This window comes from Actinoallomurus vinaceus, assembly GCF_039542055.1.
Lineage (GTDB): Bacteria > Actinomycetota > Actinomycetes > Streptosporangiales > Streptosporangiaceae > Actinoallomurus > Actinoallomurus vinaceus.
This window is the reverse complement of sequence record NZ_BAABHK010000004.1, coordinates 171483-284846: the sequence shown is the minus strand read 5'-3', so window position 1 is coordinate 284846 and position 113364 is coordinate 171483. Positions and strand designations below refer to the sequence as shown.

108 protein-coding genes (2 of these 108 running past the window's edge) are annotated in these 113364 nt (G+C 70.7%); 64 read left to right on the top strand and 44 right to left on the bottom strand.

Annotated features, from left to right (window positions below):
- Positions 1 to 472 carry the 3' portion of a tRNA pseudouridine(55) synthase TruB gene (gene truB / locus ABEA24_RS16495; RefSeq protein ID WP_345431714.1) on the top strand. The gene continues 395 nt to the left of window position 1, outside the view, so only the last 472 of its 867 coding nucleotides appear in the window; its start codon lies off the left edge, out of view; the stop codon is at positions 470 to 472.
- Between the two features lie 207 nt (positions 473 to 679).
- Here the strand turns inward: truB and ABEA24_RS16490 are convergent, their stop codons facing one another.
- Positions 680 to 1219 carry a CGNR zinc finger domain-containing protein gene (locus ABEA24_RS16490; RefSeq protein WP_345431713.1) on the bottom strand — a complete coding sequence of 180 codons (540 nt, stop codon included), beginning with the start codon at positions 1217 to 1219 and terminating at the stop codon, positions 680 to 682.
- An 87-nt stretch (positions 1220 to 1306) separates the two neighbouring features.
- Here ABEA24_RS16490 and ABEA24_RS16485 point away from each other — a divergent pair, with 87 nt between their 5' ends.
- The gene (locus ABEA24_RS16485) at positions 1307 to 1462 is read left to right on the top strand and encodes a hypothetical protein (protein WP_345431712.1); all 156 of its coding nucleotides are present in this window, start codon (positions 1307 to 1309) and stop codon (positions 1460 to 1462) included.
- Here the strand turns inward: ABEA24_RS16485 and ABEA24_RS16480 are convergent.
- Entirely contained in the window at positions 1459 to 2856 is a 1398-nt protein-coding gene (locus ABEA24_RS16480) for an ArnT family glycosyltransferase (RefSeq protein WP_345431711.1), read from the bottom strand. The two genes, ABEA24_RS16485 and ABEA24_RS16480, sit on opposite strands and share 4 nt — an antisense overlap.
- A gap of 77 nt (positions 2857 to 2933) precedes the next feature.
- Between ABEA24_RS16480 and ABEA24_RS16475 the strand changes: the two genes are divergently transcribed.
- From ABEA24_RS16475 to ABEA24_RS16415, 13 genes are all read left to right on the top strand, one after another.
- The gene (locus ABEA24_RS16475) at positions 2934 to 3902 is read left to right on the top strand and encodes a bifunctional riboflavin kinase/FAD synthetase (protein ID WP_345431710.1); all 969 of its coding nucleotides are present in this window, start codon (positions 2934 to 2936) and stop codon (positions 3900 to 3902) included.
- A 233-nt stretch (positions 3903 to 4135) separates the two neighbouring features.
- Positions 4136 to 4405 (top strand): 30S ribosomal protein S15, encoded by a 270-nt coding sequence (rpsO, locus tag ABEA24_RS16470; protein ID WP_345431709.1) that lies wholly within the window; start codon positions 4136 to 4138, stop codon positions 4403 to 4405.
- Between the two features lie 216 nt (positions 4406 to 4621).
- Positions 4622 to 6982, top strand: coding sequence for a polyribonucleotide nucleotidyltransferase (locus tag ABEA24_RS16465; RefSeq protein ID WP_345431708.1), 2361 nt, complete (start codon positions 4622 to 4624; stop codon positions 6980 to 6982).
- Complete coding sequence (locus ABEA24_RS16460; protein WP_345431707.1) at positions 6979 to 8304, top strand: M16 family metallopeptidase; 1326 nt, start codon at positions 6979 to 6981, stop codon at positions 8302 to 8304. The genes ABEA24_RS16465 and ABEA24_RS16460 overlap by 4 nt, the downstream gene beginning before the upstream one ends.
- Before the next feature lie 205 nt (positions 8305 to 8509).
- A complete protein-coding gene (locus ABEA24_RS16455; protein ID WP_345431706.1) occupies positions 8510 to 9076 on the top strand; it encodes a Uma2 family endonuclease in 567 nt (188 codons plus the stop codon).
- Positions 9077 to 9223: 147 nt separating this feature from the next.
- Complete coding sequence (locus ABEA24_RS16450) at positions 9224 to 9433, top strand: hypothetical protein (RefSeq protein WP_345431705.1); 210 nt, start codon at positions 9224 to 9226, stop codon at positions 9431 to 9433.
- A 113-nt stretch (positions 9434 to 9546) separates the two neighbouring features.
- Entirely contained in the window at positions 9547 to 10404 is an 858-nt protein-coding gene (locus ABEA24_RS16445) for a DUF5753 domain-containing protein (RefSeq protein WP_345431704.1), read from the top strand.
- 3 nt (positions 10405 to 10407) lie between these two features.
- Positions 10408 to 10614: a DUF397 domain-containing protein gene (locus ABEA24_RS16440; RefSeq protein WP_345431703.1), complete on the top strand. Its 207-nt coding sequence runs from the start codon at positions 10408 to 10410 to the stop codon at positions 10612 to 10614.
- A 441-nt stretch (positions 10615 to 11055) separates the two neighbouring features.
- Entirely contained in the window at positions 11056 to 11823 is a 768-nt protein-coding gene (locus tag ABEA24_RS16435; protein ID WP_345431702.1) for a hypothetical protein, read from the top strand.
- Positions 11824 to 11979: 156 nt separating this feature from the next.
- Positions 11980 to 12438 (top strand): hypothetical protein, encoded by a 459-nt coding sequence (locus ABEA24_RS16430; protein WP_345431701.1) that lies wholly within the window; start codon positions 11980 to 11982, stop codon positions 12436 to 12438.
- Between the two features lie 215 nt (positions 12439 to 12653).
- Positions 12654 to 13364, top strand: coding sequence for a polymorphic toxin-type HINT domain-containing protein (locus ABEA24_RS16425; RefSeq protein WP_345431700.1), 711 nt, complete (start codon positions 12654 to 12656; stop codon positions 13362 to 13364).
- A gap of 8 nt (positions 13365 to 13372) precedes the next feature.
- Positions 13373 to 13768 carry a hypothetical protein gene (locus tag ABEA24_RS16420; protein ID WP_345431699.1) on the top strand — a complete coding sequence of 132 codons (396 nt, stop codon included), beginning with the start codon at positions 13373 to 13375 and terminating at the stop codon, positions 13766 to 13768.
- A 52-nt stretch (positions 13769 to 13820) separates the two neighbouring features.
- On the top strand, positions 13821 to 14126 hold the full coding sequence (locus ABEA24_RS16415; protein ID WP_345431698.1) for a hypothetical protein: 306 nt from the start codon (positions 13821 to 13823) through the stop codon (positions 14124 to 14126).
- A 166-nt stretch (positions 14127 to 14292) separates the two neighbouring features.
- Here ABEA24_RS16415 and ABEA24_RS16410 read toward each other — a convergent pair whose 3' ends face one another.
- The 3 genes from ABEA24_RS16410 to ABEA24_RS16405 all read right to left on the bottom strand — a co-directional run bounded on the left by ABEA24_RS16410 (position 14293) and on the right by ABEA24_RS16405 (position 15339).
- On the bottom strand, positions 14293 to 14733 hold the full coding sequence (locus ABEA24_RS16410; protein WP_345432181.1) for an MFS transporter: 441 nt from the start codon (positions 14731 to 14733) through the stop codon (positions 14293 to 14295).
- 172 nt (positions 14734 to 14905) lie between these two features.
- Complete coding sequence (locus ABEA24_RS53545) at positions 14906 to 15193, bottom strand: hypothetical protein (RefSeq protein ID WP_425551195.1); 288 nt, start codon at positions 15191 to 15193, stop codon at positions 14906 to 14908.
- Positions 15184 to 15339 (bottom strand): hypothetical protein, encoded by a 156-nt coding sequence (locus ABEA24_RS16405; protein WP_345431697.1) that lies wholly within the window; start codon positions 15337 to 15339, stop codon positions 15184 to 15186. Before ABEA24_RS16405 ends, ABEA24_RS53545 begins: the two co-directional genes overlap by 10 nt.
- A 223-nt stretch (positions 15340 to 15562) precedes the next feature.
- On the opposite strand from ABEA24_RS16405, the gene dapB reads away from it, so the two are divergent.
- A complete protein-coding gene (dapB, locus tag ABEA24_RS16400) occupies positions 15563 to 16300 on the top strand; it encodes a 4-hydroxy-tetrahydrodipicolinate reductase (protein ID WP_345431696.1) in 738 nt (245 codons plus the stop codon).
- A gap of 67 nt (positions 16301 to 16367) precedes the next feature.
- Positions 16368 to 17585, top strand: a complete 1218-nt coding sequence (locus tag ABEA24_RS16395; RefSeq protein WP_345431695.1) for a WD40 repeat domain-containing protein — start codon at positions 16368 to 16370, stop codon at positions 17583 to 17585.
- A 131-nt stretch (positions 17586 to 17716) separates the two neighbouring features.
- On the opposite strand, the gene ABEA24_RS16390 is transcribed toward ABEA24_RS16395, so the two are convergent.
- Positions 17717 to 18451 (bottom strand): hypothetical protein, encoded by a 735-nt coding sequence (locus tag ABEA24_RS16390; protein ID WP_345431694.1) that lies wholly within the window; start codon positions 18449 to 18451, stop codon positions 17717 to 17719.
- A 380-nt stretch (positions 18452 to 18831) separates the two neighbouring features.
- Between ABEA24_RS16390 and ABEA24_RS16385 the strand changes: the two genes are divergently transcribed.
- The gene (locus ABEA24_RS16385; protein ID WP_345431693.1) at positions 18832 to 20052 is read left to right on the top strand and encodes a PP2C family protein-serine/threonine phosphatase; all 1221 of its coding nucleotides are present in this window, start codon (positions 18832 to 18834) and stop codon (positions 20050 to 20052) included.
- A gap of 30 nt (positions 20053 to 20082) precedes the next feature.
- On the opposite strand, the gene ftsH is transcribed toward ABEA24_RS16385, so the two are convergent.
- The 6 genes from ftsH to ABEA24_RS16355 all read right to left on the bottom strand — a co-directional run bounded on the left by ftsH (position 20083) and on the right by ABEA24_RS16355 (position 25906).
- Complete coding sequence (gene ftsH, locus ABEA24_RS16380; protein WP_345431692.1) at positions 20083 to 22056, bottom strand: ATP-dependent zinc metalloprotease FtsH; 1974 nt, start codon at positions 22054 to 22056, stop codon at positions 20083 to 20085.
- A gap of 60 nt (positions 22057 to 22116) precedes the next feature.
- The gene (modA, locus tag ABEA24_RS16375) at positions 22117 to 22863 is read right to left on the bottom strand and encodes a molybdate ABC transporter substrate-binding protein (RefSeq protein WP_345431691.1); all 747 of its coding nucleotides are present in this window, start codon (positions 22861 to 22863) and stop codon (positions 22117 to 22119) included.
- Between the two features lie 76 nt (positions 22864 to 22939).
- Entirely contained in the window at positions 22940 to 23980 is a 1041-nt protein-coding gene (locus tag ABEA24_RS16370; protein WP_345431690.1) for an ABC transporter ATP-binding protein, read from the bottom strand.
- Complete coding sequence (locus tag ABEA24_RS16365; RefSeq protein WP_345431689.1) at positions 23968 to 24744, bottom strand: ABC transporter permease; 777 nt, start codon at positions 24742 to 24744, stop codon at positions 23968 to 23970. Before ABEA24_RS16365 ends, ABEA24_RS16370 begins: the two co-directional genes overlap by 13 nt.
- Positions 24741 to 25520 carry a molybdate ABC transporter substrate-binding protein gene (modA, locus tag ABEA24_RS16360; RefSeq protein WP_425551204.1) on the bottom strand — a complete coding sequence of 260 codons (780 nt, stop codon included), beginning with the start codon at positions 25518 to 25520 and terminating at the stop codon, positions 24741 to 24743. Before modA (ABEA24_RS16360) ends, ABEA24_RS16365 begins: the two co-directional genes overlap by 4 nt.
- A complete protein-coding gene (locus tag ABEA24_RS16355; protein WP_345431687.1) occupies positions 25520 to 25906 on the bottom strand; it encodes a TOBE domain-containing protein in 387 nt (128 codons plus the stop codon). The genes modA (ABEA24_RS16360) and ABEA24_RS16355 overlap by 1 nt, the downstream gene beginning before the upstream one ends.
- A 238-nt stretch (positions 25907 to 26144) precedes the next feature.
- Between ABEA24_RS16355 and ABEA24_RS16350 the strand changes: the two genes are divergently transcribed.
- The gene (locus ABEA24_RS16350; protein WP_345431686.1) at positions 26145 to 27242 is read left to right on the top strand and encodes a sugar ABC transporter substrate-binding protein; all 1098 of its coding nucleotides are present in this window, start codon (positions 26145 to 26147) and stop codon (positions 27240 to 27242) included.
- A gap of 56 nt (positions 27243 to 27298) precedes the next feature.
- Here the strand turns inward: ABEA24_RS16350 and ABEA24_RS16345 are convergent, their stop codons facing one another.
- The 3 genes from ABEA24_RS16345 to ABEA24_RS16335 form a co-directional block, all read right to left on the bottom strand.
- Positions 27299 to 27898 (bottom strand): malonic semialdehyde reductase, encoded by a 600-nt coding sequence (locus ABEA24_RS16345; protein ID WP_345431685.1) that lies wholly within the window; start codon positions 27896 to 27898, stop codon positions 27299 to 27301.
- 194 nt (positions 27899 to 28092) lie between these two features.
- The gene (locus ABEA24_RS16340) at positions 28093 to 28959 is read right to left on the bottom strand and encodes a 1,4-dihydroxy-2-naphthoate polyprenyltransferase (protein WP_345431684.1); all 867 of its coding nucleotides are present in this window, start codon (positions 28957 to 28959) and stop codon (positions 28093 to 28095) included.
- A 25-nt stretch (positions 28960 to 28984) separates the two neighbouring features.
- Positions 28985 to 30616: an MFS transporter gene (locus ABEA24_RS16335; protein ID WP_345431683.1), complete on the bottom strand. Its 1632-nt coding sequence runs from the start codon at positions 30614 to 30616 to the stop codon at positions 28985 to 28987.
- 376 nt (positions 30617 to 30992) lie between these two features.
- Here ABEA24_RS16335 and ABEA24_RS16330 point away from each other — a divergent pair, with 376 nt between their 5' ends.
- The 3 genes from ABEA24_RS16330 (at position 30993) to ABEA24_RS16320 (ending at position 33127) form a co-directional block, all read left to right on the top strand.
- Positions 30993 to 31481, top strand: a complete 489-nt coding sequence (locus ABEA24_RS16330; RefSeq protein ID WP_345431682.1) for a MarR family winged helix-turn-helix transcriptional regulator — start codon at positions 30993 to 30995, stop codon at positions 31479 to 31481.
- A gap of 66 nt (positions 31482 to 31547) precedes the next feature.
- Positions 31548 to 32237, top strand: a complete 690-nt coding sequence (gene ung / locus ABEA24_RS16325) for a uracil-DNA glycosylase (RefSeq protein WP_345431681.1) — start codon at positions 31548 to 31550, stop codon at positions 32235 to 32237.
- Positions 32238 to 32410: 173 nt separating this feature from the next.
- On the top strand, positions 32411 to 33127 hold the full coding sequence (locus ABEA24_RS16320) for a hypothetical protein (protein WP_345431680.1): 717 nt from the start codon (positions 32411 to 32413) through the stop codon (positions 33125 to 33127).
- 41 nt (positions 33128 to 33168) lie between these two features.
- On the opposite strand, the gene ABEA24_RS16315 is transcribed toward ABEA24_RS16320, so the two are convergent.
- The 3 genes from ABEA24_RS16315 to ABEA24_RS16305 all read right to left on the bottom strand — a co-directional run bounded on the left by ABEA24_RS16315 (position 33169) and on the right by ABEA24_RS16305 (position 35899).
- The gene (locus ABEA24_RS16315) at positions 33169 to 33762 is read right to left on the bottom strand and encodes a GNAT family N-acetyltransferase (RefSeq protein WP_345431679.1); all 594 of its coding nucleotides are present in this window, start codon (positions 33760 to 33762) and stop codon (positions 33169 to 33171) included.
- Between the two features lie 29 nt (positions 33763 to 33791).
- Positions 33792 to 34331, bottom strand: coding sequence for a CGNR zinc finger domain-containing protein (locus ABEA24_RS16310; RefSeq protein WP_345431678.1), 540 nt, complete (start codon positions 34329 to 34331; stop codon positions 33792 to 33794).
- Between the two features lie 170 nt (positions 34332 to 34501).
- The gene (locus tag ABEA24_RS16305) at positions 34502 to 35899 is read right to left on the bottom strand and encodes an aminotransferase-like domain-containing protein (RefSeq protein ID WP_345431677.1); all 1398 of its coding nucleotides are present in this window, start codon (positions 35897 to 35899) and stop codon (positions 34502 to 34504) included.
- Here ABEA24_RS16305 and ABEA24_RS16300 point away from each other — a divergent pair.
- The 15 genes from ABEA24_RS16300 (at position 35898) to ABEA24_RS16230 (ending at position 52504) form a co-directional block, all read left to right on the top strand.
- On the top strand, positions 35898 to 36872 hold the full coding sequence (locus ABEA24_RS16300; RefSeq protein ID WP_345431676.1) for a DMT family transporter: 975 nt from the start codon (positions 35898 to 35900) through the stop codon (positions 36870 to 36872). The two genes, ABEA24_RS16305 and ABEA24_RS16300, sit on opposite strands and share 2 nt — an antisense overlap.
- 415 nt (positions 36873 to 37287) lie before the next feature.
- Positions 37288 to 37749 carry a MarR family transcriptional regulator gene (locus ABEA24_RS16295; protein ID WP_345431675.1) on the top strand — a complete coding sequence of 154 codons (462 nt, stop codon included), beginning with the start codon at positions 37288 to 37290 and terminating at the stop codon, positions 37747 to 37749.
- A gap of 61 nt (positions 37750 to 37810) precedes the next feature.
- A complete protein-coding gene (locus tag ABEA24_RS16290) occupies positions 37811 to 38782 on the top strand; it encodes a zinc-binding dehydrogenase (RefSeq protein WP_345431674.1) in 972 nt (323 codons plus the stop codon).
- Positions 38783 to 38987: 205 nt separating this feature from the next.
- Entirely contained in the window at positions 38988 to 39494 is a 507-nt protein-coding gene (locus tag ABEA24_RS16285) for a hypothetical protein (protein ID WP_345431673.1), read from the top strand.
- Between the two features lie 185 nt (positions 39495 to 39679).
- Positions 39680 to 40099 (top strand): tRNA (N6-threonylcarbamoyladenosine(37)-N6)-methyltransferase TrmO, encoded by a 420-nt coding sequence (tsaA, locus tag ABEA24_RS16280; RefSeq protein ID WP_345431672.1) that lies wholly within the window; start codon positions 39680 to 39682, stop codon positions 40097 to 40099.
- 63 nt (positions 40100 to 40162) lie between these two features.
- Positions 40163 to 41170 (top strand): glycoside hydrolase family 18 protein, encoded by a 1008-nt coding sequence (locus ABEA24_RS16275; protein WP_345431671.1) that lies wholly within the window; start codon positions 40163 to 40165, stop codon positions 41168 to 41170.
- Positions 41171 to 41542: 372 nt separating this feature from the next.
- On the top strand, positions 41543 to 41734 hold the full coding sequence (locus tag ABEA24_RS16270) for a hypothetical protein (protein ID WP_345431670.1): 192 nt from the start codon (positions 41543 to 41545) through the stop codon (positions 41732 to 41734).
- Between the two features lie 414 nt (positions 41735 to 42148).
- The gene (gene dapA, locus ABEA24_RS16265) at positions 42149 to 43087 is read left to right on the top strand and encodes a 4-hydroxy-tetrahydrodipicolinate synthase (protein WP_345431669.1); all 939 of its coding nucleotides are present in this window, start codon (positions 42149 to 42151) and stop codon (positions 43085 to 43087) included.
- Between the two features lie 117 nt (positions 43088 to 43204).
- The gene (locus tag ABEA24_RS16260; RefSeq protein WP_345431668.1) at positions 43205 to 44884 is read left to right on the top strand and encodes a ribonuclease J; all 1680 of its coding nucleotides are present in this window, start codon (positions 43205 to 43207) and stop codon (positions 44882 to 44884) included.
- A 119-nt stretch (positions 44885 to 45003) separates the two neighbouring features.
- On the top strand, positions 45004 to 47568 hold the full coding sequence (locus ABEA24_RS16255) for a DNA translocase FtsK (RefSeq protein ID WP_345431667.1): 2565 nt from the start codon (positions 45004 to 45006) through the stop codon (positions 47566 to 47568).
- Positions 47569 to 47777: 209 nt separating this feature from the next.
- Positions 47778 to 48515 carry a helix-turn-helix domain-containing protein gene (locus ABEA24_RS16250; protein ID WP_345431666.1) on the top strand — a complete coding sequence of 246 codons (738 nt, stop codon included), beginning with the start codon at positions 47778 to 47780 and terminating at the stop codon, positions 48513 to 48515.
- Between the two features lie 179 nt (positions 48516 to 48694).
- Entirely contained in the window at positions 48695 to 50170 is a 1476-nt protein-coding gene (gene rimO / locus ABEA24_RS16245; RefSeq protein WP_345431665.1) for a 30S ribosomal protein S12 methylthiotransferase RimO, read from the top strand.
- Positions 50167 to 50775: a CDP-diacylglycerol--glycerol-3-phosphate 3-phosphatidyltransferase gene (pgsA, locus tag ABEA24_RS16240; protein ID WP_345431664.1), complete on the top strand. Its 609-nt coding sequence runs from the start codon at positions 50167 to 50169 to the stop codon at positions 50773 to 50775. The genes rimO and pgsA overlap by 4 nt, the downstream gene beginning before the upstream one ends.
- Positions 50747 to 52021, top strand: coding sequence for a CinA family nicotinamide mononucleotide deamidase-related protein (locus ABEA24_RS16235; RefSeq protein WP_345431663.1), 1275 nt, complete (start codon positions 50747 to 50749; stop codon positions 52019 to 52021). The genes pgsA and ABEA24_RS16235 overlap by 29 nt, the downstream gene beginning before the upstream one ends.
- A 111-nt stretch (positions 52022 to 52132) precedes the next feature.
- A complete protein-coding gene (locus tag ABEA24_RS16230) occupies positions 52133 to 52504 on the top strand; it encodes a helix-turn-helix domain-containing protein (protein ID WP_345431662.1) in 372 nt (123 codons plus the stop codon).
- A 162-nt stretch (positions 52505 to 52666) separates the two neighbouring features.
- Here ABEA24_RS16230 and ABEA24_RS16225 read toward each other — a convergent pair whose 3' ends face one another.
- Positions 52667 to 53251, bottom strand: a complete 585-nt coding sequence (locus tag ABEA24_RS16225; RefSeq protein WP_345431661.1) for a dihydrofolate reductase family protein — start codon at positions 53249 to 53251, stop codon at positions 52667 to 52669.
- Positions 53252 to 53467: 216 nt separating this feature from the next.
- Between ABEA24_RS16225 and ABEA24_RS16220 the strand changes: the two genes are divergently transcribed.
- Positions 53468 to 53938, top strand: coding sequence for a Dps family protein (locus ABEA24_RS16220; RefSeq protein WP_345431660.1), 471 nt, complete (start codon positions 53468 to 53470; stop codon positions 53936 to 53938).
- A gap of 61 nt (positions 53939 to 53999) precedes the next feature.
- On the opposite strand, the gene ABEA24_RS16215 is transcribed toward ABEA24_RS16220, so the two are convergent.
- The 6 genes from ABEA24_RS16215 to ABEA24_RS16190 all read right to left on the bottom strand — a co-directional run bounded on the left by ABEA24_RS16215 (position 54000) and on the right by ABEA24_RS16190 (position 60033).
- Positions 54000 to 54794, bottom strand: a complete 795-nt coding sequence (locus ABEA24_RS16215) for a DNA-formamidopyrimidine glycosylase family protein (RefSeq protein WP_345431659.1) — start codon at positions 54792 to 54794, stop codon at positions 54000 to 54002.
- Between the two features lie 77 nt (positions 54795 to 54871).
- Positions 54872 to 55339: an RrF2 family transcriptional regulator gene (locus tag ABEA24_RS16210; protein WP_345431658.1), complete on the bottom strand. Its 468-nt coding sequence runs from the start codon at positions 55337 to 55339 to the stop codon at positions 54872 to 54874.
- A 128-nt stretch (positions 55340 to 55467) separates the two neighbouring features.
- Positions 55468 to 56928, bottom strand: a complete 1461-nt coding sequence (locus tag ABEA24_RS16205) for a glycoside hydrolase family 3 protein (RefSeq protein WP_345431657.1) — start codon at positions 56926 to 56928, stop codon at positions 55468 to 55470.
- Positions 56925 to 57767, bottom strand: coding sequence for a carbohydrate ABC transporter permease (locus tag ABEA24_RS16200; protein ID WP_345431656.1), 843 nt, complete (start codon positions 57765 to 57767; stop codon positions 56925 to 56927). The genes ABEA24_RS16205 and ABEA24_RS16200 overlap by 4 nt, the downstream gene beginning before the upstream one ends.
- Entirely contained in the window at positions 57764 to 58735 is a 972-nt protein-coding gene (locus ABEA24_RS16195; protein WP_345431655.1) for a carbohydrate ABC transporter permease, read from the bottom strand. Before ABEA24_RS16195 ends, ABEA24_RS16200 begins: the two co-directional genes overlap by 4 nt.
- A gap of 11 nt (positions 58736 to 58746) precedes the next feature.
- Complete coding sequence (locus tag ABEA24_RS16190; protein ID WP_345431654.1) at positions 58747 to 60033, bottom strand: extracellular solute-binding protein; 1287 nt, start codon at positions 60031 to 60033, stop codon at positions 58747 to 58749.
- A gap of 214 nt (positions 60034 to 60247) precedes the next feature.
- Here ABEA24_RS16190 and ABEA24_RS16185 point away from each other — a divergent pair, with 214 nt between their 5' ends.
- A complete protein-coding gene (locus ABEA24_RS16185) occupies positions 60248 to 61438 on the top strand; it encodes an ROK family transcriptional regulator (protein WP_345431653.1) in 1191 nt (396 codons plus the stop codon).
- A gap of 106 nt (positions 61439 to 61544) precedes the next feature.
- Positions 61545 to 63392, top strand: a complete 1848-nt coding sequence (locus ABEA24_RS16180; RefSeq protein WP_345431652.1) for a serine/threonine protein kinase — start codon at positions 61545 to 61547, stop codon at positions 63390 to 63392.
- Positions 63393 to 63701: 309 nt separating this feature from the next.
- On the opposite strand, the gene ABEA24_RS16175 is transcribed toward ABEA24_RS16180, so the two are convergent.
- Positions 63702 to 63923 (bottom strand): hypothetical protein, encoded by a 222-nt coding sequence (locus tag ABEA24_RS16175; protein WP_345431651.1) that lies wholly within the window; start codon positions 63921 to 63923, stop codon positions 63702 to 63704.
- A 373-nt stretch (positions 63924 to 64296) separates the two neighbouring features.
- Positions 64297 to 68784 (bottom strand): ATP-dependent helicase, encoded by a 4488-nt coding sequence (locus ABEA24_RS16170; RefSeq protein WP_345431650.1) that lies wholly within the window; start codon positions 68782 to 68784, stop codon positions 64297 to 64299.
- A gap of 68 nt (positions 68785 to 68852) precedes the next feature.
- Between ABEA24_RS16170 and ABEA24_RS16165 the strand changes: the two genes are divergently transcribed.
- Positions 68853 to 69047 (top strand): DUF3046 domain-containing protein, encoded by a 195-nt coding sequence (locus ABEA24_RS16165; RefSeq protein ID WP_345431649.1) that lies wholly within the window; start codon positions 68853 to 68855, stop codon positions 69045 to 69047.
- Positions 69048 to 69153: 106 nt separating this feature from the next.
- Here ABEA24_RS16165 and ABEA24_RS16160 read toward each other — a convergent pair whose 3' ends face one another.
- Together ABEA24_RS16160 and ABEA24_RS16155 are read right to left on the bottom strand one after the other, a co-directional pair.
- Positions 69154 to 69573: a hypothetical protein gene (locus ABEA24_RS16160; protein ID WP_345431648.1), complete on the bottom strand. Its 420-nt coding sequence runs from the start codon at positions 69571 to 69573 to the stop codon at positions 69154 to 69156.
- A 67-nt stretch (positions 69574 to 69640) separates the two neighbouring features.
- Positions 69641 to 70501: an ATP-grasp domain-containing protein gene (locus tag ABEA24_RS16155; protein WP_345431647.1), complete on the bottom strand. Its 861-nt coding sequence runs from the start codon at positions 70499 to 70501 to the stop codon at positions 69641 to 69643.
- Positions 70502 to 70706: 205 nt separating this feature from the next.
- Between ABEA24_RS16155 and recA the strand changes: the two genes are divergently transcribed.
- The 4 genes from recA to ABEA24_RS16135 all read left to right on the top strand — a co-directional run bounded on the left by recA (position 70707) and on the right by ABEA24_RS16135 (position 76259).
- Complete coding sequence (recA, locus tag ABEA24_RS16150; RefSeq protein WP_345431646.1) at positions 70707 to 71825, top strand: recombinase RecA; 1119 nt, start codon at positions 70707 to 70709, stop codon at positions 71823 to 71825.
- A gap of 296 nt (positions 71826 to 72121) precedes the next feature.
- On the top strand, positions 72122 to 72910 hold the full coding sequence (recX, locus tag ABEA24_RS16145) for a recombination regulator RecX (protein WP_345431645.1): 789 nt from the start codon (positions 72122 to 72124) through the stop codon (positions 72908 to 72910).
- 513 nt (positions 72911 to 73423) lie between these two features.
- Positions 73424 to 75007 (top strand): ribonuclease Y, encoded by a 1584-nt coding sequence (gene rny, locus ABEA24_RS16140; RefSeq protein ID WP_345431644.1) that lies wholly within the window; start codon positions 73424 to 73426, stop codon positions 75005 to 75007.
- Between the two features lie 214 nt (positions 75008 to 75221).
- Complete coding sequence (locus ABEA24_RS16135; RefSeq protein ID WP_345431643.1) at positions 75222 to 76259, top strand: trypsin-like peptidase domain-containing protein; 1038 nt, start codon at positions 75222 to 75224, stop codon at positions 76257 to 76259.
- A 266-nt stretch (positions 76260 to 76525) separates the two neighbouring features.
- On the opposite strand, the gene ABEA24_RS16130 is transcribed toward ABEA24_RS16135, so the two are convergent.
- On the bottom strand, positions 76526 to 80530 hold the full coding sequence (locus ABEA24_RS16130; RefSeq protein WP_345431642.1) for a S8 family serine peptidase: 4005 nt from the start codon (positions 80528 to 80530) through the stop codon (positions 76526 to 76528).
- 141 nt (positions 80531 to 80671) lie between these two features.
- Between ABEA24_RS16130 and ABEA24_RS16125 the strand changes: the two genes are divergently transcribed.
- Positions 80672 to 81733, top strand: coding sequence for a LuxR C-terminal-related transcriptional regulator (locus ABEA24_RS16125; RefSeq protein ID WP_345431641.1), 1062 nt, complete (start codon positions 80672 to 80674; stop codon positions 81731 to 81733).
- A 113-nt stretch (positions 81734 to 81846) separates the two neighbouring features.
- On the opposite strand, the gene ABEA24_RS16120 is transcribed toward ABEA24_RS16125, so the two are convergent.
- From ABEA24_RS16120 to ABEA24_RS16100, 5 genes are all read right to left on the bottom strand, one after another.
- On the bottom strand, positions 81847 to 83733 hold the full coding sequence (locus ABEA24_RS16120; RefSeq protein ID WP_345431640.1) for a S9 family peptidase: 1887 nt from the start codon (positions 83731 to 83733) through the stop codon (positions 81847 to 81849).
- Between the two features lie 233 nt (positions 83734 to 83966).
- Complete coding sequence (locus ABEA24_RS16115; protein WP_345431639.1) at positions 83967 to 84896, bottom strand: amino acid ABC transporter permease; 930 nt, start codon at positions 84894 to 84896, stop codon at positions 83967 to 83969.
- Positions 84893 to 85582, bottom strand: a complete 690-nt coding sequence (locus ABEA24_RS16110; RefSeq protein WP_345431638.1) for an amino acid ABC transporter permease — start codon at positions 85580 to 85582, stop codon at positions 84893 to 84895. Before ABEA24_RS16110 ends, ABEA24_RS16115 begins: the two co-directional genes overlap by 4 nt.
- 73 nt (positions 85583 to 85655) lie before the next feature.
- On the bottom strand, positions 85656 to 86510 hold the full coding sequence (locus ABEA24_RS16105) for a glutamate ABC transporter substrate-binding protein (protein ID WP_345431637.1): 855 nt from the start codon (positions 86508 to 86510) through the stop codon (positions 85656 to 85658).
- 77 nt (positions 86511 to 86587) lie between these two features.
- Positions 86588 to 87370, bottom strand: coding sequence for an amino acid ABC transporter ATP-binding protein (locus tag ABEA24_RS16100; RefSeq protein ID WP_345431636.1), 783 nt, complete (start codon positions 87368 to 87370; stop codon positions 86588 to 86590).
- Positions 87371 to 87563: 193 nt separating this feature from the next.
- Here ABEA24_RS16100 and miaB point away from each other — a divergent pair, with 193 nt between their 5' ends.
- Positions 87564 to 89054: a tRNA (N6-isopentenyl adenosine(37)-C2)-methylthiotransferase MiaB gene (gene miaB, locus ABEA24_RS16095; protein ID WP_345431635.1), complete on the top strand. Its 1491-nt coding sequence runs from the start codon at positions 87564 to 87566 to the stop codon at positions 89052 to 89054.
- A gap of 78 nt (positions 89055 to 89132) precedes the next feature.
- The gene (locus ABEA24_RS16090; protein WP_345431634.1) at positions 89133 to 89840 is read left to right on the top strand and encodes a class III extradiol dioxygenase subunit B-like domain-containing protein; all 708 of its coding nucleotides are present in this window, start codon (positions 89133 to 89135) and stop codon (positions 89838 to 89840) included.
- A 365-nt stretch (positions 89841 to 90205) separates the two neighbouring features.
- Here ABEA24_RS16090 and ABEA24_RS16085 read toward each other — a convergent pair whose 3' ends face one another.
- Complete coding sequence (locus ABEA24_RS16085) at positions 90206 to 90442, bottom strand: antitoxin (RefSeq protein WP_345431633.1); 237 nt, start codon at positions 90440 to 90442, stop codon at positions 90206 to 90208.
- Positions 90443 to 90665: 223 nt separating this feature from the next.
- A complete protein-coding gene (locus ABEA24_RS16080) occupies positions 90666 to 91340 on the bottom strand; it encodes a carbohydrate-binding protein (protein ID WP_345431632.1) in 675 nt (224 codons plus the stop codon).
- A gap of 412 nt (positions 91341 to 91752) precedes the next feature.
- On the opposite strand from ABEA24_RS16080, the gene miaA reads away from it, so the two are divergent.
- Together miaA and dapF are read left to right on the top strand one after the other, a co-directional pair.
- Positions 91753 to 92649: a tRNA (adenosine(37)-N6)-dimethylallyltransferase MiaA gene (gene miaA / locus ABEA24_RS16075; protein ID WP_345431631.1), complete on the top strand. Its 897-nt coding sequence runs from the start codon at positions 91753 to 91755 to the stop codon at positions 92647 to 92649.
- Positions 92649 to 93464 (top strand): diaminopimelate epimerase, encoded by an 816-nt coding sequence (gene dapF / locus ABEA24_RS16070; protein WP_345431630.1) that lies wholly within the window; start codon positions 92649 to 92651, stop codon positions 93462 to 93464. The genes miaA and dapF overlap by 1 nt, the downstream gene beginning before the upstream one ends.
- Positions 93465 to 93489: 25 nt before the next feature.
- Here dapF and ABEA24_RS16065 read toward each other — a convergent pair whose 3' ends face one another.
- Positions 93490 to 94029, bottom strand: a complete 540-nt coding sequence (locus tag ABEA24_RS16065) for a GNAT family N-acetyltransferase (protein ID WP_345431629.1) — start codon at positions 94027 to 94029, stop codon at positions 93490 to 93492.
- A gap of 327 nt (positions 94030 to 94356) precedes the next feature.
- Between ABEA24_RS16065 and ABEA24_RS16060 the strand changes: the two genes are divergently transcribed.
- The 4 genes from ABEA24_RS16060 (at position 94357) to ABEA24_RS16045 (ending at position 96626) form a co-directional block, all read left to right on the top strand.
- Positions 94357 to 94761, top strand: a complete 405-nt coding sequence (locus ABEA24_RS16060; protein WP_345431628.1) for a hypothetical protein — start codon at positions 94357 to 94359, stop codon at positions 94759 to 94761.
- Positions 94762 to 94849: 88 nt separating this feature from the next.
- Positions 94850 to 95704, top strand: a complete 855-nt coding sequence (locus ABEA24_RS16055; RefSeq protein ID WP_345431627.1) for a helix-turn-helix domain-containing protein — start codon at positions 94850 to 94852, stop codon at positions 95702 to 95704.
- On the top strand, positions 95701 to 95871 hold the full coding sequence (locus ABEA24_RS16050; RefSeq protein ID WP_345431626.1) for a DUF397 domain-containing protein: 171 nt from the start codon (positions 95701 to 95703) through the stop codon (positions 95869 to 95871). The genes ABEA24_RS16055 and ABEA24_RS16050 overlap by 4 nt, the downstream gene beginning before the upstream one ends.
- A gap of 296 nt (positions 95872 to 96167) precedes the next feature.
- Positions 96168 to 96626, top strand: a complete 459-nt coding sequence (locus ABEA24_RS16045) for a hypothetical protein (RefSeq protein ID WP_345431625.1) — start codon at positions 96168 to 96170, stop codon at positions 96624 to 96626.
- Positions 96627 to 96678: 52 nt separating this feature from the next.
- Here ABEA24_RS16045 and ABEA24_RS16040 read toward each other — a convergent pair whose 3' ends face one another.
- Positions 96679 to 97269, bottom strand: coding sequence for a TetR/AcrR family transcriptional regulator (locus ABEA24_RS16040; RefSeq protein WP_345431624.1), 591 nt, complete (start codon positions 97267 to 97269; stop codon positions 96679 to 96681).
- 99 nt (positions 97270 to 97368) lie between these two features.
- On the opposite strand from ABEA24_RS16040, the gene ABEA24_RS16035 reads away from it, so the two are divergent.
- The 4 genes from ABEA24_RS16035 to ABEA24_RS16020 all read left to right on the top strand — a co-directional run bounded on the left by ABEA24_RS16035 (position 97369) and on the right by ABEA24_RS16020 (position 101377).
- Positions 97369 to 98361 carry an ABC transporter permease gene (locus tag ABEA24_RS16035; RefSeq protein WP_345431623.1) on the top strand — a complete coding sequence of 331 codons (993 nt, stop codon included), beginning with the start codon at positions 97369 to 97371 and terminating at the stop codon, positions 98359 to 98361.
- A 207-nt stretch (positions 98362 to 98568) separates the two neighbouring features.
- Positions 98569 to 99162 carry a TetR/AcrR family transcriptional regulator gene (locus ABEA24_RS16030; protein WP_345431622.1) on the top strand — a complete coding sequence of 198 codons (594 nt, stop codon included), beginning with the start codon at positions 98569 to 98571 and terminating at the stop codon, positions 99160 to 99162.
- Between the two features lie 8 nt (positions 99163 to 99170).
- The gene (locus ABEA24_RS16025) at positions 99171 to 100340 is read left to right on the top strand and encodes an acyl-CoA dehydrogenase family protein (protein WP_345431621.1); all 1170 of its coding nucleotides are present in this window, start codon (positions 99171 to 99173) and stop codon (positions 100338 to 100340) included.
- Between the two features lie 2 nt (positions 100341 to 100342).
- Entirely contained in the window at positions 100343 to 101377 is a 1035-nt protein-coding gene (locus ABEA24_RS16020; RefSeq protein ID WP_345431620.1) for an acyl-CoA dehydrogenase family protein, read from the top strand.
- Between the two features lie 249 nt (positions 101378 to 101626).
- On the opposite strand, the gene ABEA24_RS16015 is transcribed toward ABEA24_RS16020, so the two are convergent.
- Positions 101627 to 102031 carry an ATP-binding protein gene (locus tag ABEA24_RS16015; protein ID WP_345431619.1) on the bottom strand — a complete coding sequence of 135 codons (405 nt, stop codon included), beginning with the start codon at positions 102029 to 102031 and terminating at the stop codon, positions 101627 to 101629.
- Positions 102032 to 102185: 154 nt separating this feature from the next.
- Between ABEA24_RS16015 and ABEA24_RS16010 the strand changes: the two genes are divergently transcribed.
- The 5 genes from ABEA24_RS16010 to ABEA24_RS15990 all read left to right on the top strand — a co-directional run bounded on the left by ABEA24_RS16010 (position 102186) and on the right by ABEA24_RS15990 (position 106707).
- Positions 102186 to 102998, top strand: a complete 813-nt coding sequence (locus tag ABEA24_RS16010; RefSeq protein ID WP_345431618.1) for a helix-turn-helix domain-containing protein — start codon at positions 102186 to 102188, stop codon at positions 102996 to 102998.
- The gene (locus ABEA24_RS16005) at positions 102989 to 103150 is read left to right on the top strand and encodes a DUF397 domain-containing protein (RefSeq protein WP_345431617.1); all 162 of its coding nucleotides are present in this window, start codon (positions 102989 to 102991) and stop codon (positions 103148 to 103150) included. Before ABEA24_RS16010 ends, ABEA24_RS16005 begins: the two co-directional genes overlap by 10 nt.
- A 130-nt stretch (positions 103151 to 103280) precedes the next feature.
- On the top strand, positions 103281 to 104255 hold the full coding sequence (locus tag ABEA24_RS16000) for an ABC transporter permease (RefSeq protein WP_345431616.1): 975 nt from the start codon (positions 103281 to 103283) through the stop codon (positions 104253 to 104255).
- On the top strand, positions 104252 to 105061 hold the full coding sequence (locus ABEA24_RS15995) for an ABC transporter permease (protein WP_345431615.1): 810 nt from the start codon (positions 104252 to 104254) through the stop codon (positions 105059 to 105061). The genes ABEA24_RS16000 and ABEA24_RS15995 overlap by 4 nt, the downstream gene beginning before the upstream one ends.
- The gene (locus ABEA24_RS15990) at positions 105058 to 106707 is read left to right on the top strand and encodes an ABC transporter family substrate-binding protein (RefSeq protein ID WP_345431614.1); all 1650 of its coding nucleotides are present in this window, start codon (positions 105058 to 105060) and stop codon (positions 106705 to 106707) included. Before ABEA24_RS15995 ends, ABEA24_RS15990 begins: the two co-directional genes overlap by 4 nt.
- Before the next feature lie 728 nt (positions 106708 to 107435).
- On the opposite strand, the gene ABEA24_RS15985 is transcribed toward ABEA24_RS15990, so the two are convergent.
- Entirely contained in the window at positions 107436 to 108380 is a 945-nt protein-coding gene (locus ABEA24_RS15985) for an FAD-dependent oxidoreductase (protein WP_345431613.1), read from the bottom strand.
- A gap of 14 nt (positions 108381 to 108394) precedes the next feature.
- Positions 108395 to 109801, bottom strand: coding sequence for an NsdA family TPR-like regulatory protein (locus ABEA24_RS15980; protein WP_345431612.1), 1407 nt, complete (start codon positions 109799 to 109801; stop codon positions 108395 to 108397).
- Positions 109802 to 110226: 425 nt separating this feature from the next.
- On the opposite strand from ABEA24_RS15980, the gene ABEA24_RS15975 reads away from it, so the two are divergent.
- Positions 110227 to 110484 (top strand): hypothetical protein, encoded by a 258-nt coding sequence (locus tag ABEA24_RS15975; protein ID WP_345431611.1) that lies wholly within the window; start codon positions 110227 to 110229, stop codon positions 110482 to 110484.
- Positions 110485 to 110757: 273 nt separating this feature from the next.
- On the opposite strand, the gene ABEA24_RS15970 is transcribed toward ABEA24_RS15975, so the two are convergent.
- Complete coding sequence (locus ABEA24_RS15970; protein ID WP_345431610.1) at positions 110758 to 112935, bottom strand: glycosyltransferase family 39 protein; 2178 nt, start codon at positions 112933 to 112935, stop codon at positions 110758 to 110760.
- On the bottom strand, positions 112932 to 113364 hold the final stretch of the coding sequence (locus ABEA24_RS15965; protein ID WP_345431609.1) for a bifunctional glycosyltransferase family 2/GtrA family protein. Its footprint extends 881 nt past the window's final position; only the last 433 of its 1314 coding nucleotides appear in the window; the start codon falls outside the window, past its right edge; it ends in the stop codon at positions 112932 to 112934. Before ABEA24_RS15965 ends, ABEA24_RS15970 begins: the two co-directional genes overlap by 4 nt.

Here is a 113364-nt window from a genome sequence, read left to right as displayed (position 1 = left end):
GGCCGGCGAGGAGGTCGAGCTGAAGCCGCGCACCGTCACCGTGTACGAGTTCGGGCTCGGCGACTTCCGCCGCGAGGGCGACCTGCTCGACGTGACGGCGACGATCACCTGCTCCAGCGGCACCTACATCCGGGCGCTCGCCCGCGACCTGGGGGCGGCCCTGGGCGTCGGCGGGCACCTGACCGCCCTCCGCCGCACCCGCGTCGGCCCGTACGACCTGTCCATGGCGCACACGATCGACCGGCTCAGCGAGGAGCTCATCGTGCTGCCGATGGAGGAGGCCGTCGCCGCCGCGTTCCCGCGGCTCGACGTCTCCGAGGACGACGCACGGAAGATCGCGCACGGCGGCCGGCTGGCCGCGACGGGGCTCGGCCAGGGCCCGATCGGGGTGTTCGGCCCCGACGGCACCCTGCTGGCCCTGGTCGAGGAGCACGGCCCCGTCGCCAAGCCCCTCGCCGTCTTCGTGCCCTGACCACGTCGCCAGGCCGGTCGAGGCCTTCGTCCCCTGGTCGGCCGGTCAGGCCGACCGAGGTCTTCGTGCCCTGACCTCGCCGCCAGGCCGGTCGAGGTCTTCGTCCCCTGATCGGCCGGCGAGGCCGGTCGCCGTCCTCGTTCGCTGAGCGGGCCGCGTCGGGGATCCCCGGGCCGCTGACACCGACGATCCTCGGCGATCAGCGGTTCACGTGGGCTGGCGGCGGCGGGCGCGGTAGGCGGCGACGTTCGTACGGTTGGCGCAGGCATCCGAGCAGAACCGGCGGCGCCCGCCTCGGGAGTCGTCGGCGTAGACCCGGTCGCAGTCGGCCGCGGCGCACACGCCGATCCGGTCGATGCCGTGGTCGCACAGCAGTTCGGCGAGGTTCATCAGCGTCGTCGCGCGGACCCGGTGCGCGAGGTCCACCTCGGGCGGCGCGTAGTGGACGTGCAGCCCCAGCTCGTCGTGATCGGCCACGTGCGGATGCATCGGCACGTCGGCCAGCAGGCCGTTCAGCAGCGCCACGGCCGCGTCGAGGCTCTCGGCCTCGAAGAAGGAGCGGAGCGTCCGGGCCCAGGGCCGTAGCTCGGCGGCGGTCGCCGGGGTGAAGCGCTGCACGAAGAACCCGTGCTCGCCCAGGACCGCACGCAGCGCCTCGTCACCGTCGTCGCCGTCGCGGCTCGTGACCGCGTTGACGAGGGCGGCGGCGGCCCCCACACCATGGCTCTTGTAGCCCGTAATCCGCATTGCCCCATTTTCCCGGATGTGTTTGGATGTAAGTGTCATCTCAAGCTAATCCATTACACCCGATGCGACGCATAGGCGGAAACCCCGGTGAGCGACTGCCCGACCTGCGGCTGGCCCGAGTCCGACGTCTACGAGGTCCTCTCGAGGCACTTCACCTCCGAGGGGGTCGTCACCTACAGCCGCTGTGTCTGCGGCGAGATTCAGGTCCGCCTGCGCCCGTACGCCTCCGACCGGGCCTTTTAGGCGAGCCGCTTGAGCTGCGGCCACAGCCGGTCCCAGGGCACCCGCTGACCACGGCAGATCCAGATCGGCTGACCCTGCTCCTCGTTGTCGATCCGTACGCCGTTGTCGACCCGGCCGGCGATCTGGACGTCGGACCAGTACCGCGTGAGGAGCTCCCGCTGTGCAGGCAGGACGAGCACGGGGGCGCCGTCGTCCTTCGGCCGTCCGATGTACCACAGGCCGTTGTGGCCGCTGTAGGCCTTCGGCAGGCCGTACCTCGCGCCGTACCGGTCGATCGCTCCCGCGACGCCGTAGTCGCCGGCCAGGATGACGTAGCCGGGGCGATACGCCTTCGCCACCGCCGCCGTCAGCTCCGGCCAGCCCACCGTCTCGCGGGCGTCGTAGCTGATCGCCGCCTCCGGCGTCGCGTGCAGGATCCGCAGCGGATAGACCGGGAGCAGCAGTCCGACGGTCGTGAGCGCCACGACGCCGAACATCACCGACCGCAGCCGCCAGCGCTCGACGACCTGGGCTCCGGCGGCCCACAGCGCCGGGTACGCGCCCATCATGTAGTAGTGCTTGCCGCCGGTGACCAGGAAGACGAGCAGCAGGAACGCGTAGGCCCAGACGAACAGCCGCCACGGCCCCCGCCACAGCCGCACCAGCCCCGCGATCCAGATCGGCGCGGTGAAGACACCGGTGTCGATCACCTGCCAGGGCAGGAAGCCCAGCCGGCCGCCGTCGGTCCCCTTGGCCGCGATGACTCGGCCCATCTCCAGCTGCGGCCAGCCGTGCCGGGCCTGCCACCACAGGCCCGGCAGCCAGGCGAGGACGGCCACCGCAGCACCGGCGTACAGCAGCGGACGGCGGAACACCTCGCGAGGCCCGGCGAGCAGCACGCCCACAACCAGCGCGGCGAGGAAGAACACGATCATGAATTTGATCTGCAGCGCCACCGCGGTGACCAGGCCGACGCCGAGCAGGAGACGGTCGTCGCGGACCCGTACCCAGCGGGTGACCAGGAAGGTCACCGCGGTCCAGGCGACGACGTCGAAGATCGTCGGTTGCATGAGGTGCCCGCCGACCGCGAGCGCCGGCGTGACCGCCCACGACAGCGCCGCGACCGTCTGGGCACGCGGGCCGCCGCCCATCTCTCTGGCGGTCAGGGCGGTCAGCACCACGCCCGCCATGAACGCCAGTGTCGCGGGCAGGCGCAGCAGCATCAGCGAGCCTCCGGCGGCGGCCGCGTACAGCGGGACGAGCGGAGGCTGGTCGGGGTACCCCCATGCCGGATGCGCGCCGACGACACGGAAGTAGAGTTCGTCCCTGTGGTAGCCGTACCGGGCGCTCAGCGCGGTCAGTACGACGCCGGCCGCGATACTGACGGCCAGCACGGGTCTCCAGGCGAGGGGCATGGCCTGATCATGAGCCGAAACCGACCCGCTGTCATCGGTGTGGCAGGCTTTAGACCGACCGCGAAAGGGGTGGACAGGTGCGACGTTGGCATGGCCTCGACGAGGTGCCCGCCGACTGGGGCAGGTCCGTCGTCACCATCGGGGTGTTCGACGGGGTGCACCTGGGGCACCAGCGCATCGTCGCCCGGGCGTCGGAGTTCGCACGCGAGCTCGGACTGCCGGCGGTGGTGATCACGTTCGATCCGCATCCGGACGAGGTCGTGCGGCCCGGCACGCACCCGCCGCTGCTGTGCACGCCGAAGCGGCGCGCCGAGCTGCTGGCGGGCCTGGGCGCCGACGCGGTCATGATCCTGCCGTTCACGCTGGAGCTGTCCCGGATGGGGCCCGACGAATTCGTCCAGTCGGTGCTCGTCGACCGGCTGCACGCGGCGCGCGTGGTCGTGGGAGAGGACTTCCGCTTCGGCCACAAGGCGCGCGGAGACGTCGCGCTGCTGCGGGAGCTGGGGGACAAGTACGACTTCGAGGCGGAGGGCGTCCCGCTCGTCGCCAACGGCGAGCCGATCTCCTCGACGCGGATCCGCGAGCGGCTCGCCGCCGGGGACATCGAGGGCGCGGCGGTTCTGCTGGGCCGTCCGCACCGGGTCGAGGGCGTCGTCGTCCGCGGCGCGCGGCGCGGCCGTGAGCTCGGCTTCCCGACCGCCAACCTGGAGACCCTGCCGTACACCGCGATCCCGAGCGACGGGGTCTACGCCGGTTACCTGAACTGCGCCGAGTACGGGCGGCTGCGGGGCGACGAATCGGCGGGCTTCCCCGACGCGTGCTGGCCGGCGGCGATCTCCATCGGCACCAACCCGACGTTCGAGGGGCAGGACCGCACGGTCGAGGCGTACGCCCTGGACCGTGACGACCTCGACCTGTACGGCGAGCACGTGAGCGTCGACTTCACCGCCCGGCTGCGTGACACGCTGAAGTTCGAATCGATCGAGTCGCTGATCGAGCAGATGCACGACGACGTCGCGCGCGCCCGGGAGATCACCGGCTCCTGACCGGACCGAGGGAACATCCCGGTACACCGAGGCGTTGAGCTTGATAATGGGCTGCTCGACATGACGTGGTACCGTGATTTGCCGCTGGGGAAGTGACCGGCAGTAGCCGGCTGCCCCGCGCAGGGCGAGGTGACTCACCGAGTCGCGGCCCCTCCACCCAGGAGACTGTGGGTACGCATGGTTTCCGGGTGCATTCGAACTCCATACCGCGTACCCGATAGAGAAGGAGAGCCGTGTCGCTGGACACCGCCACCAAGAAGCAGATCATGGCCGAGTACGCCACCGTCGACGGTGACACCGGGTCGCCCGAGGTCCAGGTCGCGCTGCTCACCAAGCGGATCAACGAGCTCACCGAGCACCTCAAGACCCACAAGCACGACCACCACAGCCGTCGTGGCCTGCTTCTGATGGTCGGCCGCCGCCGTCGCCTCCTGCAGTACCTGCAGAAGAAGGACATCAACCGATACCGGCAGCTGATCGAGCGTCTCGGCCTCCGCCGATAACGTCCGGGAGGGAGCGGCGCATGCCGCTCCCTCTCTTCGTATAACTCCACAACAGCCCGCGGCCGCCCGTACGGTGTGTCGGGGGCCGGTCCTCGGTAGTGGCCCTCGGATCGCAGACGATCCGACGGCTTCGATCGAAGACCGGCACCTCTTACCAGAGCGCTGCACCTCCGGGTACGGATGCGGGGTCCACCTGACCCAAGGAGGTTTCACATCGTGGATGGTGTGAAGATCGCCGAAGCCGTCATCGACAACGGCTCATTCGGCCAACGCAAGATCCGTTTTGAGACGGGCCGGCTGGCCCGCCAGGCGGCCGGTTCCGCCGTCGTCTACCTGGATGACGAGACGATGGTGCTGTCCGCGACCACCGCGTCGAAGAAGCCGAAGGAGAACCTCGACTTCTTCCCGCTCACGGTCGACGTCGAGGAGCGGATGTACGCCGCCGGGCGCATCCCCGGCTCCTTCTTCCGCCGCGAGGGCCGGCCGAGTGAGGACGCGATCCTCACCTGCCGGCTGATCGACCGGCCGCTGCGCCCCTCGTTCAAGAAGGGCCTGCGCAACGAGATCCAGGTCGTCGAGACGATCCTGGCGCTGCACCCGGAGCACCTGTACGACGTCGTGGCGATCAACGCCGCGTCGATGTCCACCCAGCTCGCGGGCCTGCCGTTCTCCGGCCCGATCGGCGGCGTGCGCGTCGCGCTGATCGAGGGCCAGTGGGTCGCGTTCCCGACCCACCCGGAGCTGGAGAAGGCGACCTTCGACATGGTCGTCGCCGGCCGGGTGCTCGAGGACGGCGACGTCGCGATCATGATGGTCGAGGCCGAGTCGACGACCGGCACGCTGAAGCTCGTCGCCGAAGGCGCCGTCGCGCCGACCGAGGAGACGGTCGCGGAGGGCCTGGAGGCCGCCAAGCCGTTCATCAAGGTGCTCTGCCAGGCGCAGAGCAGCCTCGCCGAGCAGGCGGCCAAGGAGACGGCCGAGTACCCGATCTTCCTGGACTACCAGGACGACGTGTACGCCGCCGTCGACGGCGCCGTCCGCACCGAGCTGGCCCAGGCGCTCACCATCGCGGGCAAGCAGGAGCGCGAGACCGAGCTGGACCGCGTCAAGGCCCTGGCCGCCGAGAAGGTCGGCCCCGACTTCGCCGAGCGCGAGAAGGAGATCGGCGCCGCGTTCCGCGCGCTGACCAAGAAGCTCGTCCGCGAGCGGGTCATCGCGGAGAAGGTCCGCATCGACGGCCGTGGCGTGAAGGACATCCGCCAGCTGACCGCCGAGGTCGGCGTCGTGCCTCGCGTGCACGGCTCGGCGCTGTTCGAGCGCGGCGAGACCCAGATCATGGGCGTGACGACGCTGAACATGCTCCGCATGGAGCAGATGATCGACACGCTCAACCCCGAGCGCACCAAGCGCTACATGCACAACTACAACTTCCCGCCGTACTCCACCGGGGAGACCGGCCGCGTCGGCTCGCCGAAGCGGCGTGAGATCGGGCACGGCGCGCTCGCCGAGCGTGCGCTGCTCCCGGTGTTGCCGACCCGCGAGGAGTTCCCGTACGCCATCCGGCAGGTGTCGGAGGCGCTCGGCTCGAACGGCTCCACCTCGATGGGCTCCGTCTGCGCCAGTACCATGTCGCTGCTGTCGGCCGGCGTGCCGCTCAAGCAGATGGTGGCCGGCATCGCGATGGGCCTGATCAACGAGGGCGACGAGTACGTCACGCTGACCGACATCCTCGGCGCCGAGGACGCCTTCGGCGACATGGACTTCAAGGTCGCCGGCACCCGTGACGTGATCACGGCCCTGCAGCTCGACACGAAGCTGGACGGCATCCCGGCCTCGGTCCTGGCCGCCGCGCTCAAGCAGGCCAAGGGCGCCCGCCTGGCGATCCTCGACGTCATGCAGGAGGCCATCGAGGCCCCCGGCGAGATGAGCCCGAACGCTCCGCGGATCATCACGATCAAGGTCCCGGTCGACAAGATCGGCGAGGTCATCGGCCCCAAGGGCAAGATGATCAACTCGATCCAGGACGACACCGGCGCCGAGATCACGATCGAGGACGACGGCACCATCTACGTCGGCGCCACCGACGGCCCGTCCGCCGAGGCCGCGCGGCAGGCGATCAACTCGATCGCCAACCCGCACATGCCCGAGGTCGGCGAGCGCTACCTCGGCACCGTGGTGAAGACCACCACCTTCGGCGCCTTCGTGTCGCTGCTGCCCGGCAAGGACGGCCTGCTGCACATCTCCCAGATCCGCAAGCTGCACGGCGGCGCGCGGATCGAGAACATCGACGACGTCATCAAGGTCGGCGAGAAGATCCAGGTCGAGGTCACCGAGATCGACAACCGCGGCAAGCTGTCGCTGGTGCCGGTCGAGGTCGTCGAGCGGGAGGCCGCGGCCGCCGAGGCCGCTCCCGCCTCAGCCTCCGACTCCGACTCCGGCGAGGCGCCGGCTCCCGCCGAGGACGGCGAGCGGGCCGAGCGCCGGGAGAGCCGCGACGGGGGCGAGCGCCCACGCCGGCGACGCACCCGAAGCAGCGGCGGCAGCGGCCGCGGCGGCGACAGCGACCGCAACTCATGACGGTGCTCGCCAGGGAACAGGAGCCCGGTTCCACCTACGTCGTTCACCCCGGCGCCGACGGCGCCGGGGTGGTCCGGCGGACGGTCCTGCCAGGAGGGCTGCGCGTCGTCACCGAGACCGTGCCCACCGTCCGGTCGGTGGCCTTCGGCATCTGGGCCGGGGTCGGCTCGCGCGACGAGTCGATCGAGGACGCGGGCGCGAGCCACTACCTCGAGCACCTGCTGTTCAAGGGCACGAGCAAGCGCACCGCGCTGGAGATCTCCTCGCTGATGGACGCGGCGGGCGGCGAGATGAACGCCTTCACCGCCAAGGAGTACACCTGCTACTACGCGCGGGTGCTCGACTCCGACATGCCACTGGCCATCGACGTCGTCTCCGACATGGTGACCGCCTCGCTCATCGAGCCGCAGGACGTCGACGCCGAGCGCGGCGTGATCCTCGAAGAGATCGCCATGCACGACGACGACCCCACCGACGCGGTGCATGACGAGTTCTCCGCGGCGCTGTTCGGCGACACCCCGCTGGGCCGGCCGATCCTCGGCACCGTCGAGTCGATCAGCGGAATCGGCCGGGACCGCATCGCGCGGTACTACCGGGACCGCTACGTCCCGCAGAACCTCGTCGTCTCGGCCGCCGGCAACATCGACCACGACGAGGTCGTACGGCAGGTGCAGGCGGCGTTCGCGGGCGTTCTCGGCGACGGGCAGCTGCCCAGCGCGCCGCGGATCGGTGGCCCCGGCGCGGCGCCGACCGCCGGCGTACGGTCGATCGACCGGCCGACCGAACAGGCCAACCTGATCCTCGGCACGGTCGGGATCACCCGCACCGACGAGCGCCGGTTCGCCCTGGGCGTCCTGAACGCCGCGCTCGGCGGCGGGATGTCGTCCCGGCTGTTCCAGGAGATCCGCGAGAAGCGCGGCCTGGCCTACTCGGTGTACAGCTACAACACCCAGTACGCCGACACCGGCATCTTCGGGGTGTACGCCGGATGCCTGCCCGCCAAGGTCGACGAGGTCCTCGAGATCTGCCGCGAGGAGGTCGCCAAGGTGGCCGAGCACGGCATCACCGAGGAGGAGCTCGAGCGCGGCAAGGGCCAGCTGCGGGGATCGTTCGTGCTGGGCCTGGAGGACACCGGGTCCCGGATGAGCCGCATCGGCAAGAGCGAGCTGGTCTACGACAGCCTGCTCTCGGTCGACGACATCCTGGGCCGCATCGAGGCCGTCACACTGGACGACGTCCGCACGGTCGGCCGCGACATCCTGGGCCGCCCGATGACCCTGACCGTCATCGGCCCGTTCGAGGGGCGCGACTTCACGCTCTGACCTGCTGAGCGCCGAGGCCCTGGGAAGCCATGACGACGGCCAAACCGACGGCTGAGGAGCTCAGCGAGTCGCTGGGCGTCCACCAGGACAATTTGTCCTGGTGGACGTCCGGCGACGGTGAGCTGGCGGGGGATCCGGAGTCGGGCGGGAGACAGTACCCTGTTGTTCAGGGCCGGGTCCGCTGAGCAGGCTCAGGAGGTACGACATGACTGCCGAGATGGTCGCTCCTGCCTGGATGCATGAGCAGATCACGGCGGAGCAGTACGACTCCTGGCCCGAGGAACAGTGCGCGGGCATCGAAGTCGTAGACGGGATGGTCGTCGTGAGTCCCAGCGCGTCCAAGCGCCACAACCGCCTGGCTCGGATCCTGGCGAACGCCTTGGACGACGCGGGGTGCACGGAGTGGAACGCCGACACGGACTTCGACGTCCGGCTGCAGGACGTGCCGCTCACCAATCGCCGTCCGGATGTCGTCGTGTACCGCGCGGACACGATCGATGTCACGCCGACGCGTCCCGAGCATGTGCTGCTGGTGGTCGAAGTGGTGTCACCGGGCTCGGAAACCACCGACCGGGTCGTGAAGGTGAACCAGTACGCCAAGGCCGGTATCGCCTTCTACTGGAGAGTCGAGCAGGCCCCTACCGGTGTCGCGCTGCTGTACACCTATGTTCTGGACCCGGCGACCAGGGTGTACCGGGACGGAGAGGTATTCACCGGCGTGGTCAAGGTTTCGGTTCCCTTCCCGGTGACGATCGACCTCGGCTCCGCCTGAGTGACGTTGGTCGGGGCGCTCGGATGAATCGCACGCCGGCTCACATCAACGGCCTGGGAGCGACGGCTACTCCAGAACAACTGACCCCTGAGCGCCGAGGCCCTGGAAGCCATGACGACGGCCAAACCGACCGCTGAGGAGATCAGCGTGCAACTGGACGTCCGCCTGGATGATCTACCCTGGCGGACGTCCGGCCTCGGCGAGGGCATGTTCCAGGTCGCCATCATCCGGGCGGATGAGGCGACCTGGATACTCGTTCGCATTCTTGGTAAGCCCGACGTCCAGGTCTACAGCGAGCACGAATGGACGTGCTTCCTGGACGGCGTACGTCGAGGCGAGTTCGACGATCTGGTGTGATCGTCCTGGCAGCGCGCACCTGACCGCTGTCTTAACGGCTCGCGCATTAATGCGTGAATCACAAGTTTTTCTGCGCGATATGCTGGGTAGCCCGCCACGCCAAGGGAGGATCGGTGGAGGGTGACGCCTACGGGGCGACGATCGCCAAGCGCCGGCTCTCACGCATCCTGACCGACCTGCGCTTGCAGACCGGGCATCCCGCCAACCACATCTGTGACACGTTGACGTGGGGACGTGGCAAGGTCGGCCGCTTCGAGGCGAACGCGTGGAAGCGGCCGGAGATGAGTGACATCCGGGATCTCCTCCGCGTCTATGAGGCAGACGAGGCGACCCGGCGCGAGGTGGAAGACCTCGCGATTCGCGCTAAGCCCCGTGCGTGGTGGCGCGATTCCTATTACCAGGACGTCTTCGAGGACGGCGAGTTCCCCGGCTTCGAGGCTGACGCCTCCGAGATCCGCACCTGCATGCCACTGATCCTTCCCGGATTGCTGCAGACTGAGGCGTACATCCGAGCGCAGATGGAAGTCGGAACTCGGAACGCCGAATGGTGTGAGCGTGCGCTGCGTGGACGGCTGCGCCGTCAGGCGATTCTCGATCGCGACGAGAACGCACCCAGGTTGATCGCGCTCATCACCGAGGCGTCTCTGCGCTACCGGTGGGGCAGCGCCGAGGAACGCCGTGATCAAATACAGCACCTGATCAAGGCCGGCCAGCGTACCAACGTCGAGATCCGAATCCTGAGATTCCAGGATGGCTTCCATCCGGGGATGAACAGCCTGATCAACGCCTTCACCTTCCCCTATCCCGACGAGCCGCCCATGGTCTATCTGGAGACCGATACGTCGGCGAAGGAAGTCGACGTGAATGAGGCGAGGTCCTATTTGGACCTCTTTGAGCGCATCCGTTCCGCGGCCGTCTCGGAGGCGGAGGGTAGCGCGTTTCTGAGTTCTCTCGTGGAGACCATGGAGTAGAAAGTGATCGACCTGTCTCAGGCCATCTGGCGTAAGGCCAGCGCCAGCACCGGCAGTAACGGAGCGTGTGTGGAGGTGGCGACCAACCTGCCTCCAGGAAGCGCCGCCATGCGGGACAGCACCCGGCCCAGCGGTGCCACTCATATGGCGACCAGCGCGGCTTTGCGCGTCCTACTGGACGACGTCCGTGCCGGCGCCTACGACGTCTAGCTGGCTACGCAACGTATTAGAGAGATCCTCCGGGCCACCCGCCCGGGGGATTTTTGTTTGTCCACGTCTTAGGGTCCTTGCGTTGCTCAAATACGGATCTACCGGGGCAGCCCCGACGCTTCGTCTAGACAATCCGACTTCTTCATTGATAGCGCTTGGCAACCGCTGTTGTGCTTCCTAATCTGTGATTCACAGATTCCGTGCTCGATGAGAGTGAATCTGAAATGCGCAGGGACACCTTCACCCCGATCCTGCGCATGCGGTGCCATGACCACGACCCTGGCAGGGAAGCCGATGACGAACGCCTCCGCATCGATCATCACGGGCGGCTGCCCCGTATGGCCGCTTCCCCATACGCGCGCATGCGCTGAGGTCGCGCGTGCGATCGTCCGTACGACGCTGGCCGATCTGGTGCCTGACCAGCTTGACGACTGTCTCCTAATGGCGAGCGAGCTCGCCACCAACGCCTGGCTCCATGGCCTGCGGGGCGTCGAGCTCGACGACCGGAACGCACCGGCCGCTGGACGATCTGAACTCGCGATCTATCGGCGCGGACCAGAGACGGCAGGCGAACTGGTCGTCACGGTCTTCGACCCTCGCACCGACCTCGATGCCGTGGTCGCAGCCATCCCGGCGAACCCGCTGGCCGGGTTGCCAGACAAACCGCTGCAGGAATCGCTGCCGCCCGCAGCTATCGACCAACTGCTCCGCGACCTGCCGGACAACTCGCTGCCAGGGTCACCCGCCGCCGTCATCGACGGCCTTCCGCCGCAGTGGTGGTCTGGCCGACGAGGCCTCGACACCGTCAGGGCGCTGTCGGACGGCCGGCACGGCTTCTATCGGACGCGCTCCCGGCTGGGGGCGCATCCCGTATCCGGGAAGGCCGCATGGTTCGCGATCCCCATCCCGGGCGCCTCGCTCGCCGCCAAGCCCCCCACCATCCATCTCAGTCCATTCGACGCCGTACGTGCCCTCCGTGACCAGTTGACGGCCCGCGGCGTGGACGGGATCTACCACAACGACCTGCACAGCGAGTCCGTGCTGTCCCTACGGCACATGACCGTCTGGTGCCGTGACGGAAGTTTCACCTGGGCGGATGGATCCTCCGGGGCGGTACGGGTCGCGTACTCCGACCTCACCGACGTCGTCGAGAAAATCCTCCGTATCAACGAAGATCGCGAGTACGCCAGGCTCCAACCCCGCCCATGACCAGCGAGATCGCCGGCCCGATGCCGATAGCCGACCCGACCGCGACATCGGGTATGTCCAGCCTAAAGGTAGCAAGGAGTGGATCCCGACGACTCGTGGAAAGATTTGGATGAACAATGGCCAGCTCGGGACCATTCATCCCACTCTGGAGATTCCATGAGCATCATCATCGACTTCGTCCGTAGGCGGCCAGGAAACGTGCTGCCAAACGGTGATGCTGTCGACTTGTCGACTGCATCATCCGTTCGGCTCCTGTATTCACTATTCATGGGGGATATTGTGGTTAGATCGGCCGCCGTCGATTTTACGACGAAGTTCGGATCTGTCTCCATGCTTAGTGTGCTTACCGGCCTCCCTGAAGCTATTTCTGATGCCCTTATTTCGGGCAAGGGGAAATTTCAGTTCTTTGAGCAGGATGAGCATCTGGTAATGCGCCGTCGAGGTGATTGTGTCGAAATAAGATGCAGTTATGCTGAGGGGGTAATGAGGGTGGCGAATGAGGAGCTTGTCATTGCCATCCTCCAATTCTCGAAGCAGTCTGTTGTGGACACTGTTGAGCAGTACCCGGAGATCCTCGATAACCCCAACTTTCTAAAGTTGACATTTCTTCGCTGAGTATCTGCGAACTCCGGGGCTGCCACCGCTCGAAAGACTGCCGGCGACGCAAGGAATCGATGCTGGTTTCATTCTCGCATAAACCAATCCGCCTCCATAATGAATGTGGGGTCGCACACGGAACTCGGTGATGACGGTTTCCCCGAGCAGTGGTCGGAAGATGACGTTCCCGATGCCGTCGCAGATGTAGTTACTGGGCCCGACGGCGTGCATGTGTGGAAAGCTGGATCCGAAAGCTTCGTACCAGGGGCATTGGTCCGGCTGGCAAACGTGATGCGCTACCCGGCGCTGATCCCGGTACCCACGATCAAACCCATATGGTCGCCGCCATACATGTCACACAAACCGACCGCGATTACACCGACGTCCCGGTAAGTACCCCCACCGGCCCGTACACCATCACCGGCACCAGCCACCACCTGTACTGGGACGCAACCACCCGAGCCTGGACCCGAGCTGACCACCTCCACGCCGGCGACCGTATCCAGACCACACAAGGCCACACCGCAGCCATCGTCGCCCTACACCGCCACACCGCCACGATGGTCACCTACAACCTCACCATCGACGGCCTCCACACCTACTATGTAGAAGCAGGCGCCACGCCAGTCCTCGTCCACAACTGTGGTGATCTTGGTCCAAAGTGGAAGCCGCGCCCTGCATCTGAGATCTGTCGATCTACTGGATGTGAAGATGTTGCACGCCAGATCCAACAGCAGATCGGCGGGGAGGTTCGCCGGATTGAATCGCCAGTTCCAGGCGGCAATCTGGGTAGATATCGAGGCCAGTGGACCGAATGGCGTCACCACGAGGTCGTTGTTCGCGATGGCAGGGTCTATGATGGCTTCACGGGTAGAACCGGCCTGCCGATCGACGAGTACAAATCTCTGTGGACTGATCTGTATCCGAATGAGTTCCCATTCTGAGAGGCGCTGTGAACTATCGAGAGCTGTTCCAGTCCGTTCGGCGTAGGCCGATACTTCACGGCCTCGACGCCACCTATAAGGCTGGTGTTGCCTTCATTCTCGGCTGCGATGCAGGTACTTCGGGGATCTTGCTGTCTGGATTCAGAGAGTGGCTCATCGTTCGACTCAATGATGGAAATAATTTGTCCTGGCCAGGCTTGGTTCTGCAGATAATTAGTGTCGAGTTTGTTGGGCAAAACGAAGAGCAATCCGATGTCGAAGCCCAGAGGTTCGATCGACTCTTTCGGCTGCTCGATGAATTTTTGGAGCAGAGGGATGAGCGAGATGGCATGGCCCGTATCTATAGCCATTATATCGAATGGCTGAATGACCAATCATGGTTCTGTCCAGAAATGCTAAAATAGTTACCGCAACTGAGGTTTTCTCGCTGACTTTCAGCTTATCCTGCGGTGATTGATGTCTGATGCAGCATTCAAGGTGGCCGACGACCCTGCGAGCATCTTTGTGAAGGACACGCATCTGGCTTCATTCGATGGGAACTACGCCAAGTTTGCAACTGCAGACAAACGGCGAGCCCAGTCGTGGATTGCGGAGGGGCTCAGGTCTGGCCGCGCAGTGTTCAAGCTAAATGGGGCCTATGATACCTTCAAGGTTGAGGTCGATATGCAGAGGGTAATTGGAGCGAAGGGGCGGACGGGCATAAGGATTATTGCGGCCAATGATCGCAGAGTTGTCAATGCATTCTCCTTCAAAGTGGGGTAATCCCATGAGGATGCATTATTGCGACATCAATTCGCGGGACGTGCAAGGGGTAACACTCGCGGATCTGCTGGTAAATATTGAGGCCGATTTCGAGATGATCGATGGCCATAAGGTGATCCACCGAGCGGCGTTTCAGGATGTGGACCGGGACGAGAGGGTCCTTCGCTCACCGGGCCTGCTGGACGGCGAACAGGGTGATCAGCACCGCCGCGGCCGCGACCGAGCCGAGTGTTGAGGCTCCGGTCCAGCCGTGGTCGTTCGTGCTCACCATGCCGTAGACCAGTGCGGCGAGACCTGGAGTGATCAGCGTGCCGTCCAGCAGATTCGAGCGCTGCGCGGTCACCGCTCCGCGCGGAGCGGGGATCGCATCCCGGCCGATCAACAGTCCGGCGACGCCTATGGGGACGAGCATGAAGAAGATCCATCGCCAGTCCGCCGCGTCGGTGACGACTCCGCCGATGGCCGAGCCAGCGGGCGCTCCGACGGATCCGACGCCGCTCCAGATGGCTAACGCACGCGCCCGCCGGGCACCTTCGGGGCCGACATGATCAGTGTCAGCATCGCTGGCATGAGCACCGCCGCGCCCAGGCCTTGCACGGCGCGACAGGCGAGCAGCGTCGCCGGGTCCTGGGCGAAGCCAGCGGCCAACCGGGACGCGGTAAGACGGCCAGTCCGGTTATCAGGGTCCAGCGGAGCCCGAAGGCGTCGGCGGCACGTCCCTCGGTCAGCGGGAATCCGGCGAACGTGAGCGTGTAGGCGTTGATCGCCTACGGCGGGGATTAACTCCCTGAACGGCACCTGTTAGCAGGTGAAGGTCTCCGCCGAACGTTGCCGCGTCGACCGAGTCGTTGGGTCAGCGCCGCTCGCGGGCCACCCGAGAGTCCTAAGTCAGCCCTTCGGTCGGTTAGACGGCGTGGGTGTCGGTGCCGCACAGGATGTATAGGTCGTCGCCGAAAACGGCGGAAATCTGGATTTGGCCGCCAAGTGCCTGGACGGCGCGCGATGGTCTCGACTGTGGAGACCTCGCCGCGTTCGATCTGGGAGACCCGGCTTTTGGTCACGCCCATCTTCTCGGCAACGTCGGTCTGCGAGAGGCCGAGTGGCCGTCAATGTAGGCCTGGTTGCGCTTGCGGGCTTCGGCGATGCCCCGCTCGCCGCCGGCTCCGGCGACGACGTCGGCGCGTACGTCGCTCCACCTGGGGAAGTTCGTCATCGTTGTTCCTCCTCGATCCGGCGTTCCTTCAGGTACTCGTCGTAGAGGTCTTCGGCGCGAGGGACGGCCCGTTTATACCAGCCAGACCAGTTCCCCGCCTTGTCCATGCTTTACCTGCTCGGCCTCCGATCCGCTGCCGAAGCTTTGCGCGGGGCGAGCTGCGAAGCGCGGACGTCCGGGGCTCGGCGATAGGCTCGGCTGGTCAAGCGGACGGGAGGACGTTGTGGTCAAAGTTGGGGTGCTGGGCGCGCGTGGGCGTGTCGGAGCCGAGCTGTGCCGTGCGGTCGAGGCGGCGGATGACCTGGAGCTCGTCGCGGCGGTGGACGCCGGTGACTCCCGGGAGCCCATCGAGGCCGCCGAGGTCGCGATCGACTTCACCCACCCTGACGCGGTCATGGACAACCTGCGCTGGTGCGTCGAGCACGGCGTGCACGCGGTCGTGGGCACGACCGGGTTCGACGAGGAGCGGCTCGCGACCGTACGCGGGTGGCTGGGGGAGCGGCCGGGGACGAACATCCTGATCGCCCCCAACTTCGCCGTGGGCGCGGTGCTCATGATGCACTTCGCCCAGAAGGCCGCCCCGTTCTTCGAGTCGGTCGAGATCGTCGAGCTGCACCACCCGAACAAGGCGGACGCCCCCAGCGGGACGTCTCGGCGCACCGCCGAGCTGGTCACGGCCGCGCGGGAGAAGGCCGGTGTCGGCCTGTCCCCGGACGCGACCACGACCGGCCTGGAGGGCGCGCGGGGCGCGGACGTCGACGGCGTCCGCGTGCACGCCGTCCGCCTGGCCGGGCTGATCGCGCATCAGGAGGTGCTGCTGGGCGGGCACGGCGAGACGCTGACGATCCGGCACGACTCGCTGAGCCGCGAGTCGTTCAGTCCGGGCGTGCTGCTCGCCGTCCGCCGCGTCGGCGAACTCTCCGGTCTCACCATCGGCATCGAGTCGCTGCTCGGCCTCTGACCGCCGTACGACCGGCCCGCCTGTCCAGCGGCCCGGACAGGTCCGCGCAAACGAGGGAGCTCGCCCGGTGATCGAACAGTGGCAGGCCATGGCCGGCGAGGGTCGCGAGTTCGAGGCGTGGGACGAGATCACCCGCTACGCCGAAGACCTGCCGGAGGACGAAGTCGGGGCGCTGATCGAGGACCTGGCCGGCTGGCCGGGTCGGCGCCCGATGCCGTACCGCTGGTGGGAGCGGCGTTCCCGGGGTGAGTGGGCGCCGTGCTTCCTCCTGGCCGACCACCGCGTCCTGTTCGGCGACTTCGAGATGCACGACATGGAGGACCCCGACGCGTACGAGGAGTTCTACGGAACCTCGGCCATGGGCGACGAAGGTTTCTTCAGCGGCTTCAACGCGATCGGGACCAGCCCGGACCTGCGTTGGACGGCGCTCGTTTCCGAAGCCGAGGGCAACAGCTCCAGTGGCGGGCTGGAGGTGTTCGACGCCGAGACCGGAACGTGGGAGGCCGACGGCGTCCAAGAGGACGATCGCTACATCGGCTGGGGCGAGGACGTGGCCGTCAGCCCGGACGGCTCGCTCGTCGCGGCCGCGGGCAGGTTCGACCGGCAGGTGATCGTCTGGCGCGTCCCGGGGCCGGAGCGCCTGTGGGCCGCGGGCTCGTGGGGGACGGGGAAGGAGGCCGGGTACTCCCACATCGGCTTCAGCGGAGACGGGAGGCTGACCGTGGCCGTGAGTTCCGCCTCTCCATGGGACGAAGCCGTCGAACGGAATGTCGTGGTGGCCGACGCCGAGACCGGCGACGTCATGTTCACGACGGCGACGGTCGTCGCGGGAGGTGCCGTGCTGGATCACTCCGGTGCCCGGCTTGCCCTCATCGGACCCGCCGGTGACCTGCTGATCTACCGGTTGCCCGACGGGGAGGTGGTGGCCCGGCACCGTACGGCCCTGCCCGGCGCCGGCGTGCTCGCGCTTTCACCAAAGGGTGACACGGTCGCCGTCGGCGGCGACGGCGGCATGGAACTCGTTGGACGGTCGACCGGGCGCGTGCCGGCCGAGGGAACGTGCCGGGCCATCACCTGGTCGCTGGACGGGCCACGCGCCCTGTTCACCTCGGAAGAGGCCGCCACGGTGATCGACGGCCAGAGGCGCGCGCTGTGGACACGCCCTATGGAGGATCCGAGCCTCCTCGTGGCCGCCTTCACGCCCGGCGGGCACACACTGGTCACGATCGAGACGTACCCCGCCGAGATCACCGCCTGGTTCCTGGACCACGACCTGCGGGGGTGAACTCACCGGGGACCCACGCGCCACAGAACGCATGACGACTGGCCTTGTGTACCGGCGTGCACGGTGAAGGGCCGGTTCGCGCTTGGCGGACCTTTGGAAGAGCTGCCAGGGGTGGGCTTCACCGGGCGCGGTCAGGCGTTGAGGCGGGTGAGCAGCGTTTCGACCAGCGCGTGCAGGGACTCGCGGGAGCCGTGTCGGAGGTAGGCGCGGACGCGTCCGAGTACGTCGACGCGGGTGCCGTGGCCGAGGCCGGCTCGCAGGTGCAGTGGTCCCGAGCGTCCGGGCGGTCCGAACCACCAGGCGGCCTCTCGAGTATGCCGCCGCAGTACCTCGCCCGCGTACGCGCCGGCGAGCACGGTCAGGTCCCCGTCGGTGAACTTCTCGTCCTCGTCGTCGGCGCGCAGGCCGTGGAGGCGCCGTCGCTCCTCGAGCGCGTCGTCGAGGAGCGTCAGCGACTCGACGGAGCCGTCGAGCCCATGCTGGGCGGCGAAGCGGTCGGCGTTCGCGCCCTGCAGCGCGTCGAGGTCCGGGGAGCCGTCGAGCAGGTTGGGAATGCGGGCCGGCCGCCCGGTGGCCGGGCGTGGGCGCAGGGCGCTGCCGATCGTCGCCGCGATGTCCCGGTCCCACAGGAACTGCAGCACGCTCCCGGGCGGTTCGCCGGTGCTGTGCACGAGAACGGTCGAGCGGCGTCCCTCTCCGCCGAGCCGCTCGGCGTGCGCGAGCGCGCCGGCCACCTTGATCATGAGCAGGACGTAGTCGAGGGCCTCGCGCTCCGGCGCCCAGTCGTCCGCCACGAGCCAGAAAGCCTGGTCGCCACCGGGGGGACCCGTGACGAGATCGACGCTGTCGAGGTCGGCGAGGCCCACTGGATGAACTCCGTACGGGGGAAGTGTTCGCTGCGGCGTACATTGTCGCGCCGTTGGGCATCCGTGTGCACTTCGACCCGCCGCGTGCCAGGCGAGTCACCGGCACCGTCGGTGCCGGACCGTACCGGTTTATCGCAAATGCCGTCCGGGTAGGCGTTGGTCACGGCCGCTGCCGGCGGCCGAGGTGTGGTCATCACGCGGCCGAGTACGCCCGGTTCATCCCGGCACGTGCCCAAGGCATTCCCGTCATGACCTGCGCACCGTCTCGTCAGCGCGCGCGCCCGGCGTCGTCGCCTCGACGCGCCCGGCGGCGGGCACCGGAATCGAACGGGAGGCCGGCCGCGATGACGTCGATCGCCCGGGATCCTCGGAGCGGCGAGATGGACGGACCGGTGGGGAAGGCCGTCGCGGAGCTCCTGAGCCGGTCGCACCTGCTCCGGCCGGGCAGCGTCGCCGAAGCCTTGGCCGAGTCCGCGGAGCCCCTCGGCGTCCGCGGGGTCACGGTCTACCTCGCCGACCTCGGGCAGCAGTACCTGGTGGCCATGCCCCGGGCGGACGGCCGGGCCATGCCCGTGCTCGCGATCGACTCGACCCTCGCCGGGCGGGCCTTCCGGACCATTGAGGTCCAGCTCGCCACGGACCCGGACGGGCGGCACCACGTGTGGCTGCCGCTCATGGACGGCACCGAACGGCTGGGCGTCCTGGAGATCCTCGTCGACGACGTGAGCGAGGCGATGCTCGGGCGCTGCCGTACGCTCGCCTCACTCGCCGGGCTCTTCGTCGTGAGCAAGAGCGCCTACAGCGACACCCACGCCCAGGTGCGGCGGACGCAGCAGATGGCTCTGCAGGCCGAGATGGTCTGGGCGTTCATGGCACCGCCGACGTTCGCCACGGACGACGTCATCGTCGCCGCCGCGATCGAACCCGTGTACGGGGTGGGCGGCGACGCGTACGACTACTCGTTGCTCGGTGACCGCCTGCACGTCGCGGTGTTCGATGCCGTCGGGCACGATCTGCCGGCCGGCCTGATCGCCAGCGTGGCCATGGCCAGCTGCCGGAACACCCGGCGTGCCGGCGGCGACCTCACCGACCTCGTGGCCCGCGCCGACCACGCGATCGCGGGCCAGTTCGGCGGCTCGCGGTTCGCGACCGCCCTGCTGTGCGACCTCGACGTCACCGGCGGCCGGTTCCGCTGGATCGCCTGCGGGCACCCGCCTCCGCTGCTGATCCGCGGCAACAAGGTGATCAAGGAGCTGTTCCGCCGGCCGCGGCTGCCGCTCGGCCTGCCCGAGGACCGGCACGACCTGGATCTGGCGGCGCCCCCGCCCGTCCACACCGAGCAGTTGCAGCCCGGCGACCGCCTCCTCCTCTACACCGACGGTGTCATCGAGGGGCGGGCCGCCGACGGCACGCAGTTCGGCGTGCGGCGTCTCGGCGACTTCGTCATCCGGCACAGCGCGGCCGGCATGCCCGCCTCCGAGACGCTGCGTCGCCTGGGCCGCGCCATCCTCGACTTCCAGCACGGCCGGCTGGCCGACGACGCCACGACCGTCATCGTGGAGTGGCGACCGGACGACCCGCAGCGGCAGTACGGGTTCTGAGCCGGTCAGGCCCCCATCTCGGGACGCCGGTCAGGCTCCCACCTCGCTGGGCTCCGGGCGGCGGTCGACCCCGGCCGCGGCGTACGCCTCGATCTCGTCGAGGGTCTCCTTCTCCAGCAGGGCCTCGGTCAGCGCGTCCAGCTTGTCGCGGTTGTCGCGGAGCGTCTGGACGGCCTCGGCGTAGCACTCGTCCACGATCCGGCGGGTCTCCTCGTCGACCGCGTTCAGCGTCTCCGGGGCGAGGTACTGCCCCCCGGCAGGGTCCCCGCCGTCCGACGGCAGCACCGACAGGCGCCCGACCTTCTCCGACATGCCCCACCGGCCGACCATCGAGCGGGCGATCCGTGTGACCTGCTCCAGGTCGCTCTCCGCACCGGTCGTGACCACGCCGAAGACGACGTCCTCGGCGGCCATCCCACCGAGCGCGCCGATGATCCGCCCGCGCAGGTAGTCGCGGTCGTAGGCGTAGCGGTCGCCATCCGGGGTCGACACCGTCACGCCCATCGCCCGCCCGTGCGGCACGATCGTGATCTTGCGGACCGGGTCCGCGCCGGGGAACAGCATGCCCAGCACCGCGTGCCCGGACTCGTGGTACGCCGTGCGGCGCCGCTCCTCCTCGGGGATCACGATGCCGCGCGCCGTGCCGAGCTGCACCTTGTCCAGCGCGGAGGTGAACTCCGCCCGGCCGATCGTGTCACGCTCGCGCTTGACCGCCAGCAGCGCCGCCTCGTTCACCAGGTTGGCCAGGTCGGCGCCGGTCATGCCCGGCGTCATCTTGCCGATCGCGGTCAGGTCGGCGTCCGGGGCGAGCGGCAGGCCCTTGGTGTGCACCTTCAGGATCTGCACCCGGCCGTCCAGGTCGGGCGGGGAGACGGCGATCTGGCGGTCGAAGCGCCCCGGGCGCAGCAGGGCGGCGTCCAGGACGTCCGGGCGGTTCGTCGCGGCGATGACGACGACGCCCTCCGACCCGCTGAATCCGTCCATCTCCGTCAGGATCTGGTTGAGCGTCTGCTCGCGCTCGTCGTTCCCGCCGAAGCTGCCGGCGCCGCGCGCCCGGCCGATCGTGTCGATCTCGTCGATGAAGATGATCGACGGGGCCGTCTTGCGCGCCTCCTCGAACAGCTCGCGTACGCGGGCCGCGCCCACGCCGACGACCATCTCGACGAACTCCGACGCGGCGGCGGAGTAGAAGGGGACGTCCGCCTCACCGGCCACGGCGCGTGCGAGCAGCGTCTTGCCGGTGCCGGGCGGGCCGGTCAGCAGCACCCCGCGCGGGATCTTCGCGCCGAGCCGCCGGTACTTGTCCGGGTGCTTGAGGAAGTCGACGACCTCGGTCAGTTCGTTCTCGACCTCGTCGATGCCGGCGACGTCCTCGAAGGTCGCCCGCTTGGCATCGGCGCCGACCGGCTTCGGCGTCCGTTTCAGACTGCCCAGGACGCCGCCGCCACCGGCCCGCCGGGAGATCCACACCATCGCGGCCACCCACAGGCCGACGAACAGCAGGGTGGGCAGCAGGGACATCACGAGGCTGGAGAGGAACCCGCGCGGCTCGTTGATCGGCTTGGCCTGGATGACCACGCCCTTGGCCACCATGTCGGCGTAGACCTGGTCCTGGGCGAAGGAGGGCCGCTCGGTCCGGAAGTCGCGGTACTTCTTGCCCTTCTCGTCGGGCTGCGGCTGCGAGCTCTTCAGCTCTCCCTGGATGGAGAAGCCCTTGGTGTAGATGTCCTTGACGTTCCCGGCCTGCACCTGCTTGGTGAACTCGGTGTACGGGACCGTGATCTCGGCCTTCTGCCCGGACATGAACGCCGACAGGTAGCTCGACCCGAAGATCAGCGCGAGCAGCAGCCAGAAGATCCACAGGCGGTTCGGCGGCCGCAGCCGTCCCTGACCGGGCGGCTGCGGGCCCTGCCGGTCGGGGACGCCCTCGGAGCGCCAGGGCGTCTTCGGGTCCTTCCGTGGCGGGGCGGGTGACTCGCGCCGCCGCGTTGACTCTCCGGCCACTTCACGCTCCTTAACATGCCTATGTCCGGACAAGGCTATCCGGGCGGTTTTACGCTCGGGTCACGGAGTGGGGAAGCCGTATTTACGCAGGATCGTCTTGGCGGTGGGGGAGCCGAGCCAGGCGACGAACGCCTTCGCGGCCGCACCGTGGGCGCTGCCGCGTACGGCGGCGGCGAAGTAGGTGGCGGTGACGTTCTGCTGCGCCGGGATCGGGACGCTGCTCGCCGAGATCCCGGCCGACCGCATGTCGGTCACGTAGACGATCCCCGCGTCGGCCGCGCCCGTACGGACCCGGGTGAGCACGGTGCGCGCGTCGGCCTCCTCCGACCTCGGCCGTACGGTGACGCCCGCCTTGGCCAGGACCTGCGCGGCGTACCGGCCCACCGGGACGATCGGCCCGCCCAGGACCACGCGCAGCCGGCGGTCGGCGAGCGAGGCGAGCCCCTGGACGCGTTTCGGGTTGCCGGGGGCGACGGCGATGGTCATGGAGTTGTACGCGAAGAGGCGGCGGCCGGAGACCTTCGTCGCCACCGGGTCCATCGACGCCCCGTCGGCGGTCGCCAGCACGTCGGCCGGCTCGTGGTCCTCGATGTCCATCGCGAGATCCTGCGAGCCGGCGAACTCGAACTGCACGGTCACACGCCGGTCGGCCGCGTTGTACGCCGTCCCGAGCTCCTCGAACGCCTCGGTCAGCGAGGACGCGGCGAGCACCTTCAGCGTGAAGCGCTCGTCGCCGGAGGCGACGCCGCATCCGGCCAGCGCCAGGGCGACCGCGGCGAGAACGGCGACACGCGGCTTGGGGGGCATGCGGGCCACTTTAGGACGGCCCATCGCCTATTACCGGGCACAACGCGCCGTCGGGGCAGATATGCGCGTGTCGCCGTCAGGCCGGATATGCATGTGTCTCGGCGGCCTTGACCGCCGCCCACACCGGGTCTCCCTCGGCGAGGCGGAGCTCGGCCAGCGCGGCGGGCGTCACGTCGGCGGCCGCCCGCACCGGGCCCTCCAGGTAGATCCGTATCTGGTCGGCGTGGGGCTCGATGCCGCCGACGGTCGCCTGCCACAGGTTGCGCGGGCTGCCGTCGGGGCGCGTACGGAACAGCGCGACGGCCGACGGAGGGAACGCCAGGAAGACCTCGCCGTCCAGGGCCTCGGCCGCGTCGAATCCCACGCCCTCGCCCAGGGAGACGGTGTGGCCGTGGGCCGTTCCCCGGTAGAGGTTGAGGCCGACCAGGCGGGCCACGTAGTCGGTCCGCGGGTGGCGGGCGACGTGCGCGGGGGCTCCCTCCTGCACGACGCTCCCGTTCTCGATCACCACGAGCCGGTCGGCGAGGGCCATCGCGTCGAGCGGGTCGTGCGTGACCAGGACGGCGGTCCCCTCGAAGTCGGCGAGATGGCGGCGCAGCCGGGCGCGGACGCCGAGCCGGGTGTGCGCGTCCAGGGCGGACAGCGGCTCGTCGAGCAGCAGGAGCCGAGGCCGTACGGCCAGGGCACGGGCCAGCGCGACCCGCTGCGCCTGCCCGCCCGACAGGGTGCGCGGCTTGCGGGCGGCCTGGTCGGCGAGGCCGACCCGGTCCAGCCATTCCGCGGCCAGCCGCCGCGCCTCGCGCCGGCGCATGCCCTGGCAGCGCGGTCCGAACGCGACGTTCTCCAGCGCGGACAGGTGCGGGAAGAGCAGGTAGTCCTGGAACACGACGCCGACCGGGCGGCGCTCGGCGGGCCGGTCGTGCCACGGCTCCCCGTCGACGTCGATGTGCCCCTCCGACAGGGGCGTCAGGCCGGCGAGCGCGCGCAGCGCCGTGGTCTTGCCCGCGCCGTTCGGGCCAAGCAGCGCGACGACCTCACCCGGCGCGGCGGTCAGCGCCAGGTCGAGGGTGAAGGCCCCCTGCCGTACGACGAGACGGGCGTCGATCACGAGACCCATCGTCCCCGGAGCCCGGCCAGCACGATCACCGAGACGGCCAGCAGCACGAGACTGAGCACGATCGCGGCCTGCGGGTCGTTCTCCAGCGCCAGGTAGACCGCGAGCGGCATCGTCTGCGTACGGCCGGGGAAGTTCCCGGCGAAGGTGATCGTGGCGCCGAACTCCCCGAGCGCCCGCGCCCAGCACAGCACGGCCCCCGCGCCCACCCCCGGCGCGATCAGGGGCAGGGTGACGCGGCGGAACGTCGTCCACCGGGTCGCGCCGAGCGTCGCCGCGGCGTCCTCGTAGCGCAGGTCGGCGGCGCGGACCGCGCCCTCCACGCTGATCACCAGGAACGGCAGGGCCACGAACGCCTCGGCCACCACCACGCCCGCGGTCGTGAAGGGCAGCGTCACGCCGAACCAGCGGTCCAGCCAGCGCCCCGCCAGACCGTTGCGCCCCAGGGCGAGCAGCAGGGCGACGCCGCCGACCACCGGTGGGAGCACCAGCGGGACGGTGACGAGCGCGCGCACCAGCCGCCGGCCGGGGAAGTCCACCCGGGCCAGCACCCAGGCCAGCGGCACCCCGACGAGCAGGCAGAACAGGGTCGCGAGCGTCGCGCTGACCAGTGACAGCCGGAGGGCTTCGAGGATCTCGGGCCGGGCCAGGCGGGTGCCGAGCGTCGACCACGGGGCGCGCAGGAGCAGACCGGCGAGGGGGAGGACCAGGAAGGCGAGGCCGAGGAGCGCCGGCAGCACCAGCACCCACGGCGCTCGTCGGTTCACGGCTTTTCGAACCCCGCCTGGAGCAGGGTGGTCTGCCCCTGCTGTGAGAGCACCGATTGGACGAACTCCCCGGCCAGTCCGGGCTGCGGCGCCTTACTGATCGCCGCGATCGGGTAGTCGTTGATCGCCTTGGCGGCCTCGGGGAAGTCGATGCCCTTGACCTGCCCGGCCGCCGCCTTGACGTCGGTGCGGTAGACGAGGGCGGCGTCGGCCTCGTTCAGCCGGACCTTGGTGAGGGCGGCCTTGACGTCCTGTTCCTGGGAGACCGGCTTGACGGTGAGGCCGGCGGCCTTCAGCGCCTTGAGGGCCGCCGCGCCGCAGGGCACCTGCGGGGCGCACAGCACGACCTTGACCTTGGAGCTCGCCAGGTCCTTCAGGGCCGCCACCTTGGCCGGATTCGCGGGGGGTACGGCGATCTCGAGGCGGTTGCGCGCGAAGACGCGCGGTCCCGACGCCCGACCGGCGTCGGTGACCTGCTTCATCGTGGCGGGGCTCGCCGCGGCGAACACGTCGGCCGGCGCGCCCTGGTCGATCTGCTGGGCCAGCGCCGAACTGCCGCCGAAGTTGAACTTCACCTTTACGCCGGGATGGCTCGCCTCGAAGGTCTTGCCCAGCGCGGTGAACGTCTCGGTGAGGGAGGCCGCGGCGAAGACGACGACCGTCCGCGTCTTGCCGGACGTGCCCTTGCCGTCCTTGCCGGTGCTGCCGCAGCCGGCCGCGAGGACGCCCGCGAGCGCGACGATCGACGCGGTCCGGAACGTGGTGCGATGACTGATCACTGGGGCAGCTCCACGACGACGTTGGTTGACTTGACGACCCCCACGGCGACCACGCCGGGTTCCAGGCCGAGCTCGTCGGCCGCCTCCCGGCTCATCAGGGAGACGACGCGGAACGGTCCGGCCTGGATCTCGACCTGTGCCATCACCCCGTCGCGTACGACCTCGGTGACGATGCCGCGCAGCCGGTTGCGGGCCGAGGACGGCGGCGCGCCGCCCCGGTCGGCGGGAGAGCGGACGAAGGCCGCCAGATCGGCGCCCGAAACGATCCGGTGGCCCTGCTCGTCGCGCCGTGCCGGCAGTCTTCCGGAGTCGATCCACCGGCGTACCGTGTCGGCGCTGACGCCGAGCAGGGACGCGACCTCACTGATCCGGAACGCCGTCACGTAGATCAGTGTAGTCGCCGCAGAAGCGGCAAATCACCCACTATGTAGCTCGCAAATACGGTATGTCCGTGCTCGGGATCCTCGCAGAAGCCAGGCCCCGGGGCGGGCAGTGGGGAGACGCCGTGGTGACCGGTTGCAACGCCGCGGTGCGTACGCTTGTGACCTGGGGAGATGTCTTTCGGGTCGGGGCGCGTCGCGGGCCGCGATGGACCGGGCGGCGCCGGTATTCGGGGGCGTGATGAGAGCACGACTCGTTCGCGGCGCCGTCGGCGGCGTCACACTCGGCGCGCTGTACGGGATGGCCGGCTGCGGAAGCGTCGAACAGGACCGGGATCTCGGCGTCGTCGCCTCCGCCGAGCGCGGCTTCGGGGTCGGCCTGCTGCTGCCCGGAGGGAGCGGGCGCACCGACCGTGACCGCCACTACATCCGGGACGAGCTCGCCGCGCAGTGCCCGAAGTGCCGGCTCTTCTTCGCTGACGCGAACGGTGAGGCGGACCTGCAACTCCAGCAGGTCGACCTGATGATCGTCAACGGTGTGAAGGTCATCATCCTCGACCCCGTCGACGACAAGGCGATCGCGTCGGCGGTGACCAGGGCGCACCGGAAGGGAGTCAAGATCGTTGCGTACGACCGTCTTCCCGCCGGGCCGGTGGACGCCTACACCTCATTCGACAACGTGCAGGTCGGCCGGGAACAGGGCTTGGCGCTGCTCGCCGCCATCAAGAAGGGCGGCGACCCGAGACGCGGCGACATGGTGATGATCAACGGTTCGCCGACCGACCCGAACACCGCCGAGTTCAAGAAGGGGGCACTGTCCGTGCTCCAGGGCAGGGTCAGGATCGCCAGGTCGTACGACGCTCCGAATTGGCGGCCCGATCTCGCGGCGGCCGCGGCGGCCGCCGCGTTCATCGCGCTCGGTCCACGCCGCATCGTGGGCGTGTACTGCGCCAACGACACCATGGCCGGTGGCGTCAGCGTGGCGATGCGCAAGACCGGGGTCCGGCCGGGCACTCCGCTCACCGGCCAGGACGCCGCGCTCGACGCCGTCCAGCGGATCCTCCTCGGCACGCAGACGATGACGGTGTACAAGCCGATCCGGCAGGAGGCGAAGAACGCCGTCCGGTCGGCCGTGGCCCTCGTCTCAGGGAGGAGACCGCCGTCCAACCGCACCGTTTCCAACGCGACCGGCCATTCCGTACCCGCTTCGATCATCAATCCGGTCGCCGTCGACCGGTCCAACGTCAAGGAGACGGTGGTGAAGGACGGCTTCTGGACCGTGCGCGCCATCTGCACCCGGGAGGTCGCGGCGGCCTGCCAGGCGGCAGGCCTCACCTGAGAGGCCGGCGGCCGCGGGCCGCGCCGGCCCGTCGAGCGGGCCGGCGGTCCCGGCGGTCAGACGGTGGTGACCACCTGGTCGTACTCCAGGCGCGGGTTACGTGGGAACCAGGCGTTCGGGCCGGGCTTGCCGATGTTCACGACGGCCAGCACCTGGTGGCCGCCGCCCGGGAAGAACTCCTTGGCGACCGCCTCGGCGTCGAAGCCGGCCATCGGCCCGGCCGCCAGCCCGGCGGCGCGCACACCGACGATGAAGTAGCCGACCTGGATCGCGCCGTTGAACGCGGCCATCCTGGAACGGACCTCCGGCACGCCGTGCAGGCCGTCCCTGGCGTCCGGCTTGTGGGGGAACACCGTCGGCAGGTGCTCGTGGAAGTCGCTGTCGGCGGCGAGGATCGCCACCAGCGGCGCCGCCGCGGTCTTGGCCTTGTTGCCCTCGGCCATGTGCGTGACGAGGCGCTCGCGGGCCTCGGGGGTGCGTACCAGCACGACGCGCAGGGGCTGGGTGTTCATCGCGGTGGGCGCCCACTTGACGAGGTCGTAGATGGCGCGCACCTGCTCCTCGGACACGGGCTCGTCGGTGAAGGCGTTCGCCGTACGGGCCTCGCGGAACAACAGGTCCTGGGCGGTGGGGTCGATGCTCAGCAGCTCGCTCACGGTCACTCCTCCTTCGATGTCCGGTGGGTCGTTCCACCGATGGCAGGAGCAACACTAATTGAAGATTCAACTATTCCCGCCGTGACGTGCCTCACGGCCGCGGACCTCACGGGCGCGGACCGCACGGGTGGACCTCACAGGAGGACCGCCCGTACGGACCGCACGGGCGCGGGCCGTACGGACGCGAAGTCCCTTTAGAGGGCCAATCCGAGAGTGAAGAGCGCGCCGAAGATGATCTGCAGCCGGCCGGTCTCCCCGAGCACGGCGATCAGCTCGCGACCCTTCGCACCCCGCAGCACCCGCGCGTTGGGCGCGATCGCCAACAGCGCCGACGCCAGCGCCAGGATCGCCCACGGCCGGGAGAACGCGACGATGACGACGGACAGGAACGCCGCGACGTCGCACCCGGTGTACAGCAGGCGCGTACGCCCGTCGCCGAGCAGCACCGCGAGGGTGCGCTTGCCGGAAGCGGTGTCGGTGGGGATGTCGCGCAGGTTGTTCACGACGAGCATCGAGCACGAGAGCAGCCCGACGGGCACCGCGGCCACCCAGGCCGCCCACGGCAGGCTCTCCAGCTGCACGTACGCCGTGCCGACCACGGAGACCAGGCCGAAGAACACGAAGACCGACAGCTCACCCAGCGCACGGTAGCCGTACGGGCGCGAGCCCCCGGTGTAGAACCACGCCGCCGCGATCGCCACCGCGCCGATCAGGATGAGCCACCAGGACGTGACGATGGCGAGGACGAGCCCGGCCACCGCGGCCAGCGCGAAGCAACCGAACGCCGCGGCGAGCACCTGCTTCGGCGGCGCGACCTTCGAGCCGACCAGCCGCATCGGCCCGACCCGGACCTCGTCGGTGCCACGGATGCCGTCGCTGTAATCGTTGGCGTAGTTCACCCCGATCTGCAGCAGGAGGGAGACGAAGAGCGCCAGCAGCGCCCGCCACCACACGAAGTGGTCGTAACCGATCGCCACGCCGGTGCCGACGGCGACGGGAACGATGGAGTTGGGGAGGGTTCGGGGTCGCGACCCGGCGACCCACTGGGAGAGGGTCGCCACTATCGCCCTTTCGCGGAGCCGATGATCATGCGGGTGATTCTTCCGGATCCGGATCGGTGTCGCGACGTAGCCTCAAAGTCAGCAGCAGACCGACGGCCAGCAGAGCCGCCGTGGCGAGGGCCGCGCGGTCGGTCGCCACGGCCAGGCTCTCGTCGGCGGCCCGGGACAGCCGGGGATCCTCCTGCCGCAGGTCACGGGCGAAGGTGCCCGCGCTGTCGCGCAACCGCTCCGCGTACGCCGCGCCCCGCCCGGCCGGCAGCCCCGCGTCGCGCACCCGCGCCGTCATCGCGTGGCTCAGCCCGACCGCGAACACCGCGCCGATCAGCGCGATCCCCAGCGCCGAGCCGACCTGGCGCGCCGTCGACTGGGTCCCGGAGGCGAGGCCCGCACTGGCGGGCGGGACGTCGCGCAGCACGATCCGGGTGAGCTGCCCGGTCGTCAGGCCCAGGCCGATGCCGTACACCAGCATCCACGGCGCCAGCTGGAACCCCGTGGTGTCCGCGCGCGTGGTCAGGCCGATCAGCGCCGCGGCGACGACCTCCAGGGCCATGCCGGCCTGCAGCATCCGGGCCGCGCCGAGGCGGCGCGACAGCCGCGCCGACAGCCCGCCGGCGATGAACGTGCCGATGGCGAGCGGCAGGATCGCCACGCTCACCTGCAGCGGGGAGTTCCCGTGTACGTCCTGGAGGAACAGCGGCAGCACGAACATCAGCCCCAGCTCGCCGACGCTGATCAGCGAGGCCGCCGCGTTGCCGCGCCGGAAGTCGGGGATGCGGAACAGAGAGAGGTCCAGGACCACCGGCCGCCCCGCCGCCGCCCGCGCCCGCTCGACGGCGACCAGCGCGACCAGCGCGAGGACCCCGGCCGCCAGGGCCACCGGGACCGGCGAGATCCCGGCGCCGGGCCAGTGGACCGGACCGGCGGAGAACGGGCGGGTGGCCGACCACCAGCCGTACCGCTGCCCCTCGATCAGGGCGAAGACGACACCCGCGAGGCCGGCCGTGCTCAGCACCGTGCCCTGCCAGTCGCCGACGCGGCGGACCGCCGGATCGCGGGTCTCGGGCACGAGCAGCAGCGTCCCGGCGACGATCGCCGCGCCGAGCGGCACGTTCACGCCGAACGCCCACCGCCAGCCGTACGACGTCGCGAGCCAGCCGCCGAGCAGCGGGCCCAGCGCGGCCATGCCCCCGATGAGCGACCCCCAGATCCCGAACGCGACCGCCCGGTCCCGACCCGTGAAGACGGCCGTCACCGTGGAGAGCGCCGCCGGCAGGATCATCGACGCGCCGACCCCCTGCAGGAGCCGGGACGCGACCAGCTCGGCGCCGCTGCCGGAGCGGGCGGCGAGGAGGCTCGACGCGACGAACACCACGGTGCCGAGGACGAGCATCCTGCGCCGGCCGTACGCGTCGCCCGCCCTCCCGAACGGGATCAGCAGCGCCGCGAACACGAGGGAGTAGATCGAGGTGATCCACTCAGCGCCCGTCGTGGTCAGCCGCAGATCGCCGACGACCCTGGGGAGCATGACGTTGACGATCGTCGCGTCGACGATGATCAGCGAGACCCCGAGGCTGATGACCACCATGCCGAGCCACCGGCGACGCCCGGGCGAGGCGGTCGCGGATGCGGGCAGAAGGGGAGCCGAGCGCAAGGTCATCGAAGGGTTCCAGAGCGGTTCGTTCGATCCTGAATCGTTCGGCGTCAAACCTACCTCCGCTCTTCCCGGCCCCTGCCGGGCCCCCTCCTCAGGCCCCCACGGCCCCCGATCCCGCTGGTCCGGCGACTCACGATCCCGCCGACCCTGCGGCCCCGGATCCGGTCGCCGTCCGGCTCCGGACCCGCTTGCCCTGCGGCCCCGGATCCCGTCGCGCCGCCGCTCCGGATCCCGCGGTCCGCGCCACCGGATCCTGCGGCTCGCAGCCCCGATCCTGCGGTCCGCGGCCCCGATCCTGCGGTCCGCGGTGCCGGATCCTGCGGTCCGCAGCGCCGGATCCCGCTGGCCCTCGGCGCCCCGAGCACGGAGAATGTCTGCCGTGCGCACCTCTGAGGCCGATCTCGAACGCATGTCGCTGTCCCGCCTGCTGGCCGTCGCCGGCCACGTCGTCGCCATGCGCTGGCAACGCCTCATGGGAAGCTACGGCCTCACCCCCCACGGCCTGGCCGTGCTCGCCTCCCTTGAACGCGGATCGGCGCTCACCCAGCGGGAGCTCGCCAAACGCTGTGGAATCGCCCCCTCGACACTCAACCACACGGTCGACCACCTCGAGCGCTCGGGCTGGATCGAACGGCGCCGCGACGCCTCCGACCGCCGCCTCGTCCGCCTCGCGCTGACCGAGACGGGCCGCCGGCAGCTCAAGCAGGCCGAGGACGCGGCGGGCAGCCAGATGGAGCCGATGCTCGACCACCTGCGACCGGCCGACGAGCGGATCGTACGCGGCTTCCTCCTCGCCACCGTCCTGCGCTTCCAGACGATGGACGACGAGGACGCGTCGGGCGATCCGGCGCGGGCCGACCGCTTCTGACCGATCGAACGGCGTCACCCGGGAGATCGCCGGAATCCGTCCCTGGGTGGTGTTAGGTTGCGGCGCATGTCCTTCGACCTGCTGGAGCTGCTGCCCGATGCCTGGCGCGAGCGCGTGGAGCCGCTGCTCGACCCCGACGCGACTCGCCGTCTCGGCGACTTCGTGGCCGCCGAGTACGACGCGGGCACCGTCTACCCGCCGCTCCCCGACCTGTTCAGCGCCTTCCGCCTGTGCGGGCCCGACGACGCCCGGGTGCTCATCCTCGGCCAGGACCCCTACCACGGGCCCGGCCAGGCGCACGGACTGAGCTTCAGCGTGCGGCCGGGCGTGCGGATCCCGCCGTCGCTGCGCAACGTCTTCAAGGAGCTCCATGAGGACCTCGGTGTCCCGGTCCCGTCCACCGGAGACCTGACGCCGTGGGCCGAGCGGGGAGTGCTGCTGCTCAACGCGGTGCTGACCGTCCGCGCCGGCAAGGCGGGCTCCCACGCGGGGAAGGGCTGGGAGGAGTTCACCGACGCCGTGATCCGGGCGCTGGACGCCAAGAGCGAGCGCGTGGTGTTCGTGCTGTGGGGCGCCTACGCCCGCAAGAAGCGCGACCTCGTCACCGGCGCGCAGCACGCCGTGTTCGAGGCCGGGCACCCCAGCCCGATGAACCCCAGGGGCTTCCTCGGCAGCCGTCCCTTCAGCGCGGTCAACAAGGCCCTCGCCGACGCCGGCCTCCCCGAGATCGACTGGACGCTCGAAACGCCGGCGTAGCAGCGGACCGGCCGCACCTCCGGGACCCGCCGGTGCGGCCGACCGCCGGGCGATCCGGCCGACGGACCGGGTGTGCGCATACGGCGGGTCAGACACGCCCCAGGGCCGGACAACCCCACCGGACGTCGGCGCGTCCTCTCAGAGGACGCGCTCAGCGGGCGAGGGGGCGAGTGATGAGGACGAGGGCCGCGGCCACCGCCATCATCGCCGCGACGGCGGTGGTGGCGCAGGCCGGTTGCGATGGCGGCGGGCACGACGACGCGCCGAAGGCCGGGTCGTCCCCGGCCCGATCGTCTGCCTCCGCCTCCCCCTCACCGAGCGTGCGCTACACGGCCGAGCAGCTCAAACGTGCCTTGGTCGAGCCGCCCGCGCGCGCCACGAACGTCAAGAGCGAAAGCGGCACCGCCGACACGGTGCTTTCCCGGCTTGGGGAACCAGGCCCCTCGGCCACGGTCACCACCGCGCCGGGTTGCCCGGCGTACGGCCCGGCAGGCCGCGGGGCCGTCGGGCGGACACCGGTCGCGTTCCTGTCATTCAGCCGGGATGAGATGTTCTTCACTGTTCTGCTCTCCGCGTCCTCCGACGCGCGGACGAGCCGGTTCGTCACCCAGGCACTCCCGAAGGCCTGCCGGTCGTTCAAGACGAATGCCGGCGGGACCGCGACCACCGCGACGATCGTCGCAGACGATCCGTACGCCATCGGGGAGGGCGGACGGGTCCGCGAGACGGACGAGACCTCCAGCGGCGTGCGGCTGCGCGTATGGGAGGTCGCGTTCGTCGGTGCCGGATACTTCGCGTCCTGCCAGGTGGGCGGCCTGAACGCCACCCGCGCGGAGGCCGAGCGGCTGGCGCGGCAGACGTACCGCAAGGCGGGCGCGACGCTCCACTAGGGGTGTCTGCCGGTCCGTCACCGGATCGCGCCCAGGACGTGTCAGGCGAGGGCGGTGTGGAGGCGCACCATCGCGACCGGCTGGCCCATGTCGACCTTGCTGTGGGCGCCGTCGGGCGCCCAGCCTGCCGACGTCAGGAAGCCCCGCAGTGTGTCGTCCGCGGCGAAGACCCAGGTGACGGCGGTGGCGCAGCCGTCCTCGCGCAGATGGTCCACCGTCGCGGCGAGCAGGCGGCTGCCGTGCCCGGACCGCCCGTGGGCGGGGTCGACGAGCAGGGTCAGCAGTTCGCCGGTCGTCTGCGGATCCTGGTCGGCATCGTCCGCCGGGGCGTGCGCGGCGAACCCGGTGATGACGCCCTCGTCCACGGCGACCAGCAGCCGGTGCCGGGGACTCGGCGGCGCGGCGATCGCCTCCGCCCAGCGCTCACGCCACAGGGCGGCCGCCTCCGGGCCCGTCATCTCGGCCAGCGCGGCATCGGGGATCACGCCGCGATACCCCTCGCGCCAGGCCCGCACCTGGATCTCCGCGACGGCGGCCACGTCTCCCGGATACGCCGCCCGTACGCCCACCACGCCCACCGGTGTCTCGCCCCCCGCTCCTGTCACATCCCGTACGCCGACGACCGTACCGCGCACCCGCCGGACACGGCCGGGTCCGGGTGCCGTCAGGCGTCGGAGGCGGTGGCGCGGCGGCGGGCGCGGTAGGCGCGGGTCTTCGTCCGGTTGCCGCACATCCGCATCGAACACCAGCTGCGCGAGCGGTTCTTCGACGTGTCGAGGAACGCCCACCGGCACGTCGCCTCCCGGCACACCTTGAGCCGGGGCCAGTCGCCCTCGGCGGCGCTGCGCATGACCGCCGCTGCGACGGCCGCGAGCCCGCCGCGGACACCGTCGCGGAGCGGGATCAGCGCGGGGCCGTCGAGCGACACGCGCAGGGGCAGGGCGGCCAGGAGCCGGTCGAGGTCGGCCGGCGGAGCCATGGCGGCCGGGTCGTGGTGGCCGAGCATGGCGGTCCGGAGGCCTTCGCGAAGGGCGATCGCCATCGCCAGGTCGGAGTCGTCCGCGCGCGTGCCGGGCGGCGTCAGCCCGCGCTCGATCAGCCAGCCACCGAGGTCGCACGGCGCGCCGAAGTCGTCGATGTCGCAGTCGACGTCGTACGTGTTGACGAAGTCCCGCAGCAGCAGCGCACTGTCCGAGCCGCTCATCCAGCCTCCATCTCGACACCAGCGTACTGTGATGACCGGTTTCCGTGTCGCTTGGGCGCGTCCGGTAGATCTTGTTCGTAGCGGCCGGACAGAGATCCACCGGACACCCCCGAGGATGCGTCCGGTGGATCTTGTTCGTAGCGGCCGGGCAGAGATCCACCGGACGCGCCCTAGGAGACCTCGGCGAGCGCCTGGGCGAAGCGGGCCGCGCCCTCGGTGAGCTCCGTCTCCCCGGCCGCCGTCCCGTAGCTGAGCCGCATGCGCGGTTTCGGAGGCTCGGCGGGGAAGTAGCGTCGCCCCGGGCTGACCAGGACGCCCGCGCGGAGCGCCGCCTCGGCGAGGGCCACGTCGTCGACGCCCCCGGGAAGGCCGACCCACAGGTGCAGGCCGCCGCGCGGCCGTACGGCGGGGGGCAGGCCGGCCGCGGCGAGCGCGGAGATGAGGGCGTCACGCCGCCGCAGCAGCGCCTCGCCCATGGTACGCAGGTGGCGCGGCCAAGAGGGGGAGGTGACCAGTTCCAGGGCGGTCTCCTGGAGCGGGCGGGCGACGAAGAACGACTCGACGATTTGCGCGGACCGGATGCGTTCGGCGACCGGCCCCCGGGCGATCACGGCGGCGACCCGCAGGCTCGGCGCGGTGGCCTTGGTGAGGGACGCGATGTGCACGACCCGGCCGTCCCGGTCGGCGGCGACGAGCGGCGAGGGAGGCGGGTCGATCGCCAGGTGGCGGCTGTAGTCGTCCTCGACCACGAACGCTCCCGCCGCACGGGCGACGTCGAGCACCTGCGCGCGGCGCGGGGGAGACAGCACCGTGCCGGTCGGGTTGTGGAAGGTCGGCTGGCACAGCAGCGCGCGGGCCCCGGTGGCGGCGAACGCGTCGGCCAGCAGGTCGGTCCGCAGGCCCTCCTCGTCGACGGGCACGGGGACGGGGCGCAGCCCGGCGGCACGGGCGGAGGCCAGGGCGCCGAGGTAGGTGGGCGACTCGACGAGGAGCGGTGCCCCGGGCGGCAGCAGCGCGCGCAGGATCAGGCTGATCGCGGCCTGGCCCCCGCTGGTGATCGTGACGTCGGCGGCGGTGACGTCGCCGCCCGCCGTCCGCGCGAACCACTCCCGCAGCTCGCGCACGCCCGACAGCGGCGGCCGCTCCCACGCGTCAGGGCGGCGGCCCGCCCGCGCGGCGGCGGTGGCCAGCGCGCGTACCGGTTGCAGCCCCGGCGCGAGGTAGCCGCCGCTCAGCGAGACCACGCCCTCGGGCGCCTGGGAGAGCAGGCCCACCACACCGTCGGCGTCGACCGTGCGGTCGCCGAGCGCCACGGCCTGCCAGTCGAGGTCCGCCGGCTCGGCCGGGGCGGGGCGAGTCCGCTCGGCGACGTACGTGCCGCTGCCGGGCCGGGCGACCACGAGGCCTTCCGCGGTGAGCGTGCGGATCGCGCGGGCGACGGTGACGGGGCTGACCTGGTAGCGGGTCATCAGCGAGCGGCTCGACGGCAGCCGGTCGCCGGGGTGCAGCCTCGCCACCTCGGCCCGCAGCTCGGCGGCCAAAGTGGCGATACTGCTATCGTTGTTCATGAGGAATAAGGATAACGCTACTCCCCGCAACCCGGTAGCGCTGCCGGCGGGCTTCGGCGCCGCCGCGCTCGGCGTCCTCGCCTTCTCCTTCACGTTCCCGGCGACCTCCTTCGCGCTGCGCGGGTTCGACCCGTACCTGATCGGTGTCGGCCGGGCGGCGATCGCGGCGGTCCTCGCCGTCGTCGCGCTGCGGCTGATGCGCGCGCAGCGTCCGCGCGGGCGCCAGTGGGCCTCGCTCGGCGTGGTCGCCGGCGGGATCGTCTTCGGCTTCCCGGTCCTGTCCACGCTCGCCCTCGACCACGGTTCGTCGTCCTCGCACGCGGCCGTGGTGGTCGGCCTGCTCCCGGTCGTGACGGCGGTGTTCGCCGTCGTGCGGGCCGGCGAACGCCCCTCGCCGCTGTTCTGGGCGGCGAGCGTGGCGGGTGCGGCGTTCATCGTGGCGTTCACCTTGCGGAACGGGGTGGGGCACTTCTCCCTCGCCGACGCCCTGTTGTTCGGCGCGTTGCTGACGTGCGGCCTCGGCTATGCCGAAGGCGGCCGGCTGGCCCGCGAGATGCCCGGCCCGCAGGTCGTGTCGTGGGCCCTCGTCCTCGCCACGCCGATCACGGTTCCGGTCACGCTGGTCCTCCTGGCCGCCACGCCCATCCATTGGAGCGGCGCGGCCGTGGCCGGCCTGGCGTACGTGTCGGTCGTGTCGATGTTCCTCGGGTTCTTCGCCTGGTACGCCGGGCTCGCGAAGGCGGGGGTCGCGCGAGCGAGCCAGGTGCAGCTCGCCCAGCCGCTGCTCACACTGACCTGGGCCTGGCTGCTGCTCGGTGAGCACGCGGGCGTGAGCACCGTCGTCGCGGCGGCCGGCGTGCTCGTCTGCGTCCTCGCCGCCCAGCGGGCCCGGATCGCGAGCAGCGCCCGCCCGGCGGGCGCCGCCCAGGTCGTCCCGGGCGCCACGCCCACGCGTGAGGCGGCGAACGGCTGACCCCTCGAACGCCGCCCTGGCGTTGTGTCCACGACCCGTCACCCTCGGCCGGTGAGGACCTCGTGCAGGTGGGCGGCGAAGGGTGGCCAGGCTGTGGCCGCCGGGGAACTCGACGACGTCCGTGCCGAAGAGGGCGGCCATCTCCTGGGCGCACCGGTAGTTCGCGATGCTCCGTGAGGCGCGGCCGGCGGCCGGGACGACCCGGACAGGGGTCTCCTTGAGCGCGGTGACGTCGGCGGCGTCGAACGGCGCCTCGATCATCGCCGGGAGATCGTGGGAGAAGAAGAACTCCAGGTTGGCGATGTGTCGGGCGTCGTCGGCGTGCGTCTCCACCGTCACCGGCGGGTAAAGCATCGAAATGGATGGATCAAGATCGATGCATCTAAAGTGATGCATCTGGTTGTAGGGTGCCGCCATGAACGGAGTGGAGCTGTTCCTGCTGGGCCGGATCCTCATGAAGATCGGCGAGGAGGCCATGCCGACGGAGGGGCTGCCGAAGTACACGACCAGCGTCCGGACGGTCCTGATCGTGGCGAGCGACATCGCGGCGCACCCGGACAGCGCCATCGGCGAGATCGCCGCCCGTACGAGCCTGCCACAGAGCCAGGTGTCGGGCGCCGTCGCCCGGCTGCGCGAGGCGGGTTCCATCGTCACGGCGCCCGATCCGCGGGACCGGCGGCGGATGCTCGTGCGGCAGGCGTCCGAGGTCTCCGAGCGGGTCGCGGTCGTCCGTTCGACGCCCATCGACGGCGCGCTCGCCGCCGCGCTCGGCACGGACGACGCGGGGGAGGTGGCCGAAGTCACCGCCCTGCTCGAGACGCTGGCCCGGCGGCTCACGCCGGAGACGCTCGCGCGATTGCGGGCCGAGCCCACTTGACTTGAACCAAGGTTTAGGTTCCAGGCTCTTCGACGACGGCAGTCGTACGGAGGGAGTGACCATGCAGGCGATCGAGGTACGGCGGTTCGGCGGTCCCGAGGAACTGGTCCCGGTGGACCGCCCGGATCCGGAGCCCGGACCCGGGCAGGTCGTCGTGGCGGTGTCCGCGGCGGACACGCTGTTCGTCGAGACGCAGATCCGGTCCGGGTGGGGCGGTGAGTTCTTCGACGTGCGGCCGCCGTACGTGCCCGGTGACGGCGCCGCCGGCGAGGTGACAGCGGTCGGTGAGGGTGTGGACGGCGCGTGGCTCGGGCGGCGCGTCGTCACCCGGACGCCCGGCGGAGGCTACGCGTCCCGCGTCGTGGTGCCGGCCGACGGGCTGCTGCCCGTGCCGGACGATCTGGACCTGACCGCGGCGGCGGCGCTCCTGCACGACGGGGTGACCGGGATGGGCGTCTTCGAGGCGGCCCGGGTACGGCAGGGGGAGTGGGTGCTCGTCGTCGCGGCGGCCGGCGGTATGGGCTCGCTGCTCGTGCAGCTCTCCACGGCGGCCGGCGCGCACGTCATCGCCGCCGCCCGGGGCAAGCGCAAGCTCGACCTGGCCCGCGAGCTGGGCGCCGACGTCGTGACCGACTACAGCGAGCCGGGCTGGACGGACCGCGTGCGCGAGGCCACCGGGGGCGCGGGCCCCGCGGTCGTGTTCGACGGCGCGGGCGGCGAGATCGGCCGGGCGGCGATCGCGGTCGCGGCGGACGGGGCCCGGATCTCCGCGCACGGCGCGCCCAGCGGCGGGTTCGCCCCGATCGACCCGGAGGAGGCGGCCCGGCGGGGACTCACCGTGCGGGGGATCCAGGACGTGCAGTTCGGGCCCGAGGAGTTCCACCGGCTCGCCGAGCGGGCCCTGGACGAGGCGGCGGCGGGCCGGATCAGGCCGGTCATCGGGCGGACCTTCCCGCTCGCCCGCGCCGCCGACGCGCATCGCGCCATCGAGGCGCGCGAGATCCTCGGGAAGGCCCTCCTGCTTCCTTCCTGATCAACCCGCGCGCGATGACTCTCGGTAGGTCTTCCGTACCAATCCGGATTGGTGCTGCGGACTCTGGCGGGCCCGTTCAGTGATCGCGATAGTTCATCGGGTCACTGTTCGCGGCCCCGTCATCGGCCGATCGCCGGCGGGGCGTATCGAGGGCGGTCCCTCACCTTCGACGGGCGGGCGGCCCTCTGTCGGAAGGAAATTCTCGATGCGAATCTCCCGTGGGCTTGCCGTCTCGGCGCTCACCCTTGCGGCCGGCGCGACCGTGCTCGCCGCCGCCCCGGCCGGCGCGGCCACGACGAGCGGAACGGGCGCGATCAAGCCGCCGGCGAAGCTCAAGACGTGCTCCGGAACCTGGGCGAAGAAGGGCGGCGTGGCGAAGGTCGTCTTCCACAAGCGCGCCGGCAAGGGACAGAAGCTGACCTGGGATCTCTACATCACCAAGGCCGGCAAGGACTGGTTCGGCCCGGGCGTCATCACGTCGATCGAGAAGGCGTCCGTGAACGGCAAAGCGATCAAGTCGCCGTACAAGACGACCAAGGCGCCGACCAGGAACACGAACTTCAAGGGCAGCCTGCTCAACTACACGCTGGTCAAGACCGGGAAGACCGGCACCATCAAGAAGGGTGACCGCCTGGTCCTGCCGTGGCACTTCCTCGGCTCACGGATGGGTCACATGACCAGCTACACGGTCACCTGCAAGGTGCCCGCGTAACACGTCAGGCCCGATCCCGGAGGTCCCGGCCTCGCCGGTCCTCCGGGATCATCTCGTCGTGAACCGGCGTCGCGGTCGCCGCGGAAGTCGGCCGCGTCGCCGTGCGGTCGTTTCGTCGTCGAAAGCGAAGACCACGGCCTGATCGACCGTCATGATGACGTCGGCACGCGACGATGAGGAGAGTTGTGACCGAGAGCTCGTACGAGGTGCGCCCCATCGGCCGGGTCGAGTCGCCGTTGACCGATCGCGCGTCGGCTCCCCGGCAGGGCGACGAGGGAGCGCCGGACGCGTGGCTGGTCTTCCGCGAAGACGTGCATGAGGGACTGCGCGACCTTCGGGTGGGGGACGAGGTCATCCTGCTGACGTGGTTCGACCGGGCGGCCCGTGACGTGCTGGTCGTGCACCCGCGCGGCGACCTGGCCCGGCAGCGTCAGGGCGTCTTCAGCACGCGTTCGCCCGACCGGCCCAACCCGATCGGCCTGCACCGGGTGACGATCCTCGCGATCGAGGGATCGCGCATCCTGGTCAAGGACCTCGAGGCCCTGAACGGCACGCCCGTCGTCGACGTCAAGCCCGTCCTCGCCCAGGACACCGCCGAACGCTGATCGCGGAGCCCCGCGAACCGCCGGGCCGTCCGTCGCGTCCGAACTTCTGATCAAGGGAGGGGCATGACGCGGCGACTCGTCCGTACGGCGGCCTGGGCCTGCGCGGTCCTGCTCGGCACGTCAGCGATCTTCTTCGCGCACACGTGGTTCGCCTGGCAGCGCGAACCGCCGGTGTACGGCGGCACCGTCAACGCGCTGTGGGCCCGGCACCAGTGGGTGGGGGAGACGCACACCGAGGCCGAGTACCGCGGGCTGGCGGACACGCTGACCCGGAACCGGATCACCGACGTGTTCTTCCACGTCGGGCCGCTCGCCGGCGACGGGGAGATCCCGCCGTCCCGGTACGCCCACGCGCGTGAACTGCTCGCCGCGCTGCGCCGGCTGGCGCCCGGCGTGCGCGCCCAGGCGTACGTCGGGCAGGTGGAGCGTTCCGGCGGCGGCCCGCTGGACCTGCGCGCGGCGGCGACCCGGGCCCGGATCCTGGAGGCCGACCGCGCCCTTCTGGACCTGGGGTTCGCCGGAATCCACTACGACATCGAGCCGATCTTTCCCGACGACCGGAACTTCCTCGACCTCCTGACGCGCACGCGCGAGCTCACCCGGGCCCGGGGCCGGCTGCTGTCGGCCGCACTCGAACAGCCGACCCTCGCCGACTGGGCGCAGCCGCTGTTCCGGCTGATGCTGCCGCGAGGGAAGGACCACTACCCGCCGCGGCCGACGACCGCGTATCTGCGGGCCGTCGCGGACCGCGTCGACCAGGTGGCGATCATGACGTACGACTCCGAGGCGCCGACCCGGGCGCTCGCCGGATGGCACTTCGCCCACCACACCGAGCGGGTGCTGTCGCTCATCGGCGACCGCGTCACCGTCTTCATGGGGGTGCCGACCTACCGGTCGCCGACCCCGTGGGCCGAGGACCTGCCGACCGCGCTGCGGGGCGTACGGCAGGGCGTCGCCGGGCTGCGCCGCCCGCCACGGCGGCCGTACGGGGTCGCGGTGTACGCCGACTGGACGACCGACCCCCGGGAGTGGGCCGCGTATCGCGCAGGCTGGCTCGGCGAGCCGCGCTGAGGCGGGTCGCACGGGGCCCGGCCGCGTATCGCGCAGGCCGGCTCGGCGAGCCGCGCCGAGCGGCCGCGGGAGGGGCCGGGCGACGACCGCGCAGGGTGGTCGGGGAGTCGCGTTGAGGCGGTCGCGGGAGGGGTTCGGCCACCTGCCCCGCGTCCCGTCCGCCACTCGCGCGGACAACTAAATCTGACGATTGCGTTACATGCCCCGATAGGTGATTAAATGGCTCGTCTCCGCAGGTCAAAGCACTTCCCCGTGGTTCCCCTGACCGCTCTCGGCCATGTGATCGAACCGTCGTCGCACGGGGAAGGATTTTCGTCGACCGTGGCGCGGATCGCCTCGGCTGGCGGTGTGGGAGGTTCGGGAGAGATGCACATGGAGGACACTGTCCAGGGAGCGGCCGGTCAGCTCCAGCAACTCACGGCCGATTATTCGGGCTGGAGGTTCGGGCTGGGGGGCTCCGGGCACTGGTGGGCGGTACGGCGCAATGAGTGCCTCCGCGCCCGGAGCAAGGAAGAACTCGAAGTAAAGCTCCGACAGCGCCTCGAAGCCCGGCCGGACGCCTAGCGGGCTGACGGGCTGACGCGTGGATGCGCGCGCCTCGGTGGCCGGTGCGCCGGTCGGGTGGGTGACCGGCGCGGAGAGCCCCAGACCCCTGCCACCGAGGCGCGCATCCTCCGCCGGGAGAGGCTCCGCCAGCCCCGCCAGACCCCGGCGGAACCCCATCCCACTCACTCCAACGTACGAGAGGCGCTCAAGGTTCTCCGGTAACGCCGGTTTTCTGAAATCCGATGCTGAAGTGCGCCGTCGGAACGCGTACCCCCGAGCGCGTTCCGGCGGCGCCTCTCGTTTCACGGCCGTTCGCGCAGGCGGCGGGCTCCGGATCACGGCCGGTTCCGCACGACGGGACGACCCACGGCGCGGGCGACACGGGGGTCCCCGCGGCTCCCGGCCACTGCCGATGCCCGGTAAGTTCGGAACATGGCACCCAGCACGAACGCCCTGCCGCAGGGACGTGACGAGTCCGCGCCCTTCGGCCGGATGCTGACCGCGATGGTCACCCCCATGGCCTCCGACGGCACCGTCGACTACGACGGGGCGGCACGGCTGGCCGCGTACCTCGTCGACGAGCAGCGCAACGATGGCCTCGTCGTCAGCGGGACGACGGGAGAGTCGCCGACGACGAGCGACGAGGAGGACGAGCGCCTGCTGCGCACCGTCCTGGATGCGGTCGGCGACCGCGCGACGGTCGTCGCCGGAGTCGGCACGAACAACACCGTGCACACCCTCAAGCTCGCGCGCCAGGCCGAGCGGGCCGGCGCGCACGGGCTCCTGGTCGTCACCCCGTACTACAACAAGCCGCCGCAGGACGGCCTCGCGCGCCACTTCACCACGGTGGCCGACGCGACCGGCCTGCCGGTGATGCTCTATGACATCCCGGGCCGTACCGGCACGCCGATCGCGGCCGAGACGTTGCTCCGGCTGGCCGACCACCCGCGGATCATCGCGGTGAAGGAGGCCAAGGGCGACCTGTTCGGGGCCTCGAAGGTGATGGCCGAGACCGATCTGGTCTTCTACTCCGGCGACGACGCGCTGAACCTCCCGTGGCTGTCGGTCGGCGCCGCGGGCTTCGTCAGCGTGGTCGGCCACGTCGTAGGCGCCGACCTGCACGAGATGATCGACGCGTTCCTCGGCGGGGACACGCGGCGGGCCACCGAGATCCACCGCAGGCTCCTGCCCGTGATCACCGCCATCATGACCCGCACGCAGGGCGTCATCGCCACCAAGGCGGCGCTGTCCCTGCTCGGGCTTCCCGGTGGATCGGTCCGCCCGCCCCTGGTGGACGCGACGCCGGAGTTCACCGCCGCGCTCCGAGAGGACCTCGTGGCCGGCGGCGTCAAGATCGTGGAGGGTCCGTGAGCGGACCACTGGTTTCCAAGGCATCGCCGGAAAGGCGAGCCGCTGATAGGTAGGAGGGCGCGTGACCAACGCGCATGACCTTGCCCCCGCACGGTCCGGCGAGAGGGAGCGGAGCCGATGAGTCATCCGCACCCCGGCCTGAGTGCACCGCGACCGCTCGTCCGAGGGGGCCTGCGCATCGTGCCGCTCGGCGGCCTCGGCGAGATCGGCCGCAACATGACGGTCTTCGAGTACGACGGCCGGCTGCTCATCGTCGACTGCGGTGTGCTGTTCCCGGAGACGGAACAGCCCGGGGTCGACCTGATCCTGCCGGACTTCGACTACATCCGTGACCGCCTCGACGACATCGAGGGGATCGTCCTCACGCACGGGCACGAGGACCACATCGGCGCCGTGCCGTACCTCCTCCGGGAGCGCGCGGACATCCCCGTCATCGGCTCGCGGCTGACCCTCGCCCTGCTCGAGGCCAAGCTCGCCGAGCACCGCATCAACCCGGTGGCGCTCCGGGTCGCGGAGGGCGACACGCAGTCCCTTGGACCGTTCGATTGCGAGTTCCTCGCGGTCAACCACTCCATCCCGGACGCCCTGGCGGTCGCCGTCCGCACCCCGGCCGGTCTCGTGCTGGTCACCGGGGATTTCAAGATGGACCAGCTGCCGCTCGACGGCCGGCTCACCGACCTGGGCGGGTTCGCCCGGCTCGGCGAGGAGGGCATCGACCTGCTCCTGTCGGACTCCACCAACGCCGAGGTCCCCGGTTTCGTCACCAGCGAGCGCGAGATCGGCGTCGTGCTGGGCGACGTGCTCCGCGTCGCGGAGAAGCGCGTCATCGTGGCGTGCTTCGCCTCGCACGTCCACCGCGTCCAGCAGGTCCTGGACGCGGCGCACGCGAGCGGCCGCAAGGTCTGCCTCGTCGGCCGGTCGATGGTGCGCAACATGGGCGTCGCCCGCGACCTGGGCTACCTCCAGGTGCCCGCCGGGATCATGGTGGACCAGAAGGAGATCGACGATCTCCCTGCCGAGAAGGTGGTGCTGGTCTGCACCGGCTCGCAGGGCGAGCCGATGTCGGCGCTGTCGCGGATGGCCAACCGGGACCACCAGATCCGGATCGAGGAGGGCGACACGGTGATCCTCGCGTCGTCCCTCATCCCCGGCAACGAGAACGCCGTCAACCGCGTCATCAACGGCCTCACCCGCTGGGGCGCGAAGGTCGTGCACAAGGGCAACGCGCTCGTGCACGTCTCCGGGCACGCTCCGGCCGGCGAGCTGCTGTACGTGCTGAACATGACCCGGCCGAGCAACTTCATGCCGGTCCACGGCGAGTGGCGTCACCTGCGCGCCCACGCCCGGCTGGCCGAGCTCACCGGCGTCCCCGCCGACAGCGTCATCATCGCCGAGGACGGCGTGGTGGTGGACCTCGTCGACGGCAAGGCGGCGGTGGCCGGGGCGGTCCGCGCCGGGTACGTCTACGTCGACGGCCTTTCCGTCGGCGAGATCACCGAGACGTCGCTCAAGGACCGCCGCATCCTCGGCGACGAGGGGTTCGTCTCCATCGTCGTGGTCGTCGACTCCGAGAGCGGCAAGCCCCTGGGCGGACCGGAGATCCACGCGCGCGGGGCCGGGATCGACAGCTTCGACGCGGTGCTCCCGCGCATCGAGGACGCGCTCGACGACGCTGCCGCCGACGGGATCAACGACGCGCACCAGCTCCGGCAGGTCGTACGCCGCACCGTGGGCCGCTGGGTCAACGAGACGTACGGCCGCCGCCCGATGATCATCCCGGTGATCGTCGAGGTGTGAGCCTCCGACCGGTCCGGCCCATCGCGGGCCGGACCGGTCCGGCCCGATCAGGGCCTGTTCGGCGACACGCCGTCCCGAATTCACAGGTCGGCGGGCGGGTCGCCGCTACTCTCGCCATCATGGCCACACGTACGCCCGGGGGTGCTAAGGGCTCCTCCTCTGGTACGCGTGGCGGCACGGCGCGAAGGCCCGCCGCCCGTAAACCGGCGGCCGGCAAGACACCGGCCGCGAAGACGACGGCACGCGGCTCGACGGCGCGCAAGCGCCAGTCGGGCGCGTCGAAGCCGGCGGCACGCCCCCGCGGGCCGCAGCGGCCCGATCCCATCACCGCACTGTTCCTCGGCTTCTGGCAGTTCGTCGCCCAGGTGTGGCTGCTGCTGGCCCGTGCGGTCGGCGGGGTGGCGCGCATGTTCGGGCGCGGCGCCCGCGAGCTCGACGAGGAGCACCGCCGCGACGGGCAGGGGCTCGCCTTCCTCGGCCTGGCCATCGTCCTGGCCGCGGCCACCTGGTTCGACCCGGACACCTGGGCGCTCAAGTACCTCGGGCGGCTCATCAGGGACTGCCTCGGAACGCTGGCCATGGTGCTGCCGCTGATCTGCCTGCTGCCGGCCTGGCGGCTGCTGCGCCACCCGGAGCGCAACGGCGACGTCGGCCGCATCCTCATCGGTTGCGCGGCGCTGGTCGGGGGCATCGTCGGCATCGTCCACATCGCGCACGGCACGCCGTACCCCAGTAAGGGCGAGCACGCGCTGCAGGACAGCGGCGGCCTGTTCGGCTGGCTGCTGTCGGCGCCGCTGACGAGCACGGTCACCGCCTTCGTCGCCGTCCCGCTGCAGTTGCTGCTGGTCGGCTTCGGCCTCCTGGTGATCACCGCCACGCCCGTGCACCGGGTGCCGGACCGGCTCGCCGAGCTGCGCGACCGGATGATGCTCCGCGAGCCGGAGGACCGCCCCGAGGCGGCGGAGCCCGCGGCAAAGAACAAGAAACGGTCTCGCAAGACCGACGTCGAGCTCGGCGAGCACCACAAGCCGTACGACACGCCGGTCGTCTCGGACCGCACCACGCGCGCCGACGAGATCTTCGAGGAGGACGAGGGCCCGAGCCTCGCCGACGAGCTGCTGTCGCCCCCGGAGCCGCCGGCCCTCCCCCCGCCGCCCGACCCGACGCCCGCGCCGCGGATCACCGAGCAGCTCACGCTGTCGACCACCGCTGCGGGCGACGGGTCGTACACGCTGCCGAAGCCCGGCATCCTGAAGCCCGGCTCGACCGTCAAGCCGCGCACCAAGGCCAACGACGTCGTCGTGAACGCGCTGTCGGAGGTGCTCGACCAGTTCGGCATCGACGCGCAGGTCACCGGCTTCACCCGGGGGCCGACGATCACCCGGTACGAGATCGAGCTCGGCCCCGCCGTCAAGGTCGAGCGGATCACCGCGCTGGCCAAGAACATCGCGCTCGCCGTCAAGAGCGCCGATGTGCGGATCATCTCCCCGATCCCCGGCAAGTCCGCGATCGGCGTCGAGATCCCCAACACCGACAAGGACATCGTCAGCCTCGGCGACACCCTGCGCTCCTCGGTCGCCACGAGCGACCACCACCCGATGGTGGTCGGCCTGGGCAAGGACGTCGAGGGCCGTACGGTCATCGCCAACCTGGCCAAGATGCCGCACATGCTGATCGCGGGCGCCACCGGCGCCGGTAAGTCGACGTGCATCAACGGCCTGATCACCTCGATCCTCATGCGGTCGACGCCCGACGAGGTGCGCATGGTGCTCGTCGATCCGAAACGGGTCGAGCTCACCGCGTACGCCGGGATCCCGCACCTCATCACGCCGATCATCACCAACCCCAAGAAGGCGGCCGAGGCGCTGCAGTGGGTGGTGGGCGAGATGGACCGCCGGTACGACGACCTGGCCGCCTCCGGCTACCGCCACATCGACGACTTCAACAAGGCCGTCGTCGCCGGGAAGCTCACCGCGCCGCCGGGCAGCGAGCGGGTCTACACGCCGTACCCCTACCTCCTCGTGATCGTCGACGAGCTGGCCGACCTGATGATGGTCGCGCCCCGCGACGTGGAGGACTCGGTCGTCCGCATCACCCAGCTCGCCCGCGCCGCCGGAATCCACCTCGTGCTCGCCACCCAGCGGCCGAGCGTCGACGTCGTCACCGGCTTGATCAAGGCGAACGTCCCGTCCCGGCTGGCGTTCGCGACGTCCAGCCTCGCCGACAGCCGCGTCATCCTGGACCAGCCCGGCGCGGAGAAGCTGGTCGGCCAGGGTGACGCCCTGTTCCTGCCGATGGGCGCGAGCAAGCCCATGCGGCTGCAGAACGCCTACGTCTCCGAGAAGGAGATCCACGACGTCGTCGAGCACTGCAAGAAGCAGGCCGAGCCCGACTACCGCGAGGACGTCTCCGCGGCGGAGACGCGCAAGAAGGAGATCGACGAGGACATCGGTGACGACCTCGAGCTGCTCATCCAGGCGGCCGAGCTGATCGTCTCCACGCAGTTCGGCTCGACCTCGATGCTGCAGCGGAAGCTGCGCGTCGGGTTCGCCAAGGCGGGCCGGCTGATGGACCTGCTGGAAAGCCGCAACATAGTGGGGCCCAGCGAGGGGTCGAAGGCACGTGACGTGCTGGTCAAACCTGATGACCTGCCCGGTGTGCTGGCGACGCTTCGCGGTGAGTAGCGATCGAGATCTTGGGGTAGCTGACTTATACCGCGTTGCACGTCGCGTCTCAGGTCCGGCCTTCATAGACTGATCGCGGAGCGGGAGGCGACCCGGCGGCGCGGCAGCTGAACACCGCCACGAGGTTCCCAGGAGGCGCCGTGACCGAGCGAAGCGAGGGAGCCATTCAGGACAGCACCATTGGTCACGGTGCCGACGAAGGAGGCGCCGTGACCATCGGTGGCACTCTCGCGAAGGCCCGCGAGGAGGCAGGTCTCACCGTCCCGCAGGTCGCCGGCCGTACCTGCATCCGCGAGACGGTCATCAACGCCATCGAACGCGACGACTTCAGCATGTGCGGCGGCAACTTCTACTCCCGCGGGCACATCCGCAGCATCGCCCGTGCCGTCGGGATCGATCCCGAGCCGCTGGTCCAGGACTACGACGACGCGCACGGCGGGTCGCCGCAGGCGGTCTCGGCCCGGGAGGTGTTCGAGGCCAAGACCCCGGTCAAGATCCTCGAGCGGCGCTCGCCGAACTGGACCGCCGCCATGGCGGCCGCCATGGCCATCGTGGTGATCTACGGGATCTTCCGGGTCGCCACCGGCGAGGAGCGGCACAAGTCCGCCGAGCGGGCCGCCGCGCCGGCCGCCCCGACCCAGGCCGCGATCCGGCCGTCGCGCAGCGCGGCCGTGGCCCAGGCGCCGCGCAAGGAGGTCACCGTCAGCCTCAAGGCCAAGCGGGCGAGCTGGCTCAGCGTCCAGGACGCCAAGGGCAAGCAGCTGTTCAGCGGCGTCATCCGCCCCGGCCAGTCCGAGGAGTGGACGGCCAAGAAGCGCATCCTTCTCGTCATCGGCAACGGCGGTGGCGTGCACCTGACCGTCAACGGCAAGAATGTCGGCTCGCCCGGCCAGGACGGCCAGGTCGTACGGCTCAGCTTCGGCCCGGGAGATCCACAGAAAGGCTGACCTGCCTGATCATGGCGATCGGCTCATTTCCCTGAGCGACATCGGGGATCACTGAGCTGATCAGAGACACTGAGGGCCGTCCCCTCTCTGAGGGCCAGTACCGTATGGAGAATGTCCAGCCCGCGTACTGAGCCCGGGGCGGTGCCTGGCGCGCCCCCCGCGAGAGGGGAGCGCCGCGCGTGAGCACCGCCGACCATTCCACCCATTCGGCGGATCGCCGCACCGTCTCCCTCGTCACCCTCGGCTGCGCACGCAACGAGGTCGACTCCGAGGAGCTCGCGGCCCGTCTGGAGAGTGCGGGCTGGTCGCTCGACGACTCCGGCGACGCCTCGGTGGTCCTCGTCAACACCTGCGGCTTCATCGACGCCGCGAAGAAGGACTCGATCGACACCCTGCTCGCGGCGTCCGACTCGGGGGCGAAGGTCGTGGCGGCCGGGTGCCTCGCCGAGCGCTACGGCGCGGAGCTCGCCGAGTCGCTACCCGAGGCCGACGCGGTCCTGAGCTTCGACGACTACGCCTCGATCGGGGAGCGCCTCGACGACGTCATGGCCGGGCGCGAGCACCGGCCCCACACGCCGCAGGACCGTCGCAGGCTGCTGCCGCTGAGCCCGGTGGAGCGGTCCGGAGCCGACGTCCAGGTGCCGGGTCACGGCACAGTCCGGGACTCCGGCACCGGGACCGCCCGCCCCGCACCGCCGGAGGACTCCGGCCCGGACCTGCCCGAGGGCGTCGCACCCGCGAGCGGTCCGCGCGTCATGCGCCGCCGGCTGGGCAGCGGCCCCGCCGCGCCCCTGAAGCTCGCGTCCGGCTGCGACCGGCGATGTTCGTTCTGCGCCATCCCGGCCTTCCGCGGAGCGTACGTCTCGCGCCGTCCCACCGAGATCCTCGACGAGGCGCACTGGCTGGCCGCCCAGGGCGTCCGCGAGGTCGTCCTCGTCAGCGAGAACTCCACCTCGTACGGCAAGGACCTCGGCGACCTCCGACTGCTCGAGACACTGCTGCCGGAGCTCGCCGCCGTCCCCGGGATCGAGCGCGTCCGGGTGAGCTACCTTCAGCCCGCCGAGCTGCGCCCCGGGCTGATCGAGGCCATCGCCACGACACCCGGCGTCGCGCCGTACTTCGACCTGTCCTTCCAGCACGCCAGCGGCCCGCTGCTGCGCCGCATGCGCCGCTTCGGGGACCGCGAGCGGTTCCTCGGCCTGCTCGAGCAGATCCGCGCCCTCGCCCCGGAGGCCGGCGTGCGGTCCAACTTCATCGTCGGCTTCCCCGGCGAGACCGAGCAGGACGTCGACGAGCTGGCGCAGTTCCTGAGCGCCGCCCGCCTGGACGCGATCGGCGTGTTCGGCTATTCGGACGAGGAGGGGACCGAGGCGGTCGGCTTCGACGGCAAGCTCGACGCCGCCGAGATCGACTCCCGGGTCGCCGACCTGTCCTCGCTCGCCGAGGAGCTCACGGCCCAGCGCGCCGAAGAGCGCATCGGCTCGGCCGTGGACGTGCTGGTCGAGGAGCCCGGCGAGGGCCGGGCCGCCCACCAGGCCCCCGAGATCGACGGCGGCGTGACCCTCAAGGGCGACGCACCGGTCGGGCGGATCGTCCGGGCCCGCGTCGTCGAGGCGATGGGCGTCGACCTTCTCGCCGTCGTGGACGGGCCATGACGACCTCCGCCGGCGACGACCCGATCACCCCGCCGGCGGCCCCGCAGGCGGGCGTGCTCAACATCGCGAACGTCCTGACCGTCGTGCGCCTGTTGCTCGTCCCGTTCTTCGTCTGGCTGATGTTCCTCGAGGGCACCTGGTGGCGGGTCGCCGCGCTCGCGCTGTTCGCCGTCGCGTCGCTCACCGACCGGTTCGACGGGGAGCTCGCCCGCCGGCGCAACCTCATCACCGACTTCGGCAAGATCGCCGACCCGATCGCCGACAAGGCGCTCACCGGATCGGCGCTGATCTGCCTCTCGCTGCTCGGCCGGCTCTGGTGGTGGGTGACCATCGTGATCCTGGTCCGCGAGGTGGGGATCACGCTGCTGCGGTTCGTCGTCATCCGGTACGGCGTCATGGCCGCCAGCCGCGGCGGCAAGCTCAAGACCATGCTCCAGGTGATCGCGATCGGGCTGTACATCATGCCGGGCCCGATCGACCCGCTGCGCTGGATCGTCATGGGGGCCGCCACGGTGGTCACCGTCGTCACCGGCCTCGACTACCTCGTCAAGGCCTGGAAACTCTGGAAGGACGGGCGTGCGAGTCGAGCTGCTGACGGTCGGTGACGAGCTGCTGCGCGGCGACACGGTCAACGGCAACGCCGGATGGCTCGGACGACGCCTCACGGAGGCGGGCGTCCAGGTCGTCCGCGGCGTGGTCGTCCCCGACGAGACCGAAACGATCATTAAGGCGCTTCAGGAGGCCCTGGAACGCGCCGACGCGGTGATCGTGACCGGCGGCCTCGGTGGCACCGTCGACGACGTGACACGGGACGCTCTGGCCCGCGCGGCAGGGGTGGGCCTGCACCGCGACCCCGCCCTCGAGGCACGGCTGCGGGATCGGGCCGCCACGCGCGGCGTCCCGCTGCTGGAGTCGGCGCTGCGGATGGCCGACGTCCCCGACGGCGCCCGGCTGCTGCCGAACCCGGCCGGCACCGCGCCCGGCCTGCGCGTGACGTTGCCGGGCGGGGTCGCGTACGCCGTGCCGGGCGTGCCGCACGAGATGCGCGCCATCGTCGAGGAGTCGGTGCTGCCCGAGCTGGGCGGCACGCCGGTGCCGGCCCACGTGCTGCGCACCGCGACGGTGTGGGAGTCGGTGGTGGCGGGGCGGCTGGCGCCGGTCGAGGCGCTTCCCGGCGTACGGGTCGCCTACTACCCGTCCGCGGGCGAGGTCCGGGTGCGGATCGAGGCGGACGCCGAGGAGGGCCTGGCCGAGGCCGCGGAGATGGCGCGGAAGCTGCTCGGCGGGGCCGTGTACGCCGAGGAGGACGTCGCCCTGGACCGCGTGGTCCACCGTCTCCTGGCCGGGCGGAACGCCACCGTCGCGGTTGCGGAGTCCCTGACCGGCGGCCTGCTCGGCGCTGAGCTCACGGGAATGCCGGGCTCGTCGGCGACGTTCCTAGGAGGCGTGGTCGTCTACGCGACCCCTCTCAAACATCTGCTCCTCGGCGTGCCGGCGGACCTGCTGGCCGCCCACGGAGCGGTTCACCCCGACGTCGCCGCCGCGATGGCGGCCGGTGTTCGCGAGCGCCTCGGCGCGTCGTACGGACTCGCCGTGACGGGGGTGGCCGGGCCGGATCCGCAGGACGGGCAGCCGGTCGGCACCGTGCACGTCGCGGTGGCCGATTCCGGCGCTCATCCGAGGGTTAAGTCGGTCCGGCTGCCGGTCAATGGCGACGGCGAGCGCGCCCGCGGCCCGATCCGCAGGATGACGGTCGTCCATGCACTTGACCTGTTGCGCCGTCATCTGCTCACACTGGAATCCTGCGAGCGTTGGTCCGTCACGGCGGGCGACGGGGAAGAGCCGGGGTGATTACAGCGTTACGTTGGAAGCGAACATGAAAGTTTCGGTCTGCCACGTGCATCGTGAAGACAGGTACGGTGGAACCGGTAGATGAGTCAGGACACACGGAGGGAGCGAGACATGGTCCTGCTTCGTCAGCTGCTCGGCGACGTACTCCGGCAGCTGCGGCTGCGCCAAGGCCGTACCCTCCGGGAAGTTTCCGCGGCGGCACGCGTGTCGCTGGGTTATCTGTCCGAGGTTGAGCGGGGACAGAAGGAAGCCTCCTCGGAGCTGCTCGCCTCGATCTGCAAAGCCCTCGGCGTGCCGCTCTCGCACGTGCTGCGCGACGTCTCCGATCAGCTGGCGCTGGCCGAGCTGCAGCAGGAGCCGGTGATGGCCGGTGCGCCGCCGGAGCACGAGCGGCTCGACGGCGACCGGATCTCGGCCGACGCCATCCCCGCCACCCCAGAGACGATCGAGAACGCCCTTCGCGGCGACATGGTCGCGGCCTGACGCCCCTTCCAGACGCGCAGGCGCCCCGGTCGCGGAAGTCCGCGGCCGGGGCGTTCGCGTCCGGCGACCGGGCCGCCACGCCCGACCTCGCCGCGACCGTACGGTCCGTCTCGTCCTACGGCCGTGCTGCGAGCGTACGGGCGCGCCGCGTCCTTGGACCGCTCAGATACAGGGGCCTTTCTCCTTCGCCGTTGTGGTGGGGCGGTACCGTACGTTCACGACCGATGTGGGGTCGCCTTCGCCTACGTGGTGGAGGCGGATCGGCTCACTCCCGGGGTTCTCGTAGAGCCGGACGCCCTGGCCGAGCAGGACCGGTGCGATGTGCAGGTCGATCTCGTCGATCAGCCCCAGTTCGAGAAGCTGACGGCCGATGGTGGGGGAGAGCACTTCGAGGTTCTTGCCGCCGGCCGCCTCCAGCCCGATCCGTACCGCCTCGGCCGGGCCGCAGTTCAGGAACGTGACTCTGTCGGCGGGCGTCGCGTCCGCGGGGTGGTGGGTGAGCACGAAGATCGGTCCGTCCCAGGCACCGCCGTAGGGGCGGCTGTCATCCACCGCGGCGTCCCAGCCGTCTCGGCCGCCCAACACGGCACCCGTGGTCTCGACGTACTCCTCGACCAGGCCCGGACGGGACGAGATCCCGGTCATCCAGTCCATTGCGTGGTTCGGCCCCGCCACGAAGCCGTCCAGTGACATCGTGAAGTGCCAGAGCACCTTCCCGCCTGCGGTCTGCGGCGCGGTGTCGCTCATTTGTCGCCTCCTGCGGTGATCGACCATTCAGATGCTTGGACCGGCGGTCCCACGAGAACTCATCGCGCCGCGGGAGGGGTGCGCCGGGCCTCGAGGCTCGCGACCTGCGGCGTTCGGACCCAGGCCCTACGACAGCAATCACGATTACCCCGTTCCTCGCCGGGAAGGGTCGCCCATGACAAAGGGATTCGACCTGATTCAGGAGGGGACCTGGCGATGTCGACCGTGAAGAGCCCGCTGTCCGACGAGGCGCGCAAGGTCACCGGCGCCGCCTTGCAGGAGTCACTGGTAGACCTGATCGACCTGCATCTGCTGGCCAAGCAGGCGCACTGGAATCTCACCGGGCGCCACTTCCGCTCCATTCACCTGCAGCTCGACGAGGTCGTCGCCACCGCGCGCGACCACGCGGACACCGTGGCCGAGCGGGCGGTGGCGATCGGTTTCAACCCGGACGGCCGGGCGCGTACGGTGGCCGAGACGACCAAGGTCCACCAGCTGGACTCCGGCTACCTGCACGACGACAAGGTGGTCGCCGCGATCACCGACCTCCTCGCCGAGATGATCCAGCGGTTCCGGGCCCGCATTGCGACCACCGACGAGTCGGACCTGGTCACGCAGGACCTGCTGATCACGATCGCGCAGGACCTGGAGAAGCAGCACTGGATGTTCGAGGTCCAGCGGCGCTGAGGGAGAGGCTGCGGGCCCCGAAGACGTCATGGCGGCGGAGGATCTCCGCTGTCATGACGCTTCATGACGGTGGATCGCGCCGCGGCTGGCAGGAGGGGCACCAGAACGTGATCCGCTCCTCGGGCCGGTCGCCCTGGTCCGCCCGCCGGATCGGCGTCCCGCAGCGCCGGCAGGGCCGGCCGGCCCGCCCATAGACCCAGGTCTCGGCGCCGCGCCGGCGGTCGCCGGTGGTGACCTGACCCACGTGGTCCTTGTTGGCGTCCATCAGCCGGCGGGCGTGCTCGACGAGCGCCTCCAGGCCGGGGACCTCGCCGACGGGACACCAGGGGTCCACGCCCCGCAGGAACAGCGCCTCCGCCTTGTAGAGGTTGCCGATGCCGGCGAGGCGGGTCTGGTCGAGCAACGCCTCGCCGATCGCCCGCTCCGGATCCTCGCGCAGGAGGCGTACGGCCTCGGCCGGGTCCCAGTCCGGGCCGAGCAGGTCGGGGCCCAGGTGGCCGACGACCTGGTCCTCCCGGGAGGTTCGCACGACGTCGACCATGCCGAGGGAGAATCCGAGGGCCTGCCATTCGGCGTTCGCCAGGACGAGCCGCAGCCGGTGGTCGCGCGGGGGACGCGTGCCCGCCGGCCGGATCCGCCACGCGCCTTCCATCCGCAGGTGCGTGTGCACGGTGACGTCGCCGTCGACCCGGATGAGCAGATGCTTGCCCCGGGACACCACCTCGAGGACCGAACGGCCGGTCAGGTCGGTCGTGGCGTAGCGCGGCACGCGGAAGTCGCTGCGCGTGAGGACCCGCCCGGCCAGCGCCGTATGCAGCCGCTTCGCGGCGGCCCAGACGACGTCCCCCTCCGGCATCGCGCCTCCCGGCCGTTGCTAGCGGGTGTCCGGTAGATCTTTGTCCGGCTGCGCGGTGCTACCCACCGGACACCCCCCTAGCTCCGGAAGGCGGGGGAGTCCCAGGCGGCGGGGTCCTCGGTCAGCTTCTGCACGGCGGACGGCAGCTCGCCCGAGGCCACGTCGGCGAGGGTCACCTGCTCCAGGATGGCCCGCTCGCTGGCCCGCAGCGCGATCCACACGACCTGCAGGGCGCGCGCCGGCCCTTCGTACCCCAGGTGCTCCGGCCGCTCCCCGCGCACGCCGACGAGCGGACCGTCGATGGCCCGGATGATGTCGGCCAGCGAGATCTGCTCCGCCGGGCGGGCGAGCCAGTAGCCGCCCTCCGGACCGCGCTGACTGCGGACGAGACCCGAACGGCGCAGCTGGCTGAGGATGTTCTCCAGGAACTTCGGCGGAATCTGTTGGGCCTCGGCGAGCTGGACGGCCGTCACGGGGCGCTCACCGCCGACCGCTAGTTCGGCGGCCGCGCGCAGCGCGTAATCGACCCGGGCGGACAATCGCATGCTCTGATTATCCCGCCTCGCCGGAACTGATCACGCCAGCCGACCCCCTTTTCCGACCGGTGTTCGGTGTTTTTCCCCGTAGCGACCCCTCGTTTTGTGCCCTACGTCACAGTTTCCGCGCAGTGTGTTCACGTCAACGCGTCCCCGGAGACGGGGCGCAGGAGGCCGATCGCCTCCGCCGCGGCTCGGGCGTTGGCGCGCGTCGCCCCGTACGTCGCGACGTACGTGACCCCCTCCGGTCGCCACACCGGCAGGCCCATCTCCACCAGGACGGCGTCCGGGCGCGCGGCCAGCAGCGTCGACACCAGCGCGCGATGCCCCGTGTACCGGTGGGCGTCGCGGACGACGATGACGAGTGACCGCCCGTGGGCACGTTCCAAGAGACCATGGGAGTCGGCGTCGCCGGCCTCCACGGGCACCACGTCCGGGGCCCAGGGGCCGAAACCCCACGGGACCGGCCCGACCGCGATGTTCGACGGCGCCTGGATCTCGATGATGAAGGGGTTCGGGGAGACCGAGGGGCTGCCGGTGACCCGGACGGCCCGGCGGGCGGCCTCCAGCCCGGCCGCGCGGTCGATCTCGGCGCTCCCGGCGGTGGCGAGCCACGCCTTGAGCCCGGCGACCCGCGCCGCGGCCTCCTCGAGCCGCTCGCCGGGCAGCCGACCCTGGCGTACGGCCTCGACGATGTGCTCGCGGATGGCGCGCACGCTGTCCTCGAACTCCTTCGAGCCCAGGCACAGGAGATCCGAACCCGCCAGGAGGGCACGGACGGACGCCTCGGGGATGCCGACCGCACCGCTGGCGGCGCGCATGTCCAGAGCATCGGTGACGACCGGCCCCGTGTACCCGAGGGCACCGCGCAGCAGCCCGGTGACCGCGGCGTGCGAGAGGGTCGCGGGAGTGTCGCCGGTGAGGTCCGGAACGCGGAGGTGGCCGGTCATGATGGTGGCGACGCCGGCGTCGATGGCGGCGCGGAACGGGACGAGCTCGCGCCGTTCCAGCAGCGACAGGTCGGCGTCCACCGTCGGGATCTCCAGGTGGGAGTCCTGGGAGGTCGCGCCGTGGCCGGGGAAGTGCTTGGCGCACGCGGCGACCCCGGCCTCCTGCAACCCGGCGACCGCCGCGGCGACGTGCCGTGCGACGAGTTCGGGGTCGGAGCCGAACGCCCGGGTTCCGATGATCGGATTGTCGTCGGCGGTGTTGACGTCCGCGGACGGGGCGAAGTCCAGGTTGACCCCCACCTCGCGCAGTTCGGCGCCGAGCGAGCGGAACACCTGCCGGGTGACGGCGGGATCGTCCAGGGCGCCGAGCGCGGCACTGCCCGGGTACGGGCTGCCGGTGTCATGCGCGAGCCGCGTGACGTCGCCGCCCTCCTCGTCGATGGAGATCAGCGGATCGGCGTGCCCCCGCAACGCCGCGGTGAGCTCCGCCAGCTCGCCGGTGCCCGGCACGTTGCCGTTGATGGCGAAGAGGGTCACTCCGCTCATGCCCCGCTCCAGGCCCTCCAGGACCCAGCGCGGCGGCGTGGCGCCCGGGAAGGGGGCCAGCAGCGTGGCGTTCGCGAGGCGCTCGAGAGACGGGTCGCTCATCCCTTCACCGCCCCTGCCACCAGGCCGGACACCATCCGGCGCTGAACGAGGAGGAAGAACGCGACGACGGGCAGGGTGAGCAGCGTGGACGCCGCCATGATCGGGCCCCAATCGTTTCCGGATCGGCCGAAGAAGAACTGCAACATGATGGGCAAGGTGGCCTTGTCCTGGTCTTTGAGGAACGTGAAGGCGAACACGAATTCGTTCCAAGCGGTGATGAAGGAGAAGACGCTCGTCGCCACGAGGCCGGGCGCGACGAGCGGGAGCAGTACCCGGAAGAAGATCCGCAGGGGTCCGGCGCCGTCGAGCGCCGCGGCCTCCTCCAGTTCCCGGGGCACGGCCGCGACGAATCCGCGCAGCATCCAGATGCCGAACGGCAGCGCGAACCCGACGTACACGGCGATCAGGCCGGCCAGGCTGTTCAGCAGGTCCATCCGCTTGAGATCGATGAACAGCGGGATGACCAGCGCCTCGCACGGGATCATCTGCACGACGAGCAGCATGATCAGGAAGGTCGTGCGGAACCGGAAGCGGAACCGCGCCACGGCCGTCGCCGCCAGGAGCGCGAGCAGCCCGGAGATCGCCACGGTCGCGATCGCCACGACCGCGCTGTTCACGAAGTAGTCCCAGAAGGAGACCCCGGCGACGCCGCCGTCCACCACGGAGCGGAAGTGCCCCAGGGTCGGGTGCTCCGGCAGCGGGTGCGGCGTTGAGCTGAAGATCTCTCCGTTCGGCTTGAACGCCGTGGAGATCATCCAGAACACGGGGAAGGCCGACACGAGGAACACGGCGATGCCGGCGGTGTTCAGCGCGACACGGCGCCACAGCGGGGCCCTCATGCCGTCCCCTCCTGACGGATGACCATCCGCGCGTACATCGCGGTGACGAGCAGCACGATCAGAGTGAGGACCACGGCGATCGCCGAGCCGAGGCCGTACCTGGCGTTGAGCGAGCCGAACGCCTCGGAGTAGCCGTACAGCGACAGGTTGAACGCGTCGCGGTTGGCCAGGCCCGACATGACGAAGAGCTGGGTGAACACGCGGAAGTCCCAGATCACCGAGAGCACCAGCAGGACGCTGAAGATCGGCCGCAGCAGCGGGAAGGTGATCTTCCAGAAGCTCTGCCACGGACTGGAACCGTCGACGCGGGCCGCTTCGTACAGCTCGCCCGGCACCGTCCGCAGCCCGGCGAGCACCGAGACCGCGACGAACGGGAACGACATCCACACGAGGCAGATCGTCAGGACCGTGTACGTCGGCAACGGCGTACCGAACCAGTTGTAGTTCGCCCAGCCCGATCCCACCAGGGCGTCCGGCAGGAGGTCGAGGAACCAGTTGACCAGGCCGCCGGTGGTGCCGAACAGCCAGGAGAAGATGATCGCGGCGGTGATCGGCGGGGTCGCCCAGGCGATCAGCACGCCTCCCGCGACGAAGGCCGACATTCGGTTGCCGAGCCGGTTGATCAGCAGGCCCACGAGCGTCCCGATCAGCAGGGTCGCGGTAACCGCGACGACCGCGAACAGGACCGTGTGCCGGAACGTGGTCCAGAAGAACCCGTCGCCGAGGATCTGCCGGTAGTTGGCGAGGCCGACGTTCTCGGCGGGCTCCCCGCGGAGCTGGCGCACGCCGACCTTCTCGAAGGACATCCGGCCGATCTGGAAGACGGGCCACATCAGCAGCACGCCGATGACCAGGAGCGCCGGCAGGATGAGCAGGTACGGCCCGGAGCGCGGCCGGCGACGACGCCGGACCGGGTGGGCGGTGTCCCGGTCCGGCGCCCGCCGCACCGGCTGAGCGGTGTCGAGCATGGAGCGATCCCTTACTGGTTGAGCAAGGAACCGGCCTGCTGGTCGGCCTTGTTCAGCTCATCGTCGGGGGACTTGCCCTGCATGATGGCCTTGACGGCGTTCGGCAGCACCTTCTTGGCGCCCTCGTAGTCGGCCCAGCCCTTGCTCGTGGGCGTGAACCGGACGCCGCCGGCGGCGGCCTGCGCGAAGGGACCCATGATCGGGTCGTTCTTGTACGTCGCGCTCTGCAGGACGTCGGTGAACTGCGGCAGGAACTTCAGCGTGGAGGCGAAGGCCTGCGCGTTCTTCTTGCTGTCCAGCACGGTCAGGTAGTCGAACGCGACGTCCTTGTACTTGCTGTCCTTCCAGACCGCCAGGTCGGAGCCGCCGGAGAAGACCGGTGCGAGGCCGCCGGTCTTGCCCGGGATCGGGAAGACGCCCCAGTTCGCGGCGTCCTTGGCGTTGACCTTCTGCAACTGGGGGAGGGCCCAGCTGCCGTCCATGTACATGCCGACCTTGCCGAGGGCGAAGTCCTGCTGGGGTCCCTGCAGCTCGTTCTTGCCGACGTACTTGTCCGGGGCGACCTTGTCCTTGTTCACGAGGCCCGCGTAGAACTGGACGGCCTCCTTGGCCTGGGGCTGCGAGAGCGTGCCCGTCCACTTGCCGCCCTGCTTGGTGGCGACGTCGCCGCCGTTGGCCCAGACGAAGCTGAGGATGCCGTTGGTGAAGTCGCTCGGCGCGGCGATGCCCGGCACGCCCTTCTTGTCCTGGATCTTCTTGGCCGCGTCGACGAGGCCGGCCCAGGACGTCGGGGGCTGGATGCCCAGGGCCTTGAACCAGTCCTTGTGGTACCAGACGGCCCGAACGCCGCCGTACCACGGAGCGGCGTACGTCTTGCCGTCCGCCTTGTCGTTGGCGAGGGCGCCCTGGTTGAGGTCCTTGCCCTCGGCCCAGCCGCTCAGCTTGTCGCTGATGTCGGCGAACGCCCCCTGCTCGATCCAGGACTGCACGTCGGTGTTGCCGACCTCGGTCACGTCGGGGCCGGAGCCGCCGGCGATCGCGGTCTGGAATTTCTGGGTGGCCTGCGGCCAGGGGATGTACTGCACCTGGACGTCGGTCTTCGGGTGTTTCTGCTGGAACTCGGCCTTGACCCCGTCGAGGAACTTGGTCTGCTCGGGGCTGCCGTCGCCCATCTGCCAGACGACGATCTTCGCTGGGTCCTTGCCTCCGGCCGAAGTGTCCTTCTTGTCCTTGCCGCCACAGCCCGCGACGGCGACCGCGAGGGCGGCGGCTGTGGCGGCGGCCTTGGTGAACCGCATAATGGAACTCCCTTCGGTCGCGCCACCGGTGCATACGTCGCCGTACGGGATCCGAGTCGTTAGGTGTCGTATGCGCTGGTGGTGGAGCGCTTCTACAGTCTGAGCTGTAGCGTCTCGTACCTGAAGTTGGGATACGGGCTTGCTGGTGGCTAAACTAACAGGAAACTTTCCTAAGTAATAGGTCGTTAGCAAATCGATACGGAGGGAGTCGGAGATGCCGAGTCGCCCGGGGACGCCGAGGCTTCTGCGCGAGCTCAACGACCGATCCGCCCTGGATCTTCTCGTGAGCTCGGGCCCGCTCACCCGGGCGCAGATCGGGCAGCACACAGGCCTGTCCAAGGTCACCGCGTCTCAGCTGCTCTCCCGGCTGCAAGAACGCGGCCTCGTGACCGTCGTCGGCGAACAGGCCGGCGGGCGAGGACCCAACGCCGCCCTGTACGCCGTCGTGCCCTCCAGCGCGTACGTCGCCGGCCTCGAGGTCGGCCCGAACCGCGTGACGGCCGGCATCGCCGACATCACCGGGGAGACCGCCGCCGAGGTGACCGTCGACCCGAACGGCGTGGACGACCCGGTGTCCGTCATCCACGACGTCGTCGTCAGGGCGTGCCGCTCCGCCCGGATCCCGCTCGCCAAACTGCAGGCGCTGGTCCTCGGCACCCCCGGTGTCATCGACCCGCGCACCGGGGACGTGCAGTTCATCTTCGACCTGCCGCACTGGCACGCGGGCATCCTCCAGGCGCTCCGTCGCGACCTGCGGCTCCAGGTCACCATCGAGAACGACGTGAACCTCGCCGCGCTCGCCGAGCGGGCCGATGGCGCAGCCCGGGACGTCGGCGACTTCGCGCTGCTGTGGGCGACCCGCGGCGTCGGGCTCGCCGTCGTACTCGACGGCCGGCTGCACCGCGGCGTCTCCGGCGGCGCCGGAGAGATCGGCTACCTTCCCGTGCCGGGCATGCCGCTGCCCGACGAGGACACCGAGTCGGTGACCTGGGGCATGCCGGCGCTCGGCGGCGGCCTCGGCGCGCTCGTCGGCGCCGACGCGATCCGCGAGCTCGCCGGCCGGTACGGCTTCGCCGCCCCGACCGCGACCGAGTGCGTGCGAACGGCGGCCGAGGCCGGAGAGGACGGCGAGCCGTTCATGCGCGAGCTCGCCACGCGCCTCGCGTACGGCGTCGCGTCCGTGACGATCGTGCTGGACCCCGAGCTGGTCGTGATCGCCGGGGACATCGGAAGGGCCGGAGGAGAACGCCTCGCCGGGCTCGTCGAGGAGGCCGTCGGGCGGATCTGCCCCACCCGGCCGCGCGTCGCGCTGACCCGCGTCGAGGGCAATCCCGTCCTGCGCGGAGCGCTGCTCGCCGCCCTCGACCGCGCCCGGGAGGAGGTCTTCTCCGCGTCGTCCTCCTGAGCGGTTCCGGGCCCGTTGCCCGGTCGTGACGCAGCGTTGCACTACGGGTGAGTTCTGCCGTCGTGTACGGATCATTTGTGCGACGTTGATAGGTTCTGCGGCGTCCATGTTGATCGATCGGGAGGCCGCCGTGCCGAATGTCCAGCCGCTCACGCACGGGGATCCCCGGCGGCTGGGGGCGTACGAGGTGACCGGGCGGCTCGGCGAGGGCGGCCAGGGAGTCGTGTACCTCGGCCGCGGTGCCGCCGGCGAGGACGTTGCGATCAAGGTCCTGCAGGCCCAGTTGATGGAGGACGAAGGGGCTCGCGCGCGGTTCGTGCGCGAGGTCGAGGTCACCAAGCGGGTCGCCCGGTTCTGCACCGCGCAGGTCCTGGACGCGGGCCTGGCCGACGACCGCCCCTACATCGTCAGCGAGTACGTCCCCGGACCGTCGCTGCAGCAGCAGCTCCGGCAGGAGGGGCCCCGCCAGGGCGCCGCCCTCGACCGGCTGGCCATCAACACCGCCACCGCCCTAGCGGCCATCCACCAGGCCGGCGTCGTCCACCGGGATTTCAAGCCCGGCAACGTCCTCATGGGCCCCGACGGCCCCGTCGTGATCGACTTCGGCATCGCCCGCGCCCTCGACGCGACCGGCACCACCGCCGCCAGCCAGATCGTCGGAACTCCCGCGTTCATGGCCCCCGAGCAGCTGACCGAGGGCCGCGTCGGCCCGGCGACCGACATGTTCGCGTGGGGCGTCCTGATCGTGTTCGCCGCCACGGGCACGCCCGCGTTCGGCAACAAGTCGATCCCCACGGTGATCCACCGCATCCTCCACGAGGAGCCCGACCTCGGGACCCTCGACGGACGGCTGCGGGACGTCGTCGCCGCCTGCCTCGCCAAGGACCCGGCACGGCGCCCCACCGCGCGGCAGCTGATGGACGTGCTGATGGGTCAGGGCACCTCCTCCGCCTTCGGGACGCCCGGCGTCTCCGGAGACGCAGCGGGCTTTGGAGCGTCCGGCGCCCCCGAAGGCGCGGCCGGACTCGGAGCAGCCGGACTCGGAGCGTCCGGGCTTCCCGGAGGCGGGACCGGCTTCGGGGCGACCGACCTGCGGACCTCCGTCGACCCGGCCGACCGCAGGCCCGCTTCCGGCCCCGGCGGCGGCACGGAGGTGCTCCCGCCGGTCGGCCCGCCCGGCGGTGCGACCGAGGTCCTGCCGCCGTCCGGCGCGCCCGGTGGCACGGCGCGGATGCCCGCCGCGGGCTCGCCCACGCCGCCCACCCAGCGCATGCCCTCGTACGGGCCGGGGCCCTCCGGGCCACCGCCGGGGGCCTACCACCCGGCCGACGGCGGCACCTACAATCTGCCCCCGGTCGCGCCGCCCGCGTACGGCGGGGAGCCCGCGCCGAGGCGGCGCGGCGCAGGCGCCGTCATCGCCGTGGTCGCCGCCGCCGTCCTGCTGCTGGCGGGCGGGGGCGTCGTCTGGGCCGCGATGAACCACGGCAACGGCGACGCGGGCACCCCGGATGCGGCGGACACCGGCAAGTCGCACAAGGCCAAGAAGAAACGGCCCTCCCGCACGGCGTCTCACAAGCCGACGCACAAGAAGACGCCGTCCCACTCGCCGACCCCCAAGAAGACCATGAAGACCAACCCGTTCACCGCCGAGCGGGTGTGCGGCCCCGGCTTCCAGGTCCTCGAGAGGCACGGCCTCGGCCAGGCGACGGCCTACCTGCTCTACAACCGCGGCAACGGCGCGAACTGCGTCGTCACCATGGTCCCCAAGTCCACCGGCGACAAGCCGACCATGACCGCGTCGCTCGCGGTCAAGGACGGGGGCCAGGGAGCGAAGTCGGCCTCCAGCCCGTTCTTCGCCGGACCGGTGAAGCTGCCCGCCAAGGGCAAGTGCGTACGGTGGGGCGGCTCGTCCGCGACGGTGACGTGGACGAGCGGCTGGACCCACTGCGGCTGACCGGCCGAGCGGGTCCGGCCCCGGCCTCCGCAGGCCTCGCGGCGCGGACGCGCCGGGCCGAGTCGTCCGGACCTAGGTGCCGACAGGTCACTGCGGGCGGGTGCCGTCAGGTCACTCCGGGCGGCACGCTGTGCGGTCCACCCCGGAGCGGGAGTCTCGCACAGCGCGGATGTGACGGTCCGCGTCGCCCGCACTCGGCGTCGGCAGCCACTCGAACGGGCGCCGGCGGCCACCTTGGACCGGGTGCCGGGAGGCCGTTCCGGGTAGCGCTCCACGAGGGCTGCCCGGAGTCGGAGCCTCGCGGCCTGTCTAGGGCTCCGAAGAGGGGTCCTCGCCCAGGGCGAGGGCGGCCGCGCGGCACAACTCCTCGCCGGCGAGCTGGTTGCTGCCGTGATCCGCGCCCCACGCGCCGGCCGCGGCTTCAGCGACCGCGCGCCAGGTCATGTCCTGATCCACCCGCCAGGCCCGGATCTGTACGACCTGCTCCGACGTCAGTTCGGCCGGATCGATGAAGACAAAGGGACGTGTCACGGCGCAACCGTAGCGCGGGACACCGTTCCGCGCGGCGCGGGACGTGGTAGGACCGGCCGACGGCCCTGCGCAACGTCCTGGTCGAGGAGAACCCGTGAACCGTCCCGGGCAGGACCCGAACGACCTGCCGGGGTCAGGCCCGGAGCCGAACGCCGCGTGGCATGAGGGGACCCCGTGAACCGTCCCGGGCAGGACTTGAACGACCTGCCGGGGTCAGGCTCGGAGCCGAACGCCGCGTGGCATGAGGGGACCCCGTGAACCGTCCCGGGCAGGACTTGAACGACCCGGCGGGGTCAGGCCCGGAGCCGAACGCCGCGTGGCATGAGGGGACCCCGTGAACCGTCCCGGGCAGGACTTGAACGACCCGGCGGGGTCAGGCCCGGAGCCGGAGGCCGCGTGGCGTCGGGTGGAATCCGGCGGCCTCCAGGGCGGCGGCGAGCGGCGAGTCGACGATCGACGCGCCGTCCGCGCGCTCGACCGTGAGCCGCCCGAGTGCGCCCTCCCGTACGGCGAGGGCGAGCGCGTCGACGGCGGGCTGGAGGCCCTCCTCACCCCACGACAGCAGGGTCTTGCCGCCGCGTTCGACGTACAGCGTCAGACGGCCCTCGACCAGCACGACGAGCGACCCGGCCTTGCGGCCCGGCTTGTGCCCGCTCGCGACCTCCCCGGCCCGCTCCGGCCAGGGCAGGGCCGCGCCGTACGGGTTGGCCGGGTCGGTCGCCGCGAGCACGACGGCACGCGGGGCGTCGGTGTCGGGCCGCGTCGCGCGTAGCCGGTCCACCGCGCCGGGCAGCGCGAACTGCGCCGCGCCGAGCCCCTCGACGAAGTAGCCGCGCCGGCAGCGGCCCGACTCCTCGAATGCCCGCAGCACCGGGTACACCGCGGCGAACCCACCGGGCGTCCGCTCGGCCATGACCGCACCGCGGATCACGACGCCGTACCGGTCGAGCAGCGTCTCGGCCAGCGCGTGGCCGCGCCGGGTCGCGTCGGTCTCCGCCTCGGGCAGCAGCCACCAGCGGCCCGCGACGGTCGGCGGCCCGGTGCGCGACGGCATCGCCGGCCTGCGGCGCGTACGGGGCCGGTGCGTCGTCCGGCCCGCGCCGAGCCGGGCGCGCAGCGGGGCGAGGGTGTCGTTGGTGAGGCGTCCCGCCCACACCAGGTCCCACAGCGCGGTCACGAGCTCCTGGTCGTTCAGGGATCCGACGCGGTCGGACAGCGTGCGGAAGAACACCGCGCCGCCGTCGGACAGCGACTCCAGCACGCGTTCGTGCAGCGGCGTCAGCGTGATCTCCGCGACCTCGGGCATCAGCAGCGGGGCCGTGTCCGCGAGGTACAGCGACACCCAGCCGTCACCGCCCGGCAGCCCGCCCTGCCCGGCCCACACGACCTCGCCCGAGGCGGTCAGCTCGTCCAGCATCGCGGGGGAGTAGCCGGGCACGCGGGCGGGCAGGACCAGCGACTCCAGCGCGGAGGCCGGCACCGCCGCGCCCTGCAGCTGCTCGATCGCGTGCACCAGCGCGTCGATGCCGCGCGGGCCCGAGCCGCGCGCGGTGATGCCGTGCCAGGCCGGCAGGAATCGCGCCAGGGCCTCCGGCGGCGACGGCTCCACCTCGGCCCGCAGCCGGGCGAGGGACCGGCGGCGTAGCATCCGCAGCACCCCGGCGTCACACCACTCCGTACCGCGCTCCCCGGGGGTGAAGTCGCCCTCGGCCACCCGGCCCGCCGCGGCCAGCCGCCGCAGCCCGTCGGTGACCACCGCGACGCCCAGACCGAACCGCGCCGCGACGTCGGCGGCGTGGAACGGCCCGTGCGTCCGGGCGTGCCGGCTCAGCAGATCGGCCAGGGGATCGGCGACCGGCTCCAGGAACGCCTCCGGCACCCCGACGGGCAGCGGTACGCCCAGCGCGTCGCGCAGCCGCGCGGCGTCCTCGATCGCCGCCCAGCGCTCCATGCCGCCGATCCGCACCCGGATCACCCGGCGGGACTCCTCCAGCTCCACCAGCCACCGCGGGTCGACGCCGCGCTCGACGAGCTCGTCGGTGCCGAGCGGACCGAGCTCTCGCAGCAGGTCGGCCGCGCCCTCCGCGTCCCGGGCGCGCCGCTCGGGCGTCAGCCGCCGCAGCTCACGGTCGGCCTCGGCGACCACCTCGGGGTCGAGCAGCTCCCGCAGGTCCGCCTGGCCCAGCAGCTCGGCCAGCAGCGTCGAGTCGAGCGCCAGGGCCTGCGCGCGCCGCTCGGCCAGCGGAGCGTCCCCCTCGTACATGAACGCGCCGATGTACCCGAACAGCAGCGACCGCGCGTACGGCGACGGCACCGGCGTCTCGACCTCGACCAGCCGCGCCTTCCGGCTCGCCAGCTCCCGCATCAGCGCCACCAGGCCCGGCACGTCGAAGACGTCCTGCAGGCACTCCCGCACGGTCTCCAGCACGATCGGGAACGAGGGGTACCGGCTGGCCACCGACAGCAGCTGCGCGGCGCGCTGTCGCTGCTGCCACAGCGGCATGCGCCGGCCCGGGTTGCGGCGCGGCAGCAGCAGGGCCCGCGCCGCGCACTCGCGGAACCGCGAGGCGAACAGCGCGGAGTTGCCCAGCTCGTCGGTGACGATCCGCTCGATCTCCTCCGGGTCGAACACCGCGAGGTCGCCCGCCGGCGGGGCCGCCCCGGTCTCGTCGAACGCGGCGCCGGTGTCGGGCACCCGCAGCACGATGCCGTCGTCGGAGTGGACCGCCTGCGCCTCGACGCCGTACCGCTCCCGCAGCCGCGCGGCCATCGCGAGGGCCCACGGCGCGTGCACCGGCGCCCCGAACGGCGAGTGCACGACCACCCGCCAGTCGCCGAGCTCGTCGCGGAACCGCTCGACCACGAGCGTACGGTCGTCGGGGACGTAGCCGGTGGTCTCCCGCTGCTCGGTGAGGTACGCGAGGAGGTTGCCGGCCGCCCAGTCGTCCAGGCCGGTGGCGCGCAGCCGTTCGCGGGCCTTCTCCGGCTCCAGCGTGGACAGCTCCCGGCTGAACGCCCCCAGCGCCCGGCCCAGCTCCGCCGGTCGCCCCGGCGCGTCACCGTGCCAGAACGGCAGCTTCCCCGGCTGCCCCGGCGCCGGCGAGACCAGCACCCGGTCCGGCGTGATGTCCTCGATCCGCCACGAGCTCGCACCCAGGACGAACACGTCGCCGACCCGCGACTCGTACACCATCTCCTCGTCGAGCTCCCCGACCCGCGACGACTTCTCGCCCACGAGGAACACGCCGAACAACCCGCGGTCCGGGATCGTGCCGCCGCTCGTCACCGCCAGCCGCTGCCCGCCGGGCCGCCCGCGCAGCACCCCGGCCACGCGGTCCCACACCAGGCGCGGCCGCAGCTCGCCGAACTCGTCGCTCGGATACCGGCCCGCGAGCATGTCGAGCGTCGCCTCCAGCACCGACCGTGGGAGCGTCGCGAACGGCGCGGCCCGGCGTACGAGCGTCTCCAGCTCGTCGACCGGCCACTCGTCCATCGCGGTCATCGCCACGATCTGCTGGGCCAGCACGTCCAGGGGGTTGCGCGGATACCGCAGCTCCTCGATCCGCCCGTCGCGCATCCGCTCGGCCACGACCGCCGTCTGCACGAGGTCGCCGCGGTACTTCGGGAAGATCACACCCTTCGAGACCGCCCCGACCTGATGGCCCGCCCGGCCGATCCGCTGCAGTCCCGCCGCCACCGACGGCGGCGACTCGACCTGCACGACCAGGTCCACGGCGCCCATGTCGATGCCGAGCTCCAGGCTCGACGTCGCCACGACGGCGGGCAGCCGCCCGGCCTTCAGCGACTCCTCGATGCCGGCCCGCTCCTCCTTCGACACCGAGCCGTGGTGCGCGCGCACGACGTCCGCCGGAGCGCCCCGCGACGCTCCCGCCTGCGCCATCATCTCGGCAGGGGAGGAGTCCTGCGGGAGCGCCTCACCGTTCTGCCGTTCCCAGGAGAGCTCGTTCAGCCGTCCGCTCAGCCGTTCCGCCAGCCGCCGGGAGTTGGCGAACACGATCGTCGACCGGTGCGCCTCGATCAGGTCGAGCACGGCGTCCTCGACGTGCGGCCAGATGTTGCGGCCCTGCAGCGGGGAGTCGTCCTCGGCGCGCGGATCCGGAGGGAGCTCGGTCATGTCCTCCACCGGCACCGAGATCCGCAGCTCCACCTCCTTCTCGTGCGGCGGCTGCACCACCGTCGCGGGCCGCACCCCGCCGAGGAACGTCGCGACCTCCGACACCGGCCGCACCGTCGCCGACAGCCCGATCCGCTGGGCGGGGCGCTCCAGCAGCGCGTCCAGGCGCTCCAGCGACAGCGCCAGATGCGCGCCGCGCTTGGTCGCCGCCACCGCGTGCACCTCGTCGACGATCACCGTCTCGACCCCGCGCAACGCCTCCCGCGCCTGCGACGTCAGGATCAGGAACAGCGACTCCGGCGTCGTGATGAGGATGTCGGACGGCTTGGCCGCGAACCGGCGGCGCTCGTCGGCGGGCGTGTCACCGGAACGGACGGCCACCCCGATGTCGGGCTCGGCCAGCCCCAGCCGCCGTGCCGTCTGGCGCAGCCCGGTGAGCGGGGCGCGGAGGTTGCGCTCGATGTCGACCGCGAGGGCCTTGAGCGGGGAGACGTACAGCACCCGGCAGCGCCGCTTCGGATCCTCCGGCGGCGGCGTCGAGGCCAGCCGGTCGAGCGACCACAGGAACGCGGCCAGGGTCTTGCCCGACCCGGTCGGCGCCACCACCAGCGTGTTGTCGCCCCGGGAGATCGCCTCCCACGCGCCCGCCTGGGCCGCCGTCGGCGCGGCGAACGCCCCGGCGAACCAGGCGCGGGTGGCGGCCGAGAAACGGTCGATCGGCGTCATCCTGCCAGTGTGCATCGCCCCACCGACGGAATCGTCCCTCGGCGACAGTCGCGGGTAGCGTGGGGACCGTGCGACTCACGGTGTTCTGGGATCGGATGAACCAGCAGTTCGGCGAGGGCTACGCCGAGAGCGTGGCCAAGGACTACGTCATGGCCGAGCTGGACGGTCGCACGGTCGAGCAGGCCCTCGCCGACGGCGTCGCCGCCAAGGACGTGTGGCGGGCCGTCTGCGCCACCTTCGACGTCGCACAGCGTCTCCGCTGAGCCTTCGGCGCGCGTCGCGGAAGGACGTCAGCGGCTCTGGGCGGATGGGGTAGGGCCTGAAGTCATCACCCTCGTCGCTCAGCTCGTGGGCGCGCTCCTCTGCTCCTCATCGCCGCCGGGTGCGGGTACGGCTCCGGCTGCGACTCGTCGACCCGTGGTTCGACCCGCTGGTCGAGTGATGTGTCGTGCTCTTCGTGCGCGTCGTGACTTTCCGGGAGCCGCGCTGGAGCACCCGGCCGCCCCGCGAGACGATCTTCCCTCGCGGACGGGTCCAGATGCCCCGGGAGACGTACCCGCTGCGGTACCGCCCCCGGTAGTACCAGCGGTAACGGCCGCCCGTGCCGCCGTTGTCGCAGTACCGGTCGGAGACGACGCGGTACGAGGAGCCGGCCGGCGCCCACGTGTCAACGCAGTAGGCGTTCGTCGGACGCGAGGAACAGGCGACGAGCGAGAGCGACAGCACGCTCACGACGGTGAGGTACACGGCGCCGGAGCGCGCGAGCCGCCGGGGGACATTCGGGCGCATTGCCGCGAGCCTCCGCAGAAGGGATCAAATGCCCGGCAAGTGTAGGGCCGGGATCCCCGGCGGGGCACTACCTGATCGGGAAGCTCAGGTACAGATCCGCCGGCTCGGCGACCGACGGCAGATCGCTGACCTGTCCGTCGCCGACCTCGACCACCCGCCAGACCCCGTCCGCTCGCCGGGCCAGGTCCGTGGTGATGAACCGGCAGCCCAGCGCCCGTACGCACGGGGCGATCGGGTCCGCCTGCGGACGGGGGTGCCGGTCCGGCGTGTCCGGGTGCGGCCCCATCAGCACCGGCTCGCCGTCGACCCACCACACGCGCGCCTCGCCGTCCTCGAGCCGCTCGTACTCGCGGATGACGATGCCGCCGGCGAGGAAGTCGCCCTGCCTCTCGATGAAGCGCGCCACCACCGCGTGCAGCCGCTCCACGTCGGCGAGCTCGGGGATGAAACAGGCCTCGTCCCACTCGTGCTTGCGCGACTTCACGTAGTCCTTCACGACCGCCGGCCCGGAGCCCAGCGGGCGTACGAGCTCGGCGAGCTTGTCCGCCGCCGGCGTCGCACCGGGGGACAGGGGCAGCCATACGCTCGCCGGGGTGACGCCCGCGAAAGTGTCGTACCAGCCGGGCAGTTCGTGCGCCTTCTCATAGCCGTCCGGCGGGACCGCCAGCACGACGTTCCGGGCGGCCAGGGCGGCCGCGAGGGCGGCGTACTGCGCCGAGGTGGTCATCCAGCCGCGGTACCACGTCGTCCCCAGCCCGTCGGGCACCTGGCGTACGGCCGTGGCCGCGTCACCGCGCTGCAGCGCGTCGTGGTCGATGAGCGCGACGGATCCGCCGAGCGCGCGTACGGCCTCGGCCTCCCGGGCGAAGTGCTCATCGACCCGCCGGGGATTCAGCGGGTCGGCGCACATGAGGATGGTCACCGGCATGATCCTGACCCTCAGCGTAGGGCAAGAGCCCCCGTCTTTCCCCGGGGAATCGGCGCGTCCGTTCATGATCGAACGTGTGTTCGGCTAGAGTGAAGGAAGCGACGACATTGTCCACAGTGGTGGCCGGGCCCTCGAAAAATGTCGGCGGGTCCCCGTAACGTCGCTCCCGACAACAGCAGGCATCGACCCGACAGGGACACCTCACATGGCAGCAAACGATCGCGAGAAGGCCCTCGAGGCGGCGCTCGCGCAGATCGAGCGGCAGTTCGGCAAGGGTTCCGTCATGCGGCTGGGCCAGGAGGGACGCCCCCCGGTCGAGGTGATCCCGACCGGTTCCATCGCCCTCGACGTCGCCCTGGGCATCGGCGGTCTTCCGCGCGGCCGTGTGGTCGAGATCTACGGACCGGAGTCCTCCGGTAAGACGTCCCTCGCCCTGCACGCCGTGGCCAGCGCGCAGAAGGCGGGCGGCATCGCGGCGTTCGTGGACGCCGAGCACGCGCTCGACCCCGAGTACGCGAAGAAGATCGGCGTCGACATCGACGCCCTCCTCGTCTCCCAGCCCGACACGGGTGAGCAGGCCCTCGAGATCACCGACATGCTGATCCGCTCCGGCGCGATCGACGTCGTCGTCATCGACTCCGTCGCGGCCCTCGTGCCCCGCGCGGAGATCGAGGGCGAGATGGGCGACAGCCACGTCGGCCTCCAGGCCCGCCTCATGTCCCAGGCCCTCCGCAAGCTCACCGGTGCCATCAACCAGACCAAGACCACGGCGATCTTCATCAACCAGCTGCGGGAAAAGGTCGGCGTCATGTTCGGCTCGCCCGAGACGACCACCGGTGGTAAGGCGCTGAAGTTCTACGCGTCGGTCCGGCTGGACGTGCGGCGGATCGAGACGATGAAGGACGGCACGGACGCGGTCGGCAACCGCACGCGCGTCAAGGTCGTCAAGAACAAGATGGCCCCGCCGTTCAAGGTGGCCGACTTCGACATCCTCTACGGCGTCGGCATCAGCCGCGAGGGCGGCCTGATCGACATGGGCGTCGAGCACGGCTTCGTGCGCAAGTCCGGCGCCTGGTACACCTACGAGAACGACCAGCTCGGCCAGGGCAAGGAGAACGCCCGGCGGTTCCTCAAGGAGAACCCGGACATGGCCGACGAGATCGAGAAGAAGATCAAGGAGAAGCTCGGCGTGGGTCCGCGGCTCGACGCCGAGGCCGAGCCGGCGGGTGCTCCCGCGGCCCCGGCGGCGGCCGCGCCGGCCGCTGCGGCCAAGGCCGCGCCGGCCAAGCGGGCGGCGAAGACCCCGAAGCCGGGAGACGTGTGATCCCGGGTCGCCCTTTGCGAGGCCCCGAGAGGCTGACCCATGAACGCTCCCGAAGGGCGGCACGTGAGTGCCCCGGGGGACGTGGGATGAGCGTCCCCGAGTGGCGGAGCGTCATCGTCACCGGAGGACGGCATGTGAGTGCCCGAAGGGACGTCGTATGAACGGCCGCCGAGGGGCGGTGAGCGCCTCCGGAGGGCGTCACGTGAGCGCCCCGGGAGGGTGGCCCGTGCGTGCTCCCGAGGGGCGTTGGAGCGCCCTCGAGAAGCGGCGCGTCAGCGCTCCCCGGAGGGCGTCTCATGAGTGCTCCTGACGAGCGTTCCACGGACACTCCCGAGGGGTGGCGGCGTCCCGCTCCGCGCCGGGCGGATCCCGGCTCGGAGATCTTCCCTGGTGACGCCGCCACCGCTCAGGAGGACGACGGCGGCGGTGCGCCCGCCCGCGGCGGATCGGCGCGGCGGGGCCGGAGGCGCGGCAAGGGCCGCCGTCCCGAGGGGGCGACGTCCGGCCGCTCCCGCGAGGGGGCCGCGCCTGGGCGCTTTCCCGAGGGACCGACACCCGGGAGCGCCGCGGCCCAGGGGCCGCCCGCCGACCCGGAGGCGGTGGCGCGCGAGATCTGCCTGCGGCAGCTGTCGTTCGCCCCGAAGACCCGGGCACAGCTCGCCGACGCGCTGCGCCGCAAGGGCGTGCCCGACGACGTCGCGGAGCGAGTGCTGAGCCGCTATTCCGAGGTCGGGCTGATCGACGACGCGGCCTTCGCACGGGCCTGGGTGGAGTCGCGCCATGCCGGTCGTGGGCTGGCCCGGCGGGCGCTCGCGGCCGAGCTGCGGCAGCGCGGCGTCGCCGACGAGACGGTCAGCGAGGCGATGGAGGAGCTCGGCCCGGAGCAGGAGGAGGCGGCGGCCCGCGAGCTCGTCGCCCGCAGACTGCCCGGCACCCGCGGCCTGGACCCGGTCAAGCGCACCCGGCGGCTGATGGGCATGCTCGCGCGCAAGGGCTACTCCGGCGGCCTCGCGTACCGCGTGGTCCGTGAGGCGCTCGAGGCCGAGGGCGCCGACGACCTTCCTGACCTGTCGTTTGACGACTGATCGTCCGCGCGCCGGCGTCGCGGTGTTCGCCGCCGCCGGTGAACCGGTCGGCACGTGCGGGCACCGTCGGCCGTACGGCCTTCACCGCACGTCTGGCCGACGGGTCGGATCGTTGTCAGGACCCGCCGTCCCTGACATGGCCGTGACATGGACCGTGACAAGAAAGATCTAGCGAATCGTCCGGAACGCGTGGTCTTTCCTTGCCCATTACCTCTTGGCCGCTTACGGTTGCCGCAGTGAGGTGTTACTCCGCGCAGTGCGGATTGCCATAGGACTGACCGCGTTCGACCACGTGAAAGGTGTTGTGTCCCCGGCTCGCCAACGCCGGTGGTTCGCATAGCAGGGTTCTGGAACGGTCCGGAGCCCTCCTGACCGTGCGCGTCCGGCGCTTGCCGGAGGCGCGGACGGCGGCTGTCCGGGTGGGACCGCGCGATGCGTCCGTAACCCCTCGCGTCGCATCGCCGGCACCAGGCGTCCCCTGGTGGCACAGCGTCGAGGAAAGGGGTCAGCGCCGTGATTTACGTCGTGATAGGTGCGGCACTGGTCGTGATCCTGGCGCTCGTCGTCCTCGTCCTCGTCGTGCTGCGCCGTCTCGACGCCGCCGCGCGCAGGGTCGCCCTGAACGAGGAGCAGGCCGACGCGCAGCGGGGCGCCGACGACATCGTGGCCAAGGCCCGGGCCGAGGCCCAGGAGATCGTCAGCGACGCGGAGGTCAAGGCCCGCGAGGCGTCCGCGACGGCCCGGTCCGAGGTCGAGGACGAGATCAAGTCGCTCAAGGAGGACCTGCGGGCACTCCGGGAGGACCTGGAACGCCGCGAGGCCCGGCTCGCCGAGCGGGAGCAGCGGCTGGACGGCGAGGTGCGCCGCCAGGAGGAGCGGGCCCGCGAACTGACCGACACGAAGCAGGCCCTCAAGGAGCGGCGGGCGGCGCTGGACCGGCTCGACGAGGAACGGCAGCGGGTCCTGGAGCAGACCGCCGGGCTCACCGCCGAGCAGGCCAAGACCGAGCTCGTCTCCCTGATCGAGAACCAGGCCAAGCGCGAGGCCGTACTCGTCACGCGCGAGATCGAGAACGAGGCGCGCGAAGAGGGCGAGAAGCGCGCCCGCAAGATCGTCACGCTGGCGATCCAGCGGGTGGCGAGCGAGCAGACCGCCGAGTCGGTGGTGTCGGTGCTGCACCTGCCCAGTGAGGAGATGAAGGGCCGCATCATCGGCCGGGAGGGCCGCAACATCCGGTCGTTCGAGACGACGACCGGCGTGAACCTCATCATCGACGACACGCCCGAGGCCGTGCTGCTCAGCTGCTTCGACCCCGTACGCCGCGAGGTGGGCCGGCTCACGCTGGAGAAGCTCGTCCTCGACGGGCGGATCCACCCGCAGCGGATCGAGGAGATCTACGAGCACAGCAAGGCCGAGGTCGAGCAGCTGTGCGTGCGCTCCGGTGAGGACGCCCTGGTGGAGCTCGGCCTCACCGACATGCACCCGGAGCTGATCACGTTGCTCGGCCGGCTGCGGTACCGCACGTCGTACGGGCAGAACGTCCTGGCGCATCTGATCGAGTCGGCGCACCTGGCCGGGATCATGGCGGCCGAGCTGAAGCTGCCGGTACCGCTGCTGAGGCGCTGCACGCTGCTGCACGACATCGGCAAGGCGCTGACGCACGAGGTGGAGGGCAGCCACGCGCTCATCGGCGCGGAGATCGCCCGGCGGTACGGCGAGGACGAGGACGTCGTGCACGCCATCGAGGCGCACCACAACGAGGTGGAGGTGCGCACGGTCGAGGCGGTGCTGACCCAGGCGGCGGACGCCATCAGCGGCGGCCGCCCGGGCGCCCGGCGGGAGTCCTTGGAGGCGTACGTCAAGCGGCTGGAGCGTCTCGAGGAGATCGCCACGAACCGCGAGGGTGTCGAGAAGGTCTTCGCCATGCAGGCCGGCCGGGAGATCCGTGTGATGGTGCGGCCGGACTCGGTGGACGACCTGCAGGCGCAGGTCATCGCGCACGACATCGCCAAGCAGGTGGAAGAGGAGCTGACCTACCCCGGTCAGATCCGGATCACCGTGGTCCGCGAGTCGCGCGCCACCGAGTTCGCCCGCTGAGGACCGCCGGGCCGGAGCGCGGATCCCCCCGGCCGCTCGGACCGCCGAACCGGCCGATAGGAGTCGAACCGGCCGATCGGCGTCGGACCGGCCGATGTTCTCCGTCACCAGCGGTGTTCCTTGCTCCGTCCTCGGGCCGTTAGTACGTTGCCGTACGTCCTTGCACGCGGATGGTCGACGGGGGCGTTGCTCCGCCGGGACGGGATGTGCGGATATGGGCTGCACGCGCGCGCTGCGCGCCGGGGTGACGACGCTGCTCGTGCTCGGAGCCGTGCCCCCGGTCCTTTATGCGGCCCCCGCCCACGGTATGCCGCTCCGAGACGCACCGGCCAGCGAGGCACTCGTCCGCGAAGCGCCGGTCCAAAAGCCGCCGGCCCGCGAGGCATCGGTCCGAAAGGCACCGGCCCGGGAGGCGCCGGCCCGGGAGGTGTCCGGTATCGAGGCGCTGGCCACGGAGGCGTACTGGACGCCGGAGCGGATGGCCGCGGCGACGCCCGCAGGGGAGGAGATGGCGGCATCGTCGCGAGGTCGCGTCGCCGCGCGCGTCTCGGCGGCGGGCCGGGTGGCGCACGCGTTCCACGGCGTACCGTCGGTCGGGGTGCTGTTCTTCACCTCCCGGCGGGCGCGGGACCACTTCTGCACGGCGAGCGTGGTCAGCAGTGCGCGGCACAACCTGTTGCTGACCGCCGCGCACTGCCTCTACGCGTACGACGACGACCGGCGCCGGGCGCACTACCGTTCCCACCTGGCCTTCGTCCCGGGGTACGAGCGGACCCGCGCGCCGCACGGCGTCTGGACGGCGAAACGCCTCTACGTCCCGGAAGGCTGGGTCCGGCGGGGCGACGTCGACCTGGACTTCGGGTTCGCCACCCTGCGCCGTGATCGGGCCGGCCATGACATCGCCGACGTGACCGGGTCCAACCGGCTGGCCCCGAACGTCCGGCTTCCGGCCGCCGTTCGCGTCATCGGCTATCCCACGGTGCGTTACTCCGCCGCGGACCGGCCCGTCTACTGCGACACGGTGGCCCGCAGGCGGTTCCGCTGGCAGAACACCTTCGCCTGCGGCGGCTTCTACGGAGGTACGAGCGGCAGCCCGTGGCTCTGGAGATACGACGCCGATCGGCGGCAGGGACGGGTGATCGGCATCGTCGGCGGTTACCACGCCGGAGGCCGGCACCACGATCGCTCCTACTCCGCGCTGTTCGACGACGAGGTCGCCGCGCTCCGGGCCCGGGCCGAGAAGCTGGGCTGACGGTGAGGACGCGGGTGGCCGCCTTCCGGCGGGGCCCGGCCCCCGCGCCTACCGGGTTGGCGGGACAGTCGTCCCGGGTCTGCGGGTGGGCGGGATGGTCGTCCCGGGTGGGCGGGGTGGCCTTCCCGCGCCTACGGGTAGGCGGGATGGCCCTCCCGAGGCGGCGGGTAGGCCGGATGGCGCTCCCGCGCCTACGAGGTAGCCCGGGAGGGCGCTGGGCGGGGCGATCCTTCGTTCAGGACCGCCCCGCCCAGCGCCGCTGTCGGTTATTTGAGGCCGTAGGCCCGGTGCGTCGTCTGGTCGATGGTGTTGCCTTCGGTGTCCGTCGCCTGGACGCGCAGCCCGACCGCGTCCCGGCCCGCCGCGGCCGCGGGATTGTTGATCGCCGCCGTGAACCCGGTTCCCTCAGCCCTCGTCGCGACCTGCGTCCAGTGGGCGCCGTCGTCGAAGGTGACCCACAGCTTCAGGCCGGTGAGCCGGGCGCCGGAGTCGCCGAGTGAGCCGTGGTAGCCGCCGATCCGGATCTTGTGCGTGCCGCGCGGCACCCGGTTGTCCAGATCGAGACCCAGGTCGTACCGCAGGTTGAGGGTGCGCATCGGTTCGCAGGGCTCGAGGACCTGGGTCACGAGCCAGCCCACGCACAGGCCGTCCTGGAGGGAGGTCATCCCCTTCTGCGGCCGCCCCGAGCGGAACGTCCACTCGGTCTGGACATCGGTGGCGAACCGCTGGAGCGGGTTCGGGGTGTGGTACTTGTCGGTGAGCCGGTATCGGGCCTCGCTCTCGGGCAGGGTGAAGGTGGGCACGGGGAAGGCGAAGATCCCGAGGATGGCCTTCTGTACGACGAGCGGCACTTCGGTGCCGTCGGCGCGGTAGAGGTGCTCCTCGTCCTTTCCGCCGTACTGCGAGACTCCGTTCGCGCTCCACGCGAAGGCGCTCTTGCCGCTCGTCGCGGAGCCGGCGCCGACCACGGGGAGGGCCGTGACGAGCAGGTTTCCGGTGCGGCAGGGGAAGCACTGCCGGGAGCCGGGGAACTGCGCGTTGAGGCTCGCCGTCGGCGGGTCGTCGCCGGGGACGATGGGCTGGGCGCCCCAGTCCGCCGTCCGCCGGTCCGGCTTGGTGTACACGTCGACGTAGGTGTACTGCCGTCCGTCGCGGTGGTCGTAGTCCCCGCCCGGGTCGTCGTAGGTGAACCCCACGTCCCGCTGCCAGATCACGTCCGGCGAGACGGGGCCGACGTACTCGGTGCGGCCGCCGGGAGCGGGCGAGTCGAGGGTGAGGTCGCCGGGGACGCCGGGTTCGCCGCGGTGCGTCGCGTACCAGGTCTCGTCGACGCGTCCCGGGCGGTCGAGGTGGAACCTGTCGGCGGTCTCGACGAGGTTCTTCGCGCCGACCGAGTAGCGGAGGCGGTCCGGGATGCGGCCGTTCTCGTAGAACTTCAGCGAGTAGACGTACGGGCTGTTCGGCACGCCGGTGACGTCGACGTCGGCCTTGCCCGCGCGTACGGCGGTGAGCAGCGCCCGGCCCTCCTCGGCGGTCAGGCTCATCGTCGGGATCGGGTACACCGGCCACGCCCGTGCCGGGTCGAAGAACGAGCGCGCGGTGCCCCCGTAGCCGAGCACGCCCGCGGCGCCGCCCTGCGCGGCGTTCTTGACGCGGTCGAGGGCGTCGCCCGTGCAGGTGGTGGTGCAGATGTCGTCGAGGGAGAGCAGGACGAGCTTCCCGCGAGCGTCGACGCCCTGAAGTTCCGTCGCGCTTCCGTGCCCGCCGTACACGACGGGAAGGCGGAGGCGGCCGTTCAGCATCGGCACCGCGCCGGACTGGTCCTTCCAGTACGGCTGGTACTGCGGACGCAGGTCCGGGGCTCCTCGCCACCGTCCACTCATCGTGACCAGTGGCGCGCCGAGCAGGTGCTGGCTGAACGCCAGGAAGGTGCCCTGGGTGACCTTCCTGGTCGGCAGCATCCACATGTTCAGTGAGCCGTACGGCATCTCGCTGCTCAGTGTCAGGTAGCCGGTCCCGGTCGCCGGGACGCGCCGGAGGCCGAACTGCGCGGCGTAGCCCTCCGCCGGCCTGGGCGTCCGCACGCTGACCTTCCGCGCCTTGCGGAGGTCGAGGGTGACGGTGGTGTCGTGGTCCGCGGCGATCTCCGGGGCGCTGACGAGCGCGGCGTTGATCCGCCGGTCTGCGTCCCGCCAGGTGACATAGGTGGTGGCGGTGAAGGCGCCCGGGTAGACGTCGGCGGCGGCGTCCGGGCCCGCGTCCGCGGACACGCCGTAGTCCAGGTCGTCGCGGTCGTCGACGCGCATGAAGGCCCAGCCGCTGTAGGTCAGGTCGGTGGCGCCGTCGGGCGGGATGACGTGGCCGCTCAGCTTCACCTTCCGGGCCTCGACGTACGCGCCGACCGCCGTCGTGACGCGCACGCCGGACGCGGTGGCGCGGACGGCGCCCTCGTACCAGGTCGCCGGGCCCTTCGCCGGGTCGAGCGTGACCTTGACGGCCGTCGTACCGCCGGCGGGCACGGTCACCGTGTCGTGGTCGGCCGACAGCATCCCCTTGTCCGCGGTGCCGCCGGCGTGCGCCGTGAGCGCGAGGGCCAGGGTGAGCGTGACGGGTTGATCGCCCTCATTGACGTAGCTGATCGCCTTGGTCACCGGCCCGGACTGCGGGTAGGAGAGCAGGCCGAAGTTCAGATCGCCGTCGGCGTGCACCTGCCCGGTCACGGCCTGCGCCACGTCGACCCGGCCGGCGCCCTGTTCGTACGTGCCGTAGCCGTCGTCGCGGGCGGTGCCGGTGAGCACGGACTTGAGCCACGCGGGGGACTTGTCCGGGTGCTGCTGGGCCAGGATCGCCGCCGCGCCGGCCACGTGCGGGGTGGCCATCGAGGTTCCGCTGAGGGTCGTGTAGTTCGCGTCCACCGCGGTGCCGATGTTCGTGCCGGCGGCGCGGGCGGCCACGATGTCCACGCCGGGTGCCGCGATGTCGGGTTTCAGGCCGTAGTCGCCCACGCGCGGGCCCCGGCTGGAGAAGTCGGCGAGCTTGTCCTGCTTGTCGACGGCGGCGACGGTGAGGGCGGCGTCGGCGGTGCCGGGCGAGTCGACGGTCCCCGCGTGCGGGCCGGAGTTGCCCGCGGCGATGACGAACAGCGACCCGTACTGCCGGGTGAGGTCGTTGACCGCCTGGCTCGCCGGGTCGGTTCCGTCGGTCGGCTCGCTGCCCAGGCTCATGCTGATCACCTTGGCGCCGTGCTCGGCCGCCCACTGCATCCCCTCGATGACCTGGGAGTCGGCACCGCTGCCGCGGTTGTCGAGGACCTTGGCGACCATCAGCGTGGCGCCGGGGGCCACGCCCTTGTAGCGGCCGCCCGACGCCGCGCCGCTGCCGGCGATGATCGAGGCGACGTGCGTGCCGTGCCCGTGGCCGTCCTGGACGCTGCTCTCGGCGCTGAAGTTGGCCGTGTCGCCGATCCGGCCGGCGAAGTCCGGATGGTGCTGGTCGATCCCCGTGTCGACGACCGCGACCTTGACCCCCTTGCCGTCCAGGCCCTTCTTCCAGGCCTCGGGCGCGCCGATCTGCGGCACGCTCTTGTCCAGGGTGACGGTCACCTTGCGGTCCAGCCAGAGCTTGCTCAGCCCGCCGGTCAGCGCCTTCGGCTGGGCGTCACCGGCGGCGGGGGCGACCGTGTCCCAGAACGTCCGGACCGCGGACTTGGCCACGCCGAACGCGGCTCCGTGGATCGCCGTCAGCGGCCGGGAGGAGGTGTTGGCCGGCAGGGCGTCGGCCTGCCGGGACAACGTCTTGGCGTCCCGGACCGTGCCGCCGTACTGCGCGATCACCGGGATCCGCGCGGACGCGTCGTCGGCGTAGCCGGAGCGCGCCAGGTAGGCGACGTCGAACAGGCTCTTGTCCAGCCGTCCGGTGCCGACGAGGCCCAGGGCGTCCGAGGGGATCACGTACAGGGCGTCTCCCTGCCGGCGCTGGAAGAAGCCCACCGGCCTGCCGTCCGCACGCCGCGCGGCGGTGACCTTCACGTCCTCGCCCTTGCCGGCATGGGCGTCGTACGCGACCACGTCGCCCGTGATCAGTGTGATCCGCTTGCCGGACGGCGAACCGGTGGCGGTGACGGGACGCGATCCGGGCACCGATGCGGACGAGAGCGCCGCGGGGGTCGGCGACGGCGCCGCCGAAGCGGAGACCGGACCGGGGGCCGCGACGGCCATCAGCAGGACACCCGCCGCCATGGTGACGCGAGTGCGCCGGCGGAGACGGTTCAACGGGAACTCCTTCGTGGGTGATGGGGGCAGTTGGATGATCACCGCGGTGACGTCCGCGGCGGAAGATCCACAGTGCGGCGCTTTCACGTCATTGACGTGCTTTGGCCTGCTGAGCGGCCCGACCCTGGCAAGATCGACATTGTGCTGGATGCTCTCGGCCTGGATTCCGCGGACGAGGCCGTCTACCGCAGACTCATCGAGGTGCCCGGAGCGTCGATCGACGCGCTCGGGGCAGCCACCGACCTGTCTCCGCAGCAGGTCGGGGCCTCACTTCGCGTGCTCGAGGACGCGGGGCTGGTGAGCCGGATGTCCGGCCAGCTGGAGAAGTACATCGCCGCTCCTCCGGACGTCGCCCTGGAGACCCTCGTCCTCGAACGCGAGGCGGAGCTCAGCCGCGTCCGGGCCGCCGCGCGGCAGCTGACCGAGACGTACCAGCGGGCGCTGGGCACCCGGCATCCCGCCGAACTGGTCGAGATCGTCGCGGGCCGCGAGGCGGTGATGCAGCGGACCGAGCAGCTGCAGCGCGGCGCCCGTCACCAGGTCCGCGTCTTCGACCGCCCGCCGTACGTGAACCAGCCCCACCTGCCCAACCACGTCGAGCTCGAGATGCTCAGCCGCGGGGTCGTCTACCGGGCGGTCTACGACCGAGCCAGCCTCGAGGTGGACGGATGGTGGAAGGGACACCACGAGCCGATCGCCGCCGCGGGGGAGCAGGCGCGGGTCATGTCAGGCGTCCCCATGAAGATGATGGTCGCCGACGACCGGCTGGCCATCGTGCCGTTGCGACTCGACGCCTCGGCCATCGAGAGCTGCGCGATCGTCCACTCCTCGGAGCTGCTCGACGCCCTGTGCGCGCTGTTCGAGACGCTGTGGCGGCTGGCACTGCCCCTGCGGCCGCCCGGCGACGACACCGCCGATACGCCCGGGCCCGGCCCGACGCCGTTCGAGGCCCAGCTCGTGGCGATGCTCACGGCCGGCCTGGGAGATGAGGCGATCAGCCGGCAGGTCGGCCTGAGCTACCGCACGCTGCAGCGCCGCGTGCGGGATCTGATGACCCGGCTCGGCGCGCGGACGCGGTTCCAGGCCGGTCTGCAGGCGGCCTTCCAGGGATGGGTGACGCCGCCCACCGCCCGCCCGGCCGACGACACCCGCGCCCCGACGCCCGGAGACGGCGCTCAGCCGGAGCGGCCCGGCACCGGCTGACCGGTCGTCGTCGGCGCCGCGAACGGCGGGGCCCGGCACGGGTGACCGGTCGTCGGCGCGCCATCGTCGGCGCGGCCAGGAACGGGGTGACCGCCCGCCGCGGGCGGTGCGGATCAACCGGACGCCTGGGGCGTGTCCGGCTCGGCGACCTCCTCGGCACCGCTCGGCGGGTCGACGGTGAGCTCGATCGAGGGCACGTCCTTCGGCTCGAAGCCCAGGGTCCGCCCGTAGAAGGCGAGCTCGGCCTCCAGGCAGGCGATGACGGTGCCGGCCCGCCGGAACCCGTGCGACTCTCCCTCGAACGTGAGGTACGCGTAGGGCATCTGCTTGCTCGCCATCGCCTCGGCGAACCGCTCCGACTGCGCCGGGGCGACCACCGGGTCCTCCAGCCCTTGCAGGAGCAGGACCGGGCAGGCCACCTCGGACGCGCGCGCGATCGGGGAGCGCTCCTCGTACGTGCGCTCGAAGCCGGGGATCGGGCCGATCAGCCCGTACAGGTACGTGGACTCGAAGTCGTGGGTCTCCTTGAGCCAGTTCTGCGGGTCGGAGATGCCGAAGTAGGAGGTGCCGGCCTTGAACAGGCCGCTGTGCGTCACCGCGCAGAGCGTGGTCCAGCCACCGGCGCTGGCGCCGCGGATGGCCAGTCGCTCGGGGTCGGCGGCGCCGCTGCGGACGAGCGCCTCGGCGGCCGCGACGCTGTCCTCGATGTCCACGATGCCCCACTGGCGGCGCAGCCGTTCCCGGTAGGCGCGGCCGTAGCCGGTGGAGCCGCCGTAGTTGACGTCGATGACGCCGACGCCCCGGCTGGTGAAGTAGGCGATCTCCAGGTCGAGGACGCTGGTCGTGTGGTCGGTCGGGCCACCGTGCACGAACACGACGTACGGCGGGAGCTCGCCCTCGGGCGCCTGGAAGCCCGGGTTGGACGGTGGGTAGACGAAGGCGTGCACCGGGCGCCCGAAGGGGCCCTCGAGCTCCTGGGCGCGCGGCAGCGGCAGGTAGGCCGCCTCGGGCGGGGAGTCGAGCTCGCTGCGCAGCACCTTGGACTCGCCGGTGTCGGCGTCCACGACGACGACCGACCACGGGATGTCGGGGGCGCCCGCGATGCCGACGACGCTCGTCCCGTCGGCGGACAGCTGGGGCTTCCAGTCGGTGTAGGGCAGGTCGAAGTCGACCAGCTCGGCCGTCTCCGGGTCGTACAGGCCGAGCCGCTGGTCGCCCTGGCCGTGCAGCACCGCGATGCGGCCGTCGTCCAGGACGGCGTACGGGCGGCCGCCCAGGTTCCAGAGCGGCGCGGCGAACTCCTCCTCGGCCGGGTACAGCGCCTGCGGCGACTCGCCGTGCAGGCCGACCTCGTAGAGGTTCCACCAGCCCGGCCAGTCCGACACGACGTACAGCCGGGACTCGCTCACCCACGTGGGCGCCAGTGCGGACTCGCTCAGACCCCCCTTGACCGTACGCGGCCGGTCGAGCGCGCCGGTCTCGTCGAAGGCGGCGACCCGGATCTCCGTGCCGTCCCAGGGCATCCGGGGGTGGCTCCACTGCATCCAGGCGAGGTGACCGCCCTCCGGCGACGGCGTGGGGAACGCGTAGAAGTCGGCGCCGCTGACGAGCTCCCGGATCGCCTGCGCGTCATCGGCGGCGCTGCCGTCGACGGGCACCGCGACGATCGCCCGGCGTACGCCCGCGGTCGTGTGGCCCTCGCAGACGCACCAGACGTGCTGCGCGTCGGGCGCCAAAGCGAAGTCGGCGTACCGCAGGCCGGCGGGCTGGGCCGGCTCGGGCGTCAGCGGCCGGGGAAGCTCACCGGGGGTGAGGCGGTAGAGCCGCTGGTCCTCATAGTTGGCGAAGACGACGTCCCCGTCGGGGAGGGGCAGGTAGGACCGCCCGCCGTACTCGTTCACGCGCGTACGGGCGTCCCACGGCGCGGGCAGCAGGTCGACGCCGGACCGCACGATCGTGGTCCGGCCGCCCTTCTCCGGGCGGGTCTCCTGCCACCACACGCGATCACCGTGAATGGTGGGAAAACTGAGCCGCAGTCGCGCACGGGCCACGTCGGCGGCGGAGATCGGAGAGGACCATGATCCATAGGGAGCGGTAGCGCGAGCGGTCATATCGGAATCGTCTCGCAAACAGGACGCTGATGGGACCTCGAACGGTGACTTGACGCTCACGATCATGAAAAGCAAACGGGCCGGTGGAAGACCACCGGCCCGTCGACGTTCCGTCGGCTCGGCTAGGCCGACATGACCTCGCCGGACAGTCCCGCGCCGAGCGTCTTGGCGGAGGTCTTCCGGCTGCGCCGGCTCCGCTTCTCCAGCCACGTGGCCAGGTAGCTGAGCGCCAGGTTCATCGCGATGTACAGCAGCGCGATCACCATCGCGGCCGGGATGAGGTTGCCGTACTGGGTGGGGATCTGCCGGTAGCCCGTGTTCAGCAGGTCCTCGTACGAGATGATCCAGCCCAGCGCCGAGTCCTTCAGCAGGACGACGAGCTGGCTGACGATCGCCGGCATCATCGCGGTGGTGGCCTGCGGGATGAGGATGAGGCGCATCACGCCGCCCTTGCGCAGGCCGATCGCGTACGCGGCCTCCGACTGGCCGCGGGGCACCGCGTTGATGCCCGCACGGAAGATCTCCGCCAGCACGGAGCCGTTGTAGAGCATCAGGGCGATGACCAGCGCGGTGAACGCGGTGACCTCGGGGAACTCACGGTTCAGCGCGTTGGCGATCGTCGGCGGCCCGCTGAAGACGAAGAAGATCAGGATCAGCAGCGGGATGGCACGGAAGAACTCGATGACCGCCGCGGCCGGGACCCGGATCCACTTGTGGTCGGACATCCGGCCCAGTCCGAAGAACACGCCGAACACGAGGGCGAGCACGGCCCCGGCGAACGCCGCCTTCAGCGTGCCGGCCATCCCGGGGAGGATGAAGTCCGTCCAGGTCGAGCCCTGGATGAACGGCTTCCACAGCTTGCCCTGAAGCTGTCCTTCTTTGTCGAACCGCGCGACGACGACGTAGATGATCCCGAGGATGACGATCGCCGCGACGAGCGTCAGGATGTTGTTCCGCAGCCGCGCCTTCGGGCCCGGCGCGTCGAACAGGACGGACGCCTGGGCCTTCTTGGCCCGCCGGGGCGCCGGCTTGGTCTCCGTCATCGTGCTCATCGCGCCACCGCCAGTCGCTTGGCCAGCCAGTTGAAGAAGAAGCCCGTCGGCAGGGTCAGGCACATGAAGCCGACCGCGAAGCCGATAAAGATCGGCAGCGTGGCGCCGTACTGCTCGAACATGTCCTTCATCAACGAGGCGGCCTCGTAGTAGCTGGCGACCAGGACCACCGTGGTGTTCTTGATCATCGCGATCATGACGCTGCCGAGCGGCGCGATGACCGCGCGGAAGGCCTGCGGCATGATCACCATGCGCAGCGACTGGGTGAAGGTCAGCCCGATCGCCCGCGCCGCCTCCGCCTGCCCCATCGGCACGGTGTTGATACCGGCCCGCAGCGACTCGGCCACGAAGGCCGCGGTGTAGAACGACATGCCGATGACCGCCAGCCAGAAGAAGTTGACGGTCGACGTATTGGAGATCCTGAACTTCAGCGTGTCGCTGAGCCCGAGACTGCAGAACAGCAGCACCAGCGTGAGCGGGGTGTTCCGCAGCGTGTTGACGTAGAACGCGCCGGCGATCCGCAGCACCCGGACGGGCGAGACGCGCATCGCGGTGATGAGCGTGCCGATCAACAGCGACAGGATGCCCACCGTCACCGAGATCCGGATGTTCGCCCAGAACGCCGACAGGAGCTTGTCACCGTTGTCCGCCAGCGGACTGAAGTCGAGGAGTACGTCCCAGTTCATCTCACTCCTACCCTCTTACGAGCGGCGCCGGTGGGCCCGTGCGACCCACCGGCGCCGATCCCGTGCCTGCGGCTCAGCTGCAGCCTTCCGGGCTGGGCGCGGTCGCGTCGAAGGGCAGGTTCGCCTTGGCGAACCACTTCTCCCACAGCTGCTTGGCGGTGCCGTCGGAGTACATGGCCTTGATGGCGTCGTTCACGGCGTTGCAGGTCTTGGTGTCGCCCTTCTTGAGGCCGACGCCGTACTTCTCGTCGGTGAACGGCGCGTTGACGACCTTGACCGCCGAACCCTCACGGACGGCGAAGCCGCCCAGGATGGTCGCGTCGGTGGAGACCGCGTCGACCGAGCCGCCCTTGAGCTTGGTGATGCACTCCTCGTAGCCCTGGGCCGGGACGGTTTCCGCGGCGACCTTCACGTTCAGCTTGTTGGTGCCCTCGGTGATGTTCTTCCAGGAGTTCGACCCGGACACCGCGCACAGCTTCTTGCCCTTGAGGCCCTGCACGCTCGTGATCGAGCTGTCGTTGCCCCGGACCATGAGGTCCTGGTGGGTGACGACGTACGGGCCGCCGAAGGTCACCTTCGGCTTACGGGCGTCGGTGATCGAGTAGGTGGCGATGATCATGTCGACCGTGCCGTTCTGCAGGAAGGTCTCCCGGTTGGCCGACCGGGCCTCCTTGAACTCGATCTTGCTGTCGCTCTTGACGCCGAGCTTCTTGGCGATGTACTTCGCGACGTCGACGTCGAAGCCCTCGACCCCGTTGGTGGTCTTCATACCGAGAGCGGGCTGGTCGTACTTGACGCCGATGACGATCTTCTTGCCGTCCTTGGCCTTGTCGACCACCGTGGTGCTCTTCTTCGCCGCACACCCGGAGATGCCCGCCGTGGCGACCGCAAGCGCGGCGGCGACGACGCCGAAATGACGTACTCGCATGATCTTCCCCTGCTGCTGTTGTGGAGAACCGCTCCCCGCGGTTCCTCGGGTCTAAGTCCGTCGAGATCGTGAGCGCGTCAGTGCGTAAGGATCTTCGACAGGAAGTCCTTGGCACGGTCGCTCCGCGCGTTGGTGAAGAACTCCCCGGGGGTGTTCTCCTCCACGATCTGGCCGTCCGCCATGAACACGACCTTGTTGGCCGATGCCCGGGCGAACCCCATCTCGTGGGTCACGACGACCATCGTCATGCCCTCGGCCGCCAGATTGATCATGACGTCGAGGACCTCTTTGACCATCTCCGGGTCGAGGGCCGAGGTGGGCTCGTCGAAGAGCATCACCTTCGGCCGCATCGCGAGGGCCCGGGCGATCGCGGCGCGCTGCTGCTGCCCGCCGGAAAGCTGCGCGGGGTACTTCTCGGCCTGTGAGGCGATGCCCACCCGCTCGAGGAGCTCCATCGCGCGCTGCTCGGCCTCGGTCTTGTCCGCCTTCCGGACCTTGATCGGGCCGAGCGTGACGTTCTGGAGGATCGTCTTGTGCGCGAACAGGTTGAAGGACTGGAAGACCATCCCGACGTCGGCGCGCAGCTGCGCGAGGGCCTTGCCCTCCGCGGGCAGCGCCTTGCCGTCGATCCGGATGGTGCCGTCGTCGATGGGTTCGAGCCGGTTGATCGTGCGGCACAGCGTCGACTTGCCGCCTCCGGACGGGCCGATCACGACCACGACCTCGCCACGATGGATGGTGAGATCGATGTCCTTGAGGACATGGAGTTCGCCGTAGTACTTGTTGACGTTCTCAAGCACCACGAGCGGTCCGCCGCCACTCACCTCGGCCTCCCGGGCCTCCTTGCCGCTCTCCGTCATGTGCGCAAAGCGTACGTCAAACGCCTGCGGTAACCGCAAGGATGATGTACCGATCCGATCACGTTGCATCTCGTGCCTGCCTGCGGCGGGACATATCCGGCGCGCCGAAGTCGATCTTGAATGGCCGGGCGTACGGCGGCCGGCGTCGCGGAGTCTCCGTCCGCCGCCCGGCGCGCGTACTCTTTCCTATGAGATGAGCGCGCCCACGACATTCGACGACCAGCCCCGCACGTACGAGATCCGCACGTACGGGTGCCAGATGAACGTGCACGACTCCGAGCGGCTCGCCGGGCTGCTCGAGGACGCCGGCTACGCCCGCGCCGACGACGGCACGACGCCCGACGTCGTCGTCTTCAACACCTGCGCGGTACGGGAGAACGCCGACAACCGGCTGTACGGCAACCTCGGCCACCTGCGGCCGGTCAAGGAGGGCCACGCCGGCATGCAGATCGCGGTCGGCGGCTGCCTCGCGCAGAAGGACCGCGACACGATCGTTAAGCGCGCCCCCTGGGTGGACGTCGTCTTCGGCACCCACAACATCGGCTCGCTGCCGGTGCTGCTGGAGCGCGCCCGCGTCCAGGAAGAGGCGCAGGTCGAGATCAAGGAAGCGCTCGAGACGTTCCCGAGCACCCTGCCGACCCGGCGCGAGTCCCCGTACGCCGCGTGGGTGTCGATCTCGGTCGGGTGCAACAACACCTGCACCTTCTGCATCGTGCCGTCGCTGCGCGGCAAGGAGAAGGACCGCCGGCCCGGCGAGATCCTCGCCGAGGTCGAGGCGCTGGTCGCCGAGGGCGTCTGCGAGATCACCCTCCTCGGGCAGAACGTCAACTCCTACGGGGCCGAGTTCGGCGACCGGGGCGCGTTCGCCAAGCTGCTGCGCTCCTGCGGAGAGATCGACGGGCTGGAGCGCGTCCGGTTCACGTCCCCGCACCCGCGCGACTTCACCGACGACGTGATCGCGGCGATGGCCGAGACGCCCAACGTCATGCCGTCGCTGCACATGCCGCTGCAGTCCGGGTCCGACCCGGTGCTCAAGGCGATGCGGCGCTCCTACCGGCAGGACCGCTACCTCGGCATCATCGAGCGGGTCCGCGCCGCCATCCCCGACGCCGCGATCACCACGGACATCATCGTCGGCTTCCCGGGCGAGACCGAGGAGGACTTCGAGCAGACGCTGCACGTGGTGCGCGAGGCACGGTTCTCCGGCGCGTTCACGTTCCAGTACTCGAAGCGGCCCGGCACGCCGGCGACGGAGATGGACGGCCAGGTGCCCAAGGAGGTCGTCCAGGAGCGGTACGAACGCCTGATCGCGCTGCAGGAGGAGATCTCCTGGGCGGAGAACAAGAAGCAGCTCGGCCGCACCCTCGAGGTGCTCGTGGCCGAGGGCGAGGGCCGCAAGGACCAGCGCACGCACCGCATGTCCGGTCGGGCGCCGGACAACCGGCTCGTCCACTTCGGCCTCGGCGAGGGACAGACCGAGGTGCCCCGGCCGGGTGACATGGTCACCGTCGACGTCACCTACGCCGCCCCGCACCACCTGGTCGCGGACGGACCCGTCCGCGCCGTCCGGCGCACCCGGGCGGGCGACGCCTGGGAGCGGCGCACCGCCGCGCCGAAGGGCGTGCCGCTCGGCATGCCGGGCATCGGCCGCCCCGCGACGCCGCCGGTCTCCTCCTGCCCGTGACCGCGCTCTCAGGGGCGGTTGCGTGCTGATCTCCGCCGGTGTCCTCTTGGCCGTGACCGTCCTGCCCGGGGTGGCGACGTGCTGATCTCCGCCGCGGTCTGCCCGCATCCGCCGCTGCTCGTTCCCGAGGTGGCGAGCGGAGCGGCGGCCGAGCTCGACGGCCTGCGGACGGCGTGCGGCGAGGCCGTACGCCGGCTCGGCGACACCGACCTCCTCGTCGTGGTCGGCTCCGGGCCGCGCACCCATGACTTCGGCGCCGAGGCGGCGGGCACCCTGCGCCCGTACGGCGTCGACCTGACGATCGGACCGGGCGAGCCCGTGCTGCCGCTCTCCCTGACGATCGGCCGGTGGCTCATCGGCGACCGGGCGGCGGCCTACCGGAGCGTCGCGTTCCGGAGCGTCGCGTTCTGGAGCGTCGCCGAGGACGCCTCCACTGCGGAGTGCCTCCGGCTCGGCGCGGAGCTCGCGGATCTCGCCGGCACCGTCGCGCTCCTGGTGATGGGCGACGGGTCGGCGTGCCGTACGCAGGCCGCCCCCGGCTACTTCGACGCGCGGGCAGCGGGATTCGACGCGGCGGTGGCGACGGCGCTGGCAGGCGCGGACCGGACCGCGCTCACCGGGCTCGACGCCGGCCTCGCCGCGGAGCTGCGGGCGGCCGGGCGTGCGCCGTGGCAGGTCCTCGCCGGGGCGGCCGGAGACACCCCGTTCGACGCGGAGCTGCTGGCGGACGAGGCCCCGTACGGCGTCGGGTACCTGGTCGCGAGCTGGGTCCGCCGCGTGCCATAACGGCAGCAGCCCTTTCCGCCGGCCGGCAGTGGGCTATGCCCGCCTGCAACCCGCTGCCCCCGTGCCCACCTCCGCCGCGCCCACAGCCAAGGGCCGCCTGCGCAGCCGCCGCACCCGCTCGGGCCTGCTCAACGGCGCGCCGACGAGGTCGGCGCCCCGGCGGTTCTTCGGGCGGCCCGGCACGCTCTATCGGTCGGCAGCGGGTCACGCCGGTCGGCGGCGGGCTGTGACAGTCCGGTATTGGAATGCGATGCCCCCGCCGTCCGCTCTGTCGGCCGGCAGCGGGTCACGCCGGCCGGCGGTCGGCTATGACGGCCCGACAGGCGGCAACGAGGCCGCAGCGGGCCGTGCCGGTCGGCGGCGGGCTATGACGGCCGGCCGCCCATCGGATCGGAGCCACCTGGGCTGCCGTGGTCCTCGGGCTCGCGTTCGCCGCCCGAGCGGTCCACGAATCGCCGTGCCTGCTCCTGAGCCGTGTCGATCTGACCGGAGTACTTCCCGCCGGTCTTGCGGTCGGCCATGTCGCCGGCCTTCTCGATCGCGTCATCCACCTTGTCGCCGTGCTGACTGAGAAGGTTCTTCACCTTGTCCATGAAGGACATCCGAGCTCCCCTGAGGCCTCATGTCGGGACACCGGCCCTCGGCGCCCCTATCGGCGATCTGCCCCATATCCGGCAGGGGAATCCCATCGGCGGCGACCCGCGCTCAAGAGTGATCTGCGTCTCGGTGACGCTCTGGCCTGCGTCGATGTGGCGAGAACGAGTGCGCTCGGCTCCGGAACCGGCCGGAGCCGAGCGCATCACCGCGGCGCGGGAGGGCGTCGTGTCAGCAGGAGCCGTTGTCGGTCCAGACGTTCTGCGCGTTCGCGCCGGGCACGTCACCTTGGGTCCACCACTTGGCGGTCCAGCGGTGGCCGTTGTACGACACGCTCGCCCCGCCGGTGTAGGCCGTGCCGGAGTTCCAGGCCGGCAGCCCGGCGCAGCCCGTGCTGCCGCCACCGCCGCCGATCTGGTTGACCGCCTGCTGGGCTTCGGCCATGTGCTGCTGGTAGGCGCCGTTGATGTAGGTCGTCCACGGTGTCCAGTCGTTGCCGGACGAGGAGATCCGGTAGGCGGCCTGCGCGGCGCCGTTCGGGTCGAACGCCTGGGCGTCGGACACCTCGGAGTGCCAGTACGAGTTGATCTGCCACAGTCCGCGGTCACGGCTGCAGTCCGAGTCGACCAGCACCGCGCGGGTCCAGCCGCTGCTCTCGGCGAGCGCCACGGCCACCGAGACGACCAGCCCGTTGCCGGTGAAGCCGTTGTTCTTGGCGGTCTGGGCGATTTGTACGGCGGTGAAGTGGTCGCCGGCGAGTGTGCTGGTCACCGTGCAGGTGTCCGCGGGACGAGCCGAGTGGCGGGCGGCACCGGGCGGGATGGTGCCGGCTTCCGCCGCCGTGCCGGTCAGGGTGGTGAGAAGGGCTGCGGCGAGCAAGCCGGGGAGCCACGTGCGAAGCAGCATCGATCCTCCAGGGGCGGGGTGCGGGAGATGGCGGGGGCACCGCCGTGCGGTGTCGGCGGGCTGACGCATGCACGTGATGGCCGGCCACGGCCGGCCTGAGAGGGGTCGGAGGGCAGGGTGACCGGGAGCGCTCCGGCAGACTCTTAAGAAAGTTTCCTAAAAGTCGCCTCGATGGTAGACCGCCTCCGTTCGGCCGACAAGCAGTCATGACGCTCGGTCCGGGGGAACTTGACCGGTCTACCTCGCGTGCTGGGCCTGTCCTCAGGGGGAGCGGTGATCAGCCGGATAAGAGGCGTCCTGATCCCGCCCGGGAGCCGATCCGAAACGCGGTCAATCCGCCGCAGACTCACGGTCCGAAGTCCGCTCGCTCGTATGGAGGAAGCACATCGGAGGAAACGGCAGAATTAAGCGGATGGGGGAGACGAAGGTGATCGCCGTGGTCGGGCCGACCGCTGCGGGCAAGTCCGACCTCGCGGTCGAGCTCGCCCTGCGGCTCGACGGCGAGATCGTGAACGCCGACTCCATGCAGCTCTACCGCGGCATGGACATCGGCACCGCCAAGCTCAGCGAGCCGGAGTGGCGCGGCGTGCCGCACCACCTGCTCGACGTGTGGGACGTCACCCGTACGGCCAGCGTCGCCGAGTACCAGGCGCTGGCGCGCGGCGCGGTGGCCGAGATCCGCAGGCGCGGCCGGCTGCCGCTGCTCGTCGGCGGCTCCGGCCTGTACATCCGGGCCGTCCTGGACGACCTGGAGTTCCCCGGCACCGACCCGGAGCTGCGGGCGCGGCTGGAGGACGAGCTCGCCGAGCACGGGCCCGCCACCCTGCACGCCCGGCTCGCCGGCCTCGACCCGGCCGCCGCCGCGTCGATCCTGCCGAGCAACGGCCGTCGCATCGTCCGGGCCCTCGAGGTGATCGAGATGACCGGCCGCCCCTTCACCGCCTCCATGCCGTCGTACGCCGACACCGGCGACTCGGTTCAGCTGGGTCTGACGGTGCCCCGGCCGGAACTCGACGAACGCATCGCCGTACGCGTGGAGCGGATGTGGAAGGCCGGGTTCGTCGACGAGGTGCGCCGCCTCGAGCCGGAGGGGCTGCGCGACGGGCTCACCGCGAGCCGGGCGCTCGGCTACGCCCAGGTCCTGCAGTTCCTGTCGGGGGAGTGGACCGAGGAGCAGGCGAAGCAGGAGACGATCCGGGCCACCCGGCGGTTCGCCCGCCGCCAGGAGTCGTGGTTCCGCCGCGACCCCCGCGTGCGGTGGATCCCCTACGACGCGCCGGTCGAGACGGCGCTGGATACGATCGGGTAATGCGCTTCGTGAAGGGGCACGGCACGGAGAACGACTTCGTGATCGTGCCGGACCCCGATGGCTCGCTCGACCTGACGCCGTCCCTCGTGGCCGCCCTGTGCGACCGGCGCGCGGGCATCGGCGCCGACGGCGTGCTGCGCGTCGTGCGCTCCAAGGCGCTGGGCCGCGACGACCTCGGTGCCGAGTGGTTCATGGACTACCGCAACGCCGACGGCAGCATCGCCGAGATGTGCGGCAACGGCGTGCGTGTCTTCGCGCGCTACCTGGTCGACGCCGGCCTGGCCGCCCCCGGCGACCTCGCCGTCGGGACGCGGGCGGGCGTACGCCCGGTGAGCCTGGGCGCGACCGGCGACGTGACCGTGGACATGGGCGCCCCCGAGGTCCTGGGGAAGGGCCGGGCGGTCGTCTCCGGCCGGTCGTACGCCGGGCTGCGGATCTCCATGGGCAACCCCCACCTGGCCTGCGCGATCGACGAGCCGGTCGCCGGCCTCGACCTGACGCACGCCCCCGGTTTCAACGCGGCCGCCTTCCCCGAGGGCGTCAACGTCGAGCTGTTCCGGCCGCTCGGCGACGGCCGGGTCGAGATGCGCGTCCACGAGCGGGGATCGGGCGAGACGCGCTCCTGCGGTACGGGCACGGTCGCGACGGCCGTGGCCGCCGCCCATGCCGAGGGACGAACGACGGGCACCTGGGAGATCGCCGTACCCGGCGGCGTCCTCACGGTCATCCTGGACGGCACGACGAGCTTCCTGCGCGGCCCGGCGGTCCTCGTCGCCGAGGGTGAGCTGCGCCCCGACTGGCTCGCCGCCCGCTGACGCCGGCCGGCGGCCGCGGCCGTCCTCAGATCCTCGTACTTCGGGCGATGCGGTACAGCACGCTCGGGCGCAGTGGCCCTTCGGGCGCGATGGGGTCGTCGAAGTCGTCGGCAGGGTTGCGGGTCATGCCGATCCGGCGCATCACCGCCTGTGAACGGAGGTTGGTGGTCGTTGTCACGGCGAGGATCTCGGGAAGTTCAAGGGTGTCGAAGCCGTAGGCCAGGACCGTCAGCGCGGCCTCGGTGGCGTAGCCCTTGCCCCAGGCCGGGCGGGCGAGCCTCCAGCCGATCTCCACTCCGGTGAACGGCATGCCGGCATCCACCTGGTCCAAGCCCGCGAAGCCGATGAACTCGCCCGGGGCCTGCACCTCAACCGCCCACCACCCGTAGCCCCGCCGGTCGAACTCGGCCTGGAACAGCGCCACGGAGGCATCGCTCTGTTCGCGGGTGAGCAGGTCGCCCAAGTGCTCCCGAACCTCGGGATCGGCGTTCATCGCCGCCCATGGTTCAAGGTCGGAGGCACGCCATCGACGGAGGGTGAGGCGATCGGTACGCAGTTCGGCCATGCCGCCCAGCCAAACGTGAGCTCTGACCTCGGTGCAATCCCTTTTTCGGCGGTTGATGCGCGGATGCCTCGCGGAGGGTCTCGGCATCGACGTGTCCACGCCCACACCGCGCACCCGCGCTGACGCCGCAGGGGACGTCACGGCCTTCGCCCCGATTTGCCTTTGTCATCGGCCATAATCTGCCGACGAACAGCGATCGGAGGTCGGATGGTCTCGCCTCGTCGTGTCGGGTGCTGGCTGTTGACAGCGACCGCATGCGCCGTCTTCCTGTGCGTGGCGCTCGTCGTATGGTCCGTGCTCACCTGGGACCCTAGAGGGGGGCCCGACGTGCCGGATCCGCGGGCCTGTCCGGGCAGCAACGTCTCCCTCGCCGAGGCCGCAGGGCACTTCGGGTTCACGATCCCGGCCGACGCGACCGAGGTTCACTTCTCCTCCGACCTGCATCCCTTCTTCGGCGAGTACAGCCTCCAAGCCTCTTTCCAGACGACGCCCGCCGGACTGCACGCCTTCCTGTCCACGGCTGGCCTGGCAGAACCCGCGGCAGATCACTCCTCGGATTATCAGCCGTCCGTGGACGGACCGAGCTGCGGCTTCGGGTCGGCCTCCTTCTCCGCTCCGCGCTATTGCGAAGACGACCCGGAGACCAGTACCAAGCCGTTCCAACGCCAAGTGGCAGTGGACCGAGCCGACACGGCCCGACCCCGCGTGGTTTTGTCCGCCTTGGATGTTTGACGTCGCTGCCGCCGGGACGGCGGCGGATGAACGTTCAGTCGCTCCGGATCCGTATACGCGATGACACGATGAGTGACATTGTCGGGTCATGCCCTCCCGGAACATCCCGTCCGTGCGCCTGCGCCGGATCGGCTCGGCGCTGCGCAAGGCACGCGAGGACTGTGGGATGACCGTGGGCACGGCCTCGCGCCGGTACGGCCGGTCCATGGGCTGGCTCAGCACCCTGGAGAACGGCTTGCACCCCATCGATCGCCAGGAGTTGGCCGATCTCCTCGACTTCTACGGTGTCCCGGATGGTCCACTGCGGGAGTCCCTGCTGCACTTGGCCACCCACGATCCAGGAAAGAACTGGGAGCGTATGCGAGAGGGCCGGATCTCCGCGGCTGCCCTCGACCTGGCAAGCCTCGAAGAGGACGCCGATCTGATCCGTACCTTTCAACCTTGCTTGATTCCCGGCTTACTTCAGGTACCCGAGTACACTCGCGCCCTCATCGCGGTGGGGCCTCCCAGCGCAAGACGGCATTGCCGGGCTCTGGTCGCCTTTCGGATGCACCGTCAACGGGTACTACACCGTGCTGATCCGCCACGATATGTGGCGGTCATCGGCGAGGCCGCTCTGCGCCATCGCGTAGGCGACGCTCCGGTGATGAACGCCCAGATCCGCCGACTGGCCGAAGCTGCCAGGTCAGAAGCCATAGAGATTCGGATCCTCCCCGAGTCCGCCGGGGCCTATCTCTGGCTGGCCGGGCCGTTCGATCTGTTCAGGCTGCGTCCGCCAGGACGGCTCAGCGTTACGGTCGTCGAGCAGTTCACGAAAAGTGTCTTCGTAGACGACGAAGCGGAGGTCGCCGAGCACGAGGAGATCTTCGCCAAACTGCTCGCCGTTTCGCTGGACAGAGGGCTGTCACTGGAACTGATCGAGCGGATAGCTTCAATCCCATGAACACTTCTCTGCCGACCGGCTACCTCTGGCGTAAGAGCAACCGCAGTGGCGGAAACGAGGGCAGCTGCGTGGAGGTGGCCGCCGCCTGGCGTAAGAGCAGTCGTAGCGGTGGAGATGAAGGCAGCTGCGTCGAGGTAGCAGCCATCTCGATCGGTCACCGGGACTGATTCCGGGCTCGCGGCTTAATTAGGCCGCCGTATGTAGTCGGTTGCCGCCGGGCGCGGGGCTGTCAGCGGGTCAACGCGCGGATGCCCTCGCGCAGGGTGTCGGCGTCGACGTCCTCCAGGATGACGTGCTGCAGGACGAAGCCCGGCACGAGGCAGAACAAGGTGGCGCCGAGGGCGAGCTGCGCCCCGAATGGCCTGCCGCCCGCTGATCCATCCCGTATCGCCGTGTCCGGTCTCAGGCCTGACCTGTATGTACGGCGGTGACTGAATCGTCCGGTCGCTGTACGGTACGGCTCATGATCAGTACCGGAAGGCGTCTGCTGCCGCTGGCCACCGCCGTGATTCCAGCCCTGACGCTGACGACCATGCTGGCCTCGGCCGCGCCGGCGAGCGCGGCGGGCGCGTCATGCGGGTCCAGATACGCGCTGCGCAGCACCCATTCGATCTACGTGAGCTCGAAGGTCCGCGGCTACCTCAAGGTTTACTACAACTCCTCCAACGGCTATAACTGCGCGCTCGCCGTCCGTCAGGGATCGACGTCGCTCTACAACATCAAGCTCAAGCTCTGTGTCTACAACGCGACCCGGACCAAGTACGGCGACTGCAGGTACGACGGTTACGGCAAGAGGAACCACTCGTACGCCGGGCCGCTCTACGTCCACGCGCCCCGTCGGTGCCTCTACGTGTACGCCTTCATCAACACCAACGGCACGAGCAAGGGCGACATCACCGGAAGGAAGGTCCACTGCGGTTAGTCGTCGAGCCACGGCCGCCGGTCGACAGCGGTGAAGCGTCCCTGAAGGAACATCAGCCTCCGGTCAGCGCGCGGATGCCCTCGCGCAGGGTGTCGGCGTCGATGTCCCGCATGGTGAGTCGCTGGAGGATGAAGCCCGGCATGAGGCAGAACAGCGTGGCGCCGACGGACCAGGGGTCGGCGTCGGCGGGCAGGCGTCCCGCGTCGCGCATCCGCTCGGCGAGCTTCACCCACCACTGACGGGTGTCGTCGAACAGCTCGCGGACGACCGGGCCGACCGCCGGGTTGTACATCGCCTCGACCCATATGGCAGGTGCGACGCAGAGCGCGCCGTCGTCCACCAGCAGGGTCTCGATCCGTTGGACGAGCCGGCCGATGACCTCGTCCAGCGAGGGCAGGGTGTCCTCGCTGAGGATCTCCTTCAGCAGGCCGGCCATGATGCCGTGGTTCTCCGCCCCGATGGCGCGGATGATCTCCTCTTTGCTCTTGAAGTAGCGGTAGACGGCGCCCGCCGACAGACCCGACTCCTTGAAGACGTCCTGCATGGACGTCTGGTGGAAGCCCTTGCGGCCGAAGCACAGCCGAGCCGCGTCGAGGATCTGCTGGCGGCGCTGTTCGAGGTGCTCCTCGCTGACCTTGGGCATGGGCCCATAGTAAAACGAGCCTTCGTTTTGACAAAACCGACGAGCGCTGTGATGGTGAGGCCGTAAAAGAACGAACATCCGCTTTATTGGAGTTGGACGATGAAGACCTCCCTCCGCGCCGTCCTCGTGGGGGTGGTGGCCGTTGCCGTGCAGGCGCTCATGGTGACCGCCTTCGCCTGGCCTGCTGCTCACATCGCGCCCCGCCACGTGTCGATCGTCGTGGCCGGCCCCGCCTCGGCCGGCGCCTCCGTCGCGCAGCGACTCGACGCCGAGCACCCCGGGGCGTTCGAGGTGAAGCGGCGGCCCGACGAGGCCGCCGCCCGGCGGGCACTGGCCGACCGAGAGGCGTACGGCGCCATCGTGGTCACACAGAGCGGGCCGCGGGTGCTCGTCGCCTCCGCCGCGAGTCCGACCGTCGCGCAGCTGCTCACCCAGATGTCCCAGCAACTGTCCGGAGTCCGGGTGCCGGCCCCACAGGACGTCGTACCGGCGGATCCTGACGACCCGCGAGGGGCCGCGTTCGGCGCTCTCGTACTGCCGCTCGTCATTTCGAGCATTGCCTGCGGGGTCCTGCTGACCCTGCTGGTCGGTTCTGCGGAATGGCGGGGGATCGGCGTGGTGGTGTTCGCGGCCGGAGCGGGGCTCCTCACCGCCACGATCTTGGCGGTTGGCCTGTCGGTGGTGCCGGGCTCGTACGTGGCCGTCGCCGGGGTGGTGGGGCTGACCAGCCTCGCGGTGGCGAGCACCCTGGCCGGGCTCGCCGCGCTGCTCGGCCGGGCCGGGATCGTCCTGGGCGTGGCCATCATGATGCTTCTCGCCAACCCCCTCTCGGGCGTCACCTCGGCCCCTGAGCTGCTGCCCCGGCCGTGGGGGACGATCGGCCAGAACATGCCGGCCGGGGCGGGCGGCACGCTCCTGAGGTCGGCCGCGTTCTTCGACGGTGCACGGGCGGGCGGCCCGCTCACGGTCCTCCTGGTCTGGTCCGCGGCCGGTCTCCTCCTGATCGGCGCCGGAGCGCTGCGCAACCGCCGGGTCCGGTCGGGAAACGCTCCCGAACGGCACACTCCCGCACCCGTCCCCGCCGGCTCCTGACCCGGCCCCGGGCCCCGGGCGCATTCGGGGAGTCATTCAGCGCTCCTGCGCCGCCGGCACTCCCGGCCCGAAACTCCGCGTCGCCTCGCCCGCACGACCCCGTACCATCGCGCCGCCCGGCATCACCGCGCCGGGCGGCGCTGTCGTGTCACACGTGAGCGCGCCGACTTGTCGATTACCGAATCGGTTTCGGTTACGATGTGCGCCATGACCCCCGTGAAGCGCCAGGCGCGCGCCGAGCGCACCCGCGCCGCGCTGCTGACGGCCGCCCGGGAGGTGTTCGAGGAGCGCGGCTTCCTCGACGCCAAGATCAGTGAGATCTGCGACCGGGCCGGCGTCGCGTACGGCAGCTTCTACACGCACTTCGCCGACAAGGACGCCATCTTCGCCGAGCTGATCGACGAGATGCTGAACGGCCTGCTCGCCGTGATGCGGGCCGAGCCGCTGAACGGCGACGGCCCCACGGCGCGCATCGCCGGTGCCAACCGCGCCTACCTGCGCGCCTACCGGGACAACGCCCGGCTGATGGCGGTCTTCGAGCAGGTCGCCACGTTCTCCCCGGCGATGCGCGAGACGTACCTGCGGGCGTGGGGGGTCTTCTACGACCGGCAGGAGCGCGCCATCCGGGAGTGGCAGCAGGCCGGCCTGGTCCCCGAGGACGTCGACCCGCGTACGGCCGCGGTCGCGCTCGCGACGATGATCGGCCGGACGGCGTACACCTGGTACGTCCTCGGCCGGCCCCACGACGACGGCGACGTCGAACAGCTCACCCGGCTGTACTGCCGGGCGATCGGCATGTAGGAGGCAGCGTGGACTTTCGCGACACACCCGAGGAGGCCGCGTTCCGCGCGGAGCTCCGCTCATGGCTCGAGGAGAACGCGTCCCGCCGCGCGATCGAGGGGGGCCGGGGCGACTTCGACGAGCAGCGGGCGTGGGGCGGCCGGCTCTACGCGGCCGGCTACGTCGGGCTGACCTGGCCGGAGGAGTTCGGCGGCCGCGGCCTGTCCCCGACCTACCAGGCCATCTACCTGGAGGAGTCGGCCCGCGCCGACGCCCCCGGGCACCCGGGCGTCATCGGCCTGAACATGGCCGGCCCGACGATCATCGCCTGGGGCACCGACGAGCAGAAGCAGCGCTACCTCAAGCCGCTGCTGTCGGGCGAGGAGATCTGGTGCCAGGGCTTCTCCGAGCCCGGCTCCGGCTCCGACCTGGCCGCCGGCCGCACCAGCGCCGTCCTCGACGGTGACCACTGGGTGGTCAACGGGCAGAAGGTCTGGTCGTCCTACGCGCATAAGGCCGACTGGTGCATCCTCGTCGTCCGTACCGACCCGGACGCGCCCAAGCACGCCGGGCTGTCGTACCTCATCGTCGACATGCACGCGCCCGGCGTGACCGTACGGCCGCTGCACCAGATCACCGGCGACCCGGAGTTCAACGAGATCTTCTTCGACGACGTCCGGGTGCCGCGCGAGTCGATCCTCGGCCGGCCCGGTGACGGCTGGAAGGTCGCGATGACCACGCTCCTCCACGAGCGCGGCACGCTCGGCTTCGCCCTGTCCGCGGAGCTCGAGCGCATGGTCAACCACCTGGTCGACCTGGTACGGCAGCCGGGTCCGGACGGCCGGCGGCCCGCCGACGACCCCTTGATCCGCGACGCCGTGGCCCGCGAGTGGATCGAGATGCAGTCGCTGCGCTTCACCAACTACCGGGCGCTCACGACCCTGCTGGAGACCGGGATCCCCGGCCCGGAGGGGTCGGGCGTCAAGCTCGCCTGGAGCGAGGCCAACCAGCGTCTGACCTCGCTCGCCCAGTCGGTGTTCGGCCTGCACGCCCAGGTCACCGGCGATGAGGCGCCGTGGAACGGGTTCTGGCAGTACTGGCAGCTGCGGGCCCGGGGCAACACGATCGAGGCGGGCACCTCGGAGATCCTGCGCAACATCATCGCCGAGCGGGTCCTCGGCCTGCCGAAGGGACGTTGATCATGGACTTCGCGTTCTCCGAAGAGCAGGAGCAGCTGCGCGGCTTCGCCCGCGACTTCCTCGCCGACCGCTATGACGACGTCGATCTGGCGCGGCTCGCCGACTCCGAGACCGGCGTCGACGCCGAGGTGTGGCCGAAGCTCGCGGAGATGGGCTGGCTCGACGCCGAGCTGACCTTCCTCGACCAGGCCGTGCTGCTGGAGGAGACCGGCTACCGGCCGCTCGCCGCGCCGTACTTCTCCACCGCCGTCCTCGCGGCTCCCGCGCTCGACGACGAGACGGCCAAGCGGGTCGCGGAGGGCGGGCTGACGGCCACGCTGGCGTGGGCCGAGCCGGGCGTGCCGCAGGGGCTGCTGGACCCGGCCCGTGCGACGGTCTCCGGCGGGCGGCTCACCGGCGAGAAGATCCTCGTGCCGGACGGCGCGACGGTCGACCTGTTCGTCGTCACGGCCGCCGACGGGCTCTACGCCGTGGAGGCCTCCGCGGCCACGGTCACGCCGCACCGCACGCTGGACGGCACGCGGCGGCTGGCGACCGTACGGTTCGACGGCGCCCCCGCGCGCCCGCTGGCGAGCGGGGACGCCGCCGCGGAACTGCTCGGCCGGATCCGCGACCGCGCGTACGCTGCGGCGGCCCTGGAAGCGGTCGGCGTCGCCCAGCGCGCGCTGGACCTGCTCGTCGCCTACGCCAAGGAACGCAAGCAGTTCGGCAAGCCGATCGGCGTCTACCAGGCCGTGTCGCACAAGGCGTCCGACGTCTACGTACGGCTCCAGGAGGCCCGTTCGCTGGCCTACTGGGCGGCGTGGTGCGTCGCCGAGGACGACCCGATGGCACGCCAGGCCTGCCTCGCGGCCAAGGCCTTCGCGGCGGAGGCGGCGGTCTTCGCCTGCGAGAACGCCATCCAGGGGCACGGCGGCATCGGCTTCACCTGGGAGCACGTACTGCACCGCTACTACAAGCGCGCCCAGTGGCTCGCCGCGTTCGACGGCCCCGCCCGCGACCAGCACGCCGAGATCGCGGCCTTCCTCCTCGACTGAAGCCCTTCACTTCTGGAACTGGACGGCCAAGCCGCTTCGCGAGTCCGGGCTCAAGTGCCGGCCCTTGCGGAAATGACAGGCCTCGCACGTTATTGTGCGAGGCCTGTCGTTTTCGCGGGGTCTCCGTCGGCGATTGACGTCATCTTATCGAAATAAGTCGCTAAAGCTGTATTTCGCTGTGGTCGTACGGGCGTGCCGCTTGAAGCGCGATCGCGATCTGCTGTGAGGGGCTGTGGGGAGCTCCGGTCGTCACTCGAGAATCAGGCACTCGCACCATACGATTTTTCCACCCGAGTGCAACGTTTCATATCCCCAGTCCTTCGAGAGGGCCTGGACGAGAACGAGTCCGCGGCCGTTCTCGTCATCGTCCGAGGCTGTGCGTCTATGCGGTGATTCGTCACTTCTGTCCCACACTTCTATCAGCAGCTTCTCCGAGAACGTCGATAGACAGAGGTAGATCGACGAACCCGTCTCGCTCCGCCCGGCGCGCAGGGAGCCATTGAGGCCTCCGGTGGCCTTCACCGCATTGGTCACCAGCTCGCTGACCAGGAGCTCCGCAGTCTCGATCATGGTCTCCAGCCGCCAGGTGCGCAACGCCCACCGCGTGTACGCCCGGGCACGCCCCGCCGCACTTGGCAGTGCGGCGATGAGCATGCAGCTCGAATGAGGTGAAGATGGCATCTCTTACGCCTTCCTGACGGTGAGAGATTTCCCCTCCCACGTCTACCTGGAGAGACGTAGTCTCGACCCAAAGACCCGGTTACCGTGAGCGCGAGCGCCCGGTCTGTGAGGCGGTTGTGAGGGAGCTGTGAGGTTCAATGATGGCCGTACCTGGTTGGAGTACTTCGCCGCTGAGTTACGTTCATGGCGTGAGTATCGGAAGATGAGCCAGCTTCAGCTGGCTCAGGCGATCAATTATTCGGAGTCCGCCGTCGGGATGGTGGAGACCGCGCGACGGAAACCGAAAACGGATTTCGTCAAACGCTGCGACGACGCCCTGGAAACCGGCGGGGCGCTCAAACGGCTGCTGAAAGAACTCGTCGAACGCGAGTTGATCCCAGACTGGCTCGACCGATGGAGAATCATCGAAGAACAGGCGACGGCCCTCAACTGGTTCGAGGCGCTCCTCGTCCCGGGGCTGCTGCAGACTCCCGACTACGCCCGCGCAGTGTTCGAGAAGAGCGGCCAGCCGGCGTCGCTGGACATCGAGACACAGGTGCGCACCCGGCTGGAACGCCAGCGGATCCTCACCCGCGACGACCCGCCGATGTTCGTCGCGGTGGTGGACGAGGGCGTTCTCCACCGGGCCATCGGCGGGCCGACGGTCATGCACGAGCAGCTCATGCATCTCGTCGAGCTGTGCGAGACGCGCTCGGACATCGTCGTCCAGGTGATCCCCAGGGACGCCGGCGCGTACGCCGGCCTCGCCGGGCCCTTCGTCATCGCGACGATGGACGGGGACGAGTTCGTGTACCTCGACACCGCGCTGTACGGCCAGTTGGCCGAGAGCGCGGAGGACCTGGCGATCGTGAAACGGATGTGGGAGTGCCTTCGAGCCGAGGCGCTCCCGCGTCAGGCATCTCTCAACCTCATCAAGGAAGTGGCCAAGAAATGGACGTGATCTGGCGAAAGTCGACCCGGAGCAGTGGCAACGGCGGCGCGTGCGTCGAGGTGGCGACGTGGCGCAAGTCCGCGCGCAGCGGCGGCAACGGCGGCAACTGCGTTGAAGTGGCGCGCGTGACCGTGCGCCGGGCCGCCGACCGTAGGAGCTGAGGCGGCGGCGGGTGGGGCGGCGGCTCCACCCGCCGATCGGCGTGCCTGCGGACATCTCGGTGATTGCCTGCGCGAAGAGTGATGAGTCGATAACTTCTCGTGGTCGGGTCGATTCGCGGAGGAGGTGTCCATGGCGGGCGTCCTGCTGCGCAGGCTGGCCGGTCAGGTGCTCCTCGTCACCGTCGCGGTCGGCCTCGCCTACCTCCTCGCCGCCACGGCGCTCGACCCCCGGGCGGAGCTGGAGGCGCGCAATCCGCCTCCGCCGCCTTCCGCTGTCGAGAAGCGGCTCGACGAGCTGAACGCGAACGACCGGACGCCGCTGTTCACACGCTTCCTCACGTGGGTGTCCGGTGTGCCGCGCGGCGACCTCGGCGCCACCCTGGACGGCACTCCGGCCGGGGTGCAAATGCGTCGGCGGATCGGTGCCAGCCTGCGCCTGCTGCTGGCGGGCGTGCTTCTGGGTAACGTCCTCGGGGCCGTGCTCGGCGTCGTCGGCACACTCGGCCGGCACGTCGACCGCCTGGTCACGGCCGGCACCTTCACGGTCCTGGCCGTCCCCGCCGTCGTCCTGGCCGTCCTCGCCCAGGCGGCGGCGCAGTGGGTGAACTCCCGGACCGGAACGAGGATCTTCGCCTGGACGGGCGAGTACACCCCCGGCGGCACGGGCGGGTCCCCGCACCACCTCACCGAACGCCTCCAGCACCTCGTGCTGCCGACGCTGACGATCGCACTCGGCCGGGCCACCGTCGTCGGCCGTTACCTCCGCGGCACCCTGCGCGACACCGCCGGCGCGGCCTTCGTCCGGGCCGCCGTCGCCAAGGGACTGACCCGCCGCAGAGCGCTGATCCGGCACGCGCTGCGCGTCGCGGTGATCCCCGTGGTCCCGCTGTCGGCGTACGGGTGCGCGACCCTTCTCGCCGGGGCCGCCTGCACCGAGAAGGTCTTCGGCTGGCACGGCATGGGGGAGTGGCTGATCGACTCCATCCATCGCGGCGACGTCAACGCGGTCGCCGCGTACTGCTGCTTTGCCGCCGTCGTGGTCCTGTGCACCGGGCTGCTGTCCGACCTCGCGGTCACCGTCCTCGACCCGAGGTCCCACGCGTGAGGACGTACGGACGGCCCCTGGCCGGGTTCGCTCTGCTCGCACTGCTCGGGGTGCTCGCGGGCGCCGGGCCGTACCTCACCCGGTGGAGTTGGACGGACGTCGACGTCACCGCGTTCGGCGATCCGCCCTCGGCGGATCACTGGCTCGGAACGACGGCGAGCGGCCGGGACGTGTACGCGGTCGCGCTGCGCGCCCTCCGCCGGTCGCTGGTCATCGGCCTGCTCGTGGCGGCGGGCGCGACGGGCCTGGCCGCGGTCACGGGAGCGGCCGCCGGATACGTCGGCGGGTGGGCCGACCGTCTCCTGCGGTGGGTCACCGATCTGCTGCTGGTGTTCCCGCCGTTCCTGATGGCCGCGGTGGTGTCGCGGGCGTTCACCGGGCAGGTCGCGACCGCCCTCCTGCTGACCGGCCTGATGTGGATGATGACGGCGCGAGCGGTCCGGGCCGCGACGCGCTCCCTGCGCGACGAGGGGTACGTCCTCGCGGCACGCCAGCTCGGCGCGTCGGCACCGAGGATCGTCCTTCGCCACCTGCTGCCGAACCTGACGTCGCTGTTGCTCGCCGACGCCACGCTGAACACCGGCGCGGCCGTCGTCGGCGAGTCGGGTCTGTCCTACTTCGGCTTCGGCGTCCGCCCGCCGGACGTCTCCCTGGGCACGCTCCTCGCCGACGGAGCACCGGCCGCGACCGTCTTCCCGTGGCTGTTCCTGCCCCCGGTGATCCTGCTGGTCCTCATTCTGCTCGCCGTCGACCTGGCCGGGGCCGGGCTGCGCGGCGCATCGAATCCGTTCCGGGAGCGCGGATGACGCTCATGCGACTTGTGGCCGTCCTCATCGTCCTGAGCGGTTGCACCGATGCCCGTCCCGGCGCGCCGCCCGCCCTCACCCCGTACGACATCGGCCGGGCACCGCGTGCCGCCGTACGGGAGGGCGGCACCCTCCGCCTGGCGACCGCCGAGTTCCGAACCCAGTGGAACTACTGGCACCTCGGCGGCCCGAACCTCGACGCGGTCACGGTCCTGCGCACGACGATGCCGTGGCTGTTCCGCGGCGACGCGAACGGCGCGGTCCGCCCCGACCCGGACTACCTGGCCGACGCGCGGATCGCCCGGACACGCCCGCACCAGGTCGTCGTGTACGACATCAACCCGAAGGCCCGCTGGTCCGACGGCACGCCGATCGGCTACCGGGACTTCCAGGCCCTCTGGCGGGCGGCCCGCGGCCGGAACCCGGCCTTCCCGATCGCCACCTCCACCGGGTACGACCGGATCCGCAGCGTCGGACGCGGGCGCGACGACCGGCAGGTCGTGGTGACCTTCGCCCGGCCGTTCGGCGAATGGCGCGAACTCTTCAGCCCCCTCTACCCGGCCAGGACGATCGGCACGCCGGACCGGTGGGACCACGCCTGGCTGAACCGGCTCCCCGTCACCGCAGGGCCCTTCCGGCTCGAACGGATCGACCGGACCGCCGAGGCCGTCACGGTCGTCCGAGATTCGGCCTGGTGGGGCGCCAGACCGAGACTCGACCGGATCGTCTTCCGCCACCTCGCCCGCGACGCCATGCCCGGCGCCCTGCTGAGCGGTGAGATCGACGGCTTCGACGCCGGCGCCGACGCCACGGCGTACCGGCGCGTCGCGGGGACCGCCGGCGTGTCGGTGCGGCGGGCGGCCGGGCCGGACTTCGTCCAGCTCACCTTCAACGGCGCCGGCCCGATGCTGTCGGACCCGGACGTACGCCGGGCGGTCGCGACGGCCATCGACCGCGCCGCCGTCGCCCGATCGGCACTGCGCGGCCTCGGCGGACGCGCCGACGTCATGAACGACCACGTGTACGTCAACACCCAGCAGGGCTACCGGGACAACGCCGGGCAGGTGGGAGCGTACGACCCCGGCCGGGCCCGGCGGCTGCTCGACCGGGCGGGCTGGACCCCGGCCGGGGGAGTCCGCCGGAGGAACGGACGGACGCTGACCCTCCGCTACCTCTTCCCGGAGAGCGCGGCGGTGAGCAGGCAGAGCGGCGAGCTGATCCAGGCGATGCTGCGCGAGGTCGGCGTGCGCCTGCTGCTCCGTCCGGTCCCCGACGGCGATTTCTTCGACCGGTACCTCGTGCCGGGCGCCTACGACCTCGCGCCGTTCACCTGGCACGGCACGCCGTTCCCGATCTCCAACCTGGAGTCGGTGTACGCCCGGCCGCGCGGCGATATCGTCCGGCAGAACCTCGCCCGGATCGGCTCCGCCCGGCTCGACCGGACGCTCGCCAAGGCCGTCGGCGAACTCGACCCCGTACGGGCCCGGCGCACGGCGAACGAGGCGGACCGGATGATCTGGGACGAGGTCCACTCGCTACCGCTGTACCAGCGCCCGCGGATCGTCCCGGTCCGCGCCTCCCTCGCCAACTGGGGCGCCTTCGGCCTCAGCGACCCGATCTGGACCGACGTCGGCTTCCGGAAGTAGCCGAACCGCTGCTCGTCCGCAGATGGCTCTCTCGCCTCCGGTGACGGCCGCCCCTACGATGGGCCGATGACCGGGACCCTGCTCCCTGTGGATGTTGACCTCTTCGACGTGACCGGCTTCGCCTGCTGGAGGTCGAAGCGCTGCACTGTCGCCCAGGGACGAAGCGGCCAGGGACCGCTTATGGGACCAAGCGGTCCAGGCCAACCCGAGCCTGTTCGACGGTCCAGTGGTGGCGTGTGCGGGAATTGAGTGGGAGAGGCCGCACAGTCTTGTCCTCTCTTGGGCGCGAGTGACCTACCGGCACTACGCCCTGCGTCGGGTCCCAGGCCATGAGGTGGCGGACCTGGAGGGTACGCACGTGGACTACCTGGCGCCGGTCGTGCGCCGGTATGCACTCCAGCGAGACGCCTGAGCCACATCGGAACCTCGACAAGATCCACCCCGAATGCCTCACCGGAGCGGATTACGCGACATTCTTCCGTCCGGGGCGACTGCCCTCGTTCTGCGCTTTCTCGCCACGCGGCAACTTTCCCGCCTGAGGGCATACCGCAAAACAAGGGGCCTCACCCGTCGGCGACATCCAGGCGTTATGTCGGGTCTCGCTTCGGCCGCAGCCCGGGGAAAGTTGCTCGCTCGCCTACACGACGAGAATGGATCAATATTGTCGATACGCGACCAACGTTGGTTGCCGCGGCACTGAGAGATGACAGAGATGACCTGCCGGCGCCCTAGTTGGGATCATCGATGATTCGGGAGACAGCCTCGGCGCATCCCCAGGAGAGGGTGACGCCGGCTCCTCCGTGGCCATAGTTATGGATCAAGCGAGCGCCGGCTGATACGGCGGTCTCTTGGACTCGGACGGATGGTCTTGTGGGACGGAAGCCGACGCGATGGTCGATGACCTGCGCGTCCGCGATAGCAGGGATGACGGCGGCGCAACGAGCCACGATGCTCCGTGCGCGGTTGGCGTTACGGCCTCCACCCAGGTCGTTGTCTTCTGCCGTACCGCCCAAGACGGCCGTTGAGCCATGGGGGTATATGCAGCAGAGTTCAGCGGACAGACCAGTGTCTTCGGAGAAGAACTCGTCAATTCCTGGGTTCTTGATGATCACGATCTCTCCGCGAATCGGGCGCAGATCATGATCCGGTACTAGTTCCTTCGCGCCCAGCCCAGAGCAATTGACGACGGCTTCGGCGACAGGGGCTTCTTCCAGCGTGTGTACGGGCCGGATCTCGATCGTCCCGCCCGCGGTGACGAGCCGTTGGTGAAGGTAGGAAAGGTAGACCGGCATGTCGATCACGGGGACGGTGTACCGGAAGCCGTCGACGAAGCCGTTCGGGAGGTCTCCCCAACGCTCCATGTTGGGGACGAGGGACGCCCACGGCGGCTCTGCCATCGGCCGGCGGGAGGCTTCGATTCCGGTGGTCATACGCACGCCGGTTCTCGGGTCCTCAGCCAGCTTCCTGAACTCGATCAAGCTCTGACGACTCCATTCGAGGACCCTGTCCCAGGGCTCGACGAGGTAGGGACCCCAGATGGCGCCGGCAGCAGCTGACGTGGTTCGGTGCGGTGGCTGGGCAGTCCAGATCACGACCTTGCGGCCCGTCTCGGCGAGACGAACCGCCGTCGTCAGACCGGACACCCCGCTGCCGATCACTATCACGTCCGCCACGATCCAACGGTAGTTCAGGCGGCGTGACGCGCCAGGGCGGCTTCCAACTCGGGGAGAAAGTCACGCGCGTACTCATTGCGCTGTCGTCGGCGAAGGTCATCCGCCAACTGCTTGAGGAGCGCCAAGCTGCGAGCCGATCGAACCCGGTCCAACCGCTTGATCGCGGTACGGGCCAAGTCACAGGCCTCTTCCAGCCGGCCGTGTGCGGCGCAGCCCAGCGACAGCCAGGCACCCTCATGCAGTGCTCGGCGTGGTTGCGGATCATTAAGAGGACGGTCGTAGGCGCTCTCGGCTCTCAGCAGGGTCTCCCCCTCGGCGATAAGCCGTCGCCCACGTCGCTTGTCCTCGGTTCGCATGCACAGTCGACCAAGGTGGACGAGCCCATAGCCGGCCTGAGCGTCGAGGTGGCCCGGCGTCAGGTAGTACAGCCAGGCGGGATCCTTGGCGAGATCCCTCTCGGCCAGCACGTGCAAAGCCTGTTGCCGTACGTACTCGAAATCACGGTGCCGGTCGGCGACGGCGTAGGCGTATGAGAGGCGGGACATCACAGCGGCTCGCACACTCGCGGGTGCATCCGATGCCGCTTTCAGGGCTGCTTCTCCGAGCTCAACCGCGTCTGCTGCGTCGCCCTGCGATGCCGACTGGTAAGCCAGATCGGCGAGAATGTGGGCGCCCATGCTCCCGTAGCCACAGTCGTGAGCCGCCCGGAGCGCTGTGAAGAGGTAGCGCTGGCATAGACCCGGCTTACCGGCGTCGAGAGCCATCCAGCCAGCGAGCTGTCCGATATCAGTAAAGGCGATCAGCAGGCGGCGTCGTACTCGATCGTCGGCGGCATTACGGATCAGCAGCCCAACGGTGCGGAACTGCGCACCGATGTAGTCCAGGTGTCGCCCACCGCCGAAAGCGTCGTCCAAGCGTTGCAGTCTGGGGATGCTCTCCTCGATCTGATCGACGAGCGGGTCGTCGACGCGACCCCCGGCCGTGGCGGCGGCGAGCCTTCCGGTTCCGATGCCGAGGTACTGCCAGGCAAGGCCGGTGAGGGCGGGGCCGCTGACCGCCAGGAAGGTTCTGCGGTCCATCAGGCCCCCTAACAGCCATTCCTCTATCAGCTGAGCGGTAGCCTCAATCGTCCACGGATCGTCCATCCCCGCGTCCGCGCTGATCCACAAGCCGACGCCGGCAGCTCTTCCCTTCCAGAGTTCCTCGACGGTGATCGCACGTCCGAGCTCCTGAGACAGCACGTGGGCTGCCACTTGCGGAATCGGAGGGTGAGGGACGCCGCCTTCATCTCGCCAGTAGTACGGAGCCGTCTCGGCGACCGCTGTGAATCCGCACAGCTTGTTGATCTTCCGGGCGAAGACTTTGGGGTTCCAGCCAGCCATGAGCAGGTAACGGCTGAGCACCTCGTTGGGCTCGGACAAGCCTTCCCCCTTACCGTGAGCATCTCTAACCCACGGTAATAGGCATCCGGTCTTTTGGCAGCCCATCAGGGTTGACCGTCTTGACCGCTCTATTGGGTGCCGGTGGCTAGCCGTAACGGATTTCCTGGTCCCGTCCTGCGAACCACTCTCAGGGAGGGCCCGGTTGCTCAATCAATGGGAATTAATGCAGATTTAGGCGACTCGTGCGCCCAAACATGCCAGACAGCAGCCTGGCCGGTCCGGCGGACTGCGCACACAGAGCGGAACGCCAGGCTCGTGCGCTGTGTTGCCGTCTTCCCAGTCCATCATTCACCGCGTCATATGAGCCGCCGTCCGGGAACCGTGCATGTGATCGCTGAACTTCCTACGCCCCACCCGGAATACGTCGAGAGGCAGAAGTGGAAGAGATAAACCATGATCGAGCATTGATGGTCCTGGTCGATCTGTGTCGGGAACTGATCAAGCTCGGGGTACACGTGGGGCTGAGCGATGCGCGGCCCGCACTGTCAGTTCGGGGCGGCTTGGCGCTCCGCAAGGTATGGATCGAGGTCGATCCATCCGGGGAGTCGTTCGTCTGGCGGCGGGACGACCGGGCCCACCATGCGGACGACCCGGCAGGCGCGGCAGCGAGAATCGCCAAGTACCTGAAGAAGCTCGACGCAGCGCCGGGCGAGCGGTCGTGAACACTGATCCCTCAGCAGTGCTACGGGGCCGGTTTCCGGGCTTAGTGTTCTGGTTCGGCAGGCACACCCGGGTGTGGTGGGCGCTGGTGGATGTACCCGGCGGATCGCGGCTGGTCGAGGCCGCCGATCCGGACGAATTGACCCGGGCGGTCATCAACGCGCAGTCGTGGCCTTGGCCGTTCGGTCGACAAGGTGCGCGGTGGACACTTGGAGCTGGAGGAGCTAGAGGTCGCGGGCCCGGGAGCCGAGAGACGCCCGGGCCCGCGATGTCCCTTAACCGCAGCGGTAGAGGGAGGACCCGGTGGTCTGCGTAGAGCCGTTCGCGGTCGAGGAGGAGCCGCCGTACTCCGAAGGCTGCACGGCGGTGCAGTTCTTCGTGACCCAGGAGGTCACCTCGGAGTTGCCGCCGCCAGGGCCGCCCCGTCCGCCCCCGCCGAACCCGCCACCGGTCATCACGTAGTGCAGCTTCCCGGCCTTGACCAGCTCCTGGAGCTTCTGCGCGGTCATCGCCTTGTCGCTGCCGGAGAAGCCGAACATGGAGATCGCCGGCTTGCCCGTCTGCAGGATGATCGATGCGGCGCTCTGCGAGTTGCTGACCGCGACGAGCCAGGTGGCGCCTCCCTGGTTCTTCTCCAGGTAGGAGATCATCTGGGAGCTCAGCTCGCCGCCGCCCGGACCGCCCCCGCCGGGGCCGCCGCGGAACCCGCTCCGGCCACCGGGCATCTGGCCGGTACCGCCCTGCCCGCCGCCCGGGGCCCCTGGGGCACCGGAGCCGTTCTGTCCTCCGGCACCGCCCTGACCCCCTCCCGGGAAGCCTCCGCCAGGGAAACCGCCGCCGGGGAAGCCGCCGCGCTCCTCCAGCATCTTCCGGACGTCGGCGGGCAGCTGCCCACCTCCCCCCATCCGTCCGCCGCCGGGGAAGCCCATGCCGCCGGTGTTGGGGCCGGCCGTCGGGTTGCTGCCGTTGGCCCGGCTGCTCGCGGCGGAGACCGCGTACGCCGCGGGTCCGGCGAGACCGGCGGCCAGGCCCACGGCCCCGGCGAGCACCGCCATGCGGGCGAGCGCCGCTCTGCCGAGGCGGGCGGCGAGCAGGCCGAGCACGGCGACCACGGTGAGGGCCGCGACGGTCCAGGCCAGCCACGGGTTCCAGTTCGGCGTACGCCGCAGGAGCACGAACGCCCAGATGCCGGTGACGGCGACTCCGGCGGGCAGCACCCAGCTCCACCCCCGGCTGCGCGCGCGGGAGAGCTCGACGGCGCCGATCCCGGTCAGCGCGGCGATCGCCGGGGCCATGGCCGTCGTGTAGTACGGGTGCATGATGCCGCTGGCGAAGCTGAACACCAGGAAGTGGAAGGCCAGCCAGCCGCCCCACATCACCAGCGCCGCGCGCGCCAGGTCCGTACGAGGCCGCTTCCAGTAGAGGACCAGGCCGGCGACCAGGACGATCGCGGCGAACGGCAGAAGCCAGGAGATCTGGCCGCCGAGGATCTCGTTGAACAGGCGGCCGACGCCGGACTGCCCGGAGAAGGTGGGACCGCCTCCGCCGCCCCCGCCGCCGGGGCCGCCGCGTCCGCCGCCACCGCCCTCGTTACCGGTGATCCGGCCGATGCCGTTGTAGCCGATGGCGAGGTCCCAGGCGGTGCCGTCCGTGCTGCCGCCGATGTAGGGGCGGTTGCTCGCGGGGATCAGGTCGACCACGACCGTCCACCAGAACGTGGACACCGCGAGCACCGCCCCGGCCGCGAGCAGGTGCCCGATGCGGCGCAGCCACCCGCCCTGCGCGAACAGCAGGTACGCGAGCGCGAGCGCGGGCAGCAGGATGTACGCCTGCAGCATCTTGGTGTTGAACCCGCAGCCGACGAAGAACGCCGAGGCGAGCAGCCAGCGCAGCCGCCCGGACTCCAGCGCCCGCTGGCAGGCCCACGCCGCCAGGGCCAGCAGCAGGACGAGCAGCGTGTCCGGGTTGTTGTCCCGGTTGATCGCCACGGTGATCGGCGTCAGCGTCATCACCAGTGCGGCGATGACGCCCGCGACCGGTCCGAAGGCGCGGCGGACCGTGGCGTACACGACGGCGACCGCAGCGACGCCCATGATGACCTCGGGCAGCAGCAGACTCCACGTGCCGAACCCGATGACCCGGGCGAAGATCTCCTGGACCCACAGGGCCATCGGCGGCTTGTCCACCGTGATGAACGACGCGGAATCGATCGAGCCGAAGAAGAACGCCTTCCAGCTCTGGGCGCCGCTCTTGACGGCCGCCGAGTAGAAGCTGTTGGCGTACCCGCCGGCCGACAGCCCCCAGCCGTACAGCGCGGCGGCCAGCGCGAGGACCGCCCAGAGAGCGGGACGGGTCCACGCGGGGTCACCGGTGGGGCCGAGCGCGAGACGGCCGAGTCGGCTCCGGGGCGGCGCCTGGGGCGTACCGGCGGGTTCGGACAGTTGGGTGGTCAACGGGACTGCTCCTGCAGGACGGGCTCCGTCTCCTCGGCGGCGCGTCGCGGGTGGAAGACCCAGGCGCGCAGCAGGACGAAGCGTATGACGGCGGCGAACAGGTTGAGCGCGAACAGGGCGCCGACCTCGGCCAGGCGAGGGGCGGACGGCGCGACGGTATCGAAGACGGCCAGGCCGACCGTGCTGACGACGAGGCCGACGAGGAACGCGACGCCGCCTTCGAGCTGGTGCCGTACGGCGCGCTGCCGCCCGCGGACGCCGAAGGTGAACCGGCGGTTCGCGGCGGTGTTGGCGATGGCCGCGAGGAAGTACGAGACGACGTTGGCGGCGATGACCGGCATGAAGAAGCGCAGCAGCGCGTACAGCGCGAGCTGGGCGACGGTGCTGATGACCCCGATGACCGCGAAGCTCGGCAGCTGCCGGCGCATG

What these genes read in the sequence shown, in the direction of transcription:
- ABEA24_RS16385 (WP_345431693.1), top strand. Translation starts at nt 18,832, where the DNA reads ATGGACGGACCGGTGGGGAAGGCCGTCGCGGAGCTCCTGAGCCGGTCG.
- ABEA24_RS16055 (WP_345431627.1), top strand. Translation starts at nt 94,850, where the DNA reads ATGCCCTCCCGGAACATCCCGTCCGTGCGCCTGCGCCGGATCGGCTCG.
- ABEA24_RS16205 (WP_345431657.1), bottom strand. Translation starts at nt 56,928, where the DNA reads ATGAGCGACCCGTCTCTCGAGCGCCTCGCGAACGCCACGCTGCTGGCC.
- ABEA24_RS16015 (WP_345431619.1), bottom strand. Translation starts at nt 102,031, where the DNA reads ATGCTCATCGCCGCACTGCCAAGTGCGGCGGGGCGTGCCCGGGCGTAC.
- ABEA24_RS16480 (WP_345431711.1), bottom strand. Translation starts at nt 2,856, where the DNA reads ATGCCCCTCGCCTGGAGACCCGTGCTGGCCGTCAGTATCGCGGCCGGC.
- ABEA24_RS16215 (WP_345431659.1), bottom strand. Translation starts at nt 54,794, where the DNA reads ATGCCGGAGGGGGACGTCGTCTGGGCCGCCGCGAAGCGGCTGCATACG.
- dapF (WP_345431630.1), top strand. Translation starts at nt 92,649, where the DNA reads ATGCGCTTCGTGAAGGGGCACGGCACGGAGAACGACTTCGTGATCGTG.
- ABEA24_RS16185 (WP_345431653.1), top strand. Translation starts at nt 60,248, where the DNA reads ATGCCGAGTCGCCCGGGGACGCCGAGGCTTCTGCGCGAGCTCAACGAC.
- ABEA24_RS16370 (WP_345431690.1), bottom strand. Translation starts at nt 23,980, where the DNA reads ATGGGTCTCGTGATCGACGCCCGTCTCGTCGTACGGCAGGGGGCCTTC.
- ABEA24_RS53545 (WP_425551195.1), bottom strand. Translation starts at nt 15,193, where the DNA reads ATGGGCGTGACCAAAAGCCGGGTCTCCCAGATCGAACGCGGCGAGGTC.
- ABEA24_RS16405 (WP_345431697.1), bottom strand. Translation starts at nt 15,339, where the DNA reads ATGACGAACTTCCCCAGGTGGAGCGACGTACGCGCCGACGTCGTCGCC.
- ABEA24_RS16255 (WP_345431667.1), top strand. Translation starts at nt 45,004, where the DNA reads ATGGCCACACGTACGCCCGGGGGTGCTAAGGGCTCCTCCTCTGGTACG.
- pgsA (WP_345431664.1), top strand. Translation starts at nt 50,167, where the DNA reads ATGACGACCTCCGCCGGCGACGACCCGATCACCCCGCCGGCGGCCCCG.
- ABEA24_RS16430 (WP_345431701.1), top strand. Translation starts at nt 11,980, where the DNA reads ATGAGCATCATCATCGACTTCGTCCGTAGGCGGCCAGGAAACGTGCTG.
- ABEA24_RS16100 (WP_345431636.1), bottom strand. Translation starts at nt 87,370, where the DNA reads ATGACGGAGAGCGGCAAGGAGGCCCGGGAGGCCGAGGTGAGTGGCGGC.
- ABEA24_RS16050 (WP_345431626.1), top strand. Translation starts at nt 95,701, where the DNA reads ATGAACACTTCTCTGCCGACCGGCTACCTCTGGCGTAAGAGCAACCGC.
- ABEA24_RS16260 (WP_345431668.1), top strand. Translation starts at nt 43,205, where the DNA reads ATGAGTCATCCGCACCCCGGCCTGAGTGCACCGCGACCGCTCGTCCGA.
- ABEA24_RS16200 (WP_345431656.1), bottom strand. Translation starts at nt 57,767, where the DNA reads ATGAGGGCCCCGCTGTGGCGCCGTGTCGCGCTGAACACCGCCGGCATC.
- ABEA24_RS16220 (WP_345431660.1), top strand. Translation starts at nt 53,468, where the DNA reads ATGTCGACCGTGAAGAGCCCGCTGTCCGACGAGGCGCGCAAGGTCACC.
- ABEA24_RS16295 (WP_345431675.1), top strand. Translation starts at nt 37,288, where the DNA reads ATGAACGGAGTGGAGCTGTTCCTGCTGGGCCGGATCCTCATGAAGATC.
- ABEA24_RS16350 (WP_345431686.1), top strand. Translation starts at nt 26,145, where the DNA reads ATGAGAGCACGACTCGTTCGCGGCGCCGTCGGCGGCGTCACACTCGGC.
- ABEA24_RS16275 (WP_345431671.1), top strand. Translation starts at nt 40,163, where the DNA reads ATGACGCGGCGACTCGTCCGTACGGCGGCCTGGGCCTGCGCGGTCCTG.
- ABEA24_RS16080 (WP_345431632.1), bottom strand. Translation starts at nt 91,340, where the DNA reads ATGCTGCTTCGCACGTGGCTCCCCGGCTTGCTCGCCGCAGCCCTTCTC.
- ABEA24_RS16435 (WP_345431702.1), top strand. Translation starts at nt 11,056, where the DNA reads ATGGCGAGCGAGCTCGCCACCAACGCCTGGCTCCATGGCCTGCGGGGC.
- modA (WP_345431691.1), bottom strand. Translation starts at nt 22,863, where the DNA reads ATGCCCCCCAAGCCGCGTGTCGCCGTTCTCGCCGCGGTCGCCCTGGCG.
- ABEA24_RS16320 (WP_345431680.1), top strand. Translation starts at nt 32,411, where the DNA reads ATGAGGACGAGGGCCGCGGCCACCGCCATCATCGCCGCGACGGCGGTG.
- ABEA24_RS16310 (WP_345431678.1), bottom strand. Translation starts at nt 34,331, where the DNA reads ATGAGCGGCTCGGACAGTGCGCTGCTGCTGCGGGACTTCGTCAACACG.
- ABEA24_RS16035 (WP_345431623.1), top strand. Translation starts at nt 97,369, where the DNA reads ATGAAGACCTCCCTCCGCGCCGTCCTCGTGGGGGTGGTGGCCGTTGCC.
- miaA (WP_345431631.1), top strand. Translation starts at nt 91,753, where the DNA reads ATGGGGGAGACGAAGGTGATCGCCGTGGTCGGGCCGACCGCTGCGGGC.
- ABEA24_RS16160 (WP_345431648.1), bottom strand. Translation starts at nt 69,573, where the DNA reads ATGCGCCCGAATGTCCCCCGGCGGCTCGCGCGCTCCGGCGCCGTGTAC.
- ABEA24_RS16290 (WP_345431674.1), top strand. Translation starts at nt 37,811, where the DNA reads ATGCAGGCGATCGAGGTACGGCGGTTCGGCGGTCCCGAGGAACTGGTC.
- ABEA24_RS16065 (WP_345431629.1), bottom strand. Translation starts at nt 94,029, where the DNA reads ATGGCCGAACTGCGTACCGATCGCCTCACCCTCCGTCGATGGCGTGCC.
- ABEA24_RS16000 (WP_345431616.1), top strand. Translation starts at nt 103,281, where the DNA reads ATGGCGGGCGTCCTGCTGCGCAGGCTGGCCGGTCAGGTGCTCCTCGTC.
- ABEA24_RS15990 (WP_345431614.1), top strand. Translation starts at nt 105,058, where the DNA reads ATGACGCTCATGCGACTTGTGGCCGTCCTCATCGTCCTGAGCGGTTGC.
- ABEA24_RS16455 (WP_345431706.1), top strand. Translation starts at nt 8,510, where the DNA reads ATGACTGCCGAGATGGTCGCTCCTGCCTGGATGCATGAGCAGATCACG.
- ABEA24_RS16415 (WP_345431698.1), top strand. Translation starts at nt 13,821, where the DNA reads ATGTCTGATGCAGCATTCAAGGTGGCCGACGACCCTGCGAGCATCTTT.
- ABEA24_RS16270 (WP_345431670.1), top strand. Translation starts at nt 41,543, where the DNA reads ATGGAGGACACTGTCCAGGGAGCGGCCGGTCAGCTCCAGCAACTCACG.
- ABEA24_RS16300 (WP_345431676.1), top strand. Translation starts at nt 35,898, where the DNA reads ATGAGGAATAAGGATAACGCTACTCCCCGCAACCCGGTAGCGCTGCCG.
- ABEA24_RS16170 (WP_345431650.1), bottom strand. Translation starts at nt 68,784, where the DNA reads ATGACGCCGATCGACCGTTTCTCGGCCGCCACCCGCGCCTGGTTCGCC.
- ABEA24_RS16225 (WP_345431661.1), bottom strand. Translation starts at nt 53,251, where the DNA reads ATGAGCGACACCGCGCCGCAGACCGCAGGCGGGAAGGTGCTCTGGCAC.
- recX (WP_345431645.1), top strand. Translation starts at nt 72,122, where the DNA reads ATGAGTGCTCCTGACGAGCGTTCCACGGACACTCCCGAGGGGTGGCGG.
- ung (WP_345431681.1), top strand. Translation starts at nt 31,548, where the DNA reads ATGTCCTTCGACCTGCTGGAGCTGCTGCCCGATGCCTGGCGCGAGCGC.
- ABEA24_RS16155 (WP_345431647.1), bottom strand. Translation starts at nt 70,501, where the DNA reads ATGCCGGTGACCATCCTCATGTGCGCCGACCCGCTGAATCCCCGGCGG.
- dapA (WP_345431669.1), top strand. Translation starts at nt 42,149, where the DNA reads ATGGCACCCAGCACGAACGCCCTGCCGCAGGGACGTGACGAGTCCGCG.
- ABEA24_RS16210 (WP_345431658.1), bottom strand. Translation starts at nt 55,339, where the DNA reads ATGCGATTGTCCGCCCGGGTCGATTACGCGCTGCGCGCGGCCGCCGAA.
- ABEA24_RS16105 (WP_345431637.1), bottom strand. Translation starts at nt 86,510, where the DNA reads ATGCGAGTACGTCATTTCGGCGTCGTCGCCGCCGCGCTTGCGGTCGCC.
- ABEA24_RS16020 (WP_345431620.1), top strand. Translation starts at nt 100,343, where the DNA reads ATGGACTTCGCGTTCTCCGAAGAGCAGGAGCAGCTGCGCGGCTTCGCC.
- ABEA24_RS16085 (WP_345431633.1), bottom strand. Translation starts at nt 90,442, where the DNA reads ATGTCCTTCATGGACAAGGTGAAGAACCTTCTCAGTCAGCACGGCGAC.
- recA (WP_345431646.1), top strand. Translation starts at nt 70,707, where the DNA reads ATGGCAGCAAACGATCGCGAGAAGGCCCTCGAGGCGGCGCTCGCGCAG.
- miaB (WP_345431635.1), top strand. Translation starts at nt 87,564, where the DNA reads ATGAGCGCGCCCACGACATTCGACGACCAGCCCCGCACGTACGAGATC.
- ABEA24_RS16040 (WP_345431624.1), bottom strand. Translation starts at nt 97,269, where the DNA reads ATGCCCAAGGTCAGCGAGGAGCACCTCGAACAGCGCCGCCAGCAGATC.
- ABEA24_RS16305 (WP_345431677.1), bottom strand. Translation starts at nt 35,899, where the DNA reads ATGAACAACGATAGCAGTATCGCCACTTTGGCCGCCGAGCTGCGGGCC.
- ABEA24_RS16460 (WP_345431707.1), top strand. Translation starts at nt 6,979, where the DNA reads ATGACGGTGCTCGCCAGGGAACAGGAGCCCGGTTCCACCTACGTCGTT.
- ABEA24_RS16005 (WP_345431617.1), top strand. Translation starts at nt 102,989, where the DNA reads ATGGACGTGATCTGGCGAAAGTCGACCCGGAGCAGTGGCAACGGCGGC.
- ABEA24_RS16135 (WP_345431643.1), top strand. Translation starts at nt 75,222, where the DNA reads ATGGGCTGCACGCGCGCGCTGCGCGCCGGGGTGACGACGCTGCTCGTG.
- ABEA24_RS16190 (WP_345431654.1), bottom strand. Translation starts at nt 60,033, where the DNA reads ATGCGGTTCACCAAGGCCGCCGCCACAGCCGCCGCCCTCGCGGTCGCC.
- ABEA24_RS16045 (WP_345431625.1), top strand. Translation starts at nt 96,168, where the DNA reads ATGATCAGTACCGGAAGGCGTCTGCTGCCGCTGGCCACCGCCGTGATT.
- ABEA24_RS16180 (WP_345431652.1), top strand. Translation starts at nt 61,545, where the DNA reads ATGTTGATCGATCGGGAGGCCGCCGTGCCGAATGTCCAGCCGCTCACG.
- ABEA24_RS16110 (WP_345431638.1), bottom strand. Translation starts at nt 85,582, where the DNA reads ATGAACTGGGACGTACTCCTCGACTTCAGTCCGCTGGCGGACAACGGT.
- ABEA24_RS16230 (WP_345431662.1), top strand. Translation starts at nt 52,133, where the DNA reads ATGGTCCTGCTTCGTCAGCTGCTCGGCGACGTACTCCGGCAGCTGCGG.
- ABEA24_RS16490 (WP_345431713.1), bottom strand. Translation starts at nt 1,219, where the DNA reads ATGCGGATTACGGGCTACAAGAGCCATGGTGTGGGGGCCGCCGCCGCC.
- ABEA24_RS16030 (WP_345431622.1), top strand. Translation starts at nt 98,569, where the DNA reads ATGACCCCCGTGAAGCGCCAGGCGCGCGCCGAGCGCACCCGCGCCGCG.
- ABEA24_RS16115 (WP_345431639.1), bottom strand. Translation starts at nt 84,896, where the DNA reads ATGAGCACGATGACGGAGACCAAGCCGGCGCCCCGGCGGGCCAAGAAG.
- ABEA24_RS16335 (WP_345431683.1), bottom strand. Translation starts at nt 30,616, where the DNA reads ATGACCTTGCGCTCGGCTCCCCTTCTGCCCGCATCCGCGACCGCCTCG.
- ABEA24_RS16195 (WP_345431655.1), bottom strand. Translation starts at nt 58,735, where the DNA reads ATGCTCGACACCGCTCAGCCGGTGCGGCGGGCGCCGGACCGGGACACC.
- ABEA24_RS16285 (WP_345431673.1), top strand. Translation starts at nt 38,988, where the DNA reads ATGCGAATCTCCCGTGGGCTTGCCGTCTCGGCGCTCACCCTTGCGGCC.